The organism is Streptococcus sp. HF-100, assembly GCF_015594635.1.
Taxonomy (GTDB): domain Bacteria; phylum Bacillota; class Bacilli; order Lactobacillales; family Streptococcaceae; genus Streptococcus; species Streptococcus vaginalis.
The window spans coordinates 1-115343 of the sequence record NZ_JADNQV010000002.1; the positions used below are offsets into that span (position 1 = coordinate 1).

Genomic DNA, 115343 nt, shown 5'->3' on the forward strand with positions numbered 1-115343 from the left:
GTAGAAATACGTACTCCAAATTTATTTGAGAGTTGCTTTAAGCTGATTCCTTGTTTTTTTAGTTCATAGATTTGCACTTTATCTTCATAACTCAATTTCATAATAAAATACCCCAAAAGTTAGATTTCTTCTGTCTAACTTTTGGGGTGCAGATCATCTCCCGCTTTCTACTTTTTCTTATCTGCAATATATTCTAATTTTTGTTGTCGTGTTTTTCTTTTAAAGAGGGCCTCGGCTGACATGGCAGAAGGTTTGTCGGGAAATTCTTCTTGATACAAAAGAGTAACAGGTAATCGTGCACGGGTATATTTGGCGCCTTTTCCAGCATTATGTGTGTCTACTCGTTTTTTGACATCGGTCGTATACCCTGTGTAGAGAGAGCCATCGGAACATTCCAGAACGTACATATAGGCTTTAATTTCCATAGTAAATCTCATGAATTTCTGGAGTGTAGCTGCCATCTTCATTATGAATGAAAAGCGGTGGCAGGATTTTTAGCCCGTCACGGGAACCATCTTTGATAGCTTCAATGAGGAGCATATTGGCTTCGCGATTTGCCTTTGGGTAAACAAATTGAATGCGTTTTGGTGCTAAATTGTGAGCAGTCATAGTGTCAACAATATCAAGGAATCGTTCGGGACGATGAACTATTGCTAAGCGTCCGTTGGATTTCAAGACCCGTTGGGAAATTTGACAGATTTCTTCCAGATTAGTCGCAATTTCATGCCGGGCAAGCAGATAGTATTGACTTGCGTTGAGATTAGAATGCTCATCTACTTTGAAATAAGGCGGATTGCAGAGGATCATGTCCACTTTGCTACCGTCGATATAGTGGGTGAGATATTTCAAATCATCCTGAATGATCTGCATTTGGTGGGTTAAGCCATTTAACTCAATAGAGCGCTCTGCCATATCTGCCAGTCTCTCTTGAATTTCAACTGCTATGATTTGAGCCTTGGTTCGGGTGCTTGCAAAAAGCCCAACAGCACCATTTCCGGCACAGAGGTCCACGATAAGACCACGCTTAGGTAAGTTTGGAAAGCGGGAGAGGAGCACGCTATCTACTGAATAGCTAAAGACCTCTCGATTTTGGATAATTTTGACGTCAGTAGAAAAGAGCTGATTGATTCGCTCACCGTCTTTTAAAAGAATTTCTGCCATATACCCTTATTATATCATGATGTAGAGGAAAAGAAGCAATAAAAATAAGCAGTAAGACAAAAATGTACGGTTTTTCTTACTGCTTATAGGTATTATTCTTAAGATTTATAAACTTTGCTCCCGTTTGTTCTGTATGTGTGTCACGACAATAAAAGTAATTGTAAATAAAATCATCAAAATGATATAGATTGGGAAGCTATTGCTGGTTAGAGTAGCGATTTCGATGTACTTTTGCAGGAAAACGGCTGTTCCAAAGAAGCCAATGAGTGACCAGAGGATCAGCAGAATTCGCCAGAGATTGAGTGGAAGGCAGGCACGGACAACAGATAGAAAGCCGATGGAACCTAATAAATAATAAAGCAGAGTTGAGATTTCTATTTGTGACCAGCCATGTAGTCCACCGAAAATATTGACAAATAAAACACTAAAGACGACCATTAGTCCACTTGGTAGAGCTTTGAAAATAGCTTTTTTCAGAAAGTCGGGTTCGACTGGTTTGATATTGCGCTCAAAGGTGAGGACAAAAGGTGGTAAACCTTCAACAAATTGGTCAATTAAGGTGATTTGAATGGGGATAAATGGAAAGACTAAGAGCCATTCTGCTCGACCCAGTAAGATACTGGAAATACAAATGATTGTCAAAATGAACGAATAAGTTGTTTTAATAAGGAAAATTGGTGCAATGCGGGCGATATTATTAACGACGCGGCGTCCTTCAAAGAGAATTTCAGGTACATCGTTAAAATCAGAATTGAGCAAAACGAGATTGGCAACTTGTCGGGTTGCAGGATCCCCTTCAGCCATGGCAATGGAACAGTCTGCTTCCCGTAAGGCTAGAATATCATTGACTCCGTCACCAGTCATTGCTGTGGTATGTCCTGCTTTTTTCAGGGTTTGAATGATAAGTTTCTTTTGATGAGGAGAAACGCGGCCAAAGATAGCTGTCTTTTCTGTCAACTCAATCAATTCTTGATCCGTTACTTTTGAACAGTCAACATAACTTTGGTAATTTGAAAACCCAGCTTTTGCAGCAATGTTTGATACAGTAATTGGATTGTCACCTGAGATGATTTTTAAGCCCACTTCTTGTGAGCGTAAGTATTCCAAAGTATCAGCTGCTCCGTCACGAATCGGATCTGTGATTTCTAAAATGGCAATGGGTTGAATGCTAGTTGGTAAGTGAATGTGTTTATGGTCAATGCGTTCAGGACTAATAGCTAAAGCTAGCACACGCGAACCACGCTTTTGAGCTTCCTGTGCTAGCTCAATTTCTTCATGAAAGAGCATTTCAGGCGCACCGAGAAAGACAGTACCTAAGTCCGACATTTCCATAGCTCCCCATTTACGGTCACTCGAAAATGGAATCATATTACTTGTTTGATAGTCAGTCGGAGTAGTAAATTGCTTGCGAATGGCTTGGGCAGTTGGATTATTGTCATCGCTTGCAGTGATATAAGCACTAAGAATGTCAGAGATTGCTTGTTCTGAAAAAGCTTCTGTGAGTGGGCTGAAGGTTTCAACGTGCATTTTCCCTTGTGTAATGGTGCCTGTCTTATCAAGACAGAGCATATCAACACGAGCCAATGTTTCAACGGAGTACATTTCTTGTACGAGGACTTTTCGTAAGCCCAGCTTGATGACAGCTGTTAAAAGAGAAGTAATCGTTAAAAGAGCAATTCCTTTTGGTAGCATTCCTAGAAGAGCCGTTGAGGTATTGACAACTGAGTCTTTGACAGGTAAATGTTTTACCAAGAGAGCTTCTAGAAAGAGCGCAATTCCGAAAGGGATAATGATTTTTCCTGTAAAACCTGCAATCTTGTCCATGGATTTCATAATACGAGAATTGATTGGTTTGACAGTCTTAGCCTCTAGCATCAGTTTAGAAGCATAGTTATCAGACCCAACATGGGTGATTTCAGCTACTACATGACCACTGACAAGAAAGCTTCCTGAGAGAAGCTGATCTCCAATTTCCTTTTGTACAAGGTCACTTTCTCCTGTTAACATAGCTTCGTTGACTTCTGCAAAACCATCTAAAACAGTTGCGTCACTTGGAATTTGTTCCCCTGCAGTTAAGCGAATGACATCATTTAGAACCAAATTTTCTGGATCAATAGGGGTGGTTTGCCCATCACGGATAACGTTAATTTTTTCTTTATTTAGGAGATTGAGCTTATCGACCATGTGTTTAGCGCGCAATTCGGTGACAATTCCAGAAAAAGCATTAAAGCAGATAACAGCGAAGAAAACTAAGTTGCTCCATGCTTGAACAGAAACGAGAGCGACAGCGATTGCAAAATTTAACGCATTAAATAGCGTAAAAACATTACGCTTGATGATTTGCCAAGTGCTGATACTTGTATTGACTGTAAAATCATTAGTGAGTCCTTGTGTAATTTTTTCTTGGACTTGCTGGTGGGTTAATCCCGTAAATTCTTTCGTGTTCATGAGGATAATCATACCATTTTTTTAGTAAAATTTCTAATAGAATCCATTCAGCTGTAACAGTTTTAAAGCAAAAAAAGTTTGCGAGTGGGCATTGGATAAGGTATAATGAAAAGGATAAGAAGGGAGAGCCTATGTTTTATAGATATTTAAGAAGATTGGTGATGTTGATTTTATGGGCTTTAAATGGTAATGCGCACTACCATCATTTGGGGAATATTCCGGATCAAGAGGAAAATTATATTTTGGTAGCACCGCACCGTACCTGGTGGGATCCTGTTTATATGGCTTTTGCGACCAGACCTAAGCAATTCATCTTTATGGCAAAAAAAGAACTATTTAAAAATCGCGTTTTCGGTTGGTGGATTCGCATGTGTGGTGCCTTTCCGATTGACCGTGAAAATCCAGGAGCATCTGCTATTAAATACCCTGTCAAGATGTTGAAATCAAGCGATCGTTCTTTGATTATGTTTCCAAGTGGAAGTCGGCATTCGACAGATGTGAAAGGTGGCGTTGCACTGATTGCTAAAATGGCAAAGGTACGCATTCTTCCAGTTGTTTATGTAGGACCGATGAGCCTGAAAGGTTTAGCAAAAGGCGAACGTGTAGACATGGATTTTGGACAACCTATTGATATTTCAGACATCAAAAAGATGAATGATGAAGGCGTGGAAGAAGTAGCACGTCGTATTCAGACAGAATTTGATCGTTTAGATGCCGAAGTAGCAGCTCTTGAAGTGAAAAAAAGTCCAAATATATTATTGCTGTTGCCACGTTTGATTGCCCTCTTACTATCCCTTGTTGTTGGCTTATTGACATTTGCTTTTAGTTTTATCGCAAGCTTTGTTTGGAATCCTGAAAAGCATAGAAAATAAAATCTCTTATGAAGGATGATAACTATACGCCTATCTGGATAGCAGCAATCGTACAGAATGAAATGGAATTTGTATATCTGGCAAAGCAAGTGTAGCAAACATCTGATCTATGTTTCTAAAAGGAGCCTCTATGAAAATAGCAGTTTTACTGTATCCATCATGCTCATTGCAGGAAATCACAACTTTGACATCCATTCTTTGTCTTTCTTTTGGACAATCTTTGGATTATCTTGCTTCAGAAAAGAAAGTCTATACGAGTGAAGAAGGTTTGCAAGTTATTCCAGATTTTACTTTTTCAGAAATGCAAAGCGTAAAGTATGATTGTATCATATTGCCAGGCACACTAGAGCCATTTGTTAGCCTTTATGATTCTAGACTCATCTCTTTTTTGAAAAATGTAGATATCAAGCGAACAATAGTAGTTGCTATTTCTTCGTCACCTATGTTTTTGGGAAAAGCTGGTTTATTGAGAAATCGATATTATACAGGTGGTTTATATATGGAGTTGGTAGACTATTTTTCTTTTTTGGAAAAAGAAAACATGCTCCATCAGCCTGTTGTAAAAGACAAGAATGTTATTACAGCCATTGGATTTGCCTATGTAGAATTTACCCAGACCGTTTTGGATACTTTAGGATTAGAATTACCGAGCAATTTCTTTTTGAGAAAAAATTTCTACAGCCCAGAGGAATTAACTTATCATTTAGAAGCAAGCGATTACCAAAAAATACTGCAAAAGATTTCACAATATGAACGATGTACCCAGGAATGATTTCCTGGTTTTTTACTATGAATTTTAAGATATAAGGAACCAAAACACACAAAACTTGCATGAAAGCGCTTGCTAAAATAGATTTAAAATAGTATACTAAATTTAAGGTATACGGTTTTAAAAAGGTAATAAGAGTGATGCTCACTCTTAAAAGTTGATGTATTCAACATGCAATCATAAAAGGAGAAATATATGAAAAAATTGATTTTTCGCTTAACAATTCTGTTATCTGCTCTTATTCTCTTTCCTTTTCAAGCAGTAGAAGCCTGTACAGGTTTTATTGTTGGAAAGAACTTGACAGCAGATGGTTCGACTTTGTATGGTCGTACAGAGGATTTGGAGCCTAATCATAACAAAGTCTTTAAAGTTCATCCAGCCAAGGACAATCAAGCGGGAGAAAAGCTGATTGATGAAGCCAATGGCTTTGAATGGCAATTACCCGCACATAGCTATAAATATACTTCTGTTTCGGACGTTACACCCAAAGAAGGTATTTTTGATGAAGTAGGCTTCAATGAACATGGAGTTTCCATTTCTGCTACAGTATCAGCTAAGGCGAATAAAGCTATCCAGAAAGTTGATCCTTATGTGGAAAAAGGTTTAGCAGAATCCATTATGACAACGGTTGTTTTGCCACATGTAAAAACAGCTCGTGAAGGTGTGGAACTCATTGCAGAGATTGTCAAAAAACAAGGTGCTGCTGAAGGGAACATTGTGACAATTGCAGATAAGACAGGTGTCTGGTACATGGAAATCTTATCTGGTCATCAATATGTTGCCATTAAATATCCAGACGACAAATATAGTATTTTCCCTAACACCTTCTTCTTAGGAAGTGTTGATTTTAATGATAAGGAAAATGTCATTGCTTCAGAAAATGTGGAAAAAGTAGCACGAGATGCAAATTCCTACAAGGAAATCAATGGCAAGTTCCATATTTCCCAATCTTACAATCCGCCAATGGCAGAAGCTGATCGTTCACGGGCTTGGGCTGGTATTAAGGCTTTGAACCCAGACGCACCAGTCAATTATGATGATAAATATTTTGATTTGTTGCAATCTAGCAATAAGAAAATCAACGTTGCAGATGTGATGCGGATGCAGCGGAACCGTTTTGAAGGAACGCAATTTAAACCCCTTGACCAAATGGAATTGGACGGGAAGGGCATTCCTCAGCGTGGAAAAGTAGATCCAGTCTATAAATATCCTCTTGGCAATCCAAACGTAATGGAAGCGCACATTTTCCAATTGAAAGATAATATCCCTGCTAGCATGGGTGGTGGCACAATGTGGCTTTCTGTTGGTAGTCCTCGTTTCGCTCCATACCTACCATATTATGGAAATATTACCAATACGTATTCAGCTTACCAAGTTGATACAACGAAGTACGACAAAAATTCGTGGTACTGGGTTGCGTCACACATTTACGATATGGCAGCCAAACATCAAAAATTATTTGGCAATAGCATTCAAGAAAAATGGAAAGCTTTGGAAGCACGATTGATTGAAGAACAAGCCAAATTAGATGAACAATACGCAGCTGCAGGTGGAGCTTCGTCAGAAGAAGTGACTGCGTCTAGTATGGCGCGTGCAGAGGAAGTCTTTAAAGAAATGAAAGCTCTAGAAGCTGAAATGGAAGAAAAGATTAAAAATGAGCAAACGCCACCAAGCTCTAGCTCAGAACCATCTTCAAGTACAAGTGAGTCATCTTCAACTTCGTCTACATCTCAATCTTCGTCAAGTACAAACGAAACTTCTACATCTAGTTCATCAGATGTTGAAAAACCAAAACCAAACGAAACTTCTGATACCTTAGTGGATACAGCTACAGGTGTTCGTTTGCAAAATGCAGATTTAGTAAAGGCTAATCTCAAATTAGCAGTTAAAAAGACAATTGAAGAAAATGCAGATAGCTATGATATTACTTTGACCAATCCAAAAGGTGAAGCAGTGTCACAAGTTAGCTCCACATTAGTGACAGTACCAGTGAAACAAGGTGCTACGGTGGAATCTGTTTATGCTATGAAAGATGGTAAACAAGCAGAAAAATTTGATTTTGTTCTCAACAAAGACCAAACGATTAGCTTTAAAACAACACACTTCTCTACTTACAAAGTGAATTATAAAGTTGTTAAAGAAGCGCCAAAACAAAATAGACGTGGCTTCCTTCCGTCAACTGGTGAAAAAGTAACCTTCCTTGGTTTAGTAGGAATTGTCATTTTAGGAGTTGTCATCTTCATCTTAGCAAAACGTTCAAAAAAGAATAATGACTAGTTGAAGTAAGAAAATCAACATCATGTTGAAGGGATTCCCTCAAAGTTAGGTACAAACTAATTTTGGGGGATTTTTATATAAGTTGGATAAATTTCTACATTGAATTGACAATGATAATGTTATTTTTGACAATAATAGTTGTCAAAATGACACGAATGAGTTACAATAGAGATGAAAGGAGAGGAGCATATGAAGCTGGAAAATCGATTAAAAGAACTTCGAGCGCGAGATAGGTTGAATCAAACAGAGTTGGCTAAAAAAGCAGGAGTTTCTCGACAAACCGTCAGTTTGATTGAGCGGGGAGAGTATGCTCCGTCTGTCATCATTGCCTTGAAGATTGCACATATTTTTGGTGAAAACGTAGAAAATGTATTTTATCTAAAGGAGAATAGCGATGAAAAAATGGATGAAAATTATCGGTTTACTAGTAGTGAGTATTTTGCTAGGAATTTTTGTAGCAAATAGTTGGCTCGGAAATTTCCATTTTCCAACTTTTTTAAATAGTACACTTTTCGGGTGGATTATTCGTGTGCTCAATCTGCTTTTATTCTGCATGACAATTTATTTACTACAGTCTAGTCGGACAATTCAAAGGCAGTCATATTCTATATGGACAATATTGTCTCCAAAAGACAATTGAGTAGGTTCGGCATTTTAAATTGCCAATCGTTACATTTCCTGAAGATGTTTTAGCCTTGATGAAGACCTATGATGAAGCAGAAAGAGAAGCACATTATGAGCAGAGCTTTAAGATTCTTTTTCAGTTAAATCAGTTCATTTTGCCAGCGTTCTACATCCTCCTGTTTACTATTTCGCTTCTATTACGTGAAGTTCAATACCTTCCTATTGCAATCGTGGTCTTTATCCACCTCTACATCAATGTAGTAAATATTTCTATGATAAAGAAATACTTTAAATAAGGCTGGTCAAAAAGTATCTCTGACTCTATCTCATTTAGTGATAAGCGAATAGCACAATAGGTGATTGCTCAAAGCATTGCTTTGAGGTGGCGGATAGGGCTTGCGAAGCAAGTCTCAAACCTGTTCGCTTTTCAAGCTAGAAAGAACACTTTTGACGAAAACTCTGTTTTCTTTATCCACCGCCTCAACAGTCAGGGAGACTGTTGAGCAGTCTTGCATGTAGGGAACTACGAACTTAAATTTTTCAAGATAAGTTCTGTCCCAATCTTATGAAACATAACTAGTTATACGAGGAGCATTTTAATGAAAAAAATAGCCCATCTTGGACTTGGAATTTTAAAATTATTGGGACTGATTGTGTTAGTCATGGCTATCAATGGCATTCCTATGTTGTTTCTAGCTAGAGGGCAAGATTTGCCCGTGTATATAGAAATTTTACTGGTGTTAGCCTACCTTGTGCTCGTGTTTTTTGCTATCCGCACTTTATGGAGGAGATACCAAACACACATCTCAAAAGACGTCAAAGTTCTGTCGTTTTCTTGGGGAGATTTTGGAAAAGCCTTGTTATTCTTTTTAGTGGCGAGAGTGGTAGCAGTAGTTGGAACTTATCTAAATATTCTTTTAACAGGACAAAGTACGACCAGCAACGATAACGCTTTACAAAGTCTAGGAAAAATTATGTCTGTTAATCATATCTTTTTTGCTCTGTTATATGTAGTAACTGTTGCAATAATAGCTCCGGTGATTGAAGAATTAGTATTCCGTGGTTTTGCGACAATCTTTTTCTTTGAGAAAGATCAAAAAATATCAGCAGCCATCATAACATCTATCATTTTTGCACTTCCTCATATTTCAAAATGGACAGAGTTTCCACTTTATTTTGCCATGGGATTAGTGCTTTATGCTGCCTTTGCACGTCGAGGAAATCTCAAGGATTCAATAGCTGTGCATATTTTAAACAACACACCAGCAGCTCTCGTTATGCTGCTTACGATGTTTCAATAGTGGTTTAAAAATGGCAAATCATTCATAATTTAAAATCAAAAACACGAAAGGAGTAGTACCACTTATTGTTGGTATGTCCCATTCGTGTTTTTGTGTTATTAGATGTTATTTTTGTTAATTGATATTTTATAACCCGTAATTATAATCATCATCTTGCATGGCTTCAACTTCACCAAGAAGATAACCGTTTCCGACTTGAGAAAAGAAGTCATGGTTAGAGGTTCCAGTTGAAATACCATTCATGACAATCGGATTGACGTCATCAGCTGTATCAGGGAAAAGTGGGTCTTGACCAAGATTCATCAGAGCTTTATTAGCATTATACCGAAGGAAAGTTTTGACTTCTTCTGTCCATCCGACACCGTCATATAAGGTTTCTGTGTAGCCTTCTTCATTTTCATAGAGGGTATAGAGCAGATTGTACATCCATTCTCGGAATGTTTCTTGTTCTTCTTCTGGCAATTCGTTAAAGCCTAACTGGAATTTATAACCGATATACGTTCCGTGGACAGATTCGTCACGGATAATCAATTTGATGATTTCAGCTACATTGGCCAACTTGTTATTTCCAAGATAGTAGAGCGGAGTAAAGAAACCAGAGTAGAAGAGGAAGGTTTCCAGAAAGACACTGGCAACCTTCTTTTCAAGAGCATTTCCATTGAGGTAAATCTCGTTGATAATTTCTGCTTTCTTTTGCAAATAAGGATTTGTATTGGTCCATTCAAAAATTTCGTCAATTTCTGATTTCGTGTTAAGGGTTGAGAAAATAGATGAATACGACTTGGCATGAACAGACTCCATGAATTGGATGTTATTCAACACAGCCTCTTCATGAGGTGTGCGAATATCTCCTCGGATAGCTTCGACACCTGATTGAGATTGCATCGTATCCAATAATGTTAATCCGCCGAAGACCTTACCAACAAGGTCTTTTTCTTCAGGTGATAATTTTCTCCAGTCATCCAAATCGTTGGAGAGGGGAATTCGCGTATCGAGCCAGAATTGCTCGGTCAGCTTTTCCCAAGTGGACTTGTCAATGACATCTTCAATGGCATTCCAATTTATGGCTTTGTAATAGGTTTTCATGTTGATTACTTTCTTTTATTCCAGTTGATTTTTATCGTTTACAGATAGTTTAAATTTGTTCTGAAAGGATTTTAGAAACTTTATATAATACAAAAGAATCTCGCTCATAGCAGTTGTTGTGCTAACATAAACAAGAGAAATTTTAATCCTCGTTAAATCACACAACTTTCACACTGATTCGCTCCAACTTCGCCGCCATCATCTGTAAAGGTGCGGACATAGTAGATTGATTTAATGCCCTTGTTAAAGGCGTAGTTGCGCAGGATAGACAGATCGCGCGTGGTTTGTTTGCTTTCAGTTTTCCATTCGTAGAGTCCCTGTGGAATGTCGCTACGCATAAAGAGGGTCAGAGATAATCCTTGATCCACGTGCTCAGTCGCTGCTGCATAGACATCAATGACCTTGCGCATGTCCATATCATAAGCGCTGGTGTAGTAAGGAATCGTCTCAGTTGATAGACCAGCTGCTGGATAGTATATTTTTCCAATTTTCTTTTCTTGGCGTTCTTCGATGCGTTGCGTAATAGGGTGGATAGAAGCAGATACATCATTGATATAGCTGATAGAGCCATTCGGTGCAACAGCTAAGCGATTTTGGTGATAAAGACCGTCTGTCATGACTTTTTCGCGTAGCTCAGTCCAATCTTTAGCAGAAGGGATAAAGATATTTTCAAAGAGTTTTTTAACTCGGTCAGATTTCGGTACAAATTCACCAGTCACATATTTGTCAAAGTAGCAACCATTTGCATAATCAGATTTTTCAAAGTTATGGAAAACCACCCCACGCTCGCGGGCGATGTTATTGGATTCTACTAAGGTCCAGTAGTTCATCAGCATAAAGTAAATGCTGGTAAACTCAACAGACTCAGCTGAACCGTATGCAATCAATTGTTGAGCCAGATAGCTGTGCAATCCCATGGCGCCTAGCCCGAAGGTGTGAGCTAAGCTATTGCCATGATCAATAGTCGGAACAGCTTTGATGTGAGAGCTATCTGTAACAAACGTCAGCGCCCGCGTCATGGTTCGGATAGACTTACCGAAATCTGGTGAAGTCATCATATTGACCACATTGGTAGAGCCGAGATTGCAAGAAACATCTGTTCCTAAACGAACGAATTCTTGAGCGTCATTCAAGAGACTGGGTTCTTGTACTTGCAGGATTTCGGAGCAGAGATTGCTCATGATAATCTTGCCGTCTACTGGATTCGCACGATTAGCAGTGTCAATATTAACTACATAAGGATAGCCAGATTCCTGCTGCAACTTGGAAATCTCAGTTTCTAAATCACGAGCTTTAATTTTCGTTTTATTAATCTTAGGGTTGGCAACCAATTCGTCATATTTTTCAGTAATATCAATATAAGCAAATGGGACACCGTACTCGCGTTCAATAGAGTAAGGACTGAAGAGGTACATTTCCTCATTCTTACGAGCTAATTCGTAAAATTTATCTGGAATGACAACTCCTAAAGAAAGAGTTTTAACCCGAACTTTTTCGTCAGCATTTTCTTTCTTTGTAGAAAGGAAAGCGATGATATCTGGGTGGAAGACATTGAGGTAAACAACCCCGGCTCCCTGACGTTGCCCCAGCTGGTTAGAGTAAGAGAAGCTGTCCTCAAACAGTTTCATCACTGGTACAACACCAGAAGCAGCCCCTTCATACCCTTTGATGGGAGCACCTGCTTCACGCAGGTTACTGAGAGAGATCCCAACGCCACCACCGATACGAGATAGCTGCAGAGCAGAGTTAATGGAGCGGCCGATAGAGTTCATATCATCTGTTACTTGGATGAGGAAGCAAGAAACTAGTTCACCGCGACGGGCACGTCCTGCATTGAGGAAGCTTGGTGTAGCCGGTTGATAGCGCTGGTGAATAATTTCATTGGCAATATCCTTGGCGATTGCTTCATTACCGTTGGCAAAATAGAGCGCATTGAAAAGAACGCGGTCTTCCATGCTTTCAAGGTAATATTCACCGTCATTTGTTTTGAGAGCGTATTGATTGTAGAATTTATAAGCTGCCATGAAAGATTTAAAATGAAAATCTTGTTCACGAATGAAAGCAGCCAGTTCTTCAATGTATTCAGGTGAATAAAGCTGGATGAATTCTTTTTCTAGATAGTTTTCTTGAATTAAATAGTGAATTTTTTCTGTGATAGAAGAGAATTTTTTCGTATTTGGTTCAACATTTTCTTTAAAGAATGCTTCCAAGGCTTCCTTATCTTTGTGAAGCATAATCTGTCCGTTGATTGGACGGTTGATTTCGTTATTCAGACGGAAATACGTCACGTCTTCGAGTTGTTTAAGTCCCATATTGTTCCTTTTCTAAATGATTGAATTGTTTTGCAAAAGAAAGAGCTTCTATGGTTTATAGAAGCGGCTGGATAGCTCTATGATTACAACAATTTTATGATAATTTTTTCAATTTACCTGGTTGAAAACCGGAAAATGCTTCCGTTGGAGTTTGAACGACTGGAGCAGCATTAAAGCCTAAGCTTTTCACATGATCGATGTATTCAGGCTGTTCGTCCAAATTGATTTCACGATATTCTACATGGTTAGTGTCTAAGAAGCGTTTTGTCATTTTACATTGAACGCAATTATTTTTTGAGTAAATAGTTACCATAATGAACTCCTAATTTCTTTAAATTCAGTATGGAATTAGTATATCCAAAGCAGGGAATTTTGTCAACTATTATGTTCTAAATATTGTGTTTTGTTTTGGGGTTTTAAATACCATGATACTAGATATAGTGTTTTCTTGGAAAAAGAAAAAGATAGAATGAACTCCTGTTTTGGGCTTCGTTAGACTAAGCTTTCCTTAGGGAACAATGGATTAAAAATGTGTCAATCAATTGGACAGTGAAAATCTCGTTTTAATGAAATTTCAGTAATTCTCATAAAAAAGACTTGCTGAATACACATAAAATTCTTGAAAAAATTTTACAAAGATGTTATAATCTAGAATTGTAAGGGTTATCACATGAGACCCCAAAAAGATTACATTAAAGGAGAGTCAAACTATGGCTTCTAAAGATTTCCACATTGTGGCAGAAACAGGTATTCACGCACGTCCAGCAACTTTGTTAGTTCAAACTGCTAGCAAATTTGCTTCAGATATTACTCTTGAATACAAAGGTAAATCAGTAAACCTCAAATCAATCATGGGTGTTATGAGCCTTGGTGTTGGTCAAGGGGCTGATGTAACAATTACTGCAGAAGGTGCAGACGCTGATGATGCAATTGTAGCAATCGCAGAAACAATGACAAAAGAAGGATTGGCTTAACATGACAGAAATGCTAAAAGGAATTGCAGCATCTGATGGTGTTGCTGTTGCTAAGGCATATCTACTTGTTCAACCGGATTTATCATTTGAGACTGCTTCAGTCGAAGATACAAATGCAGAAGAGGCTCGTTTGGATGTAGCTCTTGAAGCTTCACAGAACGAGCTTTCTGTTATCCGTGAGAAAGCAGTAGAAAGCCTTGGAGAAGAAGCAGCTCAAGTATTTGATGCTCACTTAATGGTACTTTCTGACCCAGAAATGATTGGTCAGATTAAAGAAACAATTCGTGCAAAAAAAGTGAATGCTGAAGCAGGTCTGAAAGAAGTAACAGACATGTTCATCACTCTCTTTGAAAATATGGAAGATAACCCATACATGCAAGAACGTGCAGCAGACATTCGCGACGTGACCAAACGTGTGTTGGCTCACTTGCTTGGTGTACGCTTGCCAAACCCTGCTATGATCAATGAAGAAGTGGTTGTGATTGCTCACGACTTGACTCCTTCTGATACCGCTCAATTAGATAAAAACTTTGTTAAAGCTTTTGTAACCAACATTGGTGGACGTACAAGTCACTCAGCTATTATGGCTCGTACTCTTGAAATTGCTGCGGTTCTTGGAACAAATAACATTACCGAATTAGTAAAAGACGGTGATACAGTTGCTGTGAATGGAATTACTGGTGAGGTTATTATCAATCCAACAGAAGAACAAGTTGCAACCTTTAAAGCAGCGGGTGAAGCCTATGCAAAACAAAAAGCTGAATGGGATTTACTGAAAGATGCTGAAACAGTAACAGCTGACGGAAAACATTTTGAACTGGCTGCAAACATCGGTACACCAAAAGATGTTGAAGGTGTCAACGCTAATGGCGCTGAAGCTGTCGGACTTTACCGTACTGAATTCCTTTACATGGATTCCCAAGATTTCCCAACAGAAGATGAGCAGTATGAAGCTTATAAGGCTGTTTTGGAAGGCATGAATGGTAAGCCAGTTGTTGTCCGTACAATGGATATCGGTGGCGACAAAGAACTTCCTTACTTTGATTTACCAAAAGAAATGAATCCGTTCCTTGGATTCCGTGCTCTTCGTATTTCTATTTCTGAAACAGGCAATGCAATGTTCCGCACACAATTACGTGCACTGTTGCGTGCATCTGTGCATGGACAATTGCGTATCATGTTCCCAATGGTTGCTTTGTTGACTGAATTCCGTGCAGCAAAGGGCATTTTGGAAGAAGAAAAAGCTAAATTGCTTGCAGAAGGTGTGGCAGTTGCGGACAATATTCAAGTTGGTATCATGATTGAAATTCCAGCGGCAGCAATGCTCGCTGACCAATTTGCAAAAGAAGTTGACTTCTTCTCAATTGGTACCAATGACTTGATTCAATACACAATGGCTGCTGATCGTATGAACGAACAAGTTTCCTATCTTTACCAACCATATAACCCATCTATCCTTCGCTTAGTGGATCGAGTGGTCAAAGCTGCTCACGCTGAAGGCAAGTGGGCTGGTATGTGTGGTGAAATGGCAGGTGACCAAACTGCTGTTCCACTTCTAGTTGGTATCGGTCTGGATGAGTTCTCAATGAGTGCAACATCTGTTCTTCGTACACGTAGCTTGATGAAGAAATTGGATACGAAGAAGATGCAAGAACTTGCTCAACGTGCTCTTACAGAATGTGCAACGATGGAAGAAGTTCTTGAACTTGAAAAAGAATATCTTGATTTTGAATAATATCGAAACGGAGACCATGGTCAATTAAGACAATTGGAATCTCAATTACTGAAAGAGGGCGTTGTTGTCCTCTTTTTTATATTGCAGATAATTTAGGTTTTCCATGCTCCTTTTCACTTCCTTTTGGTCATTTCTGCTATAATGTTAATTATGAATAACTTGATTCAATCAAAATTAGAATTGCTGCCGACTAGTCCAGGTTGCTATATTCATAAAGATAAAAATGGCACCATTATTTACGTAGGCAAGGCTAAGAATTTGCGCAATCGAGTGCGCTCTTATTTTCGTGGGAGTCATGATACTAAAACGGAAGCACTGGTGTCTGAGATTGAGGATTTTGAGTTTATTGTCACGGAGTCTAATATTGAAGCCTTGCTGCTTGAAATCAATCTAATCAAGGAAAATCAGCCTAAGTACAACATCATGCTCAAGGATGATAAGTCCTACCCTTTTATCAAAATTACCAATGAGAAATATCCACGTCTAATTATTACGCGTCAGGTCAAGAAAGACGGTGGCTTGTATTTTGGTCCGTATCCTGATGTAGGTGCTGCCAATGAAATTAAGCGTCTGCTGGATCGAATTTTCCCTTTTCGCAAGTGTACCAATCCGCCTGAGAAGGTTTGTTTCTACTACCACATCGGACAGTGCCGAGCTCACACTATTTGCCATAATGAGCAGCATTTTTTTCAAAATATGGCTCAGGAAGTAGCAGATTTCCTCAAAGGTCATGATAATAAGATTATTGATGAATTGAAAGGAAAAATGACTAGTGCTGCTGAAAAGATGGAATTTGAAAAAGCGGCTGAATACCGAGATTTGCTTCAAAGTATTGCGACACTTCGCACCAAGCAACGAGTGATGGCGAAGGATTTGCAGAATCGGGATGTCTTTGGCTATTATGTGGACAAAGGATGGATGTGCGTACAGGTTTTCTTTGTCCGTCAAGGAAAACTCATTGAGCGAGACGTGAATATGTTTCCTTATTACAATGATCCCGATGAGGATTTTCTGACCTATATTGGTCAATTTTATCAGGAAAAATCTCATCTGATTCCCAATGAAATTTTGATTCCATCTGATATTGATGAAATAGCTGTTCAGGCTGTGGTAGATACGAAGATTCTCAAACCTCAGCGAGGAGAGAAGAAACAGCTGGTTAATTTGGCTATTAAAAATGCGCAAGTTAGTTTGCAGCAGAAGTTTGATTTGTTGGAGAAATCTGTTGAAAAAACACAGGGAGCTATTGAAAATCTAGGTCAGTTGCTCAATATTCCCACTCCAGTTCGGATTGAATCGTTTGATAATTCCAATATTATGGGAACTAGTCCTGTTTCAGCTATGGTGGTCTTTGTCAATGGGAAACCCAGCAAAAAAGATTATCGCAAGTATAAAATTAAGACAGTTGTCGGTCCTGATGACTATGCTAGTATGCGAGAAGTGATTAAGCGCCGTTACAGTCGGGTTATGCGAGATGGTTTAATACCGCCTGATCTTATTGTCATTGATGGTGGTCAGGGGCAAGTCAATATTGCTAGAGACGTCATTCAAAATCAATTAGGGTTAGATATTCCTATCGCTGGTTTGCAAAAGAACGACAAGCACCAGACGCATGAATTACTCTTTGGCGATCCTTTGAAAGTGGTTGAGTTATCTCGCAATTCGCAGGAATTTTTCCTCCTCCAACGTATTCAGGATGAAGTTCACCGCTTTGCCATTACCTTCCACCGCCAGCTTCGCTCAAAAAACTCCTTTTCATCGCAATTGGATGGTATTGAGGGTCTAGGACTCAAGCGCAAGCAAAATCTGATGCGACACTTTAAATCCTTGACCAACATCAAAAAAGCCAGCGTGGATGAAATTGTCGAAGTGGGTGTCCCGCGAAAAGTAGCGGAGGCTGTGCAGGAGAAATTGAGCAAATCTACAGATAAAAAGATAACCAACTCCTAGATTTTAGGGAAGCAACTTCATCAGACTATTTCTCGTGAAAAACCTCTGCAAGCTCTTCCAATTTATGGTAAAATGAAATTAGTATAATAAGAAAAGGAAAGTCCCTATGAAATTTCTTGAATTAAATAAAAAGCGTCATGCAACGAAGCATTTCAATGATAAAGCAGTTGATCCGAAAGATGTGCGGACGGCGATTGAAATTGCAACTTTAGCGCCAAGTGCTCACAATAGCCAGCCTTGGAAATTTGTAGTTGTTCGTGAGAAAAATGCAGAGTTGGCTGAGATTGCTTTCGGTGCAAACAAAGACCAAATTACAGAAGCACCTGTGACGATTGCTCTTTTTACAGATACAGATTTAGTCAAACGCGCTCGGAAGATTGCTCGTGTGGCTGGGGTCAATAATATGTCCGACGAATTGTTGCAATATTATATGCAAAATTTACCGGTTGAATATGGGCATTATTCTGAGCAGCAAAAAAGCGATTATTTGGCTTTAAATGCTGGTTTGGTGGCAATGAATCTTGTTTTAGCATTGACTGACCAAGGAATTGGTTCCAATGTTATCCTTGGATTTGATAAGTCGAAAGTCAATCAAGTGCTAGATATTGATGAACGCTTCCGTCCAGAACTTTTAATTACCGTTGGTTACACAGACGACAAACTGGAGCCAAGTTATCGTTTGCCAGTGGATGAGATTATTGAAAAACGTTGATAGAAAGGAATCTGATTTTATGACGATTGATTTTAAAGCAGAGGTTGAAAAACGTCGCGATGCTCTATTGGCTGACTTATTTAGCCTTTTGGAAATCAACTCCGAGCGAGATGACACGAAAGCAGATAAAGAACATCCTTTTGGGCCTGGACCTGTTAAGGCTTTGGAAAAATTCTTAGAATTAGCTGCGCGTGATGGTTATTCAACGAAGAATGTGGACAATTATGCAGGGCATTTTGAATATGGCGAAGGAAAAGAAGTGCTTGGAATTTTTGCGCATATGGATGTTGTGCCGGCTGGAAGTGGCTGGGATACAGATCCTTATACGCCAACTATCAAGGAAGGTAAATTATTTGCACGTGGTGCGAGTGATGATAAAGGGCCGACGGTGGCTTGCTATTATGGACTGAAAATTATCAAAGAATTAGGCTTGCCGACATCTAAGAAGGTTCGTTTTGTAGTTGGTACAGATGAGGAATCCGGCTGGGCTGATATGGACTATTATTTCAAACACGTTGGTCTGCCAGAGCCAGACTTTGGCTTTTCGCCAGATGCAGAATTTCCGATTATCAATGGTGAAAAAGGGAATATCACCGAATATCTTCATTTTGCAGGAGAAAATGGCGGAGCTGCGCGCTTGCATAGTTTTACTGGCGGACTTCGTGAAAATATGGTTCCTGAATCTGCAACAGCAGTAGTATCAGGAAATGTGCCAAATCTTGTAGATAAATTGGACGAATTTGCAAAGGAACACGAACTTCGATTTGAATACCAAGAATTACCGAGTGGTCAATTAACAGTTACGATTGTTGGGAAGTCTGCTCATGGAGCCTCTCCACAATCCGGTGTCAATGGTGCGACTTATCTGGCAAAATTCTTGACCCAGTTTGATTTTGCAGATTCTGCTAAAGACTATCTTGAAGTGGCAGGAAACATTCTTTTAGAAGACCACGAAGGAAAAGCTCTGAAAGTGGATTATATAGATGAAAAAATGGGCGCTCTTTCTATGAATGCAGGGGTCTTCCGCTTTGATGAAGCAAGTGATGACAACACCATTGCCCTTAATTTCCGCTATCCACAAGGAACCAATCCAGAAGTGATCAAATCTAAATTGGAAAACTTGCCTGTGGAGAAAGTGACATTGTCAGAGCACGAGCATGTTCCTCATTATGTTCCAATGGAAGATCCACTTGTGACAACGCTTTTGGACGTGTATGAAAAGCAAACAGGGCTGAAAGGTCATGAACAAATCATTGGTGGAGGAACCTTTGGTCGTCTCTTAAAACGCGGTGTTGCTTATGGCGCTATGTTCCCAGGCTATACAGATACCATGCACCAAGCAAATGAATTTATAGATGTGGAAGATCTTTTCCGTGCAGCAGCTATTTATGCTGAAGCAATTTATGAACTGATTAAATAAAACAGGTAAACTCAGCTAGAAATAGTTGAGTTTCTTTCAAAGAAAGAGAACAATTATGATTTACACCATTACGAGTGCGACAGGTCAATTGGGGCAAAAGGTTATTGCTGAGGCACGAAAACATTTAAATTCTAATGAAATTCGGCTATCTGTTCGAAGTCCCAAAAAAGCAAGTCAATATGTAACAGCAGGGATTGATGTTAGAGCAGCTGATTATTTAGATGTGGATTCTATGGTCGAGGCTTGGCGTGGAACGGATGTTTTGATTTACATTCCAAGTATTTCCCATCCAAGCATTGTGCGTGTGCCAGAATTTGAAAATTCGGTCATTGCAGCAGAAAGAGCTGGAGTTAAGCACTTTATCTTTGTTGGATTTTTCGCCGATCAAGTCAATAGTCCATTTCACATGGCAGCTTTCTTTGCATATGCCAATACTCGTCTAGCGTCGGCTGGATTTTCTTACAGCATTATCAAAAATGCTATGTATGCTGATCCATTGGTGCCTTATTTACCTGAGTTAATAGAGCGCAAGGCTGTTATTTATCCAATGGGAAATGCCAAAATGAGCTTTGTTTCGCGGGAAGATAGTGCAGAAGCTATTGTCAAACTGGCTATGTTACCTGCCTTACAGGGAAAGACGTATGTTTTGACTCAAGAACGCAATTACACAATGTTGGAGCTGGCTAATCTTTTGTCCGAGGTTTCTGGTCACGAGATTGGCTACCAACCAGTGACGGTTGAGGAATTTGCTGCCCTTTATGATCAACCAAAAGGTTTCGGTGTTGTGCTGGCTTCTCTTTATCAAGCTGGAAGTCAAGGCTGTCTGGATATTGTGACAGATGATTTTCGGACAATCACAGGACGGCAGGCAATGGATTTGAAAAATTATATGATGAAAAATTATCAAAAATAGAGGCAACAAATGGAAACGCTAGAAGACATTAAGAAAGCTATTATGGCTGATTCACAAAATCAAGCATATACAAAGCGAGGAATTGAGCCGCTTTTTGCAGCGCCTAAAACGGCACGTATCAATATTGTCGGTCAAGCACCGGGCATCAAAGCGCAGGAAACGCGCTTGTACTGGAATGATAAGAGCGGTGATCGCTTGCGTGAATGGATGGGTGTTGATTATGATACTTTTTATCATTCAGGTTATTTTGCTGCGATTCCAATGGACTTTTACTTTCCAGGTCATGGAAAATCAGGAGATTTGCCACCGCGCAAGGGCTTTGCTGAAAAATGGCATCAGCCGATTTTAGAATTGCTACCAGATCTTGAATTGACCATTCTAATTGGTCAGTATGCTCAAAAATACTACCTTCATCAAAAAGGAACTGTAAAACTAACTGATACGGTAAAACATTATCAAGACTACTTGCCAAAATTTTTCCCGCTTGTCCACCCCTCACCACGGAATCAAATCTGGATGGCTAAGAATCCTTGGTTTGCAGAAACCGTAATCCCTGATTTAAGGGAACGGGTACAAAAGATTATTTCAAGATGAGCACTTGCTCATCTTTTTTTTGAAACCAAATCTTTGACAAAAAAGGTTCGATATAGTATTATAAATAAACTTCTATATCGTATAATTTTAGAGGAAAAACAGTTGGATAGAAAAATAATTAATAGTGGGTTTTACATTGGAAAAATTCATCGTTTGTCCAATCGACTGATGAACCACATTTTGTTAGAACGAGGAATCCAAGCCTTTAATGGAGAGCAGGGACGTATTTTACATGCGCTTTGGCAAAAAAATTATCAAAGCCAAACCGAACTGTCAGAGCAGACTGGCTTGACGTTGAACACTCTAACCAAAATGATTGACCGAATGATTCGCATGAAGCTTGTGGAACGGTGTTCTCATGAAAAAGATAAGCGGAAAAAGATGATTTGTCTGACAGATTATGCAAAAGGATTAAAAGCAGAATATGATGCAATTTCTGATGAAATCATTGAAATCTTTTACAGTGGTTTTTCTGATCTGGAAATCAGTGAATTTGAGATTTATTTAGAGCGTATTTTAGTAAATTTAAGCCAATCAAGAAAGGATGAAGCATGAACGAGTTAATCAAATTAGTGACCAATCAATGGCAGTTTCTATTTAGTCTGGTGCGGGATCATATCTGGATATCGGGGTTGTCTATCTTGCTTGCTTTAATTTTGGGAGTTGGGCTTGGAATTTTCATCAGTTTCAAAAAAAGCTGGGCTGGTGTCGTTATCGGAATAGTGAATATTCTTTATACAATTCCCTCTATTGCCCTTTTAGGGATTTTGATTTCAATTACAGGAATTGGTAACAAGACAGCAATTGTAGCTCTAACCTTGTATGCACTTTTACCTATGGTACGGAGCACTTATACAGGGATTACAGGTGTTGATCCGCTTCTCGTTGAAGCAGCAGAAGGAATGGGTTCTACTCGCGAACAGATTTTAACCAAGGTTCAATTGCCACTTGCCTTTCCGGTCATGATGGCAGGTTTTCGCAATATGGTGACGATGACCATTGCACTAGCCGGGATTGCCTCTTTCGTCGGTGCTGGCGGTCTGGGGGTTGCAATCTACCGTGGGATTACAACCAATAATCAAACCCTAACCTTGGTCGGAAGTATTTTAGTAGCTTTGTTGGCACTGGTCTTTGATTTTATCCTCTCTTTGGTCGAAAAATCAATCTTAAACCATAAAAAAGTATCCAAAAAATGGTTGGTTGTCTTAAGTTTCATAACTTTTTTGACAGCAGGAATAATCGCGTTTTTCCAAATGAATCCAATGGGTGGAACGGTCAAAATTGCGACCAAGCCACAGACAGAAAACTATATCTTAGGGGAAATGCAAAAGCAAGTTATTGAAGAATACACCAATCTGAAGGTCAAAATGACCAAAGGTGTTGGTGGTGGGACAGCTAATATTCACCCTGCCATTACAAAAGGCGAGTTCGATATTTATGCTGAATACACCGGTACGATCTGGGAAGTTATTCTCAAAAAATCAGGTTCTTATGACGAAAGTCAATTTAAGACACTTGAAAACCTATACCGTAAAAAATATCAGCTTGCCTGGGCTAATACATTTGGCTTTAATAACACATATGGCTTAGCCGTTCGCAAGGATGTAGCAGAAAAATACAATATTAAAACCTTTAGTGATTTAGCCAAGGCTAGTCCTAATTTAACTTTTGGTGCAGAGTATGACTTTTTTGGTCGTGAAGACGGTTTTGCACGTTTGCAATCTACCTATGGTATGAAGTTCAAATCTCAAGTGGATATGGATAGCGGATTGAAATATCAGGCTATTAAATCCGGAAAAGTTGATGCGATTGATATTTTTACTACAGATGGACAGCTTTATGGTGCCAATCTAGTGGTTTTGAAAGATGATAAAAAAATCTATCCTTCTTATCAGGCAGGAACAGTTGTTCGAGAAGCCACTCTAAAAAAATACCCACAATTGAAAAAAGCATTGGCAAAATTAGACGGTATTTTAACGGATAGTAAAATGGCAGAATTGAACCACAAAGTAGAAAACGACAAAGAAGAGCCTGCTAAAGTTGCTCATGACTATCTTGTAGAGAAAGGGATTTTGAAAAAATGATTGAATATAAAGAAATTAGCAAATCTTATGGGAATCAAGACATTATCAAAAATCTAAATCTAAAGATTGAAGACGGCACTTTTCTGACAGTTGTGGGGACTTCTGGCTCAGGCAAAACGACATTGTTAAAGATGATAAATGGTTTGGTCAAGCCGAATCAAGGGCAAATCCTTATCAATGGTCAAGATGTGCAGGACACGGATTTGATTGAATTGCGGCGTAACATCGGTTATTCAATTCAAGGGAATGGACTTTTTCCACATTTAACAGTCGCTGAAAATATTGCCTTTGTCTTAAATTTACAAAAGAAAAATCAAGCAGAAATAGAGAAGATTATCGATGAAAAGTTAGCTATGCTTGGTTTGGATACTCAGCTAAAAAATCGCTACCCAGCAGCCCTTTCGGGCGGGCAGGCGCAACGAGTAGGGATTGCGCGTGCATTAGCTGCAACACCTAATATTTTGCTAATGGATGAGCCGTTTGGAGCAGTGGACGCTATTACGCGCTATCAGTTACAGCGTGAATTAAAATTACTGCATGAAGAAACCGGCATTACAGTCGTATTTATCACGCACGATATAGCAGAAGCTTTGAAACTAGGTACGAAAATCCTCGTTTTAGATAAGGGAGAAATCCAGCAATATGGCACGCCAGAGGAAATTAAACAACAGCCAGCTAATGAATTTGTAAGAAAACTACTAGAATTAGCAAGCTAAAGAGAAGTTCTATGAATCAAAAAATGAAAGCCATGGTGATTTATGAGCCTGGTGGTCCAGAAAAATTTGTTCTAGAAGAACGAGAAATCCTGAATGTAAAAGAAGGCTAGACTCTAGTCAAGATTAAAGGTTTTGGGATCAATCATTCAGAAATTTTCACTCGGAAAGGTCTATCTCCAACTATTCAATTCCCACGCATTTTGGGGATTGAGTGTGTAGGACAAGTGGTTGAAACGACAAGGGCAGATTTACAACTTGGACAAAAAATTATTTCCATCATGGGTGAAATGGGACGTGCTTTTGACGGTTCTTATGCTGAATATGCTCTACTTCCAAATGAGCAGATTTATCCCGTAGATAGCCAATTACCTTGGTCTGAGTTAGCAGCAGTTCCAGAGACCTATTATACCGCTTTTGGCTCCTTCAAAAATCTGCAGATAAAAGAAGGAGATTCAATCTTAGTCCGAGCTGCGACAAGTGGCGTTGGATTAGCTTTCTTAAAATTGGTAAAGGCGCAATTCCCACAGAATCGTGTAGTTGGCGCAGTTCGTTCTCTCGCTAAAAAGATTTGCTTCAACATCAAGGTTTTGATGAGATTATTTTAGATGAAAAAGGAGTTTTGCAAACCGAAGAAAAGTTTGATAAAATCCTTGAATTAGTCGGTCCGGCTACTTTAAAAAATTCATTTGACCATATTCAAAGTGCAGGAATTATCTGTAACACTGGTCAATTAGGTGGCAAATAGTATGTAGAGGAGTTTGACCCAATCGTAGAAATAAAAAATAATAGTTTTTTGACGAGCTTTTATTCAGGCAATGTGAGCCAGCAGCTTATTGATGAACTTTTTAGATATATTGATGCTTACCAAAGAAATGTATCTCCTCAACGAGTCTTTTCATTAGAGCAAATCCCAGCAGCCCATTCTTATATCGAAAGTCAAGCGGGATTTGGGAAAGTGGTCGTCTTAAATGATTAACTAGAAAAAATGAAAAGTGTGCAAATTGCATGCTTTTTTGAATTGACAGACAGTATATCTACGCTTATAATGAAAATTAGAAAATTCTATAAATGAGGCAATACAGATGAAAAAAAGGATTGGGATTTTATTAGTAGCGAGTTTGTTTCTTTTGACAGCTTGTGGGGAAAAGAAAACGAATGGGGAAACGAAACAAGAAGGAAAAACAACGTCTGCAAAAGTTGCGTCCTCTGAGCCAGCAAAGAAAAAAGCAAAAGTTCATTATAATGGTTCTTATTATAGTGTAAAAGGAAAATACGATGAAATTGTCATCGCAAATAAACATTATCCATTATCTTCAGATTACAATCCCGGTGAAAATCCTACTGCTAAAGCAAAATTGCTGGAGTTGATTGCGGCCATGCAAAGTGAAGGCTATCCTATCAGTCATCAATATAGCGGTTTCCGTAGTTACCAAACGCAGGTTACTCTTTATCAAAATTATGTCAATCAAGACGGGAAAGAAGCAGCAGATCGTTATTCTGCCCGACCTGGCTATAGTGAACACCAAACAGGCTTGGCATTTGACTTGATTGGCACAGACGGAAATCTAGTAACAGAAGAAAAGGCAAGTCGATGGCTTTTGAAACATGCAGCCGAATATGGTTTTGTCGTGCGCTATCTAAATGGTAAAGAAGACAAAACTGGATATATGCCAGAGCAATGGCATCTCCGCTATGTTGGAAAAGAAGCAAAAGCGATTGCAGATTCAGGACTATCTTTAGAAGAATATTACGGTTTTTCCGGGGGAGATTATAAGGATTAAAGTTGAACACAAGGAGACAATACACATGAAAATTTACACAATGAACCCTACTATTGATGTCGTGGAAACACCTGTTGAAGAAACTAACCGCATCATCCGTCATCTTCACTTAGAAGAAGGAAAAATAATTCCTGAACACAAGGCTGATGCTTTGGTGACTGTTGTCTGTCTAGAGGGAAAGGTTGATTTTACAGCATCTGGTCAAACAGTCCAACTCGTTCCCGAAAGTTTTTTAACCATGGAACCCAATGAGCCTCATAGTTTATATGGTGTGAAAGATAGCCATGTATTGGTTGTGCAACAATTAAAATACTAAATGCGAAAAAGAGTAAAAACTTGGAAGTCCTATCGTAGATTCCAAGTTTTTTGATTATACTAAAAAACCTTTCCCAAAATTGGAAAAGGCTTATTATCAACATTTTTTGTAATGTAAATATGATTTTTATTTGAAACCGTATTTTTTGTTGAAACGATCCACACGTCCATCTGCTTGAGTGAATTTTTGACGTCCAGTATAGAATGGATGTGAGTCTGATGAAATTTCCACACGGATCAAAGGATAAGTGTTTCCATCTTCCCATTCAACAGTTTCGCTAGAATACTTAGTAGAACCACTAAGGAATTTGTAGCCAGTTGAAGTATCCATAAAGACAACAGGACGGTATTCAGGATGAATATCTTTTCTCATTTTTAAAAATTTCCTTTCTGCCATGGTCTCTCTGCGAGCCATAGATTCGTTACTTTGATAGTTTACCAAATTCTAGCGGATTTGACAAGTCTTTTCTACCAAATTATTTCCTTTTTGCCAATTCTTTCAATTCTTGATAAACTTCTTCGATTTCTTCTTTGGAGTAAGCATTGGCACCACTGGCAAGAGGATGACCGCCTCCGTCGTGTTTTTTAGCTACTTCATTAATCGGGATAAATTTACTCCGTAGTCGAACGCGGTAATTGCCATTTTCTTGCTCAACAAAAATTCCCCATAATTCAACGCTGTCAATACGCCCTGGAGCTGAAACGATAGCGGAAGTATCAGCATCTGTTAAATGATTGGCTTTGAGAAGTTCCTGAGTTAAAATGACACGAGCTGCACCATTTTCATCAACTTCTAAATGGTCATAAACATAGCCTTGAAGTTTAGCAATTTGATAGCTGAAAGAGTCCATTTTTCGAGCCAAAGCAGCAAAATCAAAGGGATACTCGCGAAGTTTACTTGCGATAGCCATTGTGCGGGCAGTTGTGGCAGGATATAGGAAACGTCCTGTATCACCGACAATTCCAGCATAAAGCAATTTAGCAGAATAATCATCTAGTTTGAGTTTATTTTCCAATGCAAAGAGAGCAATTAACTCACTAGCACTGCTAGAGCTAGTATCCACCCAAGAAATGTCTCCGTAAATGTCATCGTTTGGATGATGATCGATTTTGATGAGAAAATCTCCTTTGTTGTACCGTTCGTCATCAATCCGAGCAGTATTTGCTGTATCACAAATAATAACTAAAGCATGTTTGTAATCATCGTCTGAAACATCATCCATTTTGGCCAGCCAAGCAAGAGTAGGTTCAGTCTTTCCCGCTGCTTTAATCTTTTTCTCAGGAAAATTGACTTGAAGTAATTTTTTCAAACCGACTTGACTTCCTAATGCATCAGGATCGGGTCGCATGTGACGATGAATGATAATCGTATCATATTCTTTAATTTTATGTAAAATTTGCTTGAAAATTTCCATATGATAACCTCCGCTCTACCTTTTATTCATTGTATCATAAGATGATTATTTTAAAAAGTAAAAGGGAAAAGTAGGGAACTTTAAGAGATTTGAAGTGCAACAATTTGTTCAATGTGTTATAATAAATTGATAGAATTTTTTGGAGGAAATTATGGCTTTAGCAAAAATTGTATTTGCGAGTATGACAGGAAATACAGAAGAAATCGCAGATATTGTAGCTGATAAATTAAAAGAACTTGGTTTAAAAGTAGATATTGATGAATGCACAACGGTTGATGCAGAGGAATTTCTAGAAGCAGACATCGCAATCGTTGCTTCTTACACATACGGTGACGGCGAGTTGCCTGATGAAATTGTTGATTTTTATGAAGATTTAGCTAGTCTTGACTTGACCGGAAAGATTTATGGTGTTGTCGGGTCAGGCGATACATTTTATGATGAGTTTTGTAAGGCAGTAGATGACTTTGATCGCGCTTTTGCAGCGACAGGTGCTGAAAAAGGAGCTGAAAATGTCAAAGTCGATCTATCAGCAGAAGATGAAGATATTGAAAATCTGGAGAAGTTCGCTGAAGCATTAGCCGAAAAAGTACGGTAATCATGTAAGAAGGCTGGGAAATTTTCCTAGTCTTTTTTAGCTTAATTTATTCGATTTTAGGCATATATTCTGACATTTCTAATATAGAATAGTATAATAAGAGAAGATAATTTGTATCAATGGGAGGAATGAGATGACGAAAGTACGAGATTATGCTTTTGGATTTCATGACGATGTGAAACCTTTGTTCTCAACAGGCAAAGGTCTGACAGAAGAGGTTGTTCGTGAAATTTCTGAAATTAAAAATGAGCCGCAATGGATGTTGGATTATCGCTTGCGTTCTTTAGAATTGTTCCATAAATTGCCCATGCCTGATTTTGGACCAGATTTATCCGGCATACGATTTGATGATATTGTCTATTATCAAAAATTAAGTGGGGATCGGGCTAGAAGTTGGGATGAAGTGCCAGATGAAATAAAGAAAACCTTTGAGCGTCTGGGGATTCCTGAAGCAGAGCGTCAATTTTTATCAGGAACTGTTGCTCAGTATGAATCTGAAGTAGTCTATCACAATATGAAAGAAGAATTTGCCAAGCAGGGCATTATCTTTACCGATACCGACACGGCAGTACAAGAATATCCGGATTTGGTCAAAAAATACTTTGGAACAGTCATTTCTAATGCAGAGCACAAGTTTTCCGCTTTGAACAGTGCTGTTTGGTCAGGTGGCACATTTATCTATGTTCCTAAAAATGTTCAATGTCAGGTGCCAGTTCAGACCTATTTCCGTATCAATGGAGAGAATGCCGGTCAGTTTGAACGCTCGCTCATTATCGTAGAAGAGGGTGGCTCTATTCAATACATTGAAGGTTGCACAGCGCCGACTTATACGACCAATAGTCTTCATGCTGCAAATGTGGAAATTATTGTCAAAAAAGATGCTTTTTTCCGCTATACAACGATTCAAAACTGGTCAGACAACGTTTATAATCTGGTGACAGAGCGTGGAACGGTTGAAGAAGGCGGTACTTTGGAATGGATTGACGGAAATCTGGGCAGCAAGGTCAATATGAAATATCCTTGTAGCATTTTGAATGGCCGCAATGCAAGAACTTCTGTTCTTTCTATGTCCTTTGCTAATTATGGTCAGCATTTGGATGCGGGTTGTAAAGTCTATCACAATGCGCCGAAGACGTCTAGCACATTGATTTCCAAGTCTGTTGCCAAAGACGGTGGTAAGACGGATTACCGCGGTCAAGTCCGTTTTGGCAAGAACAGTGCTGGTTCAAAGTCTCACATTGAGTGCGACACGATTCTTATGGATGGTGAATCCAGCTCAGATACCATTCCATTTAATGAAATTCACAATTCAAATGTTGCACTTGAACACGAAGCTAAGGTTTCTAAGGTTTCAGAGGATCAGCTTTATTACCTTATGAGCCGTGGCATTAGCGAAGAAGAAGCAACGGCTATGATTATCAATGGTTTCATGGAACCGATCACCAAAGAACTTCCAATGGAATACGCAGTGGAGCTCAACCAACTCATTAACATGAGTATGGAAGGCTCAGTAGGATAAAAATAAAAACAGTCGTAAGGCTGTTTTTTTTGTGTTCTTGATTGAAATAAAAAAGCACCGAATCGGTGCGCACTTTTTAAGTTGAGTACGGACAAAGCCTTATTTTAACTTGCTGTGTTGTTTCGAATGATTCCAACATAATTATTATACAGTAATTTTCTTTAAATGTAAACGTTTTTTTGTTAAAATAATGATATATTTAATAAAAAATGAGGCTATCAGATAAGAAAACATGACGTTAATCTTAACCGTTTAAAACAATACATTTCTAAAATGTTGCCCACTTAATTTTGAGGCAGCATTTGTTTTGGAACCATTCGAATGATTCCAAAACTAACCTATTCTTTTCTTCCAAATTCCCAAAAATTCAGACACAAACCCATCTGATTGTAAAGCTTGCAAATTTTTTTAATCGTGCTATAATATTTCTTAGAGACATACCGCTGGTTGGAATTTTTTAGAGAACGCGTGGGGCTGGAAAACGTGTAGAGGAAGGCAGTTGGGACTACTCTAAAGTAACTTTTATGCAAACATAAAACGGTGGCTACGTTAAAGCCAGTCTGAGGTGTAGGTCTTTTTGATATGCACGAATGAAGGTGGAACCACGTTGCGACGTCCTTTTATGGATGCCGCTTTTTATTTTGTCAGAAGGAGGAAGAATTATGCTTTATATGATTGGCGGATCGCCTTGCAGCGGGAAGTCAACAATTGCTTCACTTCTTGCTAGACAGTATCAGCTGCTTCATATCAAGCTGGATGATTTGGTAGACGAGATGATGAGTCAAGCAAGTGTAGACTCACGGCCGATTTGCCTTCTTAGACAGGACAGAAATCCGGAACAAATCTGGATGAGAAATCCAGAAGAGATGGCAGATGAAGAATGGCGCTTTTATGAAGAGATTTTTCCTTATGTAAAATCTTACTTGATAAAAAATCAAGATAGACCACTCTTGTTGGAGGGGGCAGGACTTTTGCCTCACTTGGTAAAGGAGCTTGAATGGCCAGCGTCTTCCTATCTATGCTTGACTCCGACAGCTGATTTTCAGAAAAAGCATTATAAACAGAGAGAATGGGTTCCTTATGTCTTAGAGGGAACAACCAATCCTGAGCAAGCTTTTGAAAACTGGATGCAGCGAGACATTCTTTTTGCCCAAATGGTTCGGAAGGAAGCGATGAAATTAGGCTATCCTAGCCTCATAGCAGATGGTAGTCAATCAGAAAAGCAGACTGTGGAAGAGGTTGCTCGGCTCTTAAAATTGTCCAATATAAACAGAATAGATACTAAAGGAGAAAATTATGATTAAGATTACTTTCCCAGATGGCGCTGTGCGTGAATTCGAATCTGGCGTAACAACTTTTGAAATTGCTCAATCTATTAGCAATTCTCTTGCTAAGAAAGCCTTGGCTGGTAAATTCAACGGCAAACTCATCGATACCACTCGTGCCATTACAGAAGATGGATCAATCGAGATTGTGACACCTGACCACGAAGACGCTTTGGATATCTTGCGTCACTCTGCCGCTCACTTGTTTGCGCAAGCTACTCGTCGTCTCTTCCCAGAGATTCACTTAGGGGTTGGTCCTGCTATTCAGGACGGTTTCTACTACGATACGGACAATCAAGCTGGCCAAATCTCTAACGAAGATCTGCCTCGTATCGAAGAAGAAATGAAGAAGATTGTCAAGGAAAATTTCCCGTCAATCCGCGAAGAAGTGACAAAGGATGAAGCACGAGAAATTTTCAAAAACGATCCTTACAAGTTAGAATTGATTGAGGAGCATTCAGAAGACGAAGGAGGTCTTACAATTTACCGTCAAGGTGAATATGTGGATCTCTGCCGTGGACCTCACGTACCGTCAACTGGGCGTATTCAAATTTTCCATTTGCTCAATGTAGCAGGTGCTTACTGGCGTGGGAACAGTGACAATGCTATGATGCAACGGATTTATGGAACAGCTTGGTTTGATAAGAAAGACCTAAAAAACTATCTTCAAATGCGTGAAGAAGCCAAGGAACGTGATCACCGTAAGCTCGGTAAAGAGCTTGATCTTTTCATGATTTCTCCTGAGGTTGGGCAAGGTCTTCCATTTTGGCTTCCAGATGGTGCGACTATTCGTCGTATCGTAGAACGCTATATTACAGACCGTGAGGTTAATGATGGTTACCAACATGTTTATACTCCACCGCTTGCAAGTGTAGAATTATACAAGACTTCTGGTCACTGGGAACATTACCAAGAAGATATGTTTCCACCGATGGATATGGGAGATGGTGAACAATTTGTTCTTCGTCCGATGAATTGCCCACACCATATTGAGGTTTATAAAAACCATGTTCATTCTTATCGTGAGTTACCTATTCGTATTGCGGAACTTGGTATGATGCATCGCTTTGAAAAATCAGGTGCACTTTCAGGACTCCAACGTGTTCGTGAAATGACCCTAAACGATTCTCACTTATTTGTCATGCCGGAGCAAATTCAAGAAGAATTTAAACATGTGCTGGATTTGATGATTGACGTTTACAAAGACTTCAATATTACAGACTATCGTTTCCGTCTGTCTTATCGTGATCCGAATGACAAACATAAATATTTTGATAATGATGAAATGTGGGAAAATGCTCAACGCATGCTAAAAGGAGCAATGGATGATTTAGGTTTGGACTATTTTGAGGCAGAAGGCGAAGCTGCTTTCTACGGTCCTAAGTTGGATGTTCAAGTAAAAACAGCTCTTGGAAATGAAGAAACTCTTTCCACTATTCAATTGGACTTCTTGCTACCAGAACGTTTTGATCTTCATTATATCGGAGCAGACGGTGAAGAGCATCGTCCAGTCATGATTCACCGTGGTATTGTGTCTACGATGGAACGCTTTATTGCTTACTTGATTGAAACTTACAAAGGTGCGTTCCCAACTTGGTTGGCACCTCATCAAGTGACGGTCATTCCAATTTCTAATGAAGCGCATGCTGATTACGCTTGGAAAGTAGCGAAAGAACTGCGCAATCGTGGTGTCCGTGTGGATGTCGATGAACGCAATGAAAAAATGCAATACAAGATTCGTCAAAGTCAGACTCATAAAGTTCCTTATCAATTGATTGTTGGAGATAAAGAGCAAGCAGATGGTACTGTAAATGTTCGTCGTTATGGCAGCAAACAAACGCATACAGAAGCAGTTGATGAATTTGTAAATCATATTGTAGCTGATATTGCTAGAAAATCATGTCCAGATAATAGTAGAAACGAAGCTGACAAGTAGATGAAGGACGGGAGTGACGTTGTGGTTACTTATAAAAATGCCACAGTGTATGCCTGTCGCCTCATTTTACCTTCTTTTCAATTTCTGAGCTGAAGCTAGAAAAGATGTTTATTAAAAACTCTATTCTATAAGGGATTTTGAACAGCACTCTAAAAGTTGGATCTTTTATGTCTAACTTTTGAGGGCAGTTCATTTCCTACTATAGAATAGAGTTTTTTAAATTTTATAAGTGCCAAGCATCGTAATCAAAGGTTTGTAAAATCATATCCGTCATTTCTTCTGGCGTTTCTTTCGCACCGCTTGAAATCCAGAGTGAGATAATACCTTCTATGCTAGATAGAAAGACTTCAAGCGCATATTTTTTAGAAATGGTGAAATTTTCTTTTAAAAAGTGTTCGGTTTGAAGCTTATACTGATTATTCATTAAAATACTGAGCATAAATTCACGGATTGTCTCACGAAAATTGAGATAATGACTTTGAGAAACAGCATAGATTAAGTCATGGTTTTGTTGGAGATAATTTAGATTGGTGATGAGCAAGTTGTGTGTATTTGTCGTTTCTTCAAAATTTTTTCGTAATTGGAGGATAATTTCTTCTTTTAGTGTTTCAATTAGGTCGAATTTATCAAGATAATGAAGGTAGAAAGTTCCACGATTAATACCTGCCCGTTTACATAGTTTGCTAACGGAAATGGTTTCAAATTTTTCTTCTAATAACAGTTGAATAAGTGCTTTTCTAATCTGTTTCTTGGTTGTTGTCTGTCGGTTTTGTACCATAATGCTCCTTAAATGAACACTCTGTTGATAATTGATGATTGCTTTTAAACTAGGGTCATTATATAATATTGCTAGAAACAAATCAACATATTGTTGATTTAGCTGTTTGATGAAGTAAGAAAAGGAAGAGAAAAGATGGCTTATATTGAAATGAAGCATAGTTATAAACGGTATCAAATGGGAGATTCGGAAATCATTGCTAATAATGACATCTCTTTTGATATCGAAAAGGGTGAACTGGTCATCATTCTTGGAGCGTCTGGAGCTGGGAAATCAACAGTTCTAAATATTCTTGGTGGAATGGACAGCAATGACGAGGGAGATGTGTTGATTGATGGGCAAAATATAGCATATTATAATGCTCGTCAATTAACAGATTATCGTCGGAATGATGTTGGTTTTGTCTTTCAATTTTATAATTTAGTTCCTAATTTGACAGCTTTGGAAAATGTTGAGCTGGCTTCAGAAATTGTTCAAGATGCACAGGATGCAGCAGAAGCGCTAGCAGCAGTTGGGCTAGGAAATCGACTGCATAATTTTCCTGCTCAATTATCTGGCGGCGAGCAGCAACGGGTTTCCATTGCGCGTGCCGTGGCAAAAAATCCTAAAATTTTGCTTTGTGATGAACCAACAGGTGCGCTAGATTATAAAACAGGTAAGCAAGTACTGCAAATCCTTCAAGATATGTCGCGCAAGCAAGGTGCGACAGTGATTATCGTGACTCACAATGGTGCGTTAGCTCCGATTGCAGACCGCGTGATTCGTATGCATGATGCACGGATTCAGTCCGTCACTTTGAATGAACATCCTCAAGATATCGAAAGTCTAGAGTATTAGTGAGGAGTGGTGATATGAAAAAATCCATTCTAAATAAGGATATCTGGCTCTCTTTTCGTCAGTCCAAAGGACGCTTTCTGTCCATTATGTTTTTGATGATGTTAGGTTCTTTTGCGCTAGTAGGACTGAAAGCAGCCAGTCCAGACATTGAAAATTCAGCCAATCGTTATCTTTCACAGATGAAAATGATGGATTTGGCAGTGATGTCAGACTATGGTGTTAGCAAAGCTGACCAAAAAGAACTGAATACAATCCCAAATGCACAGGTAGAATATGGTTATTTTACAGATACGGTGATTGGCGATAGTTCAACTTCTGTTCGAGTTTTTTCTCAGACAACTAATATTTCTAAGTTCAAGCTTGTCTCAGGTCATTTTCCAAGCAAGGAAAATCAAGTGGCTTTGGCTAGTTTTTATCAAGGAAAGTACAAGATTGGCGATAGCATTACTTTAAACGAGGAAGGAACCAATGATTATGCTTTGAAGCAGCATACCTTTACGGTGACGGGATTCGTCAATTCAAGTGAATTGGCTTCGACGATTTCTCTTGGCAATTCTAACTCAGGGAGTGGGACCTTATCTGCTTATGCAGTGGTGATGCCAAAAACATTTCAAAGTTCAGTCTATACAGTTGCTCGTTTGAAGTATGACGATTTAAAAGCACTTAATTCTTTTGGAGACTCCTATCGAAAAAAGGTAAAACAGTATGAAAATGAGCTGGAAAAGCTAGTGGCTGATAATGGGAAAAATCGTTTATCAGAGATAAAAAAACAAGCACAGACAAAAATTGCGGACGGAGAAGCAAAAATTCAAACTTCTCAACAAGCATTGGCAGATGCCCAGCAGCAACTAAGGAATGCGCAGGATCAAATTGATCAAAAAAGAGCAGATTTAGAGCTTGCTCAAGGTCAACTAACTGAAAAAGAAAACTTGCTTGCACAGGGCGCAGCTCAAATTGCACAGGCTGAACAAACTTTAGCAAGCTCAAAAGCAAAATTGGATACAGCCGCTGCTCAACTTTCTTCAGGTTGGGGACAATTGAACCAAATGAAAACCCAATTAGATCAGGCAGCTAGTCAGTTGTCTGCTGCAAAAGAAAATGTAACAAATGCTCAAGCTACATTAGCTACAGCGCAGGCAGAATTGGAAAAAGGTCAAATGCAACTTGCAGCTGCAAAAACTGATTTGCAGACCAAAATAGCTGCGCTACAAGCACAAGGAATTGATCCAGCAACAGTGCCTGAAATTGTGGCAGCACAAACTCAACTAGCACAAGAAGAAGCAAAATTAAATCTTGCTCGTACAGAATTAGAGAAAAAGCAGGCTGAATTTCAAACTGGACTGTCGCAGTACAAAAGCCAAGAAGCGCTTTATCAAGCAGGACTTGCCCAATACCAATCTGCAGCTGAGGCATTGAATGCGAAACAAGCTGAATATGACGCAGGCTTAGCTCAATATCAAAACGGTCAGGCAACCTTAAAAAATAAACAAGCTGACTACCAAGCAGGTCAAGTCCGATTAGCACAAGCAAAACAACAAATCGCAGACGGTCAGGCACAATTGGACCAAGCTCAGGCAACATTGAACGATAAAAAAACTGAATACGAAAAGCAAAAGAAAGATGCTGAAACAAAAATAAAAAATGGGCAAGCAGACATTCAAAAGGCAAAAGATGAAGTAGCTGGCTTGTCTGTACCAACCTACCGTGTGTATACACGTCGGACATTTCCAGGAGCTGACGAGTACACAACAACGGGGAATCGTGCTTATGGCATCTCAGCTGTAGGTAATGCTTTCCCGATTGTACTGTATCTGGTAGCTGCCCTTGTAACGGTAACGACAATGACACGTTTTGTCAGCGAAGAACGCACAAATGCAGGTGTTTTAAAAGCTTTGGGTTATCGGAACCAAGATGTCGTTAAGAAATTTGTCATCTATGGCTTGGTTTCAAGCTTGCTAGGTACAGTAATGGGAAGTTTGTTAGGTACTTATTTCTTACCCTACATCTTAGGGAAAACGATTTTTAAAACCTCCACTTATCCAGCATTGCGATTAGAATTTTATTGGGAAATTAGTCTCATTGCTCTTTTATGCTCGGTCTTGTGTGGTGTCGCACCAGCCCTTTATATTGCTCACAAAGAGTTGAAAGAAAAACCATCTCAATTATTGTTGCCCAAGGCACCTACCAAAGGCTCAAAAATCTTGCTAGAGCGGATTGACTTCATTTGGCGTCGACTCAGCTTTACGCAAAAAGTGACGGCTCGAAATATCTTTCGTTACAAGCAAAGAATGCTGATGACCATTTTTGGTGTGGCAGGCTCCGTCGCCCTCTTATTTGCCGGTTTGGGGATGTCTTCTTCCATGGAAGGTATGGGAAATCGGCAGTATGGAGAAATTATCAAATACGATGCGGTCATTTCGCAAAAACAGCATCTCAAATCAGACGAGCAAGCAGCAATCAATCATTTATTAGCAGATAAAAAAATAGCTAAAAAATGCAGTATTTATCAAGAAACATTTACCAAAAAAATCAAGGGTGCTAAAGATGAGCAGTCTCTCGCGTTATTTGTGACAACAGGCAAGGATTTTCATCATTTCATAGAGTTATATGATAGTCAAAGCAAAGCGAGCTTGAACTTGTCTTCGCATGGAGCGGTCATTTCTCAGAAATTAGCAACCATTATGCATGTTTCTGTTGGAGATACTTTTGAGGTGACATCCGATGAAGGAAAACGCTATAAAATCAAAGTTTCTGGTATCACTGAAATGTACGCAGGGCATTTTATCTTTATGAATCAGGACTATTATCAAACGGTATTTGCTCGTAAGTTCCAAGAAAATGCTTATCTGATAAAATTGAAAGATTCCTCTAGCAAAAATGTGCAGGATACCGCAGCAGCCTTCATGAAATTAACTGGTGTGCGAGCAGTCGTACAAAATACGGGGATTTTGGAACAAATTGATGCCATTGTCAAATCTCTTGGCTTTGTAATGCAGATTTTAACTGTTGCCTCTATTTTACTAGCCATTGTAATTCTTTATAACTTGATGAACATCAATGTTGCGGAGCGGATTCGAGAATTATCAACGATTAAAGTATTGGGATTTCATAATAAAGAAGTCACGCTTTACATTTATCGAGAAACCATTCTTTTGTCTGTTATTGGTATTATCGTAGGCTTGTTTTTGGGGAATATCTTACATCGCTCCCTTTTAGAGACGATTGCCCCAGACGCCTTTCTTCTCAACCCGACAGTATCGGTGTTTGTATATCTTGTACCAATCTTTTCTATCATCATGATTTTGATTGTCTTAGGCTTTATGGTCAATGCAATATTGAGACGTATTGACATGTTAGAAGCATTAAAGTCGGTAGATTGATAAGGCAGTAAAACTTTCACTCAAACTTGGGAGTGGAAGTTTTTTCTTGGTTTGTTATAATATTTTTATAAAGGACAGACGAAACGATACAATGAAACGAAAAATTGCTTTATTATCAGATATTCACGGGAATACGACAGCTTTAGAAGCTGTGTTAGCAGACGCCAAAAAGGAACAGGTGACCGATTACTGGTTTTTGGGAGATTTATTGGCACCCGGAACGGGGCGAAAGAAAATTCTTGACTTAATGGCTGCTTTACCGATTAGCCTTCAAGTGCGGGGAAATTGGGAGGATAGCATTTGGAATGCCCTTCATGGAAAATTAGACATCAGTCGCCCTAGTCATCTCTATATGATTTGTTTGTGCCAGTATCTTTTGGAAGAAGTCACACCTGAGGAACTGAATCGATTGCATGAATTGCCTTTGCAGCGTTTGACCAAAGTTGGCGATTTAGAAATCGCTGTGACTCATCATTTGCCAGATAAAAATTGGGGACGAGAGTTGATTCATATTGGTCAACAAGAGAATTTTGATCGCCTGTTTGAAGGTAACAATTGTGCCATTGCCATTTATGGTCATATTCATCAGCAATTTCTTCGTTATGCGACGGGGGGACAGATGATTATCAATCCGGGATCTATCGGTCAGCCGTTTTTTCTAGATGCTTGTTTGCGAAAGGATCTGCGAGCTCAGTATGCTATTTTAAAAATTGATGAACAGGGATTAGCAGATGTCGATTTTCGACGAGTGGCTTATGATGTAAATAAAGAATTGGAAATGGCTAGAACATTGAAGTTGCCTTATTATGAAGTATATTACGAAAGTCTGGTCAATGGAATTCATCATACGCATAATCATGATTTACTTCGAGCAATTAGTGAGCGAGAAGATTATGTTGCACATCTCAAGGAGTTTTTTTGAGAAGTAACACTTGAAGTTACAACGTAAATAAAGTATACTAGTAATAGAAGCTGCAAATGAAAGGAGTTTTACATGCAAATTTCGAGTCGTTTTACCATTGCCACGCACATGCTGACTGTTATAGCACTAGAATGTCAAGAACATAAAGTGACTAGTGATTTTTTAGCTGACAGCGTTGGAGTAAATCCTGTCATTATTCGCAAGACTTTATCTCAGTTGAAAAGCGCGGGCTTGATTTCCGTTGCGCGTGGAACGGGCGGAGCTGTCATTATGAAAGATTTAAAAGACATTACCCTCTTGGATGTCTATCAGGCAGTAGAAAGTCTGGGCAAATCTGGGCAACTCTTTAGCTTTCATGAGCATCCCAATCCATCTTGTCCCATTGGCAGAAATATTCACTTAGTTTTAGATGACAAATTAGCAGAAATTCAAGCAGCAATGGAAGAAGAACTGAGCAAGACCAGTCTGGCAGATGTCGTTGCATCCGCCCAAGAAGAGATAAAAAAACAATCCATTTCGTGAGAAATGGATTGTTTTTTGGAGAAAAAGAGGAGCTAAAAATAACAGTTGATTTCATAATCAAGAAAAACTTGCTGATAATCATAGAGGTCTTCCGGATGTAGAGCTTGCACATTTTCCATTTCATAAGAACGTTTTAGTAATTTATATTTATTTTCACCGAATTGATGAAAAGGTAAGAGTTGTACTTGGTCAATAGATAATTTTTTAAATAAAATAGCAAATTGTTCGGCATCTTCTAGAGAGTCATTAAAGCTAGGGATAACAGGAATACGCAGGACAATGGTTTTTTGTTGCGAAAAAGCATAATGAATATTTTTGATAATTAGTTCATTTTTGACCCCTGTGACTTTGCGGTGATTGATGGTGTTATAATGCTTTAAGTCAGTATAGATAAAATCTACATACTGGAGCAAATCAACGAATTTGTTATGATCTACAAAGGCTGTCGTTTCAATTGCTGTATGGATACCTTTTTCTTTGGCAGCTTTAAGGATTGCTTTGGCAAATTCAAATTGGGCAAAGATTTCTCCACCAGACAAGGTCAGGCCCCCACCTGATTCTTCATAAAATTCTCTATCTTTGAGAACTTCTTTGATAATCTCTTCAACGCTTTTTTCCTCTCCCATGGTGATAGTCTTTTTGCTAGAAGCGTCTAACATGGGCTCAGGTTTAAATTTCTGAGATTCTGGATTGGCACACCAAGGACAGCGTAAGGGACAGCCTTTTAGAAAAACAGTTGTCCGAATTCCTGGTCCGTCGTGAATACTAAAATGTTGAATATTAAAGATGATTCCTTTTTCTGCACTCATGATGTACACTCTTTTCTTGCTTATTTTCTTTTATTATATCAAACAAACGAAAGAAAAACAATTACGAATGAAACTATTTTTTATTTTATTTATTCCTTAAATTCTGTTAAAATAAAGAATGAGGTGAATAAAATGGAACGTTTAGATGAAATCGTTAAGCTCGTTTCGGAGTTTGAAAAAATTGATGTTAATACTTTATCTGATAAATTAAAAGTCTCTAAAGTAACGATTCGGAAAGATTTGGATAAGCTGGAAATGAAAGGCTTGCTTCATCGGGAGCACGGTTATGCGGTCTTAAATAGTGGTGATGACTTGAATGTCCGGCTTTCTTTTCATTATGATACCAAGCGAAAGATAGCACAAGAAGCGGCAAAAATTGTTGCAGACAATGAAACGATTATCATTGAATCTGGTTCAACTTGTGCTCTGTTAGCTGAAGAAATCTGTCGTACTAAGAAGAACGTGAAAATTATTACAAATTCTTATTTTATCGCAGACTATGTGAGAAAAGTAGATTCTTGCAAGATTATCTTGCTAGGCGGTGAATTTCAGAACGATTCGCAAGTTACGGTCGGTCCTTTACTTAAGGAAATGATTCAATTTTTCCATGTAGAACATGCTTTTGTAGGGACTGATGGCTATGATGAAGAGCTTGGTTTTACAGGTAAAGATTTAATGCGTAGCGAAGTGGTGCAATATATGTCGGAAGCATCTGATAAAATGATTGTGTTAACAGATTCGAGTAAATTTGATAAAAGAGGGACTGTCAAGCGTTTTGGTTTGAAACAGGTTTCGCAGGTGGTAACCGATCAAGCTATTCCGACAGCAGCGGTTCAACGCCTAAAAGCAGCCAATATCAAATTGACTCTAGTCTGATAAGTAGAGGGAGATAAGATGAAAAGTGAAAGAAAAAGGCTATTAGCTAAGATTGCTTATCTTTATTATATAGAGGAGAAAAGTCAGGCAGAAATTGCAGCAGAGACAGGGATTTATCGGACAACTGTGAGTCGTATGCTGGCTGAAGCTAAAAAGGAAGGCATTGTCAAAATCGAGATTGAAGCCTTTGATGCGCGTTTGTTTCATTTAGAAAATGTAGTGAAAGAGAAGTATGGGTTAAAAGGACTTGAAATCGTAGCAAATCAAGTGGATGATTCACCTTCTGATTTGGAGCAGCGGTTAGCTCAATCAGCAGCAGGAATGCTTCGGGGGATGATTGATGACAATGCTAAAGTTGGATTTTCATGGGGAAAGAGTCTTAGTCTCTTGGTAGAACACTCGGGCAGTCGGCACTTGAATAATGTGCATTTTTTTCCATTGGCTGGCGGACCTAGCCATATTCATGCTCGTTATCATGTTAATACCCTCATTTACAGTATGGCTAATAAATACCATGGGGATTGTCGCTTTATGAATGCGACGATTATACAGGAAGACGAGATCTTAGCAAAAGGAATTTTGTCTTCTAAATATTTTGAGGACTTAAAAAGAAGTTGGCAAGAACTAGATGTGGTTGTTGTTGGTATTGGCGGACAAGTGGATGAAAAGAATCGGCAGTGGTTGGATATGCTGACGGCTGAAGATTTTCGTACAGTGGAAAATGAAGGAGCTGTCGGAGAAATTTGTTGCCGCTTTTTTGATGAAAATGGTGAGTTGGTTGATGAACAGTTGCAAAATCGAACAGTTGCTATTTCTTTAGATTATTTAAAAACAGTTCCTCACAGTCTGGCTTTTGCTCATGGTCGTCAAAAAGCTGCCGCTATTTTGGCGGTTTTACGTGCTGGGTATGTCAACCATTTAGTTACAGATGAAGCAACTATTTTAAAAGTGTTGGAATTGGATAATAGTGCAGTTAATTAGTAGTTTATAAAAGTTCTCCTTTTCCTCGTTATTTCATCTTCAAAAGGTCAAGAATAATGATTCTGACCTTTTTTATTTCACTTGATAAGCACAAATGTGCGATAAATATAAAAAAAGAGATTTTGTTCAGTGATATATTGACGGAATAAGAGAAAGATGATAAATTTGAGTTACAAACAAAAATAAAACGCTTTCAAATAAAAGAAAGATATATTTTGTAAATAAAAATAGGAGTAACGTTAAATATGGAAGTGATTGTAGCTGATCAAATCATTATGGGGTTAATCTTGCATGCTGGGGATGCCAAACAGCATATTTACCAAGCTTTGTCATTAGCAAAAAATGGTGAGTTTGAAAAGTGTAATGAGTATCTAGAATTGGCAGATCAGGCATTATTAGAAGCTCATAATCTTCAAACGGAGTTTTTGGCACAGGAAGCGGGGGGAACAAAGACAGAAATTACAGCTTTGTTTGTCCACTCTCAGGATCATTTGATGACCAGTATTACAGAAATTAATCTTATCAAGGAAATCATTGACTTGAGAAAAGAATTACAAGTGAAAAAATAAATCATCAGGAGGATGAAGATATGATTAAAATTGGGTTGTTTTGTGCAGCAGGTTTTTCAACAGGAATGTTGGTCAATAATATGAAAATAGCTGCGAAAGAAGCTGGTTTAGAGGTTGAGATTGATGCTTATTCTCAGGCCAAGTTAGCAGATTATGCACCAAACTTGGATGTTGCTTTGTTAGGACCACAAGTAGCTTATACTTTGGATAAGTCAGCTGCCATTTGCGAAGAGAACCATATTCCAATTGCGGTCATTCCAATGGCGGACTATGGCATGCTAGATGGTAAAAAAGTATTGAATCTCGCTTTGGGGCTTTTGGAACAAAAACAAGGAGCTTAGTTATGGCTAAAATAGATACTCAAAAAATTATTGCGCCGATTATGAAATTTGTCAATATGCGCGGTATTATTGCCTTAAAGGATGGTATGTTGGCAATTCTGCCCTTGACAGTTGTTGGAAGTATCTTTCTGATTGTAGGACAGTTACCATTTGAAGGCCTCAATCAGGCGATTGCAGGCATTTTCGGGAAAAATTGGACCGAGCCATTTATGCAGGTTTACTCAGGAACTTTTGCGATTATGGGTTTGATTTCCTGTTTTTCTATAGGATATTCTTATGCTAAAAATAGTGGTGTAGAGCCTCTGCCGGCAGGTGTGTTATCTGTGTCTTCTTTCTTCATTCTTTTAAAATCTTCTTATATTCCAGAAAAAGGTGAAGAAATTACAGACGCGATTGCCAAGATTTGGTTTGGCGGTCAGGGGATTATTGGAGCCATTATTATTGGTTTGGTTGTCGGTAGTATCTATACCATGTTTATTCAAAAACATATTGTTATTAAGATGCCAGAGCAAGTTCCTCAAGCAATCGCCAAGCAATTTGAGGCTATGATTCCAGCTTTTGTGATATTCTTCCTTTCCATGGTAGTCTATATTCTTGCTAAAATGCTGACAAAGGGTGGTACTTTTATCGAAATGATTTACGGTGTGATTCAAGTACCGCTGCAAGGATTGACTGGTTCCCTTTACGGTGCAATCGGTATTGCCTTTTTCATCTCTTTCCTATGGTGGTTTGGTGTACACGGACAATCTGTTGTCAATGGTGTAGTGACCGCTCTCTTACTTTCAAATCTGGATGCTAATAAAGCCTTGCTTGCTGCTGGAAAGTTATCTGTTGGAAAAGGTGCTCACATTGTCACTCAGCAATTCTTGGATAGTTTCCTTATTTTGTCTGGTTCTGGTATTACTTTTGGTTTGGTGGTAGCCATGCTCTTTGCAGCTAAGTCTAAACAATACAAAGCACTAGGAAAGGTTGCTGCTTTTCCAGCAATCTTTAATGTCAATGAACCAGTTGTGTTTGGGTTTCCAATTGTTATGAATCCCGTCATGTTCTTGCCTTTTATTCTTGTACCTGTTTTAGCGGCTGTAATTGTTTATGGTTCTATAGCAATTGGCTTTATGCAGCCATTTTCAGGGGTGACCTTGCCATGGAGTACACCAGCTATTATTTCTGGTTTCTTAGTGGCAGGATGGCAAGGTGCTCTCATCCAAGTTGTCATTTTAGCTATGTCAACTCTCATCTATTTCCCATTCTTTAAATTCCAAGACAATCTTGCTTACAGTAATGAACTGAAAGCGGAAGGATAAACCACATTGTATCACTGTAAAGAAATTATTTTAACGTTGATTGAGCACAAATGTGCAAAAAATCTTTAATTCGATAATTGATTATAAATGATTGAATTTTTGCATCTTGCATGCTACAATAGTTACGAAAGAAATAAAAATAATTTCATAAGAAAGGTTGTGCTGTGATGCCTAATGTAAAAGAAATAGAAAAAACGACGATACAAACAAGTTATTTTGGTAGTTTAACGGACCGAATGAACAAGTATCGGGAAGATGTGCTGGACAAGAAACCTTATATTGATGCTGAACGTGCTGTTCTTGCAACAAGAGCTTATCAAGAGCATAAAGAAAAGCCAAATGTTCTGAAGCGTGCTTATATGCTTAAGGAAATTTTGGAAAATATGACGCTTTATATTGAAGATGAGACCATGATTGTTGGAAATCAGGCTTCATCTAATAAAGATGCACCTATTTTCCCAGAGTATACTTTAGAATTTGTACTCAATGAATTAGATCTTTTTGAAAAGCGCGACGGTGATGTTTTCTATATTACAGAGGAAACCAAAGAACAAATCCGGAGCATCGCTCCTTTCTGGGAAAACAATAACCTCCGCGCTAGAGCTGGTGCTTTACTTCCAGAAGAAGTTCAGGTTTATATGGAAACTGGCTTCTTTGGAATGGAAGGAAAGATGAACTCTGGTGATGCTCACTTGGCAGTCAACTATCAAAAATTGCTTCAATATGGTTTGAAAGGTTTTGAGGAAAAAGCTCGGGCAGCTAAGGAGGCCTTGGATTTGACAGATCCGGCTAGTATTGATAAATATCATTTCTATGATTCAATTTTCATTGTAGTGGATGCTGTGAAAGCTTATGCGGAGCGTTTTGTCAAATTAGCTCAAAATATGGCAGAGTTTGCAAGTCCAGAGCGCCGTCAAGAATTATTGGAAATTGCTCGAATTTGTTCCAAAGTGCCTTACGAACCAGTTGAAACGTTTGCTGAAGCTATTCAGTCTGTCTGGTTTATCCAGTGTATTTTACAGATTGAGTCTAATGGTCACTCCCTCTCTTATGGGCGCTTTGACCAATACATGTATCCTTATGTTAAGTCGGACTTGGAAGCTGGTCGCGAGACGGAAGAAAGCATTGTCGAACGCTTAACCAATCTTTGGATTAAGACGATTACGATCAATAAAGTACGCAGTCAGGCTCATACTTTCTCATCTGCTGGTAGTCCTTTGTATCAAAATGTGACAATTGGTGGACAAACACGTGATAAGAAAGATGCTGTAAATCCCCTTTCATATCTGGTTTTGAGATCTGTTGCACAGACGCATTTGCCACAGCCAAACTTAACAGTTCGCTACCATGCTGGTCTAGATGCTCGTTTTATGAACGAATGCATAGAAGTTATGAAACTAGGTTTTGGAATGCCTGCTTTCAATAATGACGAGATTATTATTCCGTCCTTTATTGCCAAAGGCGTTTTGGAAGAAGATGCATACGACTACAGTGCTATCGGCTGTGTGGAGACAGCTGTGCCAGGTAAATGGGGCTACCGTTGTACGGGTATGAGCTATATGAACTTCCCTAAAGTGCTTCTCATCACTATGAACGATGGAATTGATCCCGCATCTGGCAAGCGTTTTGCACCAAGCTTCGGTCATTTTAAAGACATGAAGAGTTTTGCTGAGCTGCAAACGGCTTGGGACAAGACTTTGCGCCACTTGACTCGTATGAGTGTCATCGTGGAAAATTCTATCGACCTGTCTCTTGAAAGAGAAGTGCCGGATATCCTCTGCTCAGCTTTGACAGATGATTGTATCGGTCGTGGAAAGCATTTGAAAGAAGGCGGAGCTGTCTATGACTATATTTCTGGTCTCCAAGTCGGTATTGCCAATCTATCAGACTCACTAGCAGCAATCAAGAAGCTAGTCTTTGAAGAAGGCAAACTGACTCCAGCTGAACTCTGGCATGCGCTTGAAACGGACTATGCAGGTGAGCGCGGCAAGGAGATTCAAGAGATGTTGATTTCTGATGCACCGAAATATGGTAATGATGATGATTACGCTGATAAGCTGGTGACTGATGCTTATGATATTTATGTGGATGAAATTGCTAAATATCCAAATACCCGTTATGGACGCGGTCCAATTGGCGGTATCCGCTACTCAGGAACATCTTCTATTTCAGCCAATGTTGGTCAAGGTCGCGGTACTTTGGCGACACCAGATGGCCGCAATGCAGGGACACCGCTCGCTGAAGGCTGTTCTCCATCTCACAATATGGACAAGAATGGTCCGACTTCTGTATTGAAATCTGTTTCTAAATTGCCGACAGATGAAATTGTTGGGGGCGTTCTGCTCAATCAAAAAGTGAATCCTCAGACCCTGTCTAAGGAAGAAGATAAAATTAAATTGATTGCTTTACTTCGTACGTTCTTTAACCGTTTGCACGGTTATCATATTCAATACAATGTTGTTTCTAGAGAAACCTTGATTGATGCGCAAAAACATCCTGAAAAACACCGTGATTTGATTGTGCGTGTTGCAGGATATTCGGCATTCTTCAATGTACTCTCCAAAGCAACACAAGATGATATTATCGGACGTACAGAACACACATTATAAAAGAGGTCCAGTTTATGGAATTCATGCTTGATACATTAAATGTAGAAGAAATAAAAAAATGGTCGCAAGTTCTCCCCTTGGCAGGAGTGACTTCTAACCCGACCATCGCTAAAAAAGAGGGAGAGATTGATTTCTTTAAACGCATCCAAGAAGTTAGAGAAATTATTGGGAAAGCTCCTTCCATTCATATTCAGGTTGTTGCCAAAGATTATCAGGGAATTTTAAAAGATGCAGCTGAAATTCGCAAGCATTGTAGTGGAAATGTGTTTGTCAAAGTACCTGTAACCCCTGAAGGTTTAGCCGCTATAAAGGTTTTAAAAGCAGAAGGTTACAAGATTACGGCAACTGCTATTTATACCATTTTCCAAGGTTTATTAGCCATTCAAGTAGGCGCAGATTATTTAGCTCCTTATTATAACCGTATGGAAAATTTGAACATTGATTCAGATGTAGTTATTGGCCAATTGGCAGATGCGATTGCAGTAGAAGGTTCATCTAGCAAAATTTTAGCAGCTTCCTTTAAAAATGTAGGACAAGTCAACAAGGCTTTTGCTGATGGTGCCCATGCTATTACAGCAGGTGCAGATGTCTTTGAAGCAGCTTTTGCTATGCCGTCTATTTCAAAGGCAGTAAATGATTTTGCAGCAGATTGGTCATTCATTCATGGTAAAAAGTACATCTAATCTCCATTTTTGCGTAGGAAGAGGTATTTTATGAGAACTTTTGCAAGCCCTTCTCGCTATATTCAAGGTGAAGATGCCTTATTTGAAAATGCAAAACAGATTTTGAACTTAGGAAACCATCCAGTTTTGCTTTGTGACAACACTGTTTATCAAATTGTAGGAAAGAAGTTCCAATCCTGTCTTACTCGCTATGGACTTCATGTATTGCATGTCAGTTTTAATGGTGAAGCTTCGGATAATGAAATCAATCGGGTAGCTGCTTTAGCTGAAAAAGATGGAGCAGATCTAGTGATTGGTCTTGGTGGTGGAAAAACAATTGACAGTGCTAAGGCAATTGCAGATTTATTGGGAAATCCCGTCGTGATTGCACCGACTATTGCTTCGACAGATGCACCAACATCAGCTCTTTCAGTAATTTATACTGAGGAAGGAGCATTTGAAAAATATATTTTTTACACCAAGAACCCAGATCTTGTTCTAGTAGATTCAAAGGTCATTGCTCAAGCTCCAAAGCGCTTGTTGGCTTCTGGAATTGCAGATGGTTTAGCGACTTGGGTTGAAGCGCGTGCGGTTATGCAGGCAAATGGAGAGACCATGCTGGGACAAAGACAGACTTTAGCAGGCGCAGCTATTGCTCAAAAATGTGAAGAAACTCTTTTTGCAGATGGTTTACAAGCACTGGCTGCTTGTGAGGCGCAGGTGGTAACACCAGCTCTTGAGCATATCATTGAGGCTAATACGCTTCTCAGCGGTGTTGGTTTTGAAAGTGGTGGATTGGCTGCTGCTCATGCCATTCACAATGGATTTACAGCTCTGACTGGTGATATTCATCATCTGACTCATGGAGAAAAAGTAGCTTATGGAACGCTAACACAGCTCTTTCTTGAAAACCGTCCAAAAGAGGAGTTGGAAAAATATATTCGTTTCTATCAGAAAATTGGTATGCCCACGACCTTGGCAGAAATGCATTTAGAAAATGCCAGCTATGATGATTTGCTCAAGGTTGGTAAGCAAGCTACTATTGAAGGTGAAACCATTCATCAGATGCCGTTTAAGATTTCAGCATCTGATATTGCAGGTGCTATCCTAGCAGTCGATCGTTATGTAAACTCCTTAAAAATAAAAAGAAACAAGTCCGATTAGATTGGACTTGTTTTTTCGTGTAGTGATAGCTAAAAGTTTTAATCAGAAATAATAAACGCCTGATGCACATTGAAAATGTTATAATGATAATAAATGTGAGAAATAAATGCAAACTCGTGGAGGAGAAATTGAGTAAAAAATTAGAAAACATGAGTTTAGAAGAATTATGGCAATTGTTTCCCATATTTCTTGTAAAACATAATAAAGAATGGGCGGATTGGTATGATGAGGAAGCAACCGCTATTTTGTCCCTGATACCAGCTAAATATATAGTAAGAATATCTCATATTGGTAGTACCGCTGTTCAAAATATATGGGCAAAGAATATAGTAGATATATTACTTGAGGTTCGATTAGCAGAAGAACTAGAAATAGTGAAAAATATTCTTGTTGAAAATAAGTGGTTATGCATGAGTCAAAGTACACGACGAATCTCATTAAATAAAGGATACACAGAGAAAGGTTTTGCAGAAAAAGTCTTTCATCTTCACATTAGAGTTGTCGGAGATAATGATGAACTATATTTCAGAGATTACTTACGTGAGAATCATAATGTAGCGAAAGAATATGAACATTTAAAGCTGAACTTATGGAAGAAATTTGAACATGATAGAGACGGCTACACTGATGCAAAGTGTAAGTTTATTAAACGATATACTAAAATTGCAAAAGAAAAATTTATAGGAAGATATTAAAATAGATACGAGCGCTGTGATCGTGCTTTTTAACTTACTTGAAATGTGGTAAAATGAATGTAACTAAAATATGAAAAGAGTATAAAATGGCGAAAAAATCAAACGCAAATATTGGATTTGAAAATGAACTATGGAATGCTGCGGATTCGCTTCGGGGACACATTTCTGCGTCAGAGTACAGAAAAGTAATTGTCGGTCTCATCTTTTTAAAATATGTATCAGATGCTTTTGAAGAAAAATACCAACAATTACTTGCGGAGGGAGACGGATTTGAGAATGATCCTGATGCATATTCAGAGGAGAATATTTTCTTCGTCCCTGAAATAGCTAGATGGCAATTTATTGCGAGTCATGCCCATTCTTCGGAAATTGGTATGGTTTTGGATGCAGCTATGCGTGAAATTGAAAAGGATAATCCTAGCCTAGAGAATGTCCTTCCTCAAATCTATGCAAGTCCAGACTTAGATAAGCGAGTTTTAGGGGAAGTTGTAGACATTTTTACCAATATTAAAATGTATGAAGGTGAGAATGAAAAAGATATACTTGGGCGTGCTTATGAATATTGTATTGAACAGTTTGCGGCATATGAAGGAAAACGAGGTGGTGAATTTTATACTCCGACCAGCATCGTAAAAACGATTGTAGAAATATTAAAGCCTTATAGAGGCCGTGTTTATGATCCTGCTTGTGGGTTTCGTGTCATAATAATGACACAGGCAAATAGTCAAGTAAATACAAGGATTTTAGAGCTTCTACCAAAGTTTAAAATCAAAAAAATGAATAGTGGTTTGCTGTTTAGAGCAGTTATTACGGAAATAAATGTTGTAAACAGTACATCAACATAAAGGAGGAATTCACATGTCTAAGGTGAAAAAAGACATGATTAAAGCAAAAGGTTTTGCTATTCAAATTTATACTGAAGACTTTAAAAATGACTATATAAGTTTAACGGATATTGAAAGATATAAAAGTGATGAACCATTTATTGTTATTAATAACTGGTTGAGAGGCAAAGACAATATTCAGTTTTTAGGTTTATGAGAATCAATGCATAATCCAGATTTTAAACCTATCGAATTCGATAGGTTTAGAAATGAAGCAGGTAGTAACGCATTTACATTGTCACCACAAAATTGGATTAAAAAGACAAATGCAATAGGTATTGTTTCTAAGTCAGGACGATATGGAGGCACATTTACTCATACTGATATAGCAATGGAATTTGCTTTATGGATTTCGCCAGAATTTAAGCTTTACATTATTCAAGACTATAAAAGACTTAAATCAGATGCAATTAAAGAATATCTCTTAAGAGATCTAACAAACTAGTAATTATCCTATAAATACGCAAGTGAAGCAGATATGCTCAATGTTGCCTTATTTAACAAAAGAGCAAAACAGTGGCAGGAAGAAAATCTAGATTAAAAGGGTAATATGATAGACTATGCAAGTTTAAATGAATTATTGGTACTTGCCAATATGGAAAGCTACAATGCAGTTCTTAGTGATAAAGGAATGAACCCAAAAGAAAGAATGATAGAACTTAGAAAGCTTGCAAGAACTCAACTGATGTCACTTGAAAAACTTAATGAATGTGGTATCAAAAGATTAGAAGAAAAGAAATAATTGTTTTCAAAGAATAAAAAGCTAAACAAATTTAAATTTGTAAGTGAAAAAGAGAAGCAGGAAAGGAATTAAAATAATGGCCGATATAAATTTAGACAGACTCATTGTTCCAATATATATTAATGAAAAGATTGTTTTAGATATGCTTGCTATTATGGAAGATGGTTTTTCAATGGTAAGTCAGATTAATTATACAGAACATAAAGAAAATCATTCCGCTCAAAAGATCAATGCAGGAGTTTCAACATCTGATACTATTTTAAGTAAACTATTAAGAATTAACATTTCTGGCGAATTAAGCCACGATGGAAACAAGGGTGAAAAAGAAAGTGTTGTTAAAGAAAAAGTGCATACAAATGTTTCTCTTTTGTCCAAGTTCCGTGGATTTTTGTTAGAACACAAAATGTTGAATTCTGATTTTAATTTTTCTAAAATGAAAGTAGGTGATTTTATTGAAGTTGAAGGAGAATTACAAAAAAATCCGCTAATAAATTATATGGATATTTTTATTGACCTTTTTCGTATGGTTGAAATTTTTGCTGAAAAACCACAGCTAGGTAATAAAAAACAGGCAAATAATCAAAAGCAAAAAGAAAATGAAACTATAAAACAAATTGAGTCATTTGCTAATGAGTTAAAACATAGTGGTACAATTGATTTTATTTTGTCTGATTCCAAAGGAATGACAGTGCTATCGGTACAAGAACAATATCTTACAAATGACAATATATCGGAAATTATTGGTGGTCGTTTTAAAGTTCTTGGTAAAGTAATATCCATATGTGAAAAAGATACGGAAAACATTGATCTTCTTAGAAAAACTTCCTTATCTATCCTATCAGAAGAATTATTAAATGAGATGTTTTCATCATTTAAAACAACTGATATGCAACAATTCAATTTGCCTGAGTTGAAAACAAAAATAACTGGTCCTGCTGTTATTATAATTCCTATTGCAATTTATATTTAAATAAAGAAGAATACTAACAGTAAAACGAGTATTTCTAAGAGGTAAATTTTTCAAATATGTGGATTTCTAAATCCCAGTTTATAGAATTAACAATCTACTTGAATAGACGGAAAATTTATTAGCTGTAAGTATTGATATGACCATATGATTAACAGGTGGATCTCGCGTCATAATTACGACAACGGCAGATAGTAACGATGGACACTGGGTTTAAGGACTAAAATTATAGAAAAATTATTAATAGGAGGAAGGTAAAATGAAATTTACACCAGAAAACAAAACAATTAAAACAATGTTTCGTTCATATCCTATGATGAGTATTCCGAATTTTCAACGAGAATATAGCTGGGATAAGTATTACTATAACACCTTTTTTATAGATATACTTGAAGGAATAAAACAGGAAGATAAAAAGCTAATTAACACAGATTACTTTATAGGCACTATGGTTTTCTCAGGATCTGAAAAAAAAGATGAAAGTATAGAAGTTATTGATGGTCAACAAAGACTCACAGTTATTACTATATTGTTATCAGTTCTAACCAATAAATTCAAAAATATAAAAGAAGAAGATTTAGCAGAAGCAACATTTGAATATATTAAAACAAAAGATGATTATGGAAGGCCTATTCCTAAGTTAAAAAGTATTACCTCATACCCATATTTTGAAGCATATGTTCAGTCAATTGAAAAAACGGATGTTGAACCTGCAACCGAAGAAGAAATTAACATAAAACAAACCTATAATTATTTTGAGTCAGAGTTGGAGGAGATGAAGTTAAAAAGGAAATATGATTTCAATGAAAATACTCCTTATAAAGATTTGTTGATAGCAATTAGAGATCAGATTCTTCAGATGAATGTTATATCTATTTTAACGGAAGAAAAAGATTCGGCTTATGAGATATTTGAAATATTGAATGCAAAAGGGAAAAACCTTGCGAGTATTGATTTAATTAAAAATACTATATATTCTAAATTTCATGCTGATGATAATGCAAAAGATAAGATTATAGAAAATAAATGGGAAGGAATTAAAACTACATTGAGAAGTAGAAATCCCAATATTGGATTTGCTACATTTTATAGGCATTATTGGATTTCAAAATATCAAAAGACAACTAATTCAAAGCTATATGATTCTTTTAAAAAACATATTAAATCTAATAAAAAATCATATGAGGAATTTGTTGAAGATTTAAGTACTATAGCAGAGACGTATATGAAAATAGTAAGTCCTAATATAGATGATTATAATAACAGAAAAGAATATAATTGGTTAATCCAGAGTTTAAAAGCTATAGAGAAAACATTTGGCGTTACACAAGCAAGAATAGCGCTATTAGCGTTATTTGAACTTAAATCAAATGACAAAATATCATCAAAAGCTTTCAAGGATGCGGTTAAATACATTGAAAACTTTATTTTCGCATATACAGGAGTATTAAAAAATCAAGCAAATATTTATGAGTCAAGATTTTCTAAGCTGGCAATAAAATTGCGAGAAAGCAAAAATAAAAGTGATACAAATAATATTTTAAAGGAATACTTATATCAAGAGTTTGAGGACAGATATCCCCAAAAAGAAGAGTTTCTTTCAGGTTTTGTCCGTTTAAGGTTTTCTAAACAAGAGTCTCCAACTAATACAATAACAAAATATGTATTGAATAAAATTTCATCAAAATTAAATAATAGCGAAGTTTATAGTATAGATTCATCTATAGAACACATAATTAACGAAGATATATCAAACGATAACACATTATTCATTGGAAATTTAATATGTTTAGAAATTGATTTAAATAATGAAGCTAGAGATCTAGCTTATGAAGAGAAATTAGAAGTATATAAAAAATCAAAATATAATCAAGTTCGAAATTTTTGCAATAAATATCCAAATTTTAATGAAAATAATATAGAGGAAAGATCCCAAATATTGGGAGAATATTATTATGACAATATATTAAACAAAAGCAACTAGTGAGAGTAACTAGATCTTTTACGATTTATTAGTTGAGTCAGGTGGTATGTTTGTTCAGTCAGCTAAGTTTATAGAGAATCATAGTGGAAATATTAATAATTTATCTGTTTTTGGTCAAGAATCCAACGATGATACTTGGAAGATGGCCAAGATGAACATGATTATCCGAGGTATTGATGCGGATTTTGGTGAGCACTAAGCGAACAGCTTTTTCAATGATTTACATCCAACACTAAAAGCTAACTATATCATGGCTAATCCACCCTTTAATATTTCCAACTGGGGAGCAGATAAACTGCAAGATGTTATTCGCTGGAAATACGGAACACCACCTAATAGCAATGCAAACTATTCGAGACAAAGGTAACTTTGGGGACACTGATATAGCTAAGACAGCTTTACCAAAGTTTGTCGAAAAACTAGAGGTCTGTCGTGATTTGTTTTATGGGTTTGACTATTCAGAATTCATGCTCTCTAAATCAAGTGATTTAATCAGAGCTAAAACAATTAGTGGTGGGGTAAACTTCTTGTCAAGTGTAGACAAGGAGAAGAAGAAAGAGCTCTTCATAAAAGAATCGTTACTCTTAGGCCAAGCGTTATCACTTTGTCGTTCTTTGCTTACTCCTGAGCAACGTTTTGAAGCAGCTTATTTTGAAGCAGTCAGAACATTGCTGACACGAATAACTGGGGAGGGTAAAAAGCTTTCTTTGAAAGATATTAATGATCGTATCAATGAGTTACTAAAAGCTTCTATCAAGAGTGAAGGCGTCATTAATTTATTCTCAGATATTGATACAGGATTTTCGTTATTTGATCCTAAATTTTTAGATGAAATCTCTAAAATGAAGGAGAAAAACATAGCGGTAGAACTCTTAAAAAAATTATTACAAGAGCAAATTACCTTATATCAAAGAACGAATTTAGTCAAATCCGAAAAGTTTTCAGAAATTCTTTCGCGAGCGATGAGAGCGTATCTGAATGGCATGCTTTCGAATGAAGAAGTTATTGCTGAATTAATGAAAATGGCCAAAGAAATGGCGAAGGCTCACGAAGAGGGGGATTCTTTAGGTCTTACAGATGAAGAATTGGCTTTCTATGATGCTTTGACGCAACCACAAGCAGTCAAAGACTTTTATGAAAATGATGAGCTTGTTGCAATGACTCATGAATTAACGGAGACATTGCGCAAAAGCAGAACTATTGATTGGCAGAAAAAACATTCTGCGCGTGCTCGTATGCGCATGCTTGTTAAACGGCTCCTTAGGAAATACAAATATCCACCAGAGGGTGTCGAAGACGCCATTGTGACAGTTATCAAACAATGTGAAATGTGGACAGATAATCCTGATAATAATTATGAGTCCTATTCATTTTCTGACCAACTGATGGTTGCTGAAAAATAAAAGAATCATTGTAGTAGAATGAGAATATCTTAGCATTGGGAGAGAAAATAGTTAATTCTCTCCTTATCGTGCTTTTAAGTTGAGTTTTTATACTGTAGCGTTTATAAATCTATATATAAATAAAAAGAAAGCTCTATAATATCCAAATGGAGTTACCCACTATAGAAATTATAGAGCCTTATTATTGATAGCGAGTAGCTTGAAGACAGCTGCTCTTTTTGTTGGTTTACTTCATCGTAGGGAAGAGCAATACGTCACGAATAGAAGTGACATCTGTCAATAGCATAATTAAGCGGTCGATTCCAATTCCGAGGCCGCCAGTTGGTGGCATACCGTATTCAAGAGCTTCTACATAGTCGTAGTCGATACCAGTCGCTTCATCATCTCCGAGTTCCTTAGCTTTGGCTTGCGCTTCAAAACGCGATAATTGGTCAATTGGGTCGTTCAACTCTGTAAAGGCGTTGGCAAATTCGCGTCCAACGATAAAGAGTTCAAAGCGGTCGGTAAAGCGAGGATTATCTGCATTTTTCTTAGCAAGAGGTGAGACTTCAACTGGATGCCCATAGATAAATGTAGGTTGAATCAAGGTATCCTCAACAAAATCTTCAAAGAAAGCATTGATAATATGACCGACTGTAAAATGCTTTTCAACCGTTACATGATGTTCCTTAGCTAGTGCAGTGGCTTCTTCGAGAGTCATTTCTTTCCAGAAATCAATGCCCGTCTGCTCTTTAATGGCTTCTAGCATATGCTTGCGTGCAAATTTGCGACCGATAAAGATTTCAGTACCTTGATAAGGGACGCTTTCAGCATCTGTAACGGCTTTAGCTGCACTTTGGATAATCCCTTCTGTCAAGTCCATGATATCCTCAAAATCCGCATAAGCCTGATAAGCTTCAATTGTAGTAAATTCAGGATTGTGAGTGGCATCCATTCCTTCGTTACGGAAAATGCGTCCCATTTCATAAACACGTTCCATACCACCAACAATCAGACGTTTTAAGTGCAATTCAGTTGCGATACGAAGCACCATATCAATATTTTGTGCATTGTGATGAGTAATAAATGGACGAGCAGCAGCACCACCAGCTTCATTATGTAGTACAGGTGTCTCAACTTCAAGGAATCCTTGGTTATCAAGATAACGGCGGATTTCTGAAACGATACGACTGCGAGTTACGAAGCGTTCAAAGCTTTCCCGATTGGAAATCAAATCCAAATACCGTTTACGATAAATCGTTTCAACGTCTGTTAGTCCATGGAATTTTTCAGGCAATGGACGAAGTGCTTTAGAGAGGTGTGTAATGTGAGTTGCTTTAATCGAAAGCTCTCCCATATCTGTACGCATGACCTCACCTTCAATACCAAGGAAGTCGCCAATATCTGCTTTTTTGAAAATTTGATAATTCTCTTCACCGACAGTATCTTTTCTGACGTAGATTTGAATTTGACCTTCGCGGTCTTGAATATGAGCAAAACCGACTTTTCCTTTGCCACGCTTGGTCATAAGTCGTCCCGCAATGGTAGCAGCTTCTGCTAATTCATGTAGCTCTTCTTTTGTTTTATCACTATATTTTTCTTTTAATTGGGCAGAATCTGCAGTACGTTCAAAACGTTTACCAAATGGGTCAATGCCTTGTTCTGCTAAAGCAGCCATTTTTTCACGACGAATCAGCTGCTGGTCATTTAATTCTTCAATATGTTCAGTAGTCATATTCTTCCTCCTAAAGTTTACCTTCCTCATTCTATCATAAATAAGGCAGAAATTCACCTATAAATAAAGAAAAAACCATGATTTTATACGTTCACGGTTTCAATTGTTTTTAAGTGATCAACATTGTTCCAATCAAGAAGTGTAAAATGCTCAAAATCTTGTGTTTCAAGAATGGTGACACTTCCATTTGTAAGACCACCTTGCTGGCGAAGTTGAGCAAAGTCATAACCTAGTAACAAACGTAAAGAAGCGGTTAAATTCGCTCCATGACCAACAAAAAGAAGATTTTTATAAGATTGTCCTTTTTGTGATTTAATGAAGTCTATTGTACGTCGTGTAGTATTGTAGACTGATTCCGCACCAAAAATAGAATTATTAAATTTCGCCAGATTGTGACGGAAAGCTTCCATTTGATGAGGGTAGATAGCCGTAATCGTAGAAATTTTCTGTCCTTCTAGGGAGCCGAGTTGCCATTCACGCAACTCGGCATGTGGCTCAACGACTTGTGAAAAATGATTTTCACTATTGATAATCTGTGCAGTTGCCATTGCGCGTGGTAAATCACTTGAAAAAATCTTGTCAAATTTAATGTGAGCCATGTGTTTTCCAAGCAAGTGCAATTCTTCAATAGAAGTCTCAAGCAGCGGTGAATCACCATTGGCTCCTTGAAAGCGTCCTTCTAAATTCCATTGAGTTTTCCCGTGTCGAACGAAGTAGAGTTTCATACAGTTTCCTTTCTATTTTGAATCCTCTTTTAAATCTGCAAAGGTCGCCTCAACAAAATGGGCTAAATCCTCTGCGTTAATTTCAATACTGTGTCCTAATTCTCCAGCCGATACAATAATAGTCTCATCTGTTAAAGCTGAATTGTCAATGTAAATAGGAAAGTGGTGTTTTTGACGAATGCCGACAGGATTATTTGCTCCGTGAATGTAGCCAGTCGTCTTTTCTAAATCTTTTTGCGGAATCATGCTTACTTTTTTGTTACCAGATATTTTGGCCAGCTTTTTTTCAGCTAGATGTTCTGTTATGGGCAAAATCCCAATAATTGTCCCTGTTTTATCGCCTGTTAGAGCCAATGTTTTGTAAATCTGTGAGCGTTCTATTCCTTCAGGCAATTGTCCTTCTAAAGCATTGATTTGGAGGCCTTTGTGGCTGATTTTAGCTTTCGTCAAGATTTGTTCGACTAAGGTTTTCTTAATTTTTGTTTTTTTAGCCATTATTTATACTTTTCCTCCAATTGGCTCATCCAAGCGCCCAGCCAAGTTCCTAGTCCAAAGAAGAACGCAGCAGTAACAAAGGTGATGATAGAAGTATTAGCATAATGAATACTTTCGCTATTCCCAGGGTTTGGTACCAAGATGAGAACAGTGCTAGACAAGACAATCCCAATGATAAAATGGTACACTTGAGAATGATAATTTTCCAAAGCATAGTGCATAGACTTGGAAAAAATCACAAGTGCGAGGAGACCGCCGATTCCGATTGGTAAAAAGGTTCCCAAAATATCTAAAGATTTAAAACCAATTAGCATCGGGGAATACAGACCCAAAATCAAGAGCAAATTTGAAGGACTTAAACCTGGAACGAGAATTCCCAGTGCGATAAGGGCACCAGCTAAAATAAAAGTCAAGAAATTTGCAGGTAACGTTCCAACGAAACTATTGAGGAAATAAAGGCAAATCCCAGAGATGAAAAAAGTGGCTACGAACCAAATAACATCAGTTCGGTCGCGATCAGATTCTCTGATAGATTCCTTTAGCAAGCTTGGAATCGTACCGATAATCGCTCCTGCAAATCCCCATAAAACAATGATTTTATAATGCTCTAAGAGATATTCAACTGGCAGGGAAAATAGTGCAATCCCTAAAACCATTCCAATACCAACAGGTAAAAAATAAAGTACATTTTCACGAAAATTCTCTTTTATATGCGCTAAAAAATAAATCATCCGCTCGTAAATCCCCAAAATAGTGGCTAAAACTCCACCAGATACCCCAGGGAGAATAAATCCTAGCGCGATGACAATTCCCTTAAAAATTCTGATTAACCAAGAAATCATTCATTACTCCCTAAACTTTTCTTTGTTAGTCATTATAACATATTTAGAAACAAGAAAGTAGTGATAACTGGACGAGAAGAAAAGAAAAACTCTGCAAAGTTTTCGATTCAAACTATTACAGAGTTATTATTTTCCATTACCAAATAATTTTTTAAATGTTTTTGTCTGATTTTTTAAAGGAGATAGCTGATTAAGATCGACATCATGTGCAAAACCACCAATTGAGCCTTGTGATGTGTATTGATGTAAATCGTATTTTAAGTCTGTCTTAGGGGCAGTGTTGTAATAACCGTCATTATAGCCGTAAGTTGGAATCCAAATAGCTGTGAATTTCTTAGTTGAGATACTGTGTTCTTCAAGGAAATAGGTTCCGACATAAATCCCGATGTTCTTAGCACCCAATGATGATAACTTAGCGCGAAAAGCTTCAACACCAGCATTCATGTTCTCCATAGTTTTTTCTTCAACATCTAGCCAGTAGTAGGTCGGTTTGTATTTTGAAGCAGCTTTATAAAAACTTTCGGCAGCTTTTTGCATTTCTTTCTTGTTGCTACCTGCCACATAAGCATAGACAGCGACAGGAATATTTCGTTTTTGAAATTCTTCTATGTGGCGTTGATAGGATTTATCAATTCCGTTTAAGTGTGTAGCTGCATTTTCTTTTTTTGCTTGTGCTCCGCTATGCACGCGTATAATGGCGCCAGAAACATTTTTTGCTAGTACGTCATAGTTAATATCACTTGGCAATTGCCAGCCGGACAAGTCAATGATTGGTTTATAGGCTTTGTCTGCTTCATTGGAATCTGAAGTATCAGTTGACTGAGAAGCAGCTGATGTTTGTGTAATAGCGTCCTTTTGCTGTTTAGTTTCCTTGTTTTCTGAATAATGCTTCGCTCCTAAAATAATCGCAATGAAGCTAACAAAGAAAACAAAGACAACAAGCGGTTTAATCCTCTTTCTCATATAATTTCATTTTAACGTAAAGTCAGATAAAAAGCAAAATAAACTAGTAGAAAATAAGTATTTGTCATCAAATTGAAATATTAAAGAAAGCGGTTTATTGGACATAATGGTGAAGAATGCTTATAAATCCTATTCATAGACTCAGCTTATTGTTCTTTTTTTAGTTAAAGTTTAGCCTAGATACTGCAAGGATTTAAAAAATACTGTTCGTCAAATACTTTTTTTTTACCCTGAAAAGTGGTATAATGTTCGGTGAAAATTTAATAATATTAGGTGAACTATGAGAATTGATAAACGCCACCTGCTGAATTATTCCATTTTGATTCCTTATTTGATTTTATCTATTTTGGGATTGATAGTTGTTTATTCAACGTCAAGTGCCACTTTAGTACAGGTAGGAGCAAATTCGCTCAGATCTGTTTTAAATCAAGGAATTTTCTGGGTAATCAGCTTACTTGCCATTGCTTTAATTTACAAAATAAAGTTAGATTTCTTAAAAGACAATCGACTGATTGTCATTGTTATTTTTGTGGAAATCTTGCTTTTAATTTTATCTCGCTTCCTTGGTGCCCGAATCAATGGTGCACATGGTTGGTTACGATTTGGTCCGATTAGTCTCCAGCCGGCTGAGTATTTAAAAATTATTCTGATTTGGTTTTTAGCACAGCGGTTTTCTCATCAACAAGATGAAATCGCAACGTATGATTATCAGGCTTTAACACGAAATCAATTGATTCCGCGTGCACTGAACGATTGGCGAATCCTGGTCGTGGTGCTCATTGGGATTGTGGCAGCGCTGCCTGACTTGGGGAATGCGACCATTCTTTTGCTGACGACCTTAATCATGGTAACGGTTAGTGGGATTGGTTATCGCTGGTTTTCAACTCTTCTTGGGATATTGGTCACTCTTTCCACAGCGGTTTTAGCAGGCATCTGGTTGATTGGTGTGGAAAAAGTTGCTAAGGTTCCTGTGTTTGGCTATGTAGCAAAACGATTTAGTGCCTTTTTTAATCCTTTTAAAGATTTATCAGGCGCAGGTCACCAGCTAGCTAATTCCTATTATGCCATGAGCAATGGCGGTTGGTTTGGTTTAGGATTAGGAAATTCTATCGAAAAACGTGGTTATTTGCCAGAAGCACAGACAGACTTCGTCTTTTCCATTGTTATTGAAGAATTTGGATTTATCGGTGCCAGCTTGATTTTAGCCCTCTTATTTTTCCTTATTTTGCGGATTATTCTTGTGGGAATTCGAGCGAAAGATCCATTTAATTCTATGATGGCTCTTGGTATCGGTGGAATGCTACTGACACAAACGTTTGTCAATATTGGAGGAATTTCCGGTTTGATTCCTTCGACGGGTGTCACCTTCCCCTTCTTATCACAAGGTGGAAATAGTTTGTTGGTATTATCCGTAGCGATTGCTTTTGTGTTAAACATTGATGCCAATGAAAAACGAGAAAGTTTGTATAGAGAAATTGAAGAAACCAATCACGGTTTAAGAATTATTCGCTAACGTTAGATTGAGCAAAAGCTTATTGAAAGGTGTAGATTATGTCACTTCAAAAATTAGAAAATTACAACAATAAAGAAGTTATCAAAGAAGAAGTTACGATTCTGACGGACTTATTAGAGGAAGTTACAAAAAATATGCTGAGTCCTGAAACCTTTGAAAAAATCATTGCTTTAAAAGAATTAGCAGCAGCTGGAAATTATGAAGGGTTAAATGAGATTGTTCAAAGTCTATCGAACAAGGAAATGTCTTATATTTCTCGTTATTTTTCAATCCTGCCTCTTTTAATCAATATTTCAGAAGATGTAGATTTGGCTTTTGAGATTAACTATCAAAATAATGTGGGGCAAGATTATCTTGGGAAATTATCCACAACGATTGATTTGGTTGCTGAAAAGGAAAACGCTGCTGAAATTTTGGAGCATTTGAATGTGGTCCCTGTTTTAACAGCTCATCCAACTCAAGTGCAACGAACGACTATGCTGGATTTGACCAATCATATTCACGTCTTGTTGCGTAAATACCGCGATGTGCGAATGGGCTTGCTCAATGAGCAAAAATGGCACAATAATCTTCGTCGGTATATCGAAATTATCATGCGGACAGATATGATTCGTGAGAAGAAATTAAAAGTGACCAATGAAATCACCAATGTGATGGAATACTACAATAGCTCTTTCTTGCAGGCGGTGACTAATTTAACAGAAGAATACAAGCGCTTAGCCAAACAGCACGGGATTGACCTGAAAAATCCTACCCCTATTACGATGGGAATGTGGATTGGTGGCGACCGAGATGGAAATCCGTATGTCACAGCTGAAACGTTGAAAAAATCCGCTTTGACCCAATGTGAAGTGATTATGAACTATTACGATACGAAAGTTGCTAATTTGTACCGTGAATTTTCTTTGTCAACAGGTATCGTAAAAGTCAGTGAAGCGGTGCAGGAAATGGCTTATCTGTCAGAAGATAATTCTATTTACCGCGAAAAAGAATTGTATCGCCGTGCTTTCTACTACATTCAAACAAAACTAAAAAATACAAAGACTTACTTTATTGATCAGATAAAAACAGAGCCACATTATCACAAAATTGAGGAATTTAAACATGATTTACTAGCTATCAAGCAGTCTCTTCTTGAAAATAAAGGCGAAGCAATGATTTCTGGTGAGTTTACTGAGTTGCTTCAAGCGGTAGAAGTATTCGGTTTTTACCTTGCTTCCATTGATATGCGTCAAGATTCCAGTGTTCATGAAGCCTGCGTTGCGGAGTTATTAGCGAGCGCAGGAATTGTGGAGCATTATAGCAAGCTTTCTGAAGACGAAAAATGTCACGTTCTGCTAAATGAACTTCTCTATGATCCGCGGATTCTCTCTGCAACACACACTAAAAAATCAGCCCTTTTACAAAAAGAATTAGAGATTTTTCAAACGGCGCGTGAGTTGAAAGATAAGCTAGGAGATGCTGTCATTAAACAAACCATTATTTCTCATGCTACGAGCGTGTCTGACCTTTTAGAGTTGGCTGTTATGCACAAGGAAGTTGGTCTCATTGATAAAGAATTTGCGCGTGTACAGATTGTGCCACTCTTTGAAACCATTGAAGACTTGGATAATTCCTATGACACGATGAAGAAATACTTATCTCTTCCAATCGCTCAGAAATGGATTGCCTCCAATAACAACTATCAAGAAATCATGCTGGGCTATTCAGACAGCAATAAAGACGGTGGTTACTTATCATCCTGCTGGACTCTCTATAAAGCGCAACAGCAATTGACTGCTATCGGAGATGAATTTGGTGTGAAAATTACCTTTTTCCACGGTCGTGGTGGAACGGTTGGTCGTGGTGGCGGACCTACTTATGAAGCCATTACCTCTCAGCCTCTCCGCAGTATCAATGATCGGATTCGCCTGACAGAGCAAGGAGAAGTCATTGGCAATAAATACGGAAATAAAGACGCTGCGTACTACAATTTAGAAATGCTGGTGTCGGCAACGATTAACCGTATGATTACCAAGAAAAAGAGCGATACTAGCACATCTAACCGCTATGAGCATATTATGGATCAGGTAGTAGAGCGAAGCTATCAAATTTATCGTGATTTGGTTTTTGGCAATGAGCATTTTTATGATTATTTCTTTGAATCAAGCCCAATCAAAGCTATTTCTAGCTTTAATATTGGTTCGCGACCGGCTGCGCGTAAAACCATTACTGAAATCGGTGGCTTGCGTGCCATTCCGTGGGTCTTTTCATGGTCGCAAAGTCGGGTAATGTTCCCTGGTTGGTATGGTGTTGGATCTAGCTTTAAAGAATTTATTGATGAAAATCCAGAAGAAAATCTTGCTTTCTTGAGAAAGATGTATAAAAATTGGCCTTTCTTCCAATCGCTTTTGTCCAATGTAGACATGGTGTTATCAAAGTCGAATATGAATATCGCCTTTGAATATGCTCAATTGTGTGAAGATAAAGAAGTACAAGAAATTTATTATACAATTTTGGATGAGTGGCAATTAACCAAGAATGTTATTCTTGCTATTGAAGATTATGATGACCTGTTAGAGGAAAATCCCTACTTGCGAGACAGTTTAGACTACCGCATGCGTTACTTTAACATTTTGAATTACATTCAGCTAGAACTCATCAAACGCCAACGCCGTGGGGAGTTATCTCCTGACGAAGAAAGGTTGATTCACGTCACAATCAATGGAATTGCGACAGGACTGAGAAACTCAGGCTGATGAAGAATGAAAGATCGGATTATTTCCGATTTTTTTATATTTTTGTAACCCAAAACGCTTCCAATTCGTTATACTAGTGAAGGAAGGGGGATGAGGATATCAAACTAGATGATTATGAAAAAGTCTTGATTACCTTTGCGAAAGAAATCGTCTATTATCTGCAAGGCTCAGGCGTTCCAAAAGAGCAAGCAGAAGATGTTGTTCAGGATGTTTTTATCAAAATGCTAGAGTCTGATTTTGTCATCCCTGCTCAAAAAATGCGAGCTTGGATGTATCGTGTGTCTATTCGCCGCTATATTGACAAATACCGGCGCGATAAGCATTATATGGAAATCCTGCGACGAGATTTTTTTACAAAGGAAAATCAATTGATTGTTGAAGGAGCAGATTATGACTTTCTCATGGAGGAGGTAGAAAAGTTACCAACACAGGATAAAATCATGTTGGATCTTTATTACTTTCAAGGATTTTCAACGGGTGAAATAGCAGAAGTACTCCATTATTCTAAGAGCAAAGTCAAAGTTCAGCTCATGCGCAGTCGAAAGAAACTTCGACAGATTTTGGAAAAGAAAGGATATCATCATGGAAACATTTGAAATCGTTGCGAAGAAAAGCAAAAAGCGAAATACCAAGCGGATTATCCTCTGGTCAACAACAGTAGTGGTAGTATTTTTTGGAATATATATTGGTGTTCGTATGATTACGGGAAAACTCATCAGCAACCAAGCTTGGAAGGTAGTCAATGAGGTACAACTAGTTGAAAGCGTTGCCTTTCCTAATATTGAAACGTATACCTGGTCTGCTAATGGTGGAGATATGTTTCACGGTGGTATTAAAGGTAGACAAGCTAAAGATATTTATGGAATTCCACTCGACTATGGTGAATATAAGGCAGATTTTGGAATTTTTAATATCAATCGAGGAATCCTTTTTCATGCAAATTCTGGCAGATATACAGAATCTGGGGCAACTATTCAAATAGAAAATAACCAAAAAGTGCCACAATTCTACAATAAAAATGTGAAAGAGGAGAAAGGAGAATCTGTCCATGAACCAACTAAAGAGCTTCCTTACGTAAAAGATATGCAAAATCAATTAGTAGAGGTAGCACTGACTTTTGATAAACCATATAGTTTAAAAGAAATTCGAGCAATGATTCCTAAGAATCTTAAAACTAATTGGTATTGGATTGGTACAAATTCAACAAGCGATCCAAGTTGGTGGCAACCGAGCAATCTATATGGCACAAGTCCAGATTATCTAACGCAAAAAGAATATGTTAACAAGAAGGAAGCAGAAGAAGCTATTAAAAATCTCAAAGAAGGAGAGAAACTGAATGACAGACTTTCCGAAATGAAGGATGTAGATGGATTCTTGGCTAATCTGAAGAAATATATTAAAAGTGGATTTGGAAAAAGTAGCTACAATAATGCAACTCCGTCAGATGACATTAAAACCTACTTGAAAAAATTTGGTAAGCTAGACTTGTCTAAGAAAGAAGACCTAGAAAAATTAGAATTCTCAGGCGTTATCCTAACAGGAAAAGCTGAAAATTTTGCACAGCTGGAAGGTAAGGAGTGGATTTATGCATCAAGCATTGGAGCTTCTATACCAAATCAACCATACTACAAGTTGGACAAAGAATAAATTGATAAAAAAGGCGTAAAATGCTTGCAATTTGAAGAAAATTTGATAAAATAGTAAGGAAAGTTAGACTGTATTGCCTACTGTCTATCTATAAAATATATTTTATTGGAGGCTTTTACTCAAATGGCAAAAGAAAAATACGATCGTAGTAAACCACACGTTAACATCGGTACAATTGGACACGTTGACCATGGTAAAACTACCCTAACTGCAGCTATCACGACTGTACTTGCACGTCGTCTTCCAAGTTCAGTTAACCAACCAAAAGATTACTCATCTATTGATGCTGCTCCAGAAGAACGCGAACGCGGAATCACTATCAACACTGCACACGTTGAATACGAAACTGCTAAACGTCACTATGCTCACATCGACGCTCCAGGACACGCAGACTACGTTAAAAACATGATCACTGGTGCTGCTCAAATGGATGGAGCTATCCTTGTAGTAGCTTCAACTGACGGACCAATGCCTCAAACTCGTGAACACATTCTTCTTTCACGCCAAGTAGGTGTTAAATACCTTATCGTCTTCATGAATAAAGTTGACTTGGTTGACGATGAAGAATTGCTTGAATTGGTTGAAATGGAAATCCGTGACCTTCTTTCAGAATACGATTTCCCAGGTGATGAAATCCCAGTTATCCAAGGTTCAGCTCTTAAAGCTCTTGAAGGTGATGAAAAATATGAAGACATCATCATGGAATTGATGGATACTGTTGATGAATACATTCCAGAACCAGAACGTGACACTGACAAACCATTGCTTCTTCCAGTAGAAGATGTATTCTCAATTACTGGACGTGGTACTGTTGCTTCAGGACGTATCGACCGTGGTACTGTTAAAGTCAACGACGAAGTTGAAATCGTTGGTATCCGTGACGAAATCCAAAAAGCAGTTGTTACTGGTGTTGAAATGTTCCGTAAACAATTGGACGAAGGTCTTGCTGGAGATAACGTAGGGGTTCTTCTTCGTGGTATCCAACGTGACGAAATCGAACGTGGACAAGTTCTTGCTAAACCAGGTTCAATTCATCCACACACTAAATTCAAAGGTGAAGTTTATATCCTTACTAAAGAAGAAGGTGGACGTCATACTCCATTCTTCAACAACTACCGTCCTCAATTCTACTTCCGTACTACAGACGTTACAGGTTCAATCGAACTTCCTGCAGGTACTGAAATGGTAATGCCTGGTGATAACGTAACAATCGACGTTGAATTGATCCACCCAATTGCCGTAGAACAAGGAACTACATTCTCTATCCGTGAAGGTGGACGTACTGTAGGTTCAGGTATGGTTACAGAAATCGAAGCTTAATTCAATTAAGTTCCCAGATGAACAATTAAAGTCAGACAAATGAGCTCCGCTGTTGCGGGGCTTTCTTTTTTATGATTTCATTAGACTCAGTCTTTATTTCTCTATTAAATTATGGTAAAATGATAGATGTAAATAAAAAAAGAAGAGGTATGTGAAATGTCACGTAAACCATTTATCGCTGGTAACTGGAAAATGAACAAAAATCCAGAAGAAGCTAAAGCATTTGTTGAAGCAGTAGCTTCTAAATTGCCTTCATCAGAACTTGTTGAAGCTGGTATCGCAGCTCCAGCCCTTGACTTGTCAACAGTTCTTGCAGCTGCTAAGGGTTCTGATCTTAAAATTGCCGCAGAAAACTGCTATTTTGAAGATGCTGGTGCTTTCACTGGTGAAAATAGTCCCAAAGTTCTTTCTGAAATGGGCACAGATTATGTCGTAATTGGTCACTCAGAACGTCGTGAATACTTCCATGAGACGGATGAAGATATCAACAAAAAAGCAAAAGCAATCTTTGCAAATGGGATGCTTCCAATTATTTGTTGTGGTGAAACACTTGAAACTTATGAAGCAGGTAAAGCTGCTGAATTCGTAGGTGCTCAAGTATCTGCAGCCCTTAAAGGATTGACAGCAGAACAAGTGTCTTCTCTTGTCATTGCTTACGAACCAATCTGGGCTATCGGTACTGGTAAATCAGCTACTCAAGACGATGCTCAAAAAATGTGTAAAGCAGTTCGTGATGTTGTAGCAGCTGACTTTGGTCAAGAAGTGGCTGACAAAGTACGTGTACAATACGGCGGCTCAGTAAAACCGAACAATGTAGCTGAATACATGGCATGTCCAGACGTTGACGGTGCCCTTGTTGGTGGAGCATCACTTGAAGCAGAAAGTTTCCTTGCATTGTTGGACTTTGTAAAATAATTCTTAAAAGAAATAATTAGCTTGCCATATTTTATGGCAGGCTTATTTTAAAATGGAGAAATAAAATGAAAAAGAAAAGTTTATTTTATTTAGCAAGCACAGCTATTTTAATTGCAGCTAGTTCACATCAAATTTTTGCTGATGAACCTGTAAAAACTTCTACGCTAGAGCCGACAGTAGAACTCAATAAACAAGAAGCTCATTCTACAGCTGAACTCCAAACAAAAGAAGTAACTCAAACTGCTCCAATAAATCAAACAACTTCATCTTCTTCATCTAAAAACGAAGCAACTGCTTCATCAACCGCTTCAACTGAAGCTAAAGTTTCAGAAGAACAAAATGTTGTAAAAGAAAATTCGACAACTACAACTGAGACTAAAAAAGACAACAAGTCAACTTTTTTTGCTGCACAGAATAATCAAGCAACAGCTAGAAGTAATCCTGATGCACAAGTGAAAAAATCAACTTTTGTGGATGTCAGCAGTCATAATGGACATATCAGCAAAGAAGATTATCAACATTTAGCTGAAAAAGGGGTAAATGGGGTTGTTGTCAAATTAACAGAAGGAACGAGTTATAAAAATCCTTATGCGGTTTCTCAAACACAGAATGCACAAGCGGCAGGTATGCAAGTGTCGGCTTATGCTTTTTCTCATTATACTAATGAAGCAGAAGCAAGAGCAGAAGCGCGCTATTTTGCAGAGGAAGCAAGGCGATTGAACCTTCCTTCCTCAACTGTTATGGTAAATGATATTGAAGATTCTGATATGCGTCCGAATATCAATGCAACTACTCAAGCTTGGGCAGATGAAATGCGGCGTATGGGCTTTTCAAATTTGATGTACTATACAAGTGCAAGTTGGCTTGATCGAAATAATCTCAGAACGAAAGGACCAATCCAAACAGAGCAATTTGGCTTGGAGAATTTCTGGGTAGCGCAATATCCAACTTCAAAATTAAGTGCAGATGATGCGAAAACACTGAAATATAATAGTGAAGCAGGTGCTTGGCAGTTTACTTCGCAAGCTGAACTACTACTTGGTCGTCATGTTTTTGACCAAAGTGTGGATTATACTGGACGTTTTACGAATAAGGCAACTCCAAGCAATCGTGCTGCAAATCAGCCAATAAAAGGAAAAATCACAGTTCAAAACAAGAATCCTAACACAGGAACCTTTGATGTGATTGTGTCGGACGTTTCTGCTCCTTATGGTGTTCGTGAAGTGAAAGTACCGACCTGGTCTAATGTCAATGGTCAAGATGATATTATTTGGTATACAGCTGCTAAACAGGCTGATGGAACCTATAAAGTAACAGTAAGGGCAGTAGATCACAAATTTTCTACAGGACTTTATCACATTCACCTTTATTACATTCAAAATAATGGGAAATTGGTTGGCGTAGGTGGAACAACTACCGAGCTTTCATTTGGACGACCTCAAGGAAAAGTGACTATTGCTAATAATAATCCTGACACAGGAACTTTTGATGTCCTTATTTCCAATGTTTCTAGTCCTTATGGCGTTCGTGAAGTGAAAGTTCCAACTTGGTCCAGCATCGGTGGTCAAGATGATATTATCTGGTATACTGCTAAGAAACAAGCCAATGGAACTTACAAAGTAACAGTTAAAGCGACTGATCATAAAAAATCAACTGGAGAGTATAATATTCATGTATATTATATCCAAGAAAATAATCAGTTGGTAGGAGTAACAGGGACAACGACAACAGTTTCGATTGCGCATCCTAAAGGTACTTTGACTATCACAAATAACAATCCAGACGCAGGAACTTTTGATGTGATTGTCTCAGGCGTTTCCAGTCCAGATGGTGTTCGTGAAGTGAAAGTACCGACCTGGTCTAATGTAGATGGTCAAGATGATATTATCTGGTATACCGCTAAAAAACAAGCTGATGGAACGTATAAGACAACTGTCAAGGTAAGTGATCACAAATATTCAACAGGTCTATATAATGTTCATCTGTATTATATCCAAGACAATGGCAAAATCGTTGGAGTAGCAGGAACGCAAGTAATTGTATCTTTAGCAAGAGCAAAAGGCAATATTACAATTGCGAATAATAATCCTAACACAGGAACCTTTGATGTGATTGTTTCAGGTGTTTCTAGCCCTTACGGCGTTCGTGAAGTGAAAGTACCGACCTGGTCTAATGTCAATGGTCAGGACGATATTATCTGGTACACTGCCACTAGACAGGCCAATGGAACTTACAAAACAACTGTCAAAGCGAGTGACCATAAAAGAAGCACAGGTTTGTACCATATTCATCTTTACTACATCCAAGGAAATGGTAAAATCGTTGGGATTGGTGGCACAACGACAGAAGTTTCAATTGCACGTCCAAAAGGTACATTAACAATTCAAAATAAAGATGCCAATAAAGGGACTTTTGAAGTAATTGTTTCCAACGTTTCTAATCCAGATGGTGTTCGTGAAGTGAAATTACCGACCTGGTCTAATGTCAATGGTCAGGACGATATTATCTGGTACACTGCCACTAGACAGACCAATGGAACTTATAAGGCATTCATTAAAGCAAGTGATCATAAGAATTCAACTGGTTTGTACTATATTCATTTGTACTATGTTCAAAACAATGGAACATTGATTGGAGTAGGCGGTACATCAACCGATGTGACAATTTCTGCAGAAAACCTTAAACCAACTGGAAAAATCACGATTCAAAATAATAATCCTAAAACAGGAACGTTTGATGTGGTGGTGTCTAATGTTTCCGGTCCTTATGGTGTTCGTGAAGTGAAGCTGCCAACGTGGTCTAGTGTAAATGGTCAAGATGACATCATTTGGTACACTGCTGCAAAACGAGCTGATGGTACCTATAAGATAACTGTCAAAGCGAGTGACCATAAGAACTCAACCGGCGAATACAATGTTCATTTGTATTACATTCAAAACAATGGTAAAATCGTTGGAGTGGCGGGCACAACAGTACAAGTTTCTAAAACGTCTTATTCGACACCATATTTTTCTCAACGTGATGGTCGTTGGGCAGGACGAACTTATGGAGGCTACACATTTGCTGCAACGGGTTGCATTCCAACAACAGTTGCTATGGCAATTTCTGGTATTACAGGACAGACTGTTTTGCCAACAACTGTGGCAGATTATCTCTATCATTCTACGAATGAATTCAATAAGAGAAGCTACGGCACAACGAGTCGGGGTATTGTCTTAGCAGCTCGACATTGGGGCTTGAAAACGGATGTTTTAGGTTCAACCGCAGCTGTGCGAGAAGCACTTGCTATGGGACACCATGTGCTTGGTGCAGTAGGAACCAGTGTATTTGCAAATTATCCTGTTACACATGAGCTAGTCATGAGAGGCTATAACAACGGAATGACTTACGTAATGGATCCGTATAATGCTAATAATAATGGCTATTATTCAGTAGATTATTTATTTAGAGTACGGAGTTTGGATCCAACTGATAATACAGAAGGTTCTCCGTTCATGACAATTAGATCGTAATGTTGTGTCTGCTCTGTGAGAACGAAGTTTCTGCCATTTTATCGGTTTAGTAATGAAAGGCTGAAACTACGAACTAAAAATTTTAAATGTTTAGTTCTGTCTTATTTTCTTTTTGATGAAAAGTAAGAAGCTCTATGATTTCTAAGGTTATTCCTATAGAAATCATAGAGCTTACTTGTTTTTGTTCGAATTTGTTTATTATTATTTTCCCAAACAAAATTGGCTGAAAAGTTGGCTAATGAGTTCATCAGGAGCGGCGTCACCTGTGATTTCACCAAGGATTTCCCAGGTCCGAGTCAGATCTACTTGCACTAAGTCAACAGGCATTCCTAAATCCAGTCCCTCATTGACAGCTTGGAGACTTTCGACAGCTTTTTCAATCAGAGAAATATGGCGAGCGTTAGAGAGATAAGTAGCGTCTTGTTCTACAATGCCTGCATTTTCAAAGAAAAGTTGGTTGATTCGTTCTTCGATTTTATCAATATTTTGATTTTGAAGAACAGAAATCTTGATAAAGTCATCGGGAAGCTGGTCAACTTCAATCTTTTCTTCTAAGTCGGTTTTATTGAGCAGCAAGATACGGTTGGTATCTTGACTGATTTCTAACAGTTTGCGGTCTTGTTCTGTCAATGGCTCGCTTGCATTCAGCACAAGAAGCACAAGGTCAGCGTCTTGGAGCGCTTTTTTGGAACGCTCTACTCCGATTTGTTCGACAATATCATCTGTATCACGAATACCCGCAGTGTCAATCAACTTGAGTGGTACCCCATTGATGTTGACATATTCTTCAATGACATCGCGAGTGGTTCCGGCAATATCTGTCACAATAGCCTTGTCTTCACGGAGCAGGTTGTTAAGGAGACTAGATTTGCCAACATTTGGGCGACCAATAATAGCAGTAGAAATTCCTTCGCGCAGAATCTTACCGCGGCGAGCTGTTTTTAAAAGTTGGGTCAGAAGTTTTTCAAATTCAGCTGTTTTTTCACGCAACAGTTTGGTGGTCATTTCCTCAACATCGTCGTATTCTGGATAGTCAATATTGACCTCGACTTGAGCTAGTGTGTTAAGAATTCCCTGACGTGTATTATTGATGAGGTCGGACAGAGAACCGTCCAGTTGCTTGACGGCGATATTCATGGCTTTGTCCGTTTTTGCCCGAATAATGTCCATAATAGCCTCTGCTTGCGTCAAATCCACGCGTCCATTGAGAAAGGCGCGCTTAGTAAATTCACCAGGCTCTGCCATTCTGGCCCCTTCTCGAATGGCCAATTGGAGAATTTCGTTGGTCACAGCGATTCCACCGTGGGTGTTAATCTCAATCACGTCTTCGCGCGTGAAGGTTTTAGGAGAACGCATAGCTCCAATCATAACTTCATCTAAAATTTCGTTTTTTTCTGGGTCAATAATATGCCCATAATTTAGTGTGTGACTGGCAACGGTACTCAAATCTTTTCCTTTAAAGATTTTTTGAGCAATGGCAAAGCTGTCCGTCCCGCTCAGTCTAACAATGCCGATAGCTCCTTCACCAAGAGGAGTCGAGATAGCAGCAATCGTATCAAATTCTTTGGTTAACATCCTTTATTCCTTGTATAGTGTATTCAAATGCAATCTATATTCATTGTAACGCAAAACTATGTTCGTCGCAAGATTTTTACATGCTATTTTTGTTCAAATAAATTCATCATCTCTTTTTAATACAATAAAATAAATTTTAAGAAAGCTTCAAATATCATTCGTTTATTCATTTGATATATCAAATTATAGCAAAGAAAATCTGGAATTTTTGGTGTTTTATAATCAAGAAAAATAGAATATTCGGATTTTAGAATGTTTGTAAAAAAGGGATCATTTAAAAAGAAAGTGGTTTCATTTTTTGGGTGCTAAAGTTGGCAAATCATGGTATACTAGAAGCAGATTGAATAAAGGAGCAAAAATGGAGAACCTCAAAAAAATGGCAGGAATCAAAGCTGCAGAATATGTGAAAGACGGTATGGTAGTTGGTTTAGGAACGGGTTCGACTGCCTATTATTTTGTGGAAGAAGTTGGACGGCGTATCAAGGAAGAAGGACTGAAAATAACAGCAGTTACAACTTCAAGCACAACGAGTGAACAAGCTCGGCGTTTAGGTATTCCTTTGAAATCAATTGATGAAGTAGATGAAGTAGACGTGACCGTTGACGGAGCTGATGAGGTGGATACTAACTTCAACGGTATCAAAGGCGGTGGCGGCGCTCTGCTTATGGAAAAAGTTGTTGCAACTCCAACCAAAACCTACATTTGGGTAGTTGATGAAAGTAAAATGGTTGGTAAACTAGGTGCTTTCAAATTACCGGTAGAAGTCGTACAATACGGAGCAGAACAGCTTTTCCGTCGTTTTGAACATGCAGGCTATAAACCGTTATTTCGTGAAAAAAATGGGCAGCGCTATGTCACGGATATGCAGAATTTCATTATTGATCTTGACTTAGGCGTGATTGAAAATCCAGTCGAATTTGGGCAAAAGCTAGATCATGTAGTTGGCGTTGTGGAACATGGACTCTTTAATCAAATGGTGGATATGGTCATTGTTGCTGGAAGAAATGGCGTGCAAATTTTAAAATCAACCAAATCAAAAGGAGAGTAGAATTTTATGTCACATACAATTATATTCATGTCATTGTCATGGATTCAGTCCGAATTGGTACTGCATTAAGTGCTGTTCAAAAAGAACAGGAAAGATTAGAATATGCTCTTAAGAGTGGAGCGTAATTGTGTCATTCAATATTTTTCGAGTGAAAATTAAAAAAGATATAAAAGGATAAAGATATGAATTTAATGGATAAAGTTAACGAAACAGCACAGTTTTTAAAAGACAAAGGAATGACCGCACCAGAATTTGGTTTGATTCTCGGTTCTGGTTTGGGAGAATTAGCTGGTGAGATTGAAAATGCTGTCAGCATTGACTATGCGGATATTCCCAATTGGGGTCGCTCAACAGTAGTAGGGCATGCCGGTAAATTGGTCTATGGTGATTTAGCAGGTCGGAAAGTATTAGCTTTGCAAGGACGATTCCATTTTTATGAAGGAAATCCGATGGAAGTGGTGACATTCCCTGTTCGTGTGATGAGAGCACTAGGCTGTGAAGGTGTTATTGTCACAAATGCTGCCGGAGGGGTTGAATATGGTCCTGGCACTTTAATGGCTATTTCAGATCATATCAATTTAACTGGACAAAATCCTCTAATTGGAGCGAATTTGGATGAATTTGGTCCACGCTTCCCAGATATGTCTGATGCTTATACAAAAGCTTACCGTGAAAAAGCCCACGCCGTAGCCGAAAAATTAGGCATTGAATTGAAAGAAGGAGTTTATCTGGGTGTTACCGGTCCAACCTATGAAACACCAGCTGAAATCCGCGCTTTCCAAACCTTAGGAGCTAGCGCTGTCGGTATGTCAACTGTTCCAGAAGTAATTGTGGCAGCCCACTCAGGCTTGAAAGTATTGGGGATTTCTGCTATTACAAACTTTGCAGCTGGTTTTCAAAGCGAGCTAAACCATGAAGAAGTCGTAGAAGTGACAGAACGTATCAAGGAAAACTTTAAAGGACTTGTAAAAGCAATCCTTGCAGAACTATAAAAACATAAATGTAAAAAGAGTCGAAGATTGAGCTTACAATCACATCTCTTTCTGAACTCAACTAGAAACGAAAGGAATAAAACCCGCACGCAATCCTTTCTGAGATGAATAAGCTCCTAAGAAAAGTTATTTAGCGCTTGTACTTTTCAGTTTGGGTTTTTGACGGGCTTGGTATCTTACTTATGTCAATCCATATTGCAGCAAAACAAGGCGAAATTGCCGATAAAATTTTACTACCTGGAGACCCACTCCGTGCCAAATTTATTGCCGAAAACTTTTTAGAAGATGCTGTATGTTTTAATGAAGTTCGCAACATGTTTGGTTATACAGGGACTTATAAGGGGCATCGTGTTAGTGTTATGGGAACTGGAATGGGAATTCCGTCTATTTCTATCTATGCTCATGAGTTGATTGTTAACTACGGCGTGAAACGTTTAATTCGTGTAGGAACAGCTGGTTCCTTGAATAAAGACGTTCACGTACGTGAATTGGTATTAGCGCAAGCAGCAGCGACAAACTCAAATATCATTCGTAATGATTGGCCTCAATATGACCTTCCGCAAATTGCAAGTTTTCGTCTTTTAGATAAGGCTTATCACCTTGCCAAGGATTTTGGTATGACAACGCACGTTGGAAGTGTCTTATCATCAGATGTTTTCTACTCCAACTATGGTGAAAAAAATATCGAACTTGGTAAAATGGGAGTTCTGGCTGTGGAAATGGAAGCGGCAGCTCTTTACTATCTAGCTGCTCAATATAATGTCGAAGCACTTGGCATTATGACCATTTCAGATAGTTTAGTTCATCCAGATGAAGACACAACAGCGGAAGAACGACAAACGACTTTTACAGATATGATGAAAGTCGGTTTAGAAACGCTTATTTCAGAATCATGATTGAAAATTTAGACGTCAAAGAAGAGATAATTTATGCTATTTCTCGCTATGATTATGCTCATGCCTATAAATTGGCTCAAAGACTGAACGATGCAGAATCAAAGCTAGTTGAACTTTTATATATCATGGCAGAGCGGAGAGAGTTGAATATTCGCCCTGCTATGGAATATCAGTTGGAAATTAGAAATGATTTTCAACTTTTTTGTCATGATTCTGAGGAAGATGAGCAATTAGCGAATTATCTATATGACTTAGAAGCAAAGCTTAAAAACGAACAGGTGATCGATTTTATTCGTGCTGTTAGTCCGGCGATTTATCGGATTTTTATGCGTTTGATTAAGCAAGAAATTCCTGATATTGAATCCTATATTCATAATTCTAGAGAAGCGAGTTACGATCGTTGGAATTTTGAAAAGATGAAAAATACAGGACACCCCATTTTGAGCACTTTTCATGCTGAAAGTCCAGTTCATTCTTCTAGTCTGGCTAGCTTGATTTTACTGTTGGATTTACCAGAGCAAGTTAAAATCATGGTCAAAGAACTACGAAAGTTGGAGAAATCCGTTCGGAACCCATTGGCGCATTTGATTAAACATTTTGATGAAGAAGAATTGCATTCCACTACAGGTTTTTCTTCTCAATTTTTTATGGAAATATTGATTTTGTTGGCGCAAGCAACAGGCATTACTTATGACGAAGAGCAGTTTTACTTTGATCGGGTTAATCAAGTCATCAAAATATTGCTAAATTAAGTGTTTTGTTTCATTATAAAATCCCATACAGTTCATTTTACTTGTATGGGATTTTTGGTTATTTAGAAGAAGAGCTGGATTCTTCTGTTGATGAGGAGGAACCGCTACTTGTTGATTCAAATTGTTCAGGGTGAAGAGCACGATAGCTTGGGGAATTAAACAGATCAACAGTTGAATTACCACCTCGTTTGCTATAAAGGCTTGTAGATTCATCACCTTTTTTCTTTTCAATAGATAATAATGATTTAAGTGAGTTGGTATAAGAATAGTCCTTAGGATTCACTTTCCCTAAATCATTTCCAGTATAGAAGCGAAGCAAGTCTCCGGTTTGAATCAGGTCACTCATTTTCAACTGCTCATTGGTTGTATTGCGGATTTTTTCCAATTCTGCCTTAGTTGTTTCATCTGGATTGGTAATTTCTTCTCCTGTTTCTGTGTAGTAAGTACGTCCACTGTAGCTAGTATACTTAGGAGTTACAAAATAGTTTGATGAACGAAAGGCAACGGTTTGTTGATGTTTAGATGATAACAAATCTTGACCGACTTGCAAGTATTGTTTAGAGTCTATACCGAGCAAATGTTCCAGAGTAGGTAAAAGATCAACTTGCCCGCCATAGGTATTAACGACTTTTCCTTTTGTCATACCAGGAATAACAATCATATAAGGAACTCTTTGGAGCATGGCATTGTCGTAGCTAGACCAAGTTTCAGAATTTTTGCCTAGTAATGGCGCCAGCGAGGGATTCCGTGAATTGGAAATACCGTAGTGGTCACCATAAAGAACGATGATAGAATTTTCATAAAGGCCAGATGCTTTTAAGTAGTCAAAGAATGATTTAACGGCAGAATCTAGATAATTGGCCGTTGCAAAATAACCATTGATTGTTTCATCCTTGGTTGAAGCAAGTGGGAAACCAATCTCGTCTCCAATCAAGCTAGTTGTATAAGGATAGTGATTAGAAACGGTGATGTATTTTGCATAAAATGGTTGTTGTAAATGTTCAAGATATTTAATAGAATCTTTGAACATAATCTTATCGTTCAGACCGTATTGGAATGAATTTGTTTTGTCTTGCTTAGAGAAGTAAGAAGAATCGAAGAAATAGTTATATCCCCATTGTTTGTAAGTGGTGTTTCGATTCCAGAAGCTACCAGCATTTCCGTGGAAAACGGCACTAGAATTATATCCATTTTTTGAGAGAATATACGGAGCAGCTTGTTGCGTGTTTGTTCCGCCATAGTTTACCATAAAGGAACCCTGATTGAGACCAAACAAACCAGTTTCTAACATCGTTTCTGCATCAGATGTTTTTCCAGCTTTTACTTGATTAAAGATATTAGAAAAAGCAAAAGTTGAGTTGGAATGATATAGTGAGTTGAGGAAAGGTGTTACTTCGTATTCTTTGCCATCAGACTTTAATTTATAGTCAATCAGGAATTGTTGGAAACTTTCTAAATGAAGATAGATGACATTTCTACCTTTAGCAATTCCGTAATACTCTTTATTTGGCTCGGCATAGTGTGACTTGACGTATTCTTCAACTGGTTTCAAATCTTCAGCACTTGCTTTAGAGCGTTCTTTGTTGGCACTATAAGTCTGATTAGCACTATAGCCAAGAAAGGCTGGCAACCCTAGGGCGCGGACAACATAATAATTAGAGAAGCCGCGTGTCAATAACTCTGGGCGGTCAACTTCTGCTAAAAAGAGGTTGGCTGAAAATAGCATACTGGATAGAGCAGTAATTGCAAAACTAGCTCGTTTGTTGAATGGCCGATCATCTAAACGAATCCATTTTTTATAAAAAAGAAAACCTAAGATTGGAAAATCAATGATGTAAATCAAATCTCCAGGTCTAAATAACTCAAGAGCAGCTTCTCCCAGACCAGCAGAAACACTACTTGAAGCGAGCATGGTATTGACAGTAACAAAATCACTAAACTCGCGATAATAGATAGAGTTTGAAATGAGCCAGACAAATAATAAAATATAAAGCGCAACTGCTAGAATATAGAAAACCTTGGTTTTTTTAATATAAAATGCTAGTCCAATCAGTAATAATCCTAATGGAAGAGGATTGATGATAGCGAGAAAGACTTGATAGGCGCCTTGAATATCTAGATTAAAATCAACAGAATAGGCCCACATGGTTTTTAGCCAATAAAGGGTCAGTAAGGTCAAGACAAAACCTAGTCTTGTACTCATGAAGTTGAGTATCTTCCTAGTCATAGTTTTCACAAATATATACTTCCTTGTCTTATTTCCTAAAATTTTCACTACTAAGTATAACATATTTTTGATTTAAGTTGGTAATTTAAAATGTTGCATTTTCTTTTGCTAGATAAAAAACAGAGAAAGGATTTTTATCTATTGAGAATAAATAGAACTTTTACGTATGAACACATTTTTTGCAATCATTTTGTAATAAGTAGTACATTTTTTTGAGAAAATTCATAACATTTGATATAATAGAGCTTATGAAACAGCTTACGATTCCTTCTTATACTGAAGAAAACATAAAAAAAGGACGATTTGTTTTAGAAAAACAAGATTTTCCTTCACTTTCTTTTCATCATCAAGTTGTAGAACTGGTAAATGCAAAAGGAAATTTTGTAGGTATCGCATACTTATCAGAGCAAAACAAGGGTATCGGCTGGTTTATCTCACAGAAGAAAGTAACTTTAGATGTCTCGTTTTTCTGTCAGTTATTCCAATCTGCGAAAGAAAAGCGACAAGTTTATCAACAATCAAAAGAGACAACAGCTTACCGCCTTTTTAATCAAGAAGGAGATGGTTTTGGTGGGTTGACAATAGATTTGTATCAAGAATATGCTGTTTTTTCTTGGTATAATCTCTTTGTTTACGAGATTAAAGATACCATTGTTCAAGCATTTCAACAGGTCTTTCCAGAAGTTACAGGAGCGTATGAGAAAATTCGTTTCAAGGGTTTGAATGTTGAATCTGCTCATTTGTATGGGCAAGAAGCACCAGCATTTTTCACGATTTTAGAAAATGGTGTTCGCTATCAAGTGTTTTTAAACGATGGATTGATGACGGGAATTTTCCTCGATCAGCATGAGGTGCGTGGTAGCTTGGTAGACGGTCTAGCAGCTGGCAAGTCTCTGTTAAATATGTTTTCCTACACGGCAGCTTTTTCAGTTGCGGCAGCAATGGGAGGAGCTAGTCAGACTACCTCTGTTGATTTAGCAAAACGCAGTCGTGAATTGTCGGAAGCACATTTTAGAGAGAATAATCTTGACTTAAGCAACCATACATTCTTTGTAATGGATGTGTTTGACTACTTTAGATATGCTAAGCGGCATGGTCTGACCTATGATGTGATTGTGTTAGATCCGCCGAGTTTTGCAAGAAATAAAAAACAAACTTTTTCAGTGGCGAAGGATTATCATAAGTTGATTGCTCAGTCTTTGGAAATTTTAAATCCCCAAGGGATTATCATTGCTAGTACAAATGCTGCGAATATTTCACGTACTAAGTTTAAAAAAGAAATTGAAAAAGGTTTTGCAGGAAGCAAGCACCGTTATTTGAAAGAATACGGTTTACCAGCAGATTTTACTTATAATAAAAAAGATGAAAGAAGTAATTACCTCAAGGTATTTACCATTAAGGTGGACAAATGAAATTAGTCGTATCAGTGATGCCGAAAAATTTAGAGGAAGCGCAGAATATTGATAGCTCGCGTTATGATGACGCGGACATTATTGAATGGCGTGCTGATTTTTTAGCAAAAGATGAGGTTTTGACTGTTGCACCTGCTATTTTTGAAAAATTTGCTGGTCGTGAATTGATTTTCACTTTGAGAACAATTGACGAAGGTGGAAATATTGAATTGACGGATGATGAATATATTTCTACCATCAAGGAAATTTCAACGATTTATCAGCCGGATTATATTGATTTTGAATATTTTTCTCACAAAAATAGATTTGAGGAAATGTTGGATTTTCCAAATCTTGTTTTGAGCTATCATAATTTTGAAGAAACGCCTGAAAACATGATGGAAATTTTATCTGAATTGACCAGTTTGACACCAAAAGTGGTGAAAGTTTCTGTTATGGCGCGCAGCGAGCAAGATGTACTAGACTTGATGAACTATACGCGTGGTTTTAAAACTTTAAATCCAAATCAAGATTTTGTAACGATTTCCATGGGACAAATTGGAAAGATTTCGCGGATAACAGCAGATTTGACAGGCTCAAGCTGGTCGTTTGCAAGCTTGGATGAATCCAGTGCACCAGGTCAAATTTCTCTTGCCAATATGAAGCAAATTCAGGAGATTTTGAATGAAAATTGACGGCTATACTCGTTTAGCGGCGGTTGTCGCCAACCCAATCAAACACAGTATTTCTCCTTTTATCCATAATGCAGCGTTTGAGCAAACGGGTGTTAATGGAGTTTATGTGGCTTGGGAAATCTCACAGGATGACTTGAAAGCAACTGTTGAAAATATTCGCCGCTATAATATGTTTGGAATCAATTTGTCCATGCCTTATAAACAGGCTGTGATTCCTTTTTTAGATGAAGTGACACCTGCTGCGCAGATGATTGGAGCGGTGAATACTGTCGTGAATCAAAATGGAAAATTGATTGGTTATAACACAGATGGCAAGGGATTTTTTATGAGCTTGCCTTCTTTTGTCATTAAAGGCAAAAAAATGGTCATGCTTGGAGCTGGTGGAGCTGCGACAGCGATTATTGTGCAGGCAGCTCTAGATGGTGCTGAGGAGATTTTTGTGTTTACGCGCCATTCCTCTTTTGAACGCATTTCACAGAAAATGAAGAAAATTCAGCAGAAAACTGCAACGAAGATTTGGGTATTACCATTAGAAAATCAAGAATTATTGCAAGAAAAAATTAATGTTTCCGCTTTATTGGTCAATGGGACCAGTTTAGGCATGGACGGTAAGGCTTTACCGATACCAAGCAGTATTCGTTTACCACATTCACTTCTTGTGGCAGATGTGATTTACCAGCCGTTTGAAACCCCATTTTTAAAATGGGCAAAAGGACAAGAAGTTGAAGTAGTGAATGGCTTGGGAATGTTGTTGTATCAGGCGGCAGAAGCATTCAAATTGTGGACAGGAAAAAAAATGCCAACTAAAGAAATTTGGCAGGCATTGGAAAAAAAGTACAAATGAGGGGTTGCCTATGAAATTAAATGTGAATATTCCCAATCATCCTTACGATATTGTCATTGAAAAAGGTACTTTAGCCAAAGCTGGAGAATGGCTGGCAAGTTTATGGTCAGCTCAAAAGATCGTTGTTATCACAGATAATCATGTGGCAAGTCTGTATGCTGAAACGGTTAAATGTAGCTTAGAAGTTGCTGGTTTTGAAGTGTTTGTATTTGATTTTCTGGAAGGTGAAGCTAGTAAAAATTTAACAACAGTCAATAAAGTTTATGAATTTCTCGCTAAAGTAGGGATGACTCGCAGTGATGGTATTGTTGCCTTGGGTGGCGGTGTGGTCGGTGATTTGGCTGGCTTTGCCGCTTCAACTTATATGCGAGGTATTCATTTTGTACAGATACCGACGAGTTTGACAGCTCAGGTAGATTCTTCGATTGGTGGAAAAACAGGAGTCAATACGCCGTGGGCTAAGAACATGGTGGGTACTTTTACTCAGCCGGACGGGGTTCTGATTGACCCAGATGTTTTAAAAACTTTAGGACAACGTGAATTGATTGAAGGCATGGGAGAGGTCATCAAGTATGGTTTGATTGAGGATGTGGAGCTGTGGCAGGAACTGTTTGACATGGATGGTAGTCCAAAATCCATTTTGGAGCACGCAGAAAGTATCATCTATCATTCTTGCAATGTCAAACGAAAGCTAGTAGTGGAAGACGAACTTGACAATGGTGTGCGCCTTTATCTAAATTTTGGACATACGATTGGTCATGCAGTGGAGGCGACTGCTGGTTATGGCAAAGTCATGCACGGAGAAGCTGTGGCTATTGGAATGGTTCAGGTAGCGCGTGTAGCAGAAAAAAAGGGGCTGATGCCTAAAGGAATTACCACAGATATTGAGCAGATGTGTCGCAAATTTGGGCTTCCAGTTGATTATCAACCTTGGCGACAAGAAGAACTCTATCATGCCTTACTTCATGATAAGAAAGCTCGGGGCAAGACAATCAAATTAGTCATTGTTCCAGAATTAGGTAGGACAGCCATTCATCAGATTTCTTTAGAAGAAATGAAAGATTATTTAGAAAAGTAAGAGCTAAATAGCAACAACAGATGAGGTAACGGAATGAGATATTTAACTGCTGGGGAGTCACATGGACCGCGTTTAACAGCTATCATTGAAGGAGTGCCAGCTGGGCTTCCTTTGACAGCTGACTACATCAATGCAGAATTGAAACGTCGTCAGGGCGGATACGGTCGTGGAGCTCGTATGAAAATAGAGAGTGACAAAGTGGAAATTACTTCTGGTGTTCGGCATGGGCGAACCATGGGGGGGCCGATTACACTCAATGTGACCAATCTAGATCATCAAAAATGGTTGGACATCATGAATGTAGCAGATGTGGAGGACAAGAAAAAAGGGCTGCGCAAGATTACCAAACCTCGTCCAGGTCATGCAGATTTGGTCGGCGGTATGAAATATCGTTTTGACGACTTGCGCAATTCATTGGAGCGCTCTTCTGCGCGTGAAACGACCATGCGGGTTGCGGTGGGAGCTGTTGCTAAGCGTCTTTTAGAAGAAATCGGAGTTGAGGTAGCTAGTCATATCGTAACTTTCGGTGGCATTGACATTGAGGTTCCGGAAAATCTGACCGTTTCTGAAATCAAGAAACGTGCTCGTCAGTCAGAAGTTTCGATTGTCAATCCAGAACGTGAAGAGGAAATTAAAGCCTATATTGATCAGATAAAGAAAGATGGTGACACGATTGGTGGAATTGTTGAAACCATTGTCGGTGGTGTGCCAGTTGGACTAGGTTCCTATGTTCAATGGGATAGAAAACTAGATGCTAAAATTGCTCAAGGAGTGGTTTCTATCAATGCATTTAAAGGTGTGGAATTTGGAGTTGGTTTTGAAGCAGGGCGGCTTAAGGGCAGTCAGGTGATGGATGAAATAATCTGGTCTAAAGAGGACGGCTTTACTCGTCGTACTAACAATCTAGGTGGTTTCGAGGGCGGTATGACCAACGGAGAACCTATCGTAGTGCGCGGAGTGATGAAGCCAATCCCAACTCTCTACAAGCCACTTATGAGCGTTGATATTGAGACACACGAGCCTTATAAAGCAACGGTGGAGCGAAGCGATCCGACAGCTCTTCCAGCTGCTGGTGTTGTTATGGAAGCTGTTGTTGCAACAGTGCTTGCAACTGAGGTTTTGGAGAAATTCTCTTCAGACAATCTGAAAGAATTAAAAGAAGCCGTTCAACAACACCGCGATTATGTGAAAGGATTTTAATGCTCACCTATATTTTTACAATGACTTTGGTCGGAATTTTTGCAGGAATTTTGGGCGCTTTATTAGGACTTGGAGGCGGAATTGTTATCACGCCTGTACTCACTCTCTTATTTGGAGTAGACATTAAGTATGCGGTAGGAGCCTCTATTATTGCAGTTTTAGCAACTAGTTCAGGGTCTGCGATTGCCTATCTCAAAGATGATATGCTCAATCTGCGAATTGCCATGTTTTTGGAAATTTTTACGACTTTAGGAGCTTTTGTAGGCGCTATGTTATCAGTGATAACAGATTCACAAGTCCTTTTCTTACTTTATGGCGCTCTCATGCTCTTTCAAGCATTTAATATGTACCAGAAGATTCATGATAAAAAGGACAATCAGAATGTGAGTCACAATGATGCTATCGCAGAGAAATTAAATCTTGGTGGTGAATATTTTGACAAAGGTCTCAATCAAACAATCAAGTATCAAGTGACCAATGTCCCTGGTGGCTCTGTTGTCATGTTCTTTGCAGGTGTTATGTCGGCGCTTTTAGGAATTGGTGCGGGTGCTTTCAAAGTATTGGCCATGGATACTGTTATGAAAATGCCTTTAAAAGCTAGTTCAGCAACTTCTAACTTTATGATGGGAGTGACAGGAACGGCTTCAGCTATCTTTTACCTTTTTATAGGACAAATCAACCCGGTATTGGTTACACCAATCGCCTTGGGTGTTTTAGCAGGTTCTTTCATCGGAAGCCGCATCATGCCTTATGTACCTGTAAAAGTATTGCGCTGGATTTTTCTAGTCGCTTTATTAGCTCTGGGTGTGCAGATGTTTATACGAGGTATACAATGACAGATAAAATGCAAAAAGAAGAGCTGGATTTGGTCATGGGGAAAATTCTTCGCATAGGGATTTTTCTCTCCATTCTTTTTATGTTTATTGGCTTGGTTCTTTACCTTTTTAGTGGTCAGCAGGTCATTTCTTTAAAGAATTTGGAACAGTTTAATCCAGTTGCCTATGTGAAGAGCCATTCCATTTTTGATGCAGTGACGTTTATGTTACTAGGGGCTTTTATGCTTATTTTGACACCGATTTTTCGAGTGATTTCAACTTTTATCATTTTTGTCAAAACAAAAGATAAAATGTATACGATTTTCACAGCGATTGTTATGGTTATTATTTTAGTGTCGATTATTCTGGGATTTATCGTTGAGCCAAAGTAAGGAGTAAGCATGGAAAAGAGAGTTATTTATATTGCAGGTCTTGGTTTGATTGGTTCATCAATCGCGCTTGGAATTCGACGTGATCATCCAGACTATACTATATTAGGTTACAATCGTGGCGAAGAATCCCGAAAAATTGCCCTTGAAAAACGCATGGTAGATCAAGTGACCGACCAATTTGCTGAATTTGCTCCTCTGGCAGATGTGATTATTCTTGCTGTCCCTATCAAGCAAACCATTGAGTTTATCAGGCAATTAGCAACTTTAGATTTGAAAAAAGATGTGATTATCTCAGATGCAGGTTCTACCAAAGCTGAAATTGTAGCTGCTGCTGAAGAAGCTCTAAAGGAGAAAACCATTCGCTTTATAGGTGCTCATCCGATGGCTGGTAGCCATAAGTCAGGTGCTAGTGCAGCAGATGTAAATCTCTTTGAAAATGCCTATTATATTTTTACTCCGTCTCATTTGACGAAAGACGGCACGATAGCAGAAATGAAGAATCTCTTATCTGGTCTGCATGCTCGCTTTATCGAAATTGATGCCAACGAGCATGATCGTGTCACCAGTCAAATTAGCCATTTTCCGCATATTCTCGCTTCTAGTCTTATGGATCAAGCCGCTGCCTATACTCAGCAACACGAGATGACGCAGCATTTCGCTGCTGGAGGATTTCGTGATATGACACGGATTGCAGAAAGTGAGCCGGGCATGTGGACTTCGATTTTGTTGACAAATCCAGATGCTATTTTAGAGAGGATAGAGGATTTTAAGAAGCGCTTGGATACTATTTCAGGTGCTATTCAGAATAAAAATGAAGATGTGATTTGGAATTTCTTTCAGCATGGTCGCCAAGTGCGAAAAGCTATGGCAATTCATAAGCGAGCAGGTGTGGATAGTTTTTATGACATTTTTATCAATGTTCCCGATGAAGAAGATGCTATTTTAGGAGTGTTGGAACTTCTAAGGGGAACATCCATTGTCAATATTCACATTAACGAAGAAAATCGCGAAGATATTCACGGAATTTTGCAAATCACCTTTAAAAATCGCGAAGATTTAGAAAAATCTGCTAAAATAATAAGAGAAAAGACACACTATCAAGTCTTTTTAGATTAAGGAGGAAGACTATGTCAAATATTTATGATTTAGCAAATGAATTAAGCCGTACTCTGCGAGACCTTCCTGAGTACAAAGCCGTTGTCGAAAGCAAAAAAGCAGTAGATGCTGATAGTGAAGCAAAGAGTCTTTTAAAAGACTATCTAGCTTTCCAGCAAGAACTGCAGGGCATGGCGCAATCAGGTCAAATGCCAACGCAAGAAGTGCAAGACAAGATGAAGTCGTTTGGGGATAAGATTCAAGGCAATCCTGCCCTGACTGAATTTTTCAATAAACAACAACAATTGTCTATTTACTTGGCTGATATTGAACGTATCATTTTTGATCCGGTTCAAGAATTGTTGAAATAAGGTTATGATTCAAGCTGATTCAAGATTTTGGTCAGCTTTTTATGTGCATGAAATCCATAGGAGAAGAAAGGATTCAACAAATTAGCGAGAATTTTCTGAATATTTCCACTAAATACTTGTTTTTTACTAATTTCTGAGTATAATGAAATGTATCAACTAAACAGATTTTCAGTTTAATGATGAAGCTGAACGGTGTATTTTGTGGAGGTGCTTTATGTCACGTAAAATTGCGATTATTGGTATGGGAAATGTTGGTGCCGCAGTCGCGCATGGTCTGATTGCGCAAGGTGCTTTTGATGATTATGTGTTGATTGATAAAAATGAAGCGAAAGTCAAAGCAGATGCACTTGACTTTCAGGACGCTGCAGCAAATTTGAATCATCACGCAAATATTATTGTTAATGATTATCAGGCATTGGCAGATGCGGATGTGGTGGTGTCAGCACTGGGCAATATCAAATTACAAGATAACCCCAACGCCGATCGATTTGCGGAATTACCCTTTACATCCAAGGAAGTTCCTTTTGTCGCTGAACAATTGAAAAAAGTTGGATTTACAGGGATTATCATTGTTATTAGTAATCCAGTAGATGTCATTACTAGTCTTTATCAACACTATACTGGTCTGCCTAAAGAGCGTGTTATTGGAACGGGAACGCTATTGGACACAGCTCGCATGAAACGTGCAGTCGGTGTTCGCTTTGGTGTTGACCCTCGAAGCGTTTATGGCTACAATCTTGGAGAACATGGAAATTCTCAATTTACAGCTTGGAGCCAAGTACGGATAAAAGGGCAACCGATTTCTACATTTGCTTCAGTCGAGAAGTTGGATGAGATTGCTCTAGAAGCCCTTAAAGGAGGGCATACCGTCTTTTATGGCAAAAAGTACACATCTTATGGCATTGCGAGCGCAGCTATCCGTTTAGCAGTAGCTCTTGTATCAGATTCACATGAAGAATTGCCGGTGTCAAATTATTATCAGCCATTAGACACCTACCTGAGTTATCCAGCGATTGTAGGGCGTGAGGGAATTCTTGAGCAAGTCAAACTTAGTTTAACGGAAGAAGAGGAAGAAAAATTAGCTTACTCTGCACAATTCATCAAGCAAAAATTTGCAGAAAGTTTATAATTTTAAGAGGGTGAGGAAAAGTTGAATTCAACGAAATGAAGCTTTTTCCCCGCTCTCTTTTGTTTCCCTTCTCTTTTTATGGTACAATATGTAAAAAGAATCAGGTATGAGGTTTTCTATGCAGTTACGAACAAATGCAAAGGGATTAGCTGGGTGCATTCGTGTGCCGGGTGATAAGTCTATTAGTCATCGATCGATTATGTTTGGTAGTTTGGCCAAGGGAGTGACAACGGTTCATGATATTTTGCGTGGTGAAGATGTTTTATCCACCATGCAAGTTTTTCGTGATTTAGGTGTTCAAATTGAAGATGACGGCAATGTAGTAACGATTCATGGAGTGGGTTTTGCTGGTCTTCAAGTGCCGACAAACAAACTAAATATGGGAAATTCTGGAACCTCTATTCGCTTGATTTCAGGTGTATTAGCTGGGCAGGATTTTGTGGCGGAAATGTTTGGTGATGATAGTTTATCTAAACGTCCTATGGATCGCATAACGATTCCTCTTCGTCAAATGGGGGTGCAAATCGCTGGGCGAACCGAGCGTGATTTGCCACCGCTCACCATTCATGGAAATAAGAACTTACAGTCTATTCATTACACCTTGCCTGTAGCGTCTGCTCAGGTTAAATCTGCTTTGATATTTGCGGCTTTACAAGCTCAAGGCGAGTCTGTCATTGTGGAAAAAGAAATGACCCGCAATCATACAGAAGATATGATTAAACAATTTGGTGGTCAGATTTCTGTCAATGGAAAGGAAATCCGCGTTCAAGGTGGGCAAGAGTTTACTGGGCAGAACGTGTTGGTACCAGGAGATATTTCTAGTGCGGCTTTCTGGATAGTGGCAGGACTTATCGTTCCTAATTCTAAGATTATTTTGGAAAATGTCGGTATCAATGAAACACGGACTGGCATTTTGGATGTTGTCAAGGCTATGGGGGGAAATATAAACTTGTCCAATGTAGACAATATTGCTAAGTCTGCCACCATAACGATAGAGACGTCTGAATTAGTCGGCACAGAAATTGGCGGAGAAATTATCCCACGTTTAATTGATGAATTGCCAATCATTGCACTTCTTGCCACGCAAGCTAAGGGGCAAACGGTGATTCGTGATGCGGAAGAATTAAAGGTAAAAGAAACAGACCGTATCCAAGTTGTGGCAGATGCACTAAATAGCATGGGGGCTGATATTACTCCGACAGAAGACGGCATGATCATCAAAGGGAAAACGTCTCTTCACGGTGCTAAAGTTCATACATTTGGCGACCACCGAATTGGCATGATGACAGCTATTGCAGCTCTTTTGGTAAAGGACGGTCAAGTCGAGTTGGAGCGCGCCGAAGCTATCAATACGAGCTATCCAAATTTCTTTGCTGATTTGGAGGACTTACTTCATGGCTAAGATTTTGATTGGTTTCATGGGGGCTGGAAAGTCAACGATTGCTAGCTTGCTAGATGAAAATTTTATCGATATGGATGAGCTTTTGTCAGAGAGACTGGAAATGCCGATTAAAGAATATTTTGAGCAGTATGGCGAAGCAGCTTTTCGGCAAAAAGAAAGTGAATTATTAAAAGAATTGCTACAGTCAGAACAAGTCATCTCAACTGGTGGTGGCATCATCAGCAATGCTCAAAATCGCGAGTTGTTAAAGCAGAACGCTGAAAATATTTATTTAAAAACAGATTTTGAGACACTTTATCAGCGTCTTGAAGAGGATCAAGAACACCAGCGCCCACTTTATTTGAACAATAGCAAAGCTGATTTGAAAAATCTTTTCGAGCAACGTCAGACTTGGTATGAAGAAGTGGCTACAAAAGTTATTGATGTGACTACTCTGACGCCTAAACAAATCGTGGAGGTGTTGCAATGAAAATTGGATTTTTAGGTCCGAAAGGGTCTTTTTCTCATCATGTAGCACAAGAAGCTTTTCCAGCAGATACGTTAGTGGCTTTTGAAAATATCACGGAAGTTGTAAAAGCCTACGAGACAGGAGAAGTGGATTATTCTGTAGTGCCAGTTGAAAATTCAATTGAAGGAAGCGTTCATGAAACATTGGACTACCTTTTTCATCAGGCAGCCATTCATGCTGTGGCAGAAATCGTCCAGCCAATCAAGCAACAATTATTGGCAACGGCAGCTGATAAGCCAATAGAAAAAATCTTTTCTCATCCGCAGGCAATTGCGCAGGGGAAAAAATATGTTCGCCAGCATTATCTACAAGCTAAAATCGAAATAACAGCTAGCACAGCTTATGCGGCTCGTTTTGTGGCTCAGCATCCAGAAGAAAATTATGCAGCTATTGCGCCAAGGAGTGCAGCTAGTGAATACGGTCTGCAGATTATTGCAGAGAATATTCAAGAAATGGCTGAGAATTTCACCCGTTTTTGGTTGCTGGGACAGTCGATTCCGACTTTGCAATTATATCCTAAGGAAAAGAAACTCACGCTTGCTTTGACTTTGCCAGACAATTTACCCGGTGCTTTATATAAAGCTCTTGCAACTTTTGCTTGGCGGGGAATTGATTTGACAAAGATTGAAAGCCGCCCGTTGAAGACCGCTTTGGGAGAATATTTTTTCATTGTGGACATCAATAATGAAAAAGAGGATTTAGTGTCATTTGCGATGAGAGAGCTAGAAGCAATTGGCATTACTTATAAAATTTTAGGAAATTACACCGTTTATACTATTTCAGAACAGTAGATTGGAGCAATCATGGATAAAAAATCAGATAATCTCAGCCACCATGAGCAGTTGAGACTGGACTATCTTTACAAAAATATCCATTATTTAAATGAACGCGAGAAAAAAGAATATCAATATCTTCTTAGCAAGCAAGAAGGAGACCAAAGAGTAGAGTCAGCTCGTGAAGCAAGAGCTACCTTTTCTGACCAACAAGTGCCTGAGAATTTTGGTTACACCGAGCAGGGACTCCCTCAATATCCAGAGAGAAGTTGCCGTAATAAACGATTTAAATCAGAGCGTATACCAACTAATGCGGCTGAAAGTGTTGTAGAAAATACACCCAAGCCTAAAAAGGAAAAGCGGCATAGAAAAATACGTGTGAAGCGGATTCTAGCTTGGCTTGCTTTAATTTTGGTTCTCATTGTAGGGGGCATGTTGTTCATGTTTATAAAAGGCTTGAACACTTCAAAAAACAACCCAAATGCCAAAGCTGCCCAAACAGAAGTCTTTAATGGGAAAGATACCAAAGACGGTGTGAATATACTTATTTTGGGTACAGATGGACGAATTGGTCAATCTTCTTCTGAAACGCGGACCGATTCAATCATGGTCTTAAATGTTGGTGGAAAAAATAAAAAAATGAAACTCGTCAGTTTCATGAGAGATACGCTCGTTCACATTGATGGAGTGAGTCAAGGATCAGGTTATGATCAAAAGCTAAATGTAGCATATGCAATTGGGGAGCAGAATAACAATCAAGGCGCTGAATTAGTACGTCAAGTGCTGAAAGACAATTTTGATATTGACATTAAATATTATGCCTTGGTTGATTTTTCAACTTTTGCGACAGCTATTGATACCCTTTTTCCAAATGGTGTTGAAATGAATGCGAATTTCTCGACTATCAATGGCGAAAAAGTGAGTGAAGTTCAGGTGCCAGATGACCTCAATATGAAAGACGGCGTGGTCCCAGAGCAGACGATTAAGGTTGGCAAACAGCGAATGGACGGACGCACGCTTTTGAATTATGCGCGTTTCCGTAAAGATGACGAAGGAGATTTTGGCCGAACACGTCGCCAACAAGAGGTGATGAGCGCGATTATTCAGCAAGTCAAAGACCCAACGAAGCTTTTTACAGGCTCTGAAGCGCTTGGAAAAGTATTTGCTTTAACCTCAACCAATGTTCCGTATAGTTTTTTACTAACGCACGGCTTATCTTCTCTTACCAATGCTCGTAATGGTGTTGAAAAGATGACTATTCCTAAAAATGGCGATTGGATAGACGCTTATGATATGTATGGCGGTCAAGGCTTACTAGTTGATTTTGAAGCCTATAAAGCAAAATTAGCACAATTAGGACTCAGATAAATGATATAATAGAAAGTGATGATGCGGTCGCTTTCTTTTTTTGGGAAATGGCAGAGCTGATAGAAAGAGAAATATATGTTAAAAAAGAATGATGTGATAGAAGTTGAAATTGTGGATTTGAGCCATGACGGTGCAGGAGTGGCTAAGGCAGAGGGGGTGGTTTTCTTTGTAGAGAATGCTCTGCCTACGGAACGTATCCGTATGCGCATACTGAAAGTCAATAAAAAAATTGGTTTTGGCAAGGTAGAAGCCTATCTGACGAAATCCCTTTATCGAAACGAAGATGTTGATGTGGCTTATCTGAGGACAGGTATTGCTGACCTTGGGCATCTAAAATATAGTGAGCAATTGAAATTTAAAACCAAGAAAGTTAGAGATAGTCTTTACAAGATTGCTGGAATTGCAGATATCGAAGTGGCACCAACCCTTGGTATGGAGCACCCACTACATTATCGAAACAAAGCGCAGGTTCCTGTTCGCCGTGTCAATGGACAGCTAGAAACGGGATTTTTCCGAAAAAATTCGCATGATTTAATGCCAATTGAGGATTTTTATATTCAGGATTCAGTTATTGACCAAGTCGTTTTGGCGGTGCGGGATTTGCTGCGTCGTTTTGACCTGAAACCTTACGATGAGAAAGAGCAATCTGGTCTGATTCGTAATATTGTGGTTCGTCGTGGACATTACTCTGGTGAAATCATGGTTATTTTAGTGACAACTCGTCCCAAAATTTTCCGTATTGATCAGTTGATAGAGCAATTAGTTGCGCAATTTCCGGCTATTAAGTCTGTCATGCAAAATATTAACAACCAGCCAGGTAATGCGATTTTGGGGAAGGAATTTCGTGTACTGTATGGACAAGATTATATTACTGACCGCATGCTAGAGAATCACTTTCAAATTGCTGCCCCAGCATTTTACCAAGTCAATACAGAGATGGCAGAGAAGCTGTATCAAACGGCGATTGATTTCGCTGAGTTGAATACAGAAGATATTGTAGTGGATGCCTATTCGGGGATTGGAACCATTGGATTGTCAGTTGCGAAACATGTCAAAGAAGTCTATGGCGTGGAGGTCATCCCCCAAGCAGTTGAAAATAGCAAAAAGAATGCTGAGCTAAACGGTATTAGCAATGCCCATTATATTTGTGATTCAGCAGAAAATGCTATCAAAAAATGGCTGAACCAAGGTATAAAACCTAGTATCATCATGGTCGACCCACCACGTAAAGGCTTGACTGAAAGTTTTATCAAATCAAGCGTCAGTATGAATCCAAAGAAAATCGTCTATATTTCCTGCAATGCCGCCACCATGGCACGTGACATCAAGCTCTATCAAGAACTAGGCTATAAACTCACAAAAGTTCAGCCCGTGGATTTGTTTCCAATGACGCATCATGTGGAGACAATTGTGTTGCTTTCAAAACTAGATTCTAAGAAATATATTAGTGTAGAACTTCCGATGGATGATATGGATTTAACAAGTGCTGAAAGTAAGGCAACATATAAACAAATTCAAAACTATGTTTTGGAAAAGTTTGGGGTTAAAGTATCTACTCTGTACATTGCACAAGTTAAGAAAAAGCATGGTTTAGAAGTTAGGGAACACTATAATATTTCAAAGAACGAGAACCAGAAAGTTCTACAGTGCTCAATTGAAAAGGAAGAAGCTATTTTGGATGCGTTGAAGCACTTTAAGATGTTGTAATATTAAAACAATAGGGGGGATTATAGACAGTGGCTAATATTGAAAGTATTAAACAAAAAATACTACAACTGGATGCAGGTTCATTTCAAAATCTTTGTGATTCTTATTTATATAAAACGGGCTATCCGAGTATAGTATCTCTTGGTGGAGAAGCAGGTACACGAAAGACCACTTTAGGTACACCTGATACATATTTTATTGCATCAAATGAAAAGTATGTTTTTGTTGAATACACAACTCAAAGGACAAACTTATTTGCAAAAATTAGGGATGACCTTGAAAAATGTCTTGATACAGCAAAGACAGGTGTTCCATATGACAAAATCTCTGAAATTATTTATTGTCATACTTCATCAAACCTTACACCCTTTCAAGATAGTGAAGTAAAAAAACTGTGTGAAGATGTTGGAGTTAAGCTTGTAATTATCGGAATTGATAAGCTTGCAGAAGATATATATCTTTTCCATCATAATCTTTCACGTGATTTTTTGGGAATATCAATAAGTACAGATCAAATTCAATCATATGATGAATTTATTAATAGTTACAATGCAAATAGAATGGCTGCTCCAATTGACACTAAATTTCTATTCAGAGAAAAAGAATTTCAAGATATCATCAATGCTTATCTTAAAGTGGATGTTGTTATACTTAGTGGTTCATCAGGTACGGGAAAAACACGTTTAGCTTTGCATTATGTAAAAAATCATGCAGATGCTAAGAATGAAAAGACTTACTGTATTCATAGTAATGCATTACCAATATACGAGGATTTAAAACTTTTTTTAGATAAACCAGGAGATTATTTTCTTTTTATTGATGATGCCAATCAATTGTCAGGACTGCAGCATATTATCCGATACGTTAGTATGAAACCAGAGGGATATAATGTAAAAATACTTATTACAGTAAGGGATTATGCACTTCAAAAAGTGATAAACGATGTTCGAGCAATCACTTCTTATGAAATTGTGAATGTAAATGTATTTTCAGAGAATGAGATTAAGGAATTACTTGAAACTTCATTGGGCATTTTGAATTCAGACTATCAAGAACGAATTATAAGAATTGCAGAAGGAAATGCTCGTATTGCTATACTTGCTGGGAAAGTAGCATGCAGTTCAAATCGTTTGGAGTCTATTGATGATGTGTCACAATTATATGAAGACTATTATGGTTCTAATTTAGAAAATAATCAATTTTTTATAGACAAAAATCTGTGTATAACTTCTGGTATAATTGCTTTTCTTGAAGCAATTCATTTAGATTATATTGATGCACTTTTACCAATTTTACAGGAAAAAGGGTTAAATCGAGATAGTTTCATTGAAAATATCCGTATGCTTCACGAGCGGGAGATTGTCGATATTTGTAATGATAAAGCTGTTCGTTTTTCTGATCAATGTTTGTCTAATTATTTGTTAAAATATATTTTCTTTGACAAAAAATTACTTAGTTTGTCGAAGATGATTAAAGCTTGCTTTTCAAGTTACAGAGAGAGAACTGTATCTTCTGTTAATACGTTACTTAATATTTTTAAAAATAAGGCACTTTTAAATTTTGCTGAGAAAGAAATAAAGTTATTATGGGATGAATTATCAACAGAAAAATCGCCAATCTTCTTTGAATTTGTAAAAGTCTTTTTTCGCATTAATCCTACGGAAACACTTTTGCTTTTGCAAAATGAAATTGAATCTGAAGAAAGAGTGATTTGTGAATGGATCGATATAGATACTGAAAAAAGAAAAAATTATCAACATGTGGAAAATGATATCATTAAAATTCTTGGTGGATTTGCAGATATGACTGATTTACCAACCGCTTGTGATTTGTTTTTTCAATATTATCTAAAGCGACCAGATTTATTTATGGAATTTTACCATGCAGTTAATATATATTTTGGTATTCAGAGGGCTTCTTTTCGTAATAGTTTTTACACTCAAATAACTTTTTTTGAAAAAATAATAGAATATTCAAATGATTGGAAACAAGAATTTATTGTAATAATTTTTTTGCAGATAGCAGAAGAATTTCTGAAGTTAAATTTTTCTCCAGCGGAGGAAGGACGAAAGAATGCAATAACCATATATCAGATTCCATTAACTATGTCTAAAGGTGTTGAAAAATATCGTGAGTTAATTTGGGAATCGTTAACTTCTTTGAGTAAAATTGAAAAGTATAGAGAAAAAGTTAGGGAAATTCTTAGTTCTTATGGTGGCATTATTGACGATATAAGCATTCCTGTTTTACAATTTGATTTAAAATATATTGAATTAATTTTGAAGTTAAATTTTCCACCAGATAAATTGGCAAATTACCTTTTAGCAGACAAAATAGTGCAAGTTTTTAGCAGAATGAATTATTATTGTGAATCCTTGTTTTCTGAATATTTTGAAGGAGAGAGCTTTCAATTATATTGTCTTCTTAAAGGACCAGATTATAAAGAAACTGGTTATGAAGAAAATAGAAAACAAAAGCAGCAATCAATTAATCATTACACTTTGAATTGTGATTTACAGATATTTAAGAAGTTAATTGATGTTTGCAACGGTATTTCTGAGCTAGATAACCATTCATATTGGGAGGTCGGTGAAGGATTAGGCATTGCCTTTGATGCTATTTCCGATAAAGCAGATTTGTATGTTGATGCAATTAAATATTATATCAAAAACGATACACCAAACAATTTACATCCATACCATCTAGTAGACAATTTATTTTCATTATTATCCGATTCAGAAGTGTATGAAATTATTATTAGTGAAGAATATAGTCAGAAAAATGCTTGGACATATGCATATTATCATGAATTACCGCCGGGATTAATTACAGAAAAACATTTACAAGGGCTTTATGATTTTTTGAAAGATACTTCTGACAGATATATTACCTCATCATCAATGCGTGATGTAGATTTTCTGGATAAGTATAATGCAATAGATGAATTAGCATTAATAGAAGGTTGCAAAATTATTTTGGATAAAAAAGAGTATTCCTCTTTTATCGTGGATATTTATTTTGGCTTGTTATTTAATTATCATCATAATACACCAAGGGAAGTGATTCAGAAATTTAATTGCAATTTAGAATTGCTTGAAGAAATATACTATGCTATGTTGTCATATGATAAACATCATGATTATGACGGACAATTTTTGAAGGAAATATATTCAGTTAGACCTTCTATACTGGACAAGTATATAGATTATTTAATAAATAGTGACTCTTTTAGTGACCATCAAGAAAAGCATTGTTGCTTTTTTGATTTGGACGATTTTGTAGAAATATATAATAAAATCTTTGAGCAGTTGATAAGAAACCGTCAATATTCTAGGTTGTCAGTACCGTATTTTTTAGAATCTTTATTATTGCCAAAGCAAAATGAGAAAAAGCTGTTAGAAAGACAAGATATGTGGATTCGACAATGTATTCAACGATTCTTCAATGATGAAGCAAAAATGTATTGCCTATTTTCAGTTGTGTCAAAATTAGAGTTCAAAAGAAAAAAAGAATATATCTTGCTCTTTCTTAAGAATAATCCGTTGTTCGAAGACTTTGAAAAAATACCATTAACACCTACTTCTTGTAGTTGGTCAGGTAGTGCAGTACCTATGTATTCAGCTTGGATTGGATTTCTCGAATCATTGTTACCAAATTTTATAGGTTTAAAGTGGATAAAACATAAAAACTATATTGAAACAAAAATTGATGATTTACAAAAACAAATCGAAGCGGAGCAGATAGACGAGATTTTAAGAGGATGATTTATAAATACAAAAAGACTGTATAAATATATAAGTAAAACTATCTGTGAATTGACATTTCATGATGGTTTAACCTACAAATAAAAACAAATTTATCTAAATCTTATTTAAGGTTTAAAAAACATTATGGATGTTGGAGATGTTATTAAGACTGGTTTGGACAATGGTGAGCATGTCGAGTGTGTTGCTCTGCTAGTCAAGGAAGATATAAAATAGTTAGGAGAAAGGGTATAAAAAAGGTTATCTAGAAGGTAATTAGAGCGTAATAGTAAAAATGTGGAGGAGGATATGGAAAAGAGTACAGAAACTATTGAAGCTATTTTAGAGGCGTATCAACAAGCTGATGATGATGCAACAGAAATTTTATCTTATATTAATTCTATTTCTAAACCAGTGGAACTAAAAGAATCATCCTTACCCTCATTGGTTAAAAATCTCGAAAATAAGGAATCAGATGTTACAAAAAAATATATGAGTTATGCATCCATAGTCGGGGAACGGTCGCAGCAGCAGTAGGAACTTCGGTTACCATAGGAATGTTTTCCAGCGGGCTAGCTACTGGAGGGACAATGGCAGTTGACGGACTGGGATTAGGAATGATTACTGGATTAAATATTGTATCTATTCCAGCATTGGCATTGCCACTCGCATTAAAAATGTTAAGGAATGCAAAAGTAAAAAGATATCAAAAAGATAACCAAGAATCAATGAGGCAAAAGAAGAAACTTGAAGAAGGAAAAAAGAAACTTACCATTTGGATTTCTAATTTACAACAGCGTGTAACAGAATTAGATGAAATAATGCATAAAGATATGAGTAATAAATTCACTGAATACAAAGAAATTTGCACAAGATATTTCAATACAGATTGATGATTTTCTTAATGTAGATGTAAATAAGAGAATTTTGAAATATAACGAAGTTATTTTGAAGCAGTATAAATTACAAAAAGACTTGGAAGAAAACGTAGATTTTTTGTTTGATGCATATAATAAAATGCATGCTGAAAAACAAGAGTTAGAAAGGCAGATAAATTGTTTAGTTAAACTCTTGAATGCTATAAATTGTCCAGCATCTGTAATCAATAAGGCCTTGAATGAGGAAACATAAATATGATTTCGTATAGAGAAAAAGAGATGGTAATGGTCATGAAATTTATGGCTGATCATTCTAGTGATTTTGCAGAACAGCTTATGGATACTCATAAGAAGATGACTGGTAGCGAAGCGGTTGTCGAATCAATTAATATACTTCCTGAGATATCGAATTATGCCTCTTTAGTAGAGTATGTTAACAGCCAAGGGTATGGATACGATTTTAAGAATGGAAGATTTGTTATCTGAGGAGGATCTGGCTCAACTTGAGAAAGAATACGATGATATTGAAAGTGAGTTCAAAAGTCAAACAGGTTTGAATAAAACTGATGCTCTTTTTATTCTTATTGCAGTAGTATTACAAATGATTCGTCAATTCTTACAACCCTCTGTTAATTTTGATGCGTTCAAAAATAAGAAGGATAGACCGTTACACAATACTACCGCTGATGAGGCTAAGAAATCTGTATATGATAAAGACAAAACAAGTACTATGAAGAATAAGGCGGAGAGCGACAAAACAAAGGGCTCAAGATATTATCATGCCTCAGTTCAAGAAATAGCAGATATAAATCATGTTCCATACGATGTGGTGAGTGGTACAAGAAAATTTAATGTGAAGCTTAGCGGAACGAATCATAGAGACAAGACATTAGGACATGATCCTTGGTTAGGTTATTTATTTGGAACTTGTAATATTTTAACAAATACTATGTCACTTGGAAAAGACAATGCATTTCGTACATTACATGTAGGAAAGGACACATCGGGTAAGCCAGCTGCTATAGCTGAGGCAAATCCGATAAAGATGTTTGAATATACGGTAAAAAGATATAAAAAATCAAAGGCAACAATAGGTCTAGCATTTATTAAGCAAGCCTACCATATTAAATCTGACGAGTATTCGAAAGAAGGATTAAGCTTACCATTTTTGCAGTGGTTGGTAGATTCGGATATTATCAAGGAATTATGTGAGTCAGGAATAGACTATGCGAAATTGGATTTTTGGGGATCAGTCGGAGTTCAGACAGCATTAGCAGAGATGATTAATTACGTAATTTCTGTTGCTCACAGAATTACGATTATTTGCGAAGAAAATAAAAAGAATAACGAAACGATAACTAAAGATCAGTTACTTCAATCACTAAAGAAAAATGTAACTTTACATGAAGTGAGAACAAGAAAAGTTATTATAATTTCTGAAAGCATAGCGTCTTTGGTAAATGCTGGTATTGTACTTATTGCAGTAAAGAGAGGAGCTGGAGATTTGGTGAAAAAGGTTGATATTGGGGGATATATTTCAACTATTTTTCACTTGTTTAATGATATTAGATTTATTACAAAAATAAAAAAAGATTTTATTGCAAAAGCTATTGAAGAAAATTATCAAGACAAATTAGTACAAGTTAAGTAGTTTCTAATATGTCTCCTGTAATATTGCTACCATGATATCAAGCTTTAGCAGGCACCAGACTATGAATTCGAGAAAGTTCATCCTGCAGTCTTGTTTTTACATGCGCATTACGTTAAGTCTGTTGATCTATTATCTAAGCTAGATGTTGCTTATCAGGATATTCTTGCATTAGATGAGAATGATATTCAATTTATTGATTAAAATTTACCTAATCAACAATCACCCACAGAGAGATAAAATCTGTGAAGTTTACATATAAATAACTGTTTTAAACAAAAAACTGCAAGCGTTTTAAAGAAAAATTGGGAAAAGGATTGATAAAAACGAAAAGGTAGTATAGAATGGAATTATTGAGAAATAATATATTAAAAGGAGTCGTTATATGAACTACAAAGAAGTTTATGAACAATGGCTAAACAATGATTTCTTCGATGAAGAAACGAAAGCTGATTTGTTATCTATTAAGGATGATGAAGCTGAAATTGAAGATCGATTTTATAAGGGACTTGAATTTGGGACAGCTGGTCTTCGTGGGAAATTGGGTGCTGGTACCAACCGCATGAATAAATATATGGTAGGAAAAGCAGCACAAGCATTGGCTGAAACCTTGAAAGACCATGGTGAAGAAGCGATTAAAAGAGGTGTTGCAATCAGCTATGATGTCAGATATAAATCAAAAGAATTTGCTGAGTTGACCTGCTCTATCATGGCTGCTCACGGAATCAAAACCTATATTTACAATGGGATTCATCCTACGCCAATGTGCTCGTATGCAATTAGAAAATTGCACTGTAAAGCAGGAGTTATGGTAACGGCTAGCCATAATCCACAAGAATACAATGGCTATAAAGCGTATTGGGAAGAAGGTTCACAGATTTTAGATGATATTGCAGGACAAATTGCAGGTCATATGGATGAAATTGTGAATTTTGAAGACATTAAGTCCATTCCTTTTGAAGAAGCCTTGGAAAGCGGTCTTGCAAATTATATTGATGCATCTGTTGAAGAAGATTACTACCAAGAAGTTCTCAATTTAACAATCAATGAAGATGTTGATAAATCTATTAAGGTTGGCTATACGCCTTTGAATGGTACAGGAAATATTCCTGTCAGAGAAATTCTGAAAAGAAGAGGATTTGAAAATATCTATGTCGTAAAGGAACAAGAATTTCCTGATCCAGATTTTACAACAGTTGGTTATCCCAATCCAGAATTTCCAAAAGCATTTGCCTATTCTGAAAAACTTGGAAAAGAAAATGATTGTGATATTTTGATTGCTAATGACCCAGACTGCGATCGTGTTGCGCTGGAAGTAAGAAATGCAAACGGTGATTATGTCTTTTTAAACGGAAATAAGATCGGTGCTTTGCTTTCTTATTATATTTTTTCACAACGTTCTGCTCTCAATAATTTACCTGAAAATCCTGTCATGGTGAAATCTATTGTTACAGGTGATTTATCTAGAGCGATTGCGAAGAAATATGGTATTGAAACAGTAGAAACCCTGACTGGATTTAAAAATATTTGTGGCAAAGCCAACGAATATGATCGTACTAAAGAAAAAACGTATGTGTTCGGTTACGAAGAAAGTATCGGTTTCTGTTATGGAACTTTTGTCAGAGACAAAGATGCTGTCAGTGCTTCTATGATGATCGTGGAGATGGCTGCTTACTTTAAGAAACAGGGTAAGACTTTGTTAGATGTTTTAAATGATATCTATGCAGAATTTGGTTTCTATAATGAAAGACAAGTTTCTCTTGAGTTAGAAGGTGTAGAAGGTCAAGAGAGAATCGCTCGCATGATGGAAGAATTTAGAGAACATCCTTTGACAACAGTTGGAGCAATGGAACTTGAAAAAGTGATTGACTTTAAAGATGGCTACCTTGATTTTCCAAAACAAAACTGTTTGAAATATTACTTTAAAGATGGTTCATGGTATGCACTCAGACCGTCAGGGACCGAACCTAAAATTAAACTATACATCTATTCAATTGGTAAAGACGAAAAGGAAAGTGTTGAAAAACTCGATCTCATCGAAAAGGCTTGCCGAGAAAAAATGGATAGCGTGAAATAAGCACATATAAAAGAGTTTGGGACAAAAAGATTTCAATTTTTAAAAATCTTAATTATTAAGCCCTTCAAATCTATAATTAAATGCGAAAAGCGAACAAAGCAGAATTCTGATTACCAGAAAACTAGCTTTGTTCGCTTTTTATATTTGAGGTCGGACTTTTGTCCCAGCTTCTTTTTGCCTTTTAAAGACTGGTCGAATGTTTTGGCTGTATTTTTTGGTCGGGATAGATATAATTCATGGCGTTGTTGATAGCTGTAGGAGCTTCGCCTAGTCCTGTGGCTATCAAATCAATCTTTCCGTCATAGCTACAGCAATCGCCAGCAGCATAGATACCTGCGACAGAAGTTTCTTGTTTGCTATTGACGATAATCTTGTGGCGATTGAGCTGTAGTCCCCATTTTTTCAAATTCCCGACAGATGATTTAAAGCCATAATTGACAAAAAGCTGATCAAGCGGCAAGAGCTCCATTTCATCGCTTTTCACTTTAGTGATTTCAAGATGAGTGAGTTTGTTTCCTTCACCTATAAGTTGACTTGGGATAAATGGTGTTTTAATCGTGACAGTAGAAGCTTTTAGCTCATTGACACTGTGTTCTAAAGCACGGAAATTATCCCTGCGGTGAATGATGCTGGTCGGTGCAATCTTATCAAAAGCCAATGCCCAATCAACAGCAGAGTCGCCACCGCCTAGAACAACAATATTTTGTCCAGCATATTGATTGATATTTGACACGTGATAGTGAATGTTTTCAAATTGGTCTACATTTTCTAGTTCAAGCGGACGTGGTTTAAAGGCACCACCTCCCATAGCAATCAAAATGGCTTTTGAGATATGTTTCCCATTGCTAGTTGTTAAGGTAAATAATTCATCGTTTTTTTCAATATCTAATACAGTCTCATTGAGATGTATGCTTGTTTCAAATGTTTTTACTTGATCAATCAAACGCTCAATCAATTCCTCACCTGTTAGATTAGTAAAACCAGGAACATCCAGAATTTTCTTTTCAGGATAGAGAATAGCTGGCTGTCCACCGAGCTGAGGTAGCGAATCAATCAAATTCACTTTTGCTTGACGCATGTGAGCATAAAAAGCAGCAAAAAGACCCACAGGCCCCCCACCAACAATCGTAATATCAAAAATTTCAGACATGATTTCTCCTTAAAATAGTAACGTATTTCTATTTTATCACAAAATGAGGAAAACGATAGAGAAATTGTGTTAGGACACGTGAATTATGTTACAATAGTTACAGATTATATTATTAAGGAGACATACATGCAAGCAGTTGCACATTTTATTGAAACATTTGTTCCAGAACATTATGATATTTTTTTAGATTTGAATCGGGAGCAAAAAACGTTCACAGGTAAGGTCAGCATTAGCGGAGAAGCAAAAGGTGAAAAAATTTCTCTTCATCAGAAGGATTTGACAATCCAGTCCGTTGAGGTAGCTGGCGAAGCTCGTCCTTTCTCTGTAGATAATGAAAATGAAGCAGTTTACGTTGAGCTTGGTCAAGCAGGAGTTGTTGAAGTAACGCTGACTTATACAGGTAAAATTACAGATAATATGACGGGGATTTATCCTTCTTACTATACTGTTGATGGAGTCAAAAAAGAAGTTCTTTCTACTCAATTTGAAAGTCATTTTGCACGTGAAGCCTTTCCAAGTGTAGATGAGCCAGAAGCAAAAGCTACATTTGACCTTTCTTTGAAATTTGACCAAGAAGCAGGAGAAATCGCACTTTCAAACATGCCAGAAGTTGATGTAGAAAATCGAAAAGCAACTGGCATCTGGAAGTTTGCAACGACTCCTCGCATGTCGTCTTATCTTTTGGCGTTCGCGGCTGGTGATTTACAGGGTGTTACAGCAAAAACGAAGAATGGTACCTTGGTCGGCGTGTACTCTACCAAAGCTCACCCTGTTTCAAATTTGGAATTTGCTTTAGATATTGCAGTTCGCTCTATTGATTTTTATGAAGAATACTACGGAGTAAAATATCCGATTCCTCAATCTCTGCATGTAGCTTTGCCAGACTTTTCTGCAGGAGCTATGGAAAATTGGGGCTTGGTCACTTATCGTGAAGTTTATCTTTTAGTAGATGAAAATTCAACTGTTACAAGCCGTCAGCAAGTAGCTCTTGTGATTGCTCACGAATTGGCTCACCAATGGTTTGGTAATTTGGTTACAATGAAATGGTGGGATGACCTTTGGCTCAATGAAAGTTTTGCTAATATGATGGAATATGTCTGTGTGAACGCTATTGAGCCGACTTGGAACATTTTTGAGGACTTCCAAACAAGTGGCGTTCCTCTGGCTCTAAAACGGGATGCGACTGACGGTGTTCAATCTGTCCATGTGGAAGTAAAACATCCAGACGAAATCAATACCTTGTTTGACCCAGCAATTGTCTATGCCAAAGGAAGTCGTCTCATGCACATGCTTCGTCGTTGGTTAGGAGATGAAGCCTTTGCAAAAGGTTTGAATGCTTATTTTGCTAAACACCAATACAGTAATACGATTGGTCGTGACTTGTGGAATGCTCTCGGTGCAGCTTCAGGACGTGATGTGGCAGCCTTTATGGATTCGTGGTTAGAACAACCAGGTTATCCAGTTTTAACAGCGGTTGTGGAAAATGATACTCTCAAAATTTCTCAAAAACAATTCTTTATTGGTGAAAAAGAAGAAAAAGGTCGTCTATGGGTTGTACCATTGAATAGTAATTGGACTGGTATTCCAGATACTTTAGAAACCGAAACGCTTGAAATTCCAAATTATGCAGCTCTGGCAGCTCAAAATGAAGGAGCGCTTCGTTTTAATACAGAAAATACAGCGCATTACATTACTGATTATCAAGGCGAATTGCTAGACAATATTTTGGCAACTATTACAGACTTAGATAATACAAGTAAGTTGCAAGTGGTGCAAGAACGTCGTTTGTTGGCTGAAGCTGGTTTCGTTTCATTTGCAGACTTGATTCCAGTGGTTAAAAAATTGACCAATGAAAGATCTTATCTTGTAGTATCTGCTGTGAAAGCTGTGCTAACTAGTTTGAAGACTTTTGTGGACGAAGGGACAGAAACAGAGGTTGCTTTTAAGAAATTACTTGTTAAGCTGAATCAAGCTAACTTTGACCGACTTGGTTTTGAAGCTAAAGCAGGCGAAACAGATGAAGATGAATTGGTTCGTCAAATCGTTGTAGCGAATATGATTGCGGCTGATGATGAAAAAGCGAGTCAAAAAGCTAGCCAAATTTTTGAAGCTTATCACGATACTTTGGAAAAACTTCCTGCAGCCACTCGCTTGCAAATTTTGATTAACCAAATCAAACACCATGAGACAAAGGAATTGACCGATAAATATCTAGCAACCTACATTGCAACGGTTGATGGCAACTTCCAACGTCAATTGGCTTCTGCTCTATCTTATACGAAGAATGAAGCAACTCTAGCGCATCTTTTAGAAGAATGGAAAAATAAAGATGTTGTGAAACCACAGGATTTAGCAATGAGTTGGTATTTTACTTTCTTACAACATGATTTCACACAAGGAACTGTCTGGACCTGGGCGCGTGACAATTGGGATTGGATTAAGGCAGCTCTTGGTGGAGATATGAGTTTTGACAAATTTGTCATTTATCCAGCAAGTACCTTTAAGACGTATGAACGTTTAGCAGAATACAAAGCCTTCTTTGAACCACAATTATCTGATTTGGCAATTAGCCGTAATATTAGTATGGGAATCAAAGAAATTTCCGCTCGTATTGATTTGATTGACAAAGAAAAAGCAGCTGTTGAAGCAGCAATCAAAGCGACAGTATAACAGTATAGAAAAGAAAAGGTTGAATACGAATTTCAGCCTTTTCTTATTGTATTTCGATATTTTATTAAAAATGACAGTTTTTGAAAGAAAATGCTTGACTTTGAAATGAATTAGTGTATAATAAATCTGTAAACGATTGCAGGAAGAGGTGAGGTCTATCTTAAAATCAGAACGCAAACAGGTAATTTTAGAGGAAATCAATCATCATCAAGTTGTTTCTCTGGATAGCTTAGTTCGTTTGTTAAATACGTCTGAATCAACAGTTCGTAGAGATTTAGACGAATTGGAAGATGAAAGAAAGCTGCGCCGGATTCACGGTGGAGCAGAAAGCATTCATTTCCTTCAAGAGGAAGAAAGCAATCAAGAAAAATCTATCAAAAACGTTCAAGATAAATTGCGAATTGCTCAAAAAGCGGCGGAATTGATACAAGAACAGGATGTTATTTTTATTGATGCTGGAACGACAAATGAATTGTTAATCAATGAGCTTTCAAGCAAACATATGACGGTTGTAACCAACTCCATTCACCATGCTACAAAGTTAGTTGAGAAAAACATTCCAACGGTTATTATCGGAGGAGTTGTCAAAAGCTCAACAGATGCTAGTATCGGTGGTGTTGCTTTGAACCAAATCGGTCAGTTGAATTTCAATAAAGCTTTTATTGGTATGAATGGAATTGATGAAAATTTCTATACAACGCCTGATATGGACGAAGGAGCAGTCAAGCGAGCGATTCTTGAAAACGCCAAGCAGACTTATGTCTTAGCTGACGCCTCAAAAATCGGTCAGACCTCTTTCGTGAAAGTCGCACCTATCAAACGCGCAAGCATTATTACTAGTACTTGTACCAATGAGCAATTGGAGAAGATAAAAGAAAAAACGGAGGTTATTGAAGTATGATTTATACTGTTACGCTTAACCCTTCTATTGACTATATTGTCCGTTTGGATAAGGTCAATGTTGGAAGCGTGAATCGTATGGAGAGCGATGATAAATTTGCTGGTGGCAAAGGTATCAATGTCAGTCGTGTGCTCAAACGTTTGGGAATTGACAATACAGCGACTGGCTTTATCGGTGGCTTTACTGGAAAATTTATTACTGATACCTTGGAAAATGAAGCGATTGCGACCAAGTTTGTCCAAGTGTCAGAGGATACGCGTATCAACGTCAAGATTAAAGCAGATGCTGAGACAGAAATCAATGGAACGGGTCCGACCGTCTCACCAGAGCAGTTGGCAGCATTAAAAGATATTCTTTCAGGGCTGTCAGAGAAAGATACAGTTGTCTTTGCAGGGTCAAGCAATAAAAATTTAGGAAATGTCGTCTACAAAGAGTTAATTAGCCTGACGAGACAAACTGGAGCACAAGTCGTTTGTGATTTCGAGGGACAAACACTTATTGATTCACTGGAATTTCAGCCATTATTGGTCAAACCAAACAATCATGAACTGGGTGATATTTTCGGAGTGAAGCTGGAAAAGCTGGATGAGATTGAGAAATATGCTCGTGAAATTCTAGCCAAGGGTGCGCAACATGTCATTATTTCTATGGCAGGTGATGGAGCGCTTTTGGTAACAAAGGACGGAGCTTATTTTGCAAAACCAATCAAGGGAATCGTAAAAAATTCTGTCGGAGCTGGTGACTCAATGGTTGCAGGCTTTACTGGGGAATTTGTTCGTTCAGGAAATGCTGTTGAAGCCTTCAAATGGGGAGTGGCTTGCGGAACGGCAACGACTTTCTCTGATGACTTGGCAACAGCCGCTTTTATTAACGAAACATATGAAAAAGTAGAGGTAGAAAAAATATGAAAATTCAGGATTTACTGAGAAAAGATGTGATGTTGCTTGATTTACAAGCAACTGAAAAAACAGCTGCTATTGATGAAATGATTCGCAGTTTAGTTGACCACGGTTATGTGACAGATTTTGAAACATTCAAAGAAGGAATCTTGGCTCGTGAAGCTTTAACGTCAACAGGCTTGGACGACGGGATTGCCATGCCACACAGTAAAAATGCGGCAGTCAAAGAAGCAACTGTTCTTTTTGCAAAATCAAACAAAGGTGTGGATTATGAAAGTTTAGACGGGCAACCGACAGATTTGTTCTTCATGATTGCTGCACCAGAAGGAGCGAACGATACTCACTTGGCTGCACTTGCAGAATTGTCACAGTACCTGATGAAAGATGGATTTTCAGACAAACTTCGTCAAGTAACTTCGCCAGATGAAGTGATTGCATTATTTGACCAAGCATCTGAAAAAGCAGCAGAACCTACAACGGTAGCACCGGCAACCAAAGATGGTGATTTCCTTGTTGCGGTAACAGCATGTACAACGGGAATTGCACATACTTATATGGCGCAAGAAGCTCTTCAAAAGGTAGCAGCTGAAATGGGAGTTGGTATCAAGGTTGAAACCAACGGTGCTAGTGGTATCGGAAACAAACTAACCGCAGAAGATATTCAAAAAGCAAAAGCGGTTATTATTGCGGCTGATAAAGCTGTGGAAATGGATCGATTTAACGGCAAGCCATTGATTAACCGCCCAGTTGCTGACGGTATTCGTAAGACAGAAGAGTTGATTAACTTGGCATTGTCAGGAAAAGCAGAAGTATATCATGCAGCCAATAAAGCAGCTACGTCCTCTTCAGCGAATGCAGCAGGCGGTTTCTACAAACACTTAATGAGTGGTGTTAGCCAAATGCTTCCATTCGTTATTGGCGGTGGTATCATGATTGCGGTGGCATTCTTGATTGACCAAGCAATGGGAGTACCAAAAGATCAATTGGCAAATCTCGGTACTTATCATGAGTTGGCAGCTATGTTTAAGAATATTGGTGGCTTGGCCTTTGGCTTTATGCTTCCTGTACTTGCTGGTTATATCGCTTATTCTATTGCTGAAAAACCAGGTTTAGCGCCAGGTTTTGTAGCAGGTAGTATGGCTTCCGCAGGTCTTGCTTTTGGTAAAATTCCATTTGCAGAAGGTGGGAAAGCGACTCTTGCACTTGCTGGTGTACCTTCTGGTTTCCTTGGAGCCCTAGTGGGTGGTTTCCTTGCAGGTTACGTTGTAAACTTCCTTAAAAAAGCCTTGAGTGGTCTTCCAAAGTCGCTTGAGGGTATCAAGTCCATTCTACTCTACCCGCTGTTGGGAACCTTGCTAACTGGCTTCTTGATGTTGTTGGTGAATATTCCAATGGCAGCTATCAATACTGGCTTGAATAGTTTCCTAGAAGGCTTATCTGGTAGTTCAGCTGTCCTCCTTGGACTCGTTGTAGGTGGTATGATGGCTATTGATATGGGCGGTCCCTTCAACAAAGCGGCTTATATCTTTGGTACAGGAACTCTTGCAGCAACTGTTTCAACAGGTGGTTCAGTTGTAATGGCAGCGGTTATGGCTGGTGGTATGGTTCCACCTCTTGCAGTCTTTGTCGCAACCCTTCTATTCAAAGATAAATTCACAGAAGAAGAACGCAATTCAGGCTTGACAAACATTGTTATGGGACTATCCTTCATCACTGAAGGTGCTATTCCATTTGGTGCTGCTGACCCTGCCCGTGCCATTCCAAGCTTTATGGTTGGTTCAGCCTTAGCAGGCGCACTTGTCGGCATGGCTGGTATTAAACTCATGGCACCACACGGAGGTATCTTCGTTATTGCACTTACTTCAAATGCTCTTCTCTATATCATCTTCATCTTGATTGGCGCAATTGTAAGTGGTGTGTTATTCGGAGCGCTTCGCAAACCATTGAATAAATAATGATGAGTTTCATCGTTCTAGGAGTTGGAGAAAAATTCTTTAGCTCCTTTTTTAATCTAAAAGAAACATTGAAAGGAGATGATTTTCATACTGATTAAAATAGTCAGGCGCTGGAAAATATGTTATAATTTTAATAACGCATATTTTGAGGAGAAATGAAATGGAATTACAACGCGAAAAAGAATTTGTCAGTCAATATCACTATGACGCACGTAATTTAGAGTGGGAAAAAGAAAACGGAACCCCAGAAACAAAAGTGGATGTCAATTTTCAATTGTTAAATCAAGATCAAGAAGGACAAGTAACTTCTATCGTTGTAATTGTGAGCTTTATGATTGTCTTTGATGCTTTTGTAATTAGTGGAACAATCTCACAAGTCAACCATATCATGGGACAAATTGTCAATGAGCCAAGTGAATTTGAGCAGGACGAAGTGGAACAACTAGCTCGTCCAAGTTTGTCCGTCTTAAATCGTTTGACCTATGAAGTAACAGAAATCGCCTTGGATTTACCAGGTATCAATTTGGAGTTTTAATGCATGAAATTAGCCGTAATTACTGATTCGTCAGCATATTTGGATAGCAAAGTCATCGAAAATGAGCATTTATTTATCTTAGATATTCCCGTTAGTATTGACGGGGTTGAGTACATCGAAGGAAAGAATCTTTCTGCTAGCGAATTTTATCAAAAAATGGCAGCCTCTAGTGAATTGCCAAAGACTAGCCAACCGAGTATCGCCAGCTTAGTGAACACTCTGTCTTTAGTAGAAGGGCAAGGTTATACTCATGTCATTGGTCTGTTTTTATCGAGCGGCATTTCTGGCTTTTATCAAAATATCCAGTATTTGAAAGATGAATTTTCAAGTTTAGAAATTGCTTTTCCAGATTCAAAAATCACAAGTGCGCCGCTTGGAATGATGGTGGAGCATATTTTAAACTGGGCTGAACAAGGGTTAGCGTTTGAGCAAATTCTGAGCAATCTTGACGTTCAAATCAAGGGAATTGGTGCCTTCATCATGGTAGATGACTTAAATCATTTGGTGAAAGGCGGTCGTTTGTCGAATGGCGCTGCAATTCTGGGAAACTTGCTCAGTATCAAACCGATTCTTTACTTTAATGACGAGGGCGTCATTGAGGTTTATGAAAAGATTCGTACCGAGAAAAAAGCTACGAAACGCCTGATTGAGATTGTCAAAGAGCAAACTGCACAAGGAAATTACCAAGTGATGATTATTCATGGAAATGCACTGGAAAAAGCAGAACATTTACATCAATTATTGTTAGAAGATGGTGTTTCCGAAGAGGTTCCGATTGCGACATTTGGTAGTGTGATTGGAACTCACTTGGGTGCTGGAAGTATTGCCTTAGCCTATATTCCGATTATTTAAGGAGAATTCCATGAGTATAAAGGTCATTATTGCTGGTTTCAAAGGAAAAATGGGACAAGCTGCTTATAACATGGTGACAGAAGATCCTGCATTAGAGCTCGTTGGATTGCTTGACCCACTTACTCCAGAAAAAGAAGTAGCTGGTGTTCCCGTTTTTAATCAGAAAGAAAATTTGAGTGGTGTAGAAGCGGATGTGTGGGTTGATTTTACAACTCCTAAAGTGGCGTATGAAAATACTCGTTTTGCATTAGAGCAGGGCTTTGCGCCTGTGGTCGGAACGACTGGATTTACATCGGATGAAATCAAAGAGTTAGTTGAATTTTCTCGGCAAAAAGAGCTAGGAGGCTTGATTGCTCCTAATTTTGCTGTGGGAGCGGTTCTCTTGATGCAATTTGCAGCACAAGCAGCTAAGTATTTTCCAGATGTGGAAATCATTGAATTACATCATGATCAGAAAAAGGATGCGCCGAGCGGCACAGCGATTAAAACAGCTGAATTGATTAGCAAAGTTCGCCACAAGAAGCATCAGGGTGCAATGGATGAAAAAGAGTTATTACAAGGAGCGCGTGGTGCAGAAATGGACGGCATGCGCATTCATTCGGTTCGTTTACCAGGCTTGGTGGCTCATCAAGAAGTCATCTTTGGCGGTCAAGGTGAAGGACTGTCACTTCGTCATGATTCGTACGACCGTAAGTCTTTCATGAGGGGGGTAAATTTAGGTATTAAGGAAGTGGTCAAGAAAAAAGAGCTTGTCTACGGATTGGAATATTTATTATGAGATTAGAAAATCTGCCTTCTGAATTTCAGGAGGCTTTACCAGTATTAAAGAAGATTAAGAATGCCGGTTTTGAGGCGTATTTTGTTGGCGGTTCAGTCCGCGATGCTTTATTGAATCGACCGATTCATGATGTGGATATTGCAAGTTCCAGTTATCCAGAAGAAACCAAACGTATTTTTGAGCGAACGATTGATGTCGGAATTGAGCATGGGACAGTTTTAGTCTTAGAGGACAATCATGAATATGAAGTGACGACTTTTCGGACAGAGGATATCTATGTAGACTATCGCAGACCTAGCCATGTCACGTTTGTTCGTTCTCTAAAAGAAGATTTAAAACGGCGCGATTTCACGATTAATGCTTTGGCTTTGGATGAAGCAAGGAATGTGATTGATTTATTTGAAGGGTTAGCTGATTTAGAAAATCAGATCTTACGTGCTGTAGGAATACCTTCGGAACGTTTCAACGAAGACGCCTTGCGCATTATGCGAGGATTTCGTTTTCAGGCAGCTTTAGGGTTTGATTTGGACACAGATACATTTCAGGCTATGAAACTGTGTGCACCACTATTAGAAAAAATTTCTGTAGAGCGGACTTTCATTGAATTTGACAAACTACTGACAGCGTCTTATTGGCGTAAAGGATTGAAAAGTCTGCTTGCCAGTGGTGCAACAGACTATTTGCGTGACATGCGCAGCAGCCAATCTCAGTTGGAAAAGATGTTTGATGTTAAAGCAGATTTTCAATTTACGAGTTCAGAGCAAGCTTGGGCTACTCTTTTAATGACTCTTCAAGTAAAAAATGTTAAAAAATTCCTCAAGCATTGGAAAACTTCAAATGAATTTCAAAAGCGCGTAGAGCAAATTGTCACGATTTATAATATTCGCCAAAGGCATTTTCTGGATAAGGAAGAATGCTATCGTTTTGAACTGGACCTGATGATACAAGCAGAAGAAATTCGTCAAGCACAGGGATTAGCTGTTGATTTTGAAAAGATTCATTCTACTTATGATTCACTAACGATTCATGATAAACATGAAATTGTCGTCAATGGTGGTCTGTTAATCAAAGAATTTGGCTTTAAGCCGGGTCCTGCTTTAGGACAGCTCTTGACTGAGATCGAGACAGCTATTGTGAATGGTACCTTGGACAACCGTCTGGAGGCTATTTTGGCTTTTGTAGAGGAGAGAAGATGAGTGACTTTATTGTTGAAAAGTTGACTAAAACGGTGGGAGATAAGACTGTTTTTAAAAATATTTCCTTTATTATTCATGGTTTGGATCGGATTGGCTTGATTGGGGTTAATGGAACTGGAAAAACGACCCTTTTGAATGTTCTGTCTGGAAAATCTGGATTTGATGGAGATGTCAATCCTTTTTCTGCTAAATCGGGCTATAAGATTGGTTACTTAACCCAAGAACCACGCTTTGATGATGACAAAACGATACTAGATACGGTTTTATCAAGCAATCTGCGAGAAATGCAGCTCATTCGTGAGTATGAGTTATTGCTGTCTAACTATGATGAAAGCAATCAATCTCGTTTAGAGAAGATTATGGCTGAAATGGATGCTCTTCAAGCATGGGAAATTGAAAGTCAAGTTAAGACCGTTTTGTCTAAGCTGGGTTTGACCGACTTATCTGCTAAGGTCGGCGACCTGTCAGGTGGTTTGCGACGCCGCGTGCAATTGGCGCAAGTCTTGTTAGGAGACGATGACTTATTGCTCCTTGATGAGCCGACCAACCATTTGGATATTGATAGCATCGAATGGCTGACGAATTTTTTGAAGAATTCCAAAAAAACGGTTCTCTTCATTACCCATGACCGCTATTTTCTAGACCATGTTTCGACGCGAATTTTTGAATTGGACAGCGGAGATTTGCTTGAATATCAAGGAAATTATCAAGATTATGTCCGTTTGAAAGCAGAACAAGACGAGCGAGATGCTGCCTTTCTCCATAAAAAACAACAGCTTTATAAGCAGGAATTGTCCTGGATGCGTCGCCAGCCACAGGCTAGAGCAACCAAGCAGCAAGCACGTATCAATCGTTTTCAAGATTTGAAAAAGGATTTATCTGATCAAACGACTCAGACAGACTTAGAAATGAATTTCGAGACCAGCCGTATTGGGAAGAAAGTGATTGAATTTAAAGATGTGGACTTTGCTTATGAAGACAAGAAGATTCTTTCTCATTTCAATTTGTTAGTTCAAAATAAAGATCGGATTGGGATTGTGGGGGATAACGGTGTTGGAAAATCCACCTTGCTCAATCTGATTGCTGGGAAATTAGCACCTCAATCTGGTCAACTGATTATTGGTGAGACGGTTCGTGTGGCTTATTTCTCACAGCAAATTGAAGGGTTGGATGAGTCCAAACGCGTTATCAATTTCTTGCAGGAGGTCGCAGAAGAAGTTAAGACATCTGCGGGGACGACATCTATTGCTGAGCTGTTGGAACAATTTCTCTTTCCTCGCTCCACTCATGGAACTTTGATTGAAAAATTGTCCGGAGGAGAGAAAAAGCGGCTCTATCTTCTCAAGTTATTGTTGGAAAAGCCGAATGTTTTGCTGTTGGATGAGCCGACTAATGACTTAGATATTGCGACATTAACGGTGCTGGAAAATTTTTTGCAAAGCTTTGCCGGCCCAGTTATTACTGTTAGTCACGATCGGTATTTCCTTGATAAAGTAGCAGATAAGATTTTAGCCTTTGAAGAGGGAACTATCAGAGAATATTTCGGTAATTATACTGATTATCTGGATGAAAAGGCATTTGAGCTAGAGAGCTCTGCTATTTCCCAAAAGTCGGAAAAGGAAAAAGTAACTAAAGTGCGAGAGGAAAAGAAGCGCTTAAGTTACTTTGAAAAACAGGAATGGGAATCTATTGAGGGAGATATAGAGAAGCTTGAGGAGAAAATTGCAGCTATTGAGGGGGAAATGCAGGAATATGCTTCGGACTTCGGTCGGCTCGCTGAACTCCAAAAAGAGTTGGATGCTAAAAATGATTTGCTTTTGGAGAAATATGAGCGCTATGAATACTTGAGCGAGTTAGTATAGAATTGACTACTGTTTATAATGTGTGTCGAATACAATTGCATTTTTAAACAAGGTCTATTTACAAGTCCTATAAAATTTGGTATAATATCAACTAATTAAATAAGAATCCGCAAGACTAGTAGCTTAGGGGAAGTTTGACAGGGAGAAGAGCCAGAGACTGAGAGCTCTTTAGATGAAAACTAGGTGAATTCACTTGCAATAGGATTTAGAATTAAGGTCTGGAAAACCAGATGAAAACGGATGGTACCGCGTGTCAACGCTCCGCTTATGGAGTCTGACAAGCGGTTTTTTATA

Annotated in this window: 97 protein-coding genes and 6 pseudogenes; 84 read left to right on the forward strand and 19 right to left on the reverse strand. The window is 38.0% G+C overall.

Going from position 1 to position 115343, the window contains the following annotated elements:
• The 4 genes and pseudogenes from IYQ23_RS02315 to IYQ23_RS02330 form a co-directional block, all read right to left on the reverse strand.
• Nucleotides 1–101: pseudogene (locus IYQ23_RS02315) on the reverse strand (transposase); the annotation flags it as partial.
• Between the two features lie 66 nt (nucleotides 102–167).
• Nucleotides 168–425, reverse strand: a complete 258-nt coding sequence (locus IYQ23_RS02320; RefSeq protein WP_003031921.1) for a GIY-YIG nuclease family protein — start codon at nucleotides 423–425, stop codon at nucleotides 168–170.
• The gene (locus IYQ23_RS02325; protein ID WP_195673956.1) at nucleotides 415–1161 is read right to left on the reverse strand and encodes a tRNA1(Val) (adenine(37)-N6)-methyltransferase; all 747 of its coding nucleotides are present in this window, start codon (nucleotides 1159–1161) and stop codon (nucleotides 415–417) included. The genes IYQ23_RS02320 and IYQ23_RS02325 overlap by 11 nt, the downstream gene beginning before the upstream one ends.
• Nucleotides 1162–1266: 105 nt before the next feature.
• A complete protein-coding gene (locus IYQ23_RS02330; RefSeq protein ID WP_195673957.1) occupies nucleotides 1267–3621 on the reverse strand; it encodes a cation-translocating P-type ATPase in 2355 nt (784 codons plus the stop codon).
• 119 nt (nucleotides 3622–3740) lie between these two features.
• Between IYQ23_RS02330 and IYQ23_RS02335 the strand changes: the two genes are divergently transcribed.
• From IYQ23_RS02335 to IYQ23_RS02360, 6 genes are all read left to right on the forward strand, one after another.
• Entirely contained in the window at nucleotides 3741–4481 is a 741-nt protein-coding gene (locus IYQ23_RS02335) for a lysophospholipid acyltransferase family protein (RefSeq protein ID WP_195673958.1), read from the forward strand.
• 130 nt (nucleotides 4482–4611) lie between these two features.
• Nucleotides 4612–5253, forward strand: a complete 642-nt coding sequence (locus IYQ23_RS02340) for a DJ-1/PfpI family protein (RefSeq protein WP_195673959.1) — start codon at nucleotides 4612–4614, stop codon at nucleotides 5251–5253.
• Nucleotides 5254–5445: 192 nt separating this feature from the next.
• Nucleotides 5446–7527, forward strand: coding sequence for a C69 family dipeptidase (locus IYQ23_RS02345; RefSeq protein WP_195673960.1), 2082 nt, complete (start codon nucleotides 5446–5448; stop codon nucleotides 7525–7527).
• Between the two features lie 189 nt (nucleotides 7528–7716).
• The gene (locus tag IYQ23_RS02350) at nucleotides 7717–7992 is read left to right on the forward strand and encodes a helix-turn-helix transcriptional regulator (protein ID WP_022526312.1); all 276 of its coding nucleotides are present in this window, start codon (nucleotides 7717–7719) and stop codon (nucleotides 7990–7992) included.
• Between the two features lie 194 nt (nucleotides 7993–8186).
• Nucleotides 8187–8447, forward strand: a complete 261-nt coding sequence (locus tag IYQ23_RS09495; RefSeq protein WP_003031914.1) for a DUF3169 family protein — start codon at nucleotides 8187–8189, stop codon at nucleotides 8445–8447.
• A 303-nt stretch (nucleotides 8448–8750) separates the two neighbouring features.
• Nucleotides 8751–9452, forward strand: a complete 702-nt coding sequence (locus tag IYQ23_RS02360; RefSeq protein ID WP_021001904.1) for a CPBP family intramembrane glutamic endopeptidase — start codon at nucleotides 8751–8753, stop codon at nucleotides 9450–9452.
• Between the two features lie 126 nt (nucleotides 9453–9578).
• Here IYQ23_RS02360 and nrdF read toward each other — a convergent pair whose 3' ends face one another.
• From nrdF to nrdH, 3 genes are all read right to left on the reverse strand, one after another.
• Nucleotides 9579–10538 carry a class 1b ribonucleoside-diphosphate reductase subunit beta gene (gene nrdF / locus IYQ23_RS02365; protein ID WP_195673961.1) on the reverse strand — a complete coding sequence of 320 codons (960 nt, stop codon included), beginning with the start codon at nucleotides 10536–10538 and terminating at the stop codon, nucleotides 9579–9581.
• Between the two features lie 152 nt (nucleotides 10539–10690).
• Nucleotides 10691–12850, reverse strand: a complete 2160-nt coding sequence (gene nrdE / locus IYQ23_RS02370) for a class 1b ribonucleoside-diphosphate reductase subunit alpha (protein ID WP_195673962.1) — start codon at nucleotides 12848–12850, stop codon at nucleotides 10691–10693.
• A 94-nt stretch (nucleotides 12851–12944) separates the two neighbouring features.
• Complete coding sequence (gene nrdH, locus IYQ23_RS02375) at nucleotides 12945–13163, reverse strand: glutaredoxin-like protein NrdH (RefSeq protein ID WP_003023812.1); 219 nt, start codon at nucleotides 13161–13163, stop codon at nucleotides 12945–12947.
• Between the two features lie 397 nt (nucleotides 13164–13560).
• Here nrdH and IYQ23_RS02380 point away from each other — a divergent pair, with 397 nt between their 5' ends.
• The 13 genes and pseudogenes from IYQ23_RS02380 (at nucleotide 13561) to IYQ23_RS02445 (ending at nucleotide 26045) form a co-directional block, all read left to right on the forward strand.
• The gene (locus IYQ23_RS02380) at nucleotides 13561–13824 is read left to right on the forward strand and encodes a phosphocarrier protein HPr (protein ID WP_003023815.1); all 264 of its coding nucleotides are present in this window, start codon (nucleotides 13561–13563) and stop codon (nucleotides 13822–13824) included.
• A 1-nt stretch (nucleotide 13825) separates the two neighbouring features.
• On the forward strand, nucleotides 13826–15559 hold the full coding sequence (gene ptsP / locus IYQ23_RS02385; protein ID WP_003036105.1) for a phosphoenolpyruvate--protein phosphotransferase: 1734 nt from the start codon (nucleotides 13826–13828) through the stop codon (nucleotides 15557–15559).
• 150 nt (nucleotides 15560–15709) lie between these two features.
• On the forward strand, nucleotides 15710–17509 hold the full coding sequence (gene uvrC, locus IYQ23_RS02390; RefSeq protein ID WP_195673963.1) for an excinuclease ABC subunit UvrC: 1800 nt from the start codon (nucleotides 15710–15712) through the stop codon (nucleotides 17507–17509).
• 106 nt (nucleotides 17510–17615) lie between these two features.
• Complete coding sequence (locus IYQ23_RS02395; protein ID WP_003041180.1) at nucleotides 17616–18221, forward strand: nitroreductase family protein; 606 nt, start codon at nucleotides 17616–17618, stop codon at nucleotides 18219–18221.
• A 19-nt stretch (nucleotides 18222–18240) separates the two neighbouring features.
• Complete coding sequence (gene pepV / locus IYQ23_RS02400; RefSeq protein ID WP_195673964.1) at nucleotides 18241–19641, forward strand: dipeptidase PepV; 1401 nt, start codon at nucleotides 18241–18243, stop codon at nucleotides 19639–19641.
• 55 nt (nucleotides 19642–19696) lie between these two features.
• Nucleotides 19697–20554 (forward strand): SDR family oxidoreductase, encoded by an 858-nt coding sequence (locus IYQ23_RS02405; protein WP_195673965.1) that lies wholly within the window; start codon nucleotides 19697–19699, stop codon nucleotides 20552–20554.
• Nucleotides 20555–20563: 9 nt separating this feature from the next.
• Nucleotides 20564–21148 (forward strand): uracil-DNA glycosylase family protein, encoded by a 585-nt coding sequence (locus IYQ23_RS02410; RefSeq protein ID WP_195673966.1) that lies wholly within the window; start codon nucleotides 20564–20566, stop codon nucleotides 21146–21148.
• Between the two features lie 102 nt (nucleotides 21149–21250).
• Nucleotides 21251–21703: a MarR family transcriptional regulator gene (locus IYQ23_RS02415; RefSeq protein ID WP_018543559.1), complete on the forward strand. Its 453-nt coding sequence runs from the start codon at nucleotides 21251–21253 to the stop codon at nucleotides 21701–21703.
• A complete protein-coding gene (locus IYQ23_RS02420; RefSeq protein ID WP_195673967.1) occupies nucleotides 21700–23232 on the forward strand; it encodes a glycine betaine ABC transporter substrate-binding protein in 1533 nt (510 codons plus the stop codon). Before IYQ23_RS02415 ends, IYQ23_RS02420 begins: the two co-directional genes overlap by 4 nt.
• A complete protein-coding gene (locus tag IYQ23_RS02425) occupies nucleotides 23229–23948 on the forward strand; it encodes an ABC transporter ATP-binding protein (RefSeq protein ID WP_195673475.1) in 720 nt (239 codons plus the stop codon). The genes IYQ23_RS02420 and IYQ23_RS02425 overlap by 4 nt, the downstream gene beginning before the upstream one ends.
• A 23-nt stretch (nucleotides 23949–23971) precedes the next feature.
• Nucleotides 23972–24924 (forward strand): annotated as a pseudogene (locus IYQ23_RS02435) (zinc-binding dehydrogenase).
• Between the two features lie 106 nt (nucleotides 24925–25030).
• On the forward strand, nucleotides 25031–25729 hold the full coding sequence (gene ldcB / locus IYQ23_RS02440; RefSeq protein ID WP_195673968.1) for an LD-carboxypeptidase LdcB/DacB: 699 nt from the start codon (nucleotides 25031–25033) through the stop codon (nucleotides 25727–25729).
• A gap of 25 nt (nucleotides 25730–25754) precedes the next feature.
• Nucleotides 25755–26045, forward strand: coding sequence for an AraC family ligand binding domain-containing protein (locus IYQ23_RS02445; protein ID WP_195673969.1), 291 nt, complete (start codon nucleotides 25755–25757; stop codon nucleotides 26043–26045).
• A gap of 126 nt (nucleotides 26046–26171) precedes the next feature.
• On the opposite strand, the gene IYQ23_RS02450 is transcribed toward IYQ23_RS02445, so the two are convergent.
• Together IYQ23_RS02450 and IYQ23_RS02455 are read right to left on the reverse strand one after the other, a co-directional pair.
• Nucleotides 26172–26417, reverse strand: coding sequence for a type B 50S ribosomal protein L31 (locus IYQ23_RS02450; RefSeq protein WP_324253106.1), 246 nt, complete (start codon nucleotides 26415–26417; stop codon nucleotides 26172–26174).
• A gap of 103 nt (nucleotides 26418–26520) precedes the next feature.
• The gene (locus IYQ23_RS02455) at nucleotides 26521–27459 is read right to left on the reverse strand and encodes a DHH family phosphoesterase (RefSeq protein ID WP_195673971.1); all 939 of its coding nucleotides are present in this window, start codon (nucleotides 27457–27459) and stop codon (nucleotides 26521–26523) included.
• 151 nt (nucleotides 27460–27610) lie between these two features.
• Between IYQ23_RS02455 and IYQ23_RS02460 the strand changes: the two genes are divergently transcribed.
• The 4 genes from IYQ23_RS02460 (at nucleotide 27611) to thrS (ending at nucleotide 32834) form a co-directional block, all read left to right on the forward strand.
• Nucleotides 27611–28054: a flavodoxin gene (locus tag IYQ23_RS02460; protein WP_195673972.1), complete on the forward strand. Its 444-nt coding sequence runs from the start codon at nucleotides 27611–27613 to the stop codon at nucleotides 28052–28054.
• 133 nt (nucleotides 28055–28187) lie between these two features.
• Complete coding sequence (sufB, locus tag IYQ23_RS02465; protein ID WP_003023872.1) at nucleotides 28188–29573, forward strand: Fe-S cluster assembly protein SufB; 1386 nt, start codon at nucleotides 28188–28190, stop codon at nucleotides 29571–29573.
• Between the two features lie 662 nt (nucleotides 29574–30235).
• Nucleotides 30236–30877 (forward strand): AAA family ATPase, encoded by a 642-nt coding sequence (locus IYQ23_RS02470; protein ID WP_070669356.1) that lies wholly within the window; start codon nucleotides 30236–30238, stop codon nucleotides 30875–30877.
• A complete protein-coding gene (gene thrS / locus IYQ23_RS02475; RefSeq protein WP_195673973.1) occupies nucleotides 30870–32834 on the forward strand; it encodes a threonine--tRNA ligase in 1965 nt (654 codons plus the stop codon). Before IYQ23_RS02470 ends, thrS begins: the two co-directional genes overlap by 8 nt.
• Before the next feature lie 223 nt (nucleotides 32835–33057).
• Here thrS and IYQ23_RS02480 read toward each other — a convergent pair whose 3' ends face one another.
• On the reverse strand, nucleotides 33058–33612 hold the full coding sequence (locus IYQ23_RS02480; RefSeq protein WP_048786078.1) for a TetR/AcrR family transcriptional regulator: 555 nt from the start codon (nucleotides 33610–33612) through the stop codon (nucleotides 33058–33060).
• Nucleotides 33613–33747: 135 nt separating this feature from the next.
• Here IYQ23_RS02480 and IYQ23_RS02485 point away from each other — a divergent pair, with 135 nt between their 5' ends.
• The 4 genes from IYQ23_RS02485 to IYQ23_RS02500 all read left to right on the forward strand — a co-directional run bounded on the left by IYQ23_RS02485 (nucleotide 33748) and on the right by IYQ23_RS02500 (nucleotide 39273).
• The gene (locus IYQ23_RS02485) at nucleotides 33748–34449 is read left to right on the forward strand and encodes an ABC transporter ATP-binding protein (RefSeq protein ID WP_195673974.1); all 702 of its coding nucleotides are present in this window, start codon (nucleotides 33748–33750) and stop codon (nucleotides 34447–34449) included.
• A gap of 14 nt (nucleotides 34450–34463) precedes the next feature.
• Nucleotides 34464–37829: an FtsX-like permease family protein gene (locus tag IYQ23_RS02490; RefSeq protein WP_195673975.1), complete on the forward strand. Its 3366-nt coding sequence runs from the start codon at nucleotides 34464–34466 to the stop codon at nucleotides 37827–37829.
• A 91-nt stretch (nucleotides 37830–37920) separates the two neighbouring features.
• Entirely contained in the window at nucleotides 37921–38751 is an 831-nt protein-coding gene (locus IYQ23_RS02495; RefSeq protein WP_195673976.1) for a metallophosphoesterase family protein, read from the forward strand.
• 72 nt (nucleotides 38752–38823) lie between these two features.
• On the forward strand, nucleotides 38824–39273 hold the full coding sequence (locus IYQ23_RS02500) for an Rrf2 family transcriptional regulator (RefSeq protein ID WP_195673977.1): 450 nt from the start codon (nucleotides 38824–38826) through the stop codon (nucleotides 39271–39273).
• Nucleotides 39274–39305: 32 nt separating this feature from the next.
• Here the strand turns inward: IYQ23_RS02500 and IYQ23_RS02505 are convergent, their stop codons facing one another.
• Nucleotides 39306–40082: a glycyl-radical enzyme activating protein gene (locus IYQ23_RS02505; RefSeq protein ID WP_003023885.1), complete on the reverse strand. Its 777-nt coding sequence runs from the start codon at nucleotides 40080–40082 to the stop codon at nucleotides 39306–39308.
• A gap of 132 nt (nucleotides 40083–40214) precedes the next feature.
• Between IYQ23_RS02505 and IYQ23_RS02510 the strand changes: the two genes are divergently transcribed.
• The 15 genes and pseudogenes from IYQ23_RS02510 to IYQ23_RS02580 all read left to right on the forward strand — a co-directional run.
• The gene (locus IYQ23_RS02510) at nucleotides 40215–40958 is read left to right on the forward strand and encodes a DeoR/GlpR family DNA-binding transcription regulator (RefSeq protein WP_003028982.1); all 744 of its coding nucleotides are present in this window, start codon (nucleotides 40215–40217) and stop codon (nucleotides 40956–40958) included.
• A gap of 18 nt (nucleotides 40959–40976) precedes the next feature.
• Complete coding sequence (locus IYQ23_RS02515; protein WP_195673978.1) at nucleotides 40977–41939, forward strand: sugar-binding transcriptional regulator; 963 nt, start codon at nucleotides 40977–40979, stop codon at nucleotides 41937–41939.
• Between the two features lie 245 nt (nucleotides 41940–42184).
• Complete coding sequence (locus tag IYQ23_RS02520; protein ID WP_003023891.1) at nucleotides 42185–42508, forward strand: PTS lactose/cellobiose transporter subunit IIA; 324 nt, start codon at nucleotides 42185–42187, stop codon at nucleotides 42506–42508.
• A gap of 20 nt (nucleotides 42509–42528) precedes the next feature.
• On the forward strand, nucleotides 42529–42849 hold the full coding sequence (locus tag IYQ23_RS02525; RefSeq protein WP_003023895.1) for a PTS sugar transporter subunit IIB: 321 nt from the start codon (nucleotides 42529–42531) through the stop codon (nucleotides 42847–42849).
• 2 nt (nucleotides 42850–42851) lie between these two features.
• A complete protein-coding gene (locus tag IYQ23_RS02530) occupies nucleotides 42852–44153 on the forward strand; it encodes a PTS sugar transporter subunit IIC (protein WP_003032486.1) in 1302 nt (433 codons plus the stop codon).
• A 167-nt stretch (nucleotides 44154–44320) separates the two neighbouring features.
• Nucleotides 44321–46762 carry a glycyl radical protein gene (locus IYQ23_RS02535; protein WP_195673979.1) on the forward strand — a complete coding sequence of 814 codons (2442 nt, stop codon included), beginning with the start codon at nucleotides 44321–44323 and terminating at the stop codon, nucleotides 46760–46762.
• 14 nt (nucleotides 46763–46776) lie between these two features.
• Nucleotides 46777–47445 carry a fructose-6-phosphate aldolase gene (locus IYQ23_RS02540; RefSeq protein WP_195673980.1) on the forward strand — a complete coding sequence of 223 codons (669 nt, stop codon included), beginning with the start codon at nucleotides 46777–46779 and terminating at the stop codon, nucleotides 47443–47445.
• 30 nt (nucleotides 47446–47475) lie between these two features.
• Entirely contained in the window at nucleotides 47476–48588 is a 1113-nt protein-coding gene (locus tag IYQ23_RS02545) for a glycerol dehydrogenase (protein ID WP_195673981.1), read from the forward strand.
• 128 nt (nucleotides 48589–48716) lie between these two features.
• Complete coding sequence (locus IYQ23_RS02550) at nucleotides 48717–49283, forward strand: GrpB family protein (RefSeq protein ID WP_102570006.1); 567 nt, start codon at nucleotides 48717–48719, stop codon at nucleotides 49281–49283.
• 86 nt (nucleotides 49284–49369) lie between these two features.
• Nucleotides 49370–49975: pseudogene (locus IYQ23_RS02555) on the forward strand (type I restriction-modification system subunit M N-terminal domain-containing protein); the annotation flags it as partial.
• A 166-nt stretch (nucleotides 49976–50141) separates the two neighbouring features.
• Nucleotides 50142–50909, forward strand: a pseudogene (locus IYQ23_RS02560) (KilA-N domain-containing protein).
• A 76-nt stretch (nucleotides 50910–50985) separates the two neighbouring features.
• The gene (locus IYQ23_RS02565) at nucleotides 50986–51879 is read left to right on the forward strand and encodes a DUF6414 family protein (RefSeq protein ID WP_229311912.1); all 894 of its coding nucleotides are present in this window, start codon (nucleotides 50986–50988) and stop codon (nucleotides 51877–51879) included.
• Nucleotides 51880–52135: 256 nt separating this feature from the next.
• Nucleotides 52136–53860 (forward strand): DUF262 domain-containing protein, encoded by a 1725-nt coding sequence (locus tag IYQ23_RS02570; protein ID WP_195673982.1) that lies wholly within the window; start codon nucleotides 52136–52138, stop codon nucleotides 53858–53860.
• A gap of 19 nt (nucleotides 53861–53879) precedes the next feature.
• Nucleotides 53880–54215: pseudogene (locus IYQ23_RS02575) on the forward strand (N-6 DNA methylase); the annotation flags it as partial.
• Nucleotides 54208–55263: pseudogene (locus IYQ23_RS02580) on the forward strand (DUF3387 domain-containing protein); the annotation flags it as partial. The pseudogenes IYQ23_RS02575 and IYQ23_RS02580, both read left to right, overlap by 8 nt.
• Before the next feature lie 226 nt (nucleotides 55264–55489).
• Here IYQ23_RS02580 and lysS read toward each other — a convergent pair.
• The 5 genes from lysS to IYQ23_RS02605 form a co-directional block, all read right to left on the reverse strand.
• Nucleotides 55490–56977, reverse strand: coding sequence for a lysine--tRNA ligase (gene lysS / locus IYQ23_RS02585; RefSeq protein ID WP_195673983.1), 1488 nt, complete (start codon nucleotides 56975–56977; stop codon nucleotides 55490–55492).
• 83 nt (nucleotides 56978–57060) lie between these two features.
• On the reverse strand, nucleotides 57061–57702 hold the full coding sequence (locus IYQ23_RS02590; RefSeq protein ID WP_195673984.1) for a histidine phosphatase family protein: 642 nt from the start codon (nucleotides 57700–57702) through the stop codon (nucleotides 57061–57063).
• A 12-nt stretch (nucleotides 57703–57714) separates the two neighbouring features.
• Nucleotides 57715–58197, reverse strand: coding sequence for an aminoacyl-tRNA deacylase (locus tag IYQ23_RS02595; protein WP_195673985.1), 483 nt, complete (start codon nucleotides 58195–58197; stop codon nucleotides 57715–57717).
• Nucleotides 58197–59039 (reverse strand): DUF368 domain-containing protein, encoded by an 843-nt coding sequence (locus tag IYQ23_RS02600; RefSeq protein ID WP_195673986.1) that lies wholly within the window; start codon nucleotides 59037–59039, stop codon nucleotides 58197–58199. The genes IYQ23_RS02595 and IYQ23_RS02600 overlap by 1 nt, the downstream gene beginning before the upstream one ends.
• A 126-nt stretch (nucleotides 59040–59165) precedes the next feature.
• Nucleotides 59166–60002 carry a glycoside hydrolase family 25 protein gene (locus IYQ23_RS02605; RefSeq protein WP_195673987.1) on the reverse strand — a complete coding sequence of 279 codons (837 nt, stop codon included), beginning with the start codon at nucleotides 60000–60002 and terminating at the stop codon, nucleotides 59166–59168.
• A gap of 280 nt (nucleotides 60003–60282) precedes the next feature.
• Here IYQ23_RS02605 and ftsW point away from each other — a divergent pair, with 280 nt between their 5' ends.
• From ftsW to IYQ23_RS02640, 7 genes are all read left to right on the forward strand, one after another.
• Nucleotides 60283–61515, forward strand: a complete 1233-nt coding sequence (ftsW, locus tag IYQ23_RS02610; RefSeq protein ID WP_195673988.1) for a cell division peptidoglycan polymerase FtsW — start codon at nucleotides 60283–60285, stop codon at nucleotides 61513–61515.
• A 38-nt stretch (nucleotides 61516–61553) separates the two neighbouring features.
• The gene (ppc, locus tag IYQ23_RS02615; protein ID WP_195673989.1) at nucleotides 61554–64253 is read left to right on the forward strand and encodes a phosphoenolpyruvate carboxylase; all 2700 of its coding nucleotides are present in this window, start codon (nucleotides 61554–61556) and stop codon (nucleotides 64251–64253) included.
• A gap of 125 nt (nucleotides 64254–64378) precedes the next feature.
• On the forward strand, nucleotides 64379–64849 hold the full coding sequence (locus tag IYQ23_RS02620) for an RNA polymerase sigma factor (protein ID WP_022526277.1): 471 nt from the start codon (nucleotides 64379–64381) through the stop codon (nucleotides 64847–64849).
• A complete protein-coding gene (locus IYQ23_RS02625) occupies nucleotides 64836–65900 on the forward strand; it encodes an anti sigma factor C-terminal domain-containing protein (protein ID WP_117644340.1) in 1065 nt (354 codons plus the stop codon). Before IYQ23_RS02620 ends, IYQ23_RS02625 begins: the two co-directional genes overlap by 14 nt.
• Before the next feature lie 123 nt (nucleotides 65901–66023).
• Nucleotides 66024–67220: an elongation factor Tu gene (tuf, locus tag IYQ23_RS02630; protein ID WP_003023932.1), complete on the forward strand. Its 1197-nt coding sequence runs from the start codon at nucleotides 66024–66026 to the stop codon at nucleotides 67218–67220.
• Between the two features lie 156 nt (nucleotides 67221–67376).
• Entirely contained in the window at nucleotides 67377–68135 is a 759-nt protein-coding gene (gene tpiA / locus IYQ23_RS02635; protein WP_195673990.1) for a triose-phosphate isomerase, read from the forward strand.
• 65 nt (nucleotides 68136–68200) lie between these two features.
• A complete protein-coding gene (locus IYQ23_RS02640) occupies nucleotides 68201–71647 on the forward strand; it encodes a GBS Bsp-like repeat-containing protein (protein WP_195673991.1) in 3447 nt (1148 codons plus the stop codon).
• Nucleotides 71648–71848: 201 nt separating this feature from the next.
• On the opposite strand, the gene mnmE is transcribed toward IYQ23_RS02640, so the two are convergent.
• Complete coding sequence (gene mnmE / locus IYQ23_RS02645; RefSeq protein WP_195673992.1) at nucleotides 71849–73222, reverse strand: tRNA uridine-5-carboxymethylaminomethyl(34) synthesis GTPase MnmE; 1374 nt, start codon at nucleotides 73220–73222, stop codon at nucleotides 71849–71851.
• A gap of 358 nt (nucleotides 73223–73580) precedes the next feature.
• On the opposite strand from mnmE, the gene rpiA reads away from it, so the two are divergent.
• The 4 genes from rpiA (at nucleotide 73581) to IYQ23_RS02665 (ending at nucleotide 76910) form a co-directional block, all read left to right on the forward strand.
• Nucleotides 73581–74270: a ribose-5-phosphate isomerase RpiA gene (gene rpiA, locus IYQ23_RS02650; RefSeq protein WP_195673993.1), complete on the forward strand. Its 690-nt coding sequence runs from the start codon at nucleotides 73581–73583 to the stop codon at nucleotides 74268–74270.
• Between the two features lie 182 nt (nucleotides 74271–74452).
• Nucleotides 74453–75262, forward strand: a complete 810-nt coding sequence (locus IYQ23_RS02655) for a purine-nucleoside phosphorylase (RefSeq protein ID WP_195673994.1) — start codon at nucleotides 74453–74455, stop codon at nucleotides 75260–75262.
• 182 nt (nucleotides 75263–75444) lie between these two features.
• Entirely contained in the window at nucleotides 75445–76158 is a 714-nt protein-coding gene (gene deoD, locus IYQ23_RS02660) for a purine-nucleoside phosphorylase (protein ID WP_022526244.1), read from the forward strand.
• Entirely contained in the window at nucleotides 76155–76910 is a 756-nt protein-coding gene (locus tag IYQ23_RS02665) for a hypothetical protein (protein ID WP_195673995.1), read from the forward strand. The genes deoD and IYQ23_RS02665 overlap by 4 nt, the downstream gene beginning before the upstream one ends.
• A gap of 58 nt (nucleotides 76911–76968) precedes the next feature.
• On the opposite strand, the gene IYQ23_RS02670 is transcribed toward IYQ23_RS02665, so the two are convergent.
• On the reverse strand, nucleotides 76969–79137 hold the full coding sequence (locus IYQ23_RS02670) for an LTA synthase family protein (protein WP_420705595.1): 2169 nt from the start codon (nucleotides 79135–79137) through the stop codon (nucleotides 76969–76971).
• A 248-nt stretch (nucleotides 79138–79385) separates the two neighbouring features.
• Between IYQ23_RS02670 and IYQ23_RS02675 the strand changes: the two genes are divergently transcribed.
• The 22 genes from IYQ23_RS02675 to IYQ23_RS02775 all read left to right on the forward strand — a co-directional run bounded on the left by IYQ23_RS02675 (nucleotide 79386) and on the right by IYQ23_RS02775 (nucleotide 102251).
• Nucleotides 79386–80549, forward strand: coding sequence for a class I SAM-dependent rRNA methyltransferase (locus tag IYQ23_RS02675; RefSeq protein WP_195673997.1), 1164 nt, complete (start codon nucleotides 79386–79388; stop codon nucleotides 80547–80549).
• Complete coding sequence (aroD, locus tag IYQ23_RS02680) at nucleotides 80546–81223, forward strand: type I 3-dehydroquinate dehydratase (RefSeq protein ID WP_049507947.1); 678 nt, start codon at nucleotides 80546–80548, stop codon at nucleotides 81221–81223. Before IYQ23_RS02675 ends, aroD begins: the two co-directional genes overlap by 4 nt.
• Nucleotides 81213–82067, forward strand: a complete 855-nt coding sequence (locus tag IYQ23_RS02685) for a shikimate dehydrogenase (protein WP_106384462.1) — start codon at nucleotides 81213–81215, stop codon at nucleotides 82065–82067. Before aroD ends, IYQ23_RS02685 begins: the two co-directional genes overlap by 11 nt.
• A 10-nt stretch (nucleotides 82068–82077) precedes the next feature.
• Nucleotides 82078–83145 (forward strand): 3-dehydroquinate synthase, encoded by a 1068-nt coding sequence (aroB, locus tag IYQ23_RS02690; protein WP_195673998.1) that lies wholly within the window; start codon nucleotides 82078–82080, stop codon nucleotides 83143–83145.
• A gap of 33 nt (nucleotides 83146–83178) precedes the next feature.
• Nucleotides 83179–84345, forward strand: a complete 1167-nt coding sequence (gene aroC, locus IYQ23_RS02695; RefSeq protein WP_022526237.1) for a chorismate synthase — start codon at nucleotides 83179–83181, stop codon at nucleotides 84343–84345.
• Nucleotides 84345–85181, forward strand: a complete 837-nt coding sequence (locus tag IYQ23_RS02700) for a sulfite exporter TauE/SafE family protein (protein ID WP_195673999.1) — start codon at nucleotides 84345–84347, stop codon at nucleotides 85179–85181. The genes aroC and IYQ23_RS02700 overlap by 1 nt, the downstream gene beginning before the upstream one ends.
• On the forward strand, nucleotides 85178–85552 hold the full coding sequence (locus IYQ23_RS02705) for a DUF1634 domain-containing protein (protein WP_049507952.1): 375 nt from the start codon (nucleotides 85178–85180) through the stop codon (nucleotides 85550–85552). Before IYQ23_RS02700 ends, IYQ23_RS02705 begins: the two co-directional genes overlap by 4 nt.
• A gap of 9 nt (nucleotides 85553–85561) precedes the next feature.
• A complete protein-coding gene (locus IYQ23_RS02710) occupies nucleotides 85562–86668 on the forward strand; it encodes a prephenate dehydrogenase (protein ID WP_195674000.1) in 1107 nt (368 codons plus the stop codon).
• An 11-nt stretch (nucleotides 86669–86679) separates the two neighbouring features.
• Nucleotides 86680–87018: a YlbF/YmcA family competence regulator gene (locus IYQ23_RS02715; protein ID WP_003023972.1), complete on the forward strand. Its 339-nt coding sequence runs from the start codon at nucleotides 86680–86682 to the stop codon at nucleotides 87016–87018.
• Between the two features lie 214 nt (nucleotides 87019–87232).
• Entirely contained in the window at nucleotides 87233–88147 is a 915-nt protein-coding gene (locus IYQ23_RS02720; RefSeq protein WP_117644351.1) for an L-lactate dehydrogenase, read from the forward strand.
• 118 nt (nucleotides 88148–88265) lie between these two features.
• A complete protein-coding gene (gene aroA / locus IYQ23_RS02725) occupies nucleotides 88266–89549 on the forward strand; it encodes a 3-phosphoshikimate 1-carboxyvinyltransferase (protein WP_195674001.1) in 1284 nt (427 codons plus the stop codon).
• Entirely contained in the window at nucleotides 89542–90018 is a 477-nt protein-coding gene (locus IYQ23_RS02730; protein ID WP_003036058.1) for a shikimate kinase, read from the forward strand. The genes aroA and IYQ23_RS02730 overlap by 8 nt, the downstream gene beginning before the upstream one ends.
• Nucleotides 90015–90848: a prephenate dehydratase gene (pheA, locus tag IYQ23_RS02735; protein ID WP_195674002.1), complete on the forward strand. Its 834-nt coding sequence runs from the start codon at nucleotides 90015–90017 to the stop codon at nucleotides 90846–90848. The genes IYQ23_RS02730 and pheA overlap by 4 nt, the downstream gene beginning before the upstream one ends.
• A 12-nt stretch (nucleotides 90849–90860) precedes the next feature.
• Nucleotides 90861–92198: an LCP family protein gene (locus IYQ23_RS02740; RefSeq protein WP_195674003.1), complete on the forward strand. Its 1338-nt coding sequence runs from the start codon at nucleotides 90861–90863 to the stop codon at nucleotides 92196–92198.
• A 75-nt stretch (nucleotides 92199–92273) separates the two neighbouring features.
• Nucleotides 92274–93905 (forward strand): 23S rRNA (uracil(1939)-C(5))-methyltransferase RlmD, encoded by a 1632-nt coding sequence (gene rlmD, locus IYQ23_RS02745; protein WP_195674004.1) that lies wholly within the window; start codon nucleotides 92274–92276, stop codon nucleotides 93903–93905.
• Nucleotides 93906–93934: 29 nt separating this feature from the next.
• Nucleotides 93935–97669 carry an ATP-binding protein gene (locus IYQ23_RS02750; RefSeq protein ID WP_195674005.1) on the forward strand — a complete coding sequence of 1245 codons (3735 nt, stop codon included), beginning with the start codon at nucleotides 93935–93937 and terminating at the stop codon, nucleotides 97667–97669.
• A 288-nt stretch (nucleotides 97670–97957) separates the two neighbouring features.
• Nucleotides 97958–98185 (forward strand): hypothetical protein, encoded by a 228-nt coding sequence (locus tag IYQ23_RS09500; RefSeq protein WP_229311650.1) that lies wholly within the window; start codon nucleotides 97958–97960, stop codon nucleotides 98183–98185.
• A 53-nt stretch (nucleotides 98186–98238) separates the two neighbouring features.
• Entirely contained in the window at nucleotides 98239–98541 is a 303-nt protein-coding gene (locus IYQ23_RS09505; protein WP_229311914.1) for a hypothetical protein, read from the forward strand.
• 34 nt (nucleotides 98542–98575) lie between these two features.
• On the forward strand, nucleotides 98576–98779 hold the full coding sequence (locus tag IYQ23_RS02760) for a hypothetical protein (protein WP_195674108.1): 204 nt from the start codon (nucleotides 98576–98578) through the stop codon (nucleotides 98777–98779).
• Between the two features lie 32 nt (nucleotides 98780–98811).
• Nucleotides 98812–99012 (forward strand): hypothetical protein, encoded by a 201-nt coding sequence (locus IYQ23_RS09510; protein ID WP_229311915.1) that lies wholly within the window; start codon nucleotides 98812–98814, stop codon nucleotides 99010–99012.
• Entirely contained in the window at nucleotides 98975–100177 is a 1203-nt protein-coding gene (locus tag IYQ23_RS09515) for a hypothetical protein (RefSeq protein WP_229311916.1), read from the forward strand. The genes IYQ23_RS09510 and IYQ23_RS09515 overlap by 38 nt, the downstream gene beginning before the upstream one ends.
• 382 nt (nucleotides 100178–100559) lie before the next feature.
• A complete protein-coding gene (locus IYQ23_RS02775) occupies nucleotides 100560–102251 on the forward strand; it encodes a phospho-sugar mutase (protein ID WP_195674006.1) in 1692 nt (563 codons plus the stop codon).
• A gap of 181 nt (nucleotides 102252–102432) precedes the next feature.
• Here the strand turns inward: IYQ23_RS02775 and IYQ23_RS02780 are convergent, their stop codons facing one another.
• Nucleotides 102433–103401, reverse strand: a complete 969-nt coding sequence (locus tag IYQ23_RS02780) for an NAD(P)/FAD-dependent oxidoreductase (protein WP_195674007.1) — start codon at nucleotides 103399–103401, stop codon at nucleotides 102433–102435.
• 126 nt (nucleotides 103402–103527) lie between these two features.
• Between IYQ23_RS02780 and IYQ23_RS02785 the strand changes: the two genes are divergently transcribed.
• The 9 genes from IYQ23_RS02785 to IYQ23_RS02825 all read left to right on the forward strand — a co-directional run bounded on the left by IYQ23_RS02785 (nucleotide 103528) and on the right by IYQ23_RS02825 (nucleotide 115049).
• Complete coding sequence (locus IYQ23_RS02785) at nucleotides 103528–106071, forward strand: M1 family metallopeptidase (protein WP_195674008.1); 2544 nt, start codon at nucleotides 103528–103530, stop codon at nucleotides 106069–106071.
• Nucleotides 106072–106228: 157 nt separating this feature from the next.
• Nucleotides 106229–106972, forward strand: coding sequence for a DeoR/GlpR family DNA-binding transcription regulator (locus IYQ23_RS02790; RefSeq protein WP_195674103.1), 744 nt, complete (start codon nucleotides 106229–106231; stop codon nucleotides 106970–106972).
• The gene (pfkB, locus tag IYQ23_RS02795; RefSeq protein WP_003043007.1) at nucleotides 106969–107880 is read left to right on the forward strand and encodes a 1-phosphofructokinase; all 912 of its coding nucleotides are present in this window, start codon (nucleotides 106969–106971) and stop codon (nucleotides 107878–107880) included. The genes IYQ23_RS02790 and pfkB overlap by 4 nt, the downstream gene beginning before the upstream one ends.
• A complete protein-coding gene (locus tag IYQ23_RS02800) occupies nucleotides 107877–109826 on the forward strand; it encodes a PTS fructose transporter subunit IIABC (RefSeq protein ID WP_195674009.1) in 1950 nt (649 codons plus the stop codon). The genes pfkB and IYQ23_RS02800 overlap by 4 nt, the downstream gene beginning before the upstream one ends.
• Nucleotides 109827–109986: 160 nt before the next feature.
• Complete coding sequence (locus IYQ23_RS02805) at nucleotides 109987–110361, forward strand: DUF1149 family protein (protein WP_003024043.1); 375 nt, start codon at nucleotides 109987–109989, stop codon at nucleotides 110359–110361.
• Between the two features lie 3 nt (nucleotides 110362–110364).
• A complete protein-coding gene (locus IYQ23_RS02810) occupies nucleotides 110365–111213 on the forward strand; it encodes a DegV family protein (protein ID WP_195674010.1) in 849 nt (282 codons plus the stop codon).
• Nucleotides 111214–111223: 10 nt separating this feature from the next.
• Nucleotides 111224–111991: a 4-hydroxy-tetrahydrodipicolinate reductase gene (dapB, locus tag IYQ23_RS02815; protein WP_003024047.1), complete on the forward strand. Its 768-nt coding sequence runs from the start codon at nucleotides 111224–111226 to the stop codon at nucleotides 111989–111991.
• Nucleotides 111988–113187, forward strand: coding sequence for a CCA tRNA nucleotidyltransferase (locus tag IYQ23_RS02820; protein WP_195674011.1), 1200 nt, complete (start codon nucleotides 111988–111990; stop codon nucleotides 113185–113187). The genes dapB and IYQ23_RS02820 overlap by 4 nt, the downstream gene beginning before the upstream one ends.
• The gene (locus IYQ23_RS02825; RefSeq protein WP_195674012.1) at nucleotides 113184–115049 is read left to right on the forward strand and encodes an ABC-F family ATP-binding cassette domain-containing protein; all 1866 of its coding nucleotides are present in this window, start codon (nucleotides 113184–113186) and stop codon (nucleotides 115047–115049) included. Before IYQ23_RS02820 ends, IYQ23_RS02825 begins: the two co-directional genes overlap by 4 nt.
• Nucleotides 115050–115343: the final 294 nt, after the last annotated feature.

What these genes read in the sequence shown, in the direction of transcription:
- IYQ23_RS02720 (WP_117644351.1), top strand. Translation starts at nt 87,233, where the DNA reads ATGTCACGTAAAATTGCGATTATTGGTATGGGAAATGTTGGTGCCGCA.
- IYQ23_RS02600 (WP_195673986.1), bottom strand. Translation starts at nt 59,039, where the DNA reads ATGATTTCTTGGTTAATCAGAATTTTTAAGGGAATTGTCATCGCGCTA.
- IYQ23_RS09515 (WP_229311916.1), top strand. Translation starts at nt 98,975, where the DNA reads ATGGATACGATTTTAAGAATGGAAGATTTGTTATCTGAGGAGGATCTG.
- IYQ23_RS02800 (WP_195674009.1), top strand. Translation starts at nt 107,877, where the DNA reads ATGAAAATTCAGGATTTACTGAGAAAAGATGTGATGTTGCTTGATTTA.
- nrdH (WP_003023812.1), bottom strand. Translation starts at nt 13,163, where the DNA reads ATGGTAACTATTTACTCAAAAAATAATTGCGTTCAATGTAAAATGACA.
- IYQ23_RS02325 (WP_195673956.1), bottom strand. Translation starts at nt 1,161, where the DNA reads ATGGCAGAAATTCTTTTAAAAGACGGTGAGCGAATCAATCAGCTCTTT.
- IYQ23_RS02775 (WP_195674006.1), top strand. Translation starts at nt 100,560, where the DNA reads ATGAACTACAAAGAAGTTTATGAACAATGGCTAAACAATGATTTCTTC.
- IYQ23_RS09505 (WP_229311914.1), top strand. Translation starts at nt 98,239, where the DNA reads ATGGCAGTTGACGGACTGGGATTAGGAATGATTACTGGATTAAATATT.
- IYQ23_RS02320 (WP_003031921.1), bottom strand. Translation starts at nt 425, where the DNA reads ATGGAAATTAAAGCCTATATGTACGTTCTGGAATGTTCCGATGGCTCT.
- IYQ23_RS02490 (WP_195673975.1), top strand. Translation starts at nt 34,464, where the DNA reads ATGAAAAAATCCATTCTAAATAAGGATATCTGGCTCTCTTTTCGTCAG.
- IYQ23_RS02410 (WP_195673966.1), top strand. Translation starts at nt 20,564, where the DNA reads ATGGAAACGCTAGAAGACATTAAGAAAGCTATTATGGCTGATTCACAA.
- IYQ23_RS02565 (WP_229311912.1), top strand. Translation starts at nt 50,986, where the DNA reads ATGGCCGATATAAATTTAGACAGACTCATTGTTCCAATATATATTAAT.
- sufB (WP_003023872.1), top strand. Translation starts at nt 28,188, where the DNA reads ATGACGAAAGTACGAGATTATGCTTTTGGATTTCATGACGATGTGAAA.
- IYQ23_RS02715 (WP_003023972.1), top strand. Translation starts at nt 86,680, where the DNA reads ATGTCAAATATTTATGATTTAGCAAATGAATTAAGCCGTACTCTGCGA.
- IYQ23_RS02445 (WP_195673969.1), top strand. Translation starts at nt 25,755, where the DNA reads ATGAAAATTTACACAATGAACCCTACTATTGATGTCGTGGAAACACCT.
- IYQ23_RS02525 (WP_003023895.1), top strand. Translation starts at nt 42,529, where the DNA reads ATGATTAAAATTGGGTTGTTTTGTGCAGCAGGTTTTTCAACAGGAATG.
- IYQ23_RS02470 (WP_070669356.1), top strand. Translation starts at nt 30,236, where the DNA reads ATGCTTTATATGATTGGCGGATCGCCTTGCAGCGGGAAGTCAACAATT.
- thrS (WP_195673973.1), top strand. Translation starts at nt 30,870, where the DNA reads ATGATTAAGATTACTTTCCCAGATGGCGCTGTGCGTGAATTCGAATCT.
- IYQ23_RS02455 (WP_195673971.1), bottom strand. Translation starts at nt 27,459, where the DNA reads ATGGAAATTTTCAAGCAAATTTTACATAAAATTAAAGAATATGATACG.
- IYQ23_RS02700 (WP_195673999.1), top strand. Translation starts at nt 84,345, where the DNA reads ATGCTCACCTATATTTTTACAATGACTTTGGTCGGAATTTTTGCAGGA.
- IYQ23_RS02380 (WP_003023815.1), top strand. Translation starts at nt 13,561, where the DNA reads ATGGCTTCTAAAGATTTCCACATTGTGGCAGAAACAGGTATTCACGCA.
- IYQ23_RS09510 (WP_229311915.1), top strand. Translation starts at nt 98,812, where the DNA reads ATGGTCATGAAATTTATGGCTGATCATTCTAGTGATTTTGCAGAACAG.
- IYQ23_RS02820 (WP_195674011.1), top strand. Translation starts at nt 111,988, where the DNA reads ATGAGATTAGAAAATCTGCCTTCTGAATTTCAGGAGGCTTTACCAGTA.
- IYQ23_RS02785 (WP_195674008.1), top strand. Translation starts at nt 103,528, where the DNA reads ATGCAAGCAGTTGCACATTTTATTGAAACATTTGTTCCAGAACATTAT.
- IYQ23_RS02780 (WP_195674007.1), bottom strand. Translation starts at nt 103,401, where the DNA reads ATGTCTGAAATTTTTGATATTACGATTGTTGGTGGGGGGCCTGTGGGT.
- IYQ23_RS02545 (WP_195673981.1), top strand. Translation starts at nt 47,476, where the DNA reads ATGAGAACTTTTGCAAGCCCTTCTCGCTATATTCAAGGTGAAGATGCC.
- pepV (WP_195673964.1), top strand. Translation starts at nt 18,241, where the DNA reads ATGACGATTGATTTTAAAGCAGAGGTTGAAAAACGTCGCGATGCTCTA.
- IYQ23_RS02655 (WP_195673994.1), top strand. Translation starts at nt 74,453, where the DNA reads ATGAATTTAATGGATAAAGTTAACGAAACAGCACAGTTTTTAAAAGAC.
- aroA (WP_195674001.1), top strand. Translation starts at nt 88,266, where the DNA reads ATGCAGTTACGAACAAATGCAAAGGGATTAGCTGGGTGCATTCGTGTG.
- IYQ23_RS02670 (WP_420705595.1), bottom strand. Translation starts at nt 79,137, where the DNA reads ATGACTAGGAAGATACTCAACTTCATGAGTACAAGACTAGGTTTTGTC.
- IYQ23_RS02420 (WP_195673967.1), top strand. Translation starts at nt 21,700, where the DNA reads ATGAACGAGTTAATCAAATTAGTGACCAATCAATGGCAGTTTCTATTT.
- aroC (WP_022526237.1), top strand. Translation starts at nt 83,179, where the DNA reads ATGAGATATTTAACTGCTGGGGAGTCACATGGACCGCGTTTAACAGCT.
- IYQ23_RS02540 (WP_195673980.1), top strand. Translation starts at nt 46,777, where the DNA reads ATGGAATTCATGCTTGATACATTAAATGTAGAAGAAATAAAAAAATGG.
- IYQ23_RS02405 (WP_195673965.1), top strand. Translation starts at nt 19,697, where the DNA reads ATGATTTACACCATTACGAGTGCGACAGGTCAATTGGGGCAAAAGGTT.
- IYQ23_RS02710 (WP_195674000.1), top strand. Translation starts at nt 85,562, where the DNA reads ATGGAAAAGAGAGTTATTTATATTGCAGGTCTTGGTTTGATTGGTTCA.
- IYQ23_RS02730 (WP_003036058.1), top strand. Translation starts at nt 89,542, where the DNA reads ATGGCTAAGATTTTGATTGGTTTCATGGGGGCTGGAAAGTCAACGATT.
- rpiA (WP_195673993.1), top strand. Translation starts at nt 73,581, where the DNA reads ATGGAGAACCTCAAAAAAATGGCAGGAATCAAAGCTGCAGAATATGTG.
- IYQ23_RS02450 (WP_324253106.1), bottom strand. Translation starts at nt 26,417, where the DNA reads ATGAGAAAAGATATTCATCCTGAATACCGTCCTGTTGTCTTTATGGAT.
- IYQ23_RS02640 (WP_195673991.1), top strand. Translation starts at nt 68,201, where the DNA reads ATGAAAAAGAAAAGTTTATTTTATTTAGCAAGCACAGCTATTTTAATT.
- IYQ23_RS02510 (WP_003028982.1), top strand. Translation starts at nt 40,215, where the DNA reads ATGGAACGTTTAGATGAAATCGTTAAGCTCGTTTCGGAGTTTGAAAAA.
- IYQ23_RS02810 (WP_195674010.1), top strand. Translation starts at nt 110,365, where the DNA reads ATGAAATTAGCCGTAATTACTGATTCGTCAGCATATTTGGATAGCAAA.
- tpiA (WP_195673990.1), top strand. Translation starts at nt 67,377, where the DNA reads ATGTCACGTAAACCATTTATCGCTGGTAACTGGAAAATGAACAAAAAT.
- IYQ23_RS02485 (WP_195673974.1), top strand. Translation starts at nt 33,748, where the DNA reads ATGGCTTATATTGAAATGAAGCATAGTTATAAACGGTATCAAATGGGA.
- IYQ23_RS02350 (WP_022526312.1), top strand. Translation starts at nt 7,717, where the DNA reads ATGAAGCTGGAAAATCGATTAAAAGAACTTCGAGCGCGAGATAGGTTG.
- IYQ23_RS02330 (WP_195673957.1), bottom strand. Translation starts at nt 3,621, where the DNA reads ATGATTATCCTCATGAACACGAAAGAATTTACGGGATTAACCCACCAG.
- IYQ23_RS02685 (WP_106384462.1), top strand. Translation starts at nt 81,213, where the DNA reads ATGAAAATTGACGGCTATACTCGTTTAGCGGCGGTTGTCGCCAACCCA.
- IYQ23_RS02345 (WP_195673960.1), top strand. Translation starts at nt 5,446, where the DNA reads ATGAAAAAATTGATTTTTCGCTTAACAATTCTGTTATCTGCTCTTATT.
- IYQ23_RS02340 (WP_195673959.1), top strand. Translation starts at nt 4,612, where the DNA reads ATGAAAATAGCAGTTTTACTGTATCCATCATGCTCATTGCAGGAAATC.
- IYQ23_RS02590 (WP_195673984.1), bottom strand. Translation starts at nt 57,702, where the DNA reads ATGAAACTCTACTTCGTTCGACACGGGAAAACTCAATGGAATTTAGAA.
- IYQ23_RS09500 (WP_229311650.1), top strand. Translation starts at nt 97,958, where the DNA reads ATGGAAAAGAGTACAGAAACTATTGAAGCTATTTTAGAGGCGTATCAA.
- aroD (WP_049507947.1), top strand. Translation starts at nt 80,546, where the DNA reads ATGAAATTAGTCGTATCAGTGATGCCGAAAAATTTAGAGGAAGCGCAG.
- nrdF (WP_195673961.1), bottom strand. Translation starts at nt 10,538, where the DNA reads ATGAAAACCTATTACAAAGCCATAAATTGGAATGCCATTGAAGATGTC.
- IYQ23_RS02825 (WP_195674012.1), top strand. Translation starts at nt 113,184, where the DNA reads ATGAGTGACTTTATTGTTGAAAAGTTGACTAAAACGGTGGGAGATAAG.
- IYQ23_RS02675 (WP_195673997.1), top strand. Translation starts at nt 79,386, where the DNA reads ATGAAACAGCTTACGATTCCTTCTTATACTGAAGAAAACATAAAAAAA.
- dapB (WP_003024047.1), top strand. Translation starts at nt 111,224, where the DNA reads ATGAGTATAAAGGTCATTATTGCTGGTTTCAAAGGAAAAATGGGACAA.
- IYQ23_RS02805 (WP_003024043.1), top strand. Translation starts at nt 109,987, where the DNA reads ATGGAATTACAACGCGAAAAAGAATTTGTCAGTCAATATCACTATGAC.
- IYQ23_RS02460 (WP_195673972.1), top strand. Translation starts at nt 27,611, where the DNA reads ATGGCTTTAGCAAAAATTGTATTTGCGAGTATGACAGGAAATACAGAA.
- pheA (WP_195674002.1), top strand. Translation starts at nt 90,015, where the DNA reads ATGAAAATTGGATTTTTAGGTCCGAAAGGGTCTTTTTCTCATCATGTA.
- IYQ23_RS02520 (WP_003023891.1), top strand. Translation starts at nt 42,185, where the DNA reads ATGGAAGTGATTGTAGCTGATCAAATCATTATGGGGTTAATCTTGCAT.
- IYQ23_RS02500 (WP_195673977.1), top strand. Translation starts at nt 38,824, where the DNA reads ATGCAAATTTCGAGTCGTTTTACCATTGCCACGCACATGCTGACTGTT.
- IYQ23_RS02595 (WP_195673985.1), bottom strand. Translation starts at nt 58,197, where the DNA reads ATGGCTAAAAAAACAAAAATTAAGAAAACCTTAGTCGAACAAATCTTG.
- IYQ23_RS02570 (WP_195673982.1), top strand. Translation starts at nt 52,136, where the DNA reads ATGAAATTTACACCAGAAAACAAAACAATTAAAACAATGTTTCGTTCA.
- IYQ23_RS02395 (WP_003041180.1), top strand. Translation starts at nt 17,616, where the DNA reads ATGAAATTTCTTGAATTAAATAAAAAGCGTCATGCAACGAAGCATTTC.
- IYQ23_RS02505 (WP_003023885.1), bottom strand. Translation starts at nt 40,082, where the DNA reads ATGAGTGCAGAAAAAGGAATCATCTTTAATATTCAACATTTTAGTATT.
- IYQ23_RS02530 (WP_003032486.1), top strand. Translation starts at nt 42,852, where the DNA reads ATGGCTAAAATAGATACTCAAAAAATTATTGCGCCGATTATGAAATTT.
- ppc (WP_195673989.1), top strand. Translation starts at nt 61,554, where the DNA reads ATGTCACTTCAAAAATTAGAAAATTACAACAATAAAGAAGTTATCAAA.
- aroB (WP_195673998.1), top strand. Translation starts at nt 82,078, where the DNA reads ATGAAATTAAATGTGAATATTCCCAATCATCCTTACGATATTGTCATT.
- tuf (WP_003023932.1), top strand. Translation starts at nt 66,024, where the DNA reads ATGGCAAAAGAAAAATACGATCGTAGTAAACCACACGTTAACATCGGT.
- rlmD (WP_195674004.1), top strand. Translation starts at nt 92,274, where the DNA reads ATGTTAAAAAAGAATGATGTGATAGAAGTTGAAATTGTGGATTTGAGC.
- IYQ23_RS02705 (WP_049507952.1), top strand. Translation starts at nt 85,178, where the DNA reads ATGACAGATAAAATGCAAAAAGAAGAGCTGGATTTGGTCATGGGGAAA.
- ldcB (WP_195673968.1), top strand. Translation starts at nt 25,031, where the DNA reads ATGAAAAAAAGGATTGGGATTTTATTAGTAGCGAGTTTGTTTCTTTTG.
- deoD (WP_022526244.1), top strand. Translation starts at nt 75,445, where the DNA reads ATGTCAATCCATATTGCAGCAAAACAAGGCGAAATTGCCGATAAAATT.
- IYQ23_RS02665 (WP_195673995.1), top strand. Translation starts at nt 76,155, where the DNA reads ATGATTGAAAATTTAGACGTCAAAGAAGAGATAATTTATGCTATTTCT.
- ftsW (WP_195673988.1), top strand. Translation starts at nt 60,283, where the DNA reads ATGAGAATTGATAAACGCCACCTGCTGAATTATTCCATTTTGATTCCT.
- uvrC (WP_195673963.1), top strand. Translation starts at nt 15,710, where the DNA reads ATGAATAACTTGATTCAATCAAAATTAGAATTGCTGCCGACTAGTCCA.
- IYQ23_RS02535 (WP_195673979.1), top strand. Translation starts at nt 44,321, where the DNA reads ATGCCTAATGTAAAAGAAATAGAAAAAACGACGATACAAACAAGTTAT.
- lysS (WP_195673983.1), bottom strand. Translation starts at nt 56,977, where the DNA reads ATGACTACTGAACATATTGAAGAATTAAATGACCAGCAGCTGATTCGT.
- nrdE (WP_195673962.1), bottom strand. Translation starts at nt 12,850, where the DNA reads ATGGGACTTAAACAACTCGAAGACGTGACGTATTTCCGTCTGAATAAC.
- pfkB (WP_003043007.1), top strand. Translation starts at nt 106,969, where the DNA reads ATGATTTATACTGTTACGCTTAACCCTTCTATTGACTATATTGTCCGT.
- mnmE (WP_195673992.1), bottom strand. Translation starts at nt 73,222, where the DNA reads ATGTTAACCAAAGAATTTGATACGATTGCTGCTATCTCGACTCCTCTT.
- IYQ23_RS02495 (WP_195673976.1), top strand. Translation starts at nt 37,921, where the DNA reads ATGAAACGAAAAATTGCTTTATTATCAGATATTCACGGGAATACGACA.
- IYQ23_RS02740 (WP_195674003.1), top strand. Translation starts at nt 90,861, where the DNA reads ATGGATAAAAAATCAGATAATCTCAGCCACCATGAGCAGTTGAGACTG.
- IYQ23_RS02515 (WP_195673978.1), top strand. Translation starts at nt 40,977, where the DNA reads ATGAAAAGTGAAAGAAAAAGGCTATTAGCTAAGATTGCTTATCTTTAT.
- IYQ23_RS02360 (WP_021001904.1), top strand. Translation starts at nt 8,751, where the DNA reads ATGAAAAAAATAGCCCATCTTGGACTTGGAATTTTAAAATTATTGGGA.
- IYQ23_RS02480 (WP_048786078.1), bottom strand. Translation starts at nt 33,612, where the DNA reads ATGGTACAAAACCGACAGACAACAACCAAGAAACAGATTAGAAAAGCA.
- IYQ23_RS02335 (WP_195673958.1), top strand. Translation starts at nt 3,741, where the DNA reads ATGTTTTATAGATATTTAAGAAGATTGGTGATGTTGATTTTATGGGCT.
- IYQ23_RS02605 (WP_195673987.1), bottom strand. Translation starts at nt 60,002, where the DNA reads ATGAGAAAGAGGATTAAACCGCTTGTTGTCTTTGTTTTCTTTGTTAGC.
- IYQ23_RS02625 (WP_117644340.1), top strand. Translation starts at nt 64,836, where the DNA reads ATGGAAACATTTGAAATCGTTGCGAAGAAAAGCAAAAAGCGAAATACC.
- ptsP (WP_003036105.1), top strand. Translation starts at nt 13,826, where the DNA reads ATGACAGAAATGCTAAAAGGAATTGCAGCATCTGATGGTGTTGCTGTT.
- IYQ23_RS02425 (WP_195673475.1), top strand. Translation starts at nt 23,229, where the DNA reads ATGATTGAATATAAAGAAATTAGCAAATCTTATGGGAATCAAGACATT.